The sequence below is a fragment of the Sphingopyxis sp. genome (assembly GCF_035944815.1).
In the GTDB taxonomy this organism is placed as follows: Bacteria; Pseudomonadota; Alphaproteobacteria; order Sphingomonadales; family Sphingomonadaceae; genus Sphingopyxis.
Genome location: NZ_DASZAU010000013.1, coordinates 445,238 through 559,044, shown reverse-complemented (window position 1 = coordinate 559,044; position 113,807 = coordinate 445,238). Strand labels below are relative to the sequence as shown.

105 protein-coding genes and 1 tRNA gene (2 of these 106 running past the window's edge) are annotated in these 113,807 nt (G+C 65.0%); 57 read left to right on the top strand and 49 right to left on the bottom strand.

The window, feature by feature from the left end; genetic code table 11:
- The 6 genes from VGU00_RS20055 to VGU00_RS20030 all read left to right on the top strand — a co-directional run.
- Positions 1-2,452, top strand: partial view of a hypothetical protein gene (locus VGU00_RS20055; protein WP_327471734.1) — the 3' portion only. The gene continues 587 nt to the left of window position 1, outside the view; the window shows 2,452 of its 3,039 coding nt (coding positions 588-3,039); its start codon lies off the left edge, out of view; it ends in the stop codon at positions 2,450-2,452.
- Between the two features lie 31 nt (positions 2,453-2,483).
- On the top strand, positions 2,484-3,713 hold the full coding sequence (gene drt3a, locus VGU00_RS20050) for an antiviral reverse transcriptase Drt3a (RefSeq protein WP_327471732.1): 1,230 nt from the start codon (positions 2,484-2,486) through the stop codon (positions 3,711-3,713).
- Positions 3,706-5,685: an antiviral reverse transcriptase Drt3b gene (drt3b, locus tag VGU00_RS20045; RefSeq protein WP_327471730.1), complete on the top strand. Its 1,980-nt coding sequence runs from the start codon at positions 3,706-3,708 to the stop codon at positions 5,683-5,685. Before drt3a ends, drt3b begins: the two co-directional genes overlap by 8 nt.
- Before the next feature lie 562 nt (positions 5,686-6,247).
- Complete coding sequence (locus VGU00_RS20040; RefSeq protein ID WP_327471728.1) at positions 6,248-8,602, top strand: putative bifunctional diguanylate cyclase/phosphodiesterase; 2,355 nt, start codon at positions 6,248-6,250, stop codon at positions 8,600-8,602.
- Positions 8,603-8,799: 197 nt separating this feature from the next.
- Positions 8,800-9,375: a CHAP domain-containing protein gene (locus tag VGU00_RS20035; protein ID WP_327471726.1), complete on the top strand. Its 576-nt coding sequence runs from the start codon at positions 8,800-8,802 to the stop codon at positions 9,373-9,375.
- A 115-nt stretch (positions 9,376-9,490) separates the two neighbouring features.
- Complete coding sequence (locus VGU00_RS20030; RefSeq protein WP_327471725.1) at positions 9,491-10,459, top strand: glycoside hydrolase family 5 protein; 969 nt, start codon at positions 9,491-9,493, stop codon at positions 10,457-10,459.
- Between the two features lie 35 nt (positions 10,460-10,494).
- Here VGU00_RS20030 and VGU00_RS20025 read toward each other — a convergent pair whose 3' ends face one another.
- The gene (locus VGU00_RS20025) at positions 10,495-10,770 is read right to left on the bottom strand and encodes a DUF3297 family protein (RefSeq protein WP_327471724.1); all 276 of its coding nucleotides are present in this window, start codon (positions 10,768-10,770) and stop codon (positions 10,495-10,497) included.
- 100 nt (positions 10,771-10,870) lie between these two features.
- Positions 10,871-13,165 carry a TonB-dependent receptor gene (locus VGU00_RS20020; RefSeq protein WP_327471722.1) on the bottom strand — a complete coding sequence of 765 codons (2,295 nt, stop codon included), beginning with the start codon at positions 13,163-13,165 and terminating at the stop codon, positions 10,871-10,873.
- Between the two features lie 366 nt (positions 13,166-13,531).
- Between VGU00_RS20020 and VGU00_RS20015 the strand changes: the two genes are divergently transcribed.
- Positions 13,532-14,488: a hypothetical protein gene (locus tag VGU00_RS20015; RefSeq protein ID WP_327471721.1), complete on the top strand. Its 957-nt coding sequence runs from the start codon at positions 13,532-13,534 to the stop codon at positions 14,486-14,488.
- An 11-nt stretch (positions 14,489-14,499) separates the two neighbouring features.
- Entirely contained in the window at positions 14,500-16,134 is a 1,635-nt protein-coding gene (locus tag VGU00_RS20010; protein ID WP_327471719.1) for a ShlB/FhaC/HecB family hemolysin secretion/activation protein, read from the top strand.
- Here the strand turns inward: VGU00_RS20010 and VGU00_RS20005 are convergent.
- Positions 16,106-16,564 (bottom strand): hemerythrin domain-containing protein, encoded by a 459-nt coding sequence (locus tag VGU00_RS20005; RefSeq protein ID WP_327471717.1) that lies wholly within the window; start codon positions 16,562-16,564, stop codon positions 16,106-16,108. The genes VGU00_RS20010 and VGU00_RS20005 overlap by 29 nt on opposite strands.
- Positions 16,565-16,799: 235 nt before the next feature.
- Between VGU00_RS20005 and VGU00_RS20000 the strand changes: the two genes are divergently transcribed.
- On the top strand, positions 16,800-17,966 hold the full coding sequence (locus tag VGU00_RS20000) for a PepSY domain-containing protein (RefSeq protein ID WP_327471715.1): 1,167 nt from the start codon (positions 16,800-16,802) through the stop codon (positions 17,964-17,966).
- Positions 17,963-18,142 (top strand): hypothetical protein, encoded by a 180-nt coding sequence (locus VGU00_RS19995; protein ID WP_327471713.1) that lies wholly within the window; start codon positions 17,963-17,965, stop codon positions 18,140-18,142. The genes VGU00_RS20000 and VGU00_RS19995 overlap by 4 nt, the downstream gene beginning before the upstream one ends.
- Positions 18,143-18,200: 58 nt before the next feature.
- Here the strand turns inward: VGU00_RS19995 and VGU00_RS19990 are convergent, their stop codons facing one another.
- A complete protein-coding gene (locus VGU00_RS19990) occupies positions 18,201-20,390 on the bottom strand; it encodes a TonB-dependent siderophore receptor (protein WP_327471711.1) in 2,190 nt (729 codons plus the stop codon).
- 146 nt (positions 20,391-20,536) lie between these two features.
- On the opposite strand from VGU00_RS19990, the gene VGU00_RS19985 reads away from it, so the two are divergent.
- The 5 genes from VGU00_RS19985 to VGU00_RS19965 all read left to right on the top strand — a co-directional run bounded on the left by VGU00_RS19985 (position 20,537) and on the right by VGU00_RS19965 (position 28,388).
- Positions 20,537-21,541, top strand: coding sequence for a pyridoxamine 5'-phosphate oxidase family protein (locus VGU00_RS19985; RefSeq protein ID WP_327471709.1), 1,005 nt, complete (start codon positions 20,537-20,539; stop codon positions 21,539-21,541).
- 65 nt (positions 21,542-21,606) lie between these two features.
- A complete protein-coding gene (locus VGU00_RS19980) occupies positions 21,607-22,497 on the top strand; it encodes a Ku protein (RefSeq protein WP_327471708.1) in 891 nt (296 codons plus the stop codon).
- A complete protein-coding gene (locus VGU00_RS19975) occupies positions 22,497-23,027 on the top strand; it encodes an MgtC/SapB family protein (RefSeq protein ID WP_327471706.1) in 531 nt (176 codons plus the stop codon). The genes VGU00_RS19980 and VGU00_RS19975 overlap by 1 nt, the downstream gene beginning before the upstream one ends.
- The gene (gene ligD, locus VGU00_RS19970) at positions 23,014-25,518 is read left to right on the top strand and encodes a DNA ligase D (RefSeq protein ID WP_327471704.1); all 2,505 of its coding nucleotides are present in this window, start codon (positions 23,014-23,016) and stop codon (positions 25,516-25,518) included. The genes VGU00_RS19975 and ligD overlap by 14 nt, the downstream gene beginning before the upstream one ends.
- A 194-nt stretch (positions 25,519-25,712) precedes the next feature.
- Complete coding sequence (locus tag VGU00_RS19965) at positions 25,713-28,388, top strand: TonB-dependent receptor (protein ID WP_327471702.1); 2,676 nt, start codon at positions 25,713-25,715, stop codon at positions 28,386-28,388.
- A 47-nt stretch (positions 28,389-28,435) separates the two neighbouring features.
- Here VGU00_RS19965 and VGU00_RS19960 read toward each other — a convergent pair whose 3' ends face one another.
- Positions 28,436-29,296, bottom strand: coding sequence for an AraC family transcriptional regulator (locus VGU00_RS19960; RefSeq protein ID WP_327471700.1), 861 nt, complete (start codon positions 29,294-29,296; stop codon positions 28,436-28,438).
- A 121-nt stretch (positions 29,297-29,417) separates the two neighbouring features.
- Between VGU00_RS19960 and VGU00_RS19955 the strand changes: the two genes are divergently transcribed.
- Together VGU00_RS19955 and VGU00_RS19950 are read left to right on the top strand one after the other, a co-directional pair.
- Positions 29,418-30,191, top strand: coding sequence for an SDR family oxidoreductase (locus VGU00_RS19955; RefSeq protein WP_327471698.1), 774 nt, complete (start codon positions 29,418-29,420; stop codon positions 30,189-30,191).
- 130 nt (positions 30,192-30,321) lie between these two features.
- A complete protein-coding gene (locus tag VGU00_RS19950; protein ID WP_327471696.1) occupies positions 30,322-30,588 on the top strand; it encodes a hypothetical protein in 267 nt (88 codons plus the stop codon).
- Positions 30,589-30,645: 57 nt separating this feature from the next.
- Here the strand turns inward: VGU00_RS19950 and VGU00_RS19945 are convergent, their stop codons facing one another.
- Positions 30,646-32,970, bottom strand: coding sequence for a TonB-dependent receptor (locus VGU00_RS19945; RefSeq protein ID WP_327471694.1), 2,325 nt, complete (start codon positions 32,968-32,970; stop codon positions 30,646-30,648).
- Positions 32,971-33,022: 52 nt separating this feature from the next.
- Between VGU00_RS19945 and VGU00_RS19940 the strand changes: the two genes are divergently transcribed.
- A complete protein-coding gene (locus VGU00_RS19940; protein WP_327471692.1) occupies positions 33,023-33,637 on the top strand; it encodes a hypothetical protein in 615 nt (204 codons plus the stop codon).
- A complete protein-coding gene (locus VGU00_RS19935; RefSeq protein WP_327471690.1) occupies positions 33,634-35,154 on the top strand; it encodes a PepSY-associated TM helix domain-containing protein in 1,521 nt (506 codons plus the stop codon). The genes VGU00_RS19940 and VGU00_RS19935 overlap by 4 nt, the downstream gene beginning before the upstream one ends.
- 247 nt (positions 35,155-35,401) lie before the next feature.
- Here the strand turns inward: VGU00_RS19935 and VGU00_RS19930 are convergent, their stop codons facing one another.
- Positions 35,402-36,466, bottom strand: a complete 1,065-nt coding sequence (locus VGU00_RS19930; RefSeq protein WP_327471688.1) for a hypothetical protein — start codon at positions 36,464-36,466, stop codon at positions 35,402-35,404.
- Between the two features lie 140 nt (positions 36,467-36,606).
- On the opposite strand from VGU00_RS19930, the gene dcm reads away from it, so the two are divergent.
- From dcm to VGU00_RS19915, 3 genes are read left to right on the top strand one after another with little or no spacing between them, the layout of a single operon-like run.
- Positions 36,607-37,869 (top strand): DNA (cytosine-5-)-methyltransferase, encoded by a 1,263-nt coding sequence (dcm, locus tag VGU00_RS19925; protein WP_327471686.1) that lies wholly within the window; start codon positions 36,607-36,609, stop codon positions 37,867-37,869.
- On the top strand, positions 37,862-38,305 hold the full coding sequence (locus tag VGU00_RS19920) for a very short patch repair endonuclease (protein WP_327471684.1): 444 nt from the start codon (positions 37,862-37,864) through the stop codon (positions 38,303-38,305). The genes dcm and VGU00_RS19920 overlap by 8 nt, the downstream gene beginning before the upstream one ends.
- 4 nt (positions 38,306-38,309) lie before the next feature.
- Positions 38,310-39,527 carry a type II restriction endonuclease gene (locus VGU00_RS19915; RefSeq protein WP_327471682.1) on the top strand — a complete coding sequence of 406 codons (1,218 nt, stop codon included), beginning with the start codon at positions 38,310-38,312 and terminating at the stop codon, positions 39,525-39,527.
- 4 nt (positions 39,528-39,531) lie between these two features.
- Here VGU00_RS19915 and VGU00_RS19910 read toward each other — a convergent pair whose 3' ends face one another.
- From VGU00_RS19910 to VGU00_RS19890, 5 genes are all read right to left on the bottom strand, one after another.
- On the bottom strand, positions 39,532-40,086 hold the full coding sequence (locus VGU00_RS19910) for a pseudouridine synthase (protein WP_327471680.1): 555 nt from the start codon (positions 40,084-40,086) through the stop codon (positions 39,532-39,534).
- On the bottom strand, positions 40,083-41,696 hold the full coding sequence (locus VGU00_RS19905; protein ID WP_327471678.1) for an NAD(P)/FAD-dependent oxidoreductase: 1,614 nt from the start codon (positions 41,694-41,696) through the stop codon (positions 40,083-40,085). Before VGU00_RS19905 ends, VGU00_RS19910 begins: the two co-directional genes overlap by 4 nt.
- A 99-nt stretch (positions 41,697-41,795) precedes the next feature.
- Complete coding sequence (gene typA / locus VGU00_RS19900; RefSeq protein WP_327471676.1) at positions 41,796-43,628, bottom strand: translational GTPase TypA; 1,833 nt, start codon at positions 43,626-43,628, stop codon at positions 41,796-41,798.
- A 108-nt stretch (positions 43,629-43,736) separates the two neighbouring features.
- Entirely contained in the window at positions 43,737-44,348 is a 612-nt protein-coding gene (locus tag VGU00_RS19895) for a D-Ala-D-Ala carboxypeptidase family metallohydrolase (RefSeq protein ID WP_327471674.1), read from the bottom strand.
- Positions 44,345-44,995, bottom strand: a complete 651-nt coding sequence (locus VGU00_RS19890; protein WP_327471672.1) for a purine phosphorylase — start codon at positions 44,993-44,995, stop codon at positions 44,345-44,347. Before VGU00_RS19890 ends, VGU00_RS19895 begins: the two co-directional genes overlap by 4 nt.
- 63 nt (positions 44,996-45,058) lie before the next feature.
- Here VGU00_RS19890 and VGU00_RS19885 point away from each other — a divergent pair, with 63 nt between their 5' ends.
- From VGU00_RS19885 to VGU00_RS19875, 3 genes are all read left to right on the top strand, one after another.
- Complete coding sequence (locus tag VGU00_RS19885; protein WP_327471670.1) at positions 45,059-46,018, top strand: bile acid:sodium symporter family protein; 960 nt, start codon at positions 45,059-45,061, stop codon at positions 46,016-46,018.
- 62 nt (positions 46,019-46,080) lie between these two features.
- Entirely contained in the window at positions 46,081-47,292 is a 1,212-nt protein-coding gene (locus VGU00_RS19880) for a toxic anion resistance protein (protein ID WP_327471668.1), read from the top strand.
- Positions 47,293-47,307: 15 nt separating this feature from the next.
- Positions 47,308-48,021 carry a hypothetical protein gene (locus VGU00_RS19875; protein ID WP_327471666.1) on the top strand — a complete coding sequence of 238 codons (714 nt, stop codon included), beginning with the start codon at positions 47,308-47,310 and terminating at the stop codon, positions 48,019-48,021.
- A gap of 12 nt (positions 48,022-48,033) precedes the next feature.
- On the opposite strand, the gene VGU00_RS19870 is transcribed toward VGU00_RS19875, so the two are convergent.
- The 10 genes from VGU00_RS19870 to VGU00_RS19825 all read right to left on the bottom strand — a co-directional run bounded on the left by VGU00_RS19870 (position 48,034) and on the right by VGU00_RS19825 (position 58,226).
- Positions 48,034-48,357, bottom strand: a complete 324-nt coding sequence (locus VGU00_RS19870; RefSeq protein WP_327471664.1) for a hypothetical protein — start codon at positions 48,355-48,357, stop codon at positions 48,034-48,036.
- Positions 48,354-48,899: an RNA polymerase sigma factor gene (locus tag VGU00_RS19865; protein WP_327471662.1), complete on the bottom strand. Its 546-nt coding sequence runs from the start codon at positions 48,897-48,899 to the stop codon at positions 48,354-48,356. The genes VGU00_RS19870 and VGU00_RS19865 overlap by 4 nt, the downstream gene beginning before the upstream one ends.
- The gene (locus VGU00_RS19860; protein ID WP_327471660.1) at positions 48,874-49,467 is read right to left on the bottom strand and encodes a hypothetical protein; all 594 of its coding nucleotides are present in this window, start codon (positions 49,465-49,467) and stop codon (positions 48,874-48,876) included. The genes VGU00_RS19865 and VGU00_RS19860 overlap by 26 nt, the downstream gene beginning before the upstream one ends.
- 203 nt (positions 49,468-49,670) lie before the next feature.
- Positions 49,671-51,074, bottom strand: a complete 1,404-nt coding sequence (locus tag VGU00_RS19855; RefSeq protein WP_327471658.1) for an FAD/NAD(P)-binding protein — start codon at positions 51,072-51,074, stop codon at positions 49,671-49,673.
- Positions 51,071-51,964, bottom strand: a complete 894-nt coding sequence (locus tag VGU00_RS19850) for a TauD/TfdA dioxygenase family protein (protein WP_327471656.1) — start codon at positions 51,962-51,964, stop codon at positions 51,071-51,073. The genes VGU00_RS19855 and VGU00_RS19850 overlap by 4 nt, the downstream gene beginning before the upstream one ends.
- Before the next feature lie 190 nt (positions 51,965-52,154).
- The gene (locus VGU00_RS19845) at positions 52,155-54,221 is read right to left on the bottom strand and encodes a PAS domain-containing sensor histidine kinase (RefSeq protein WP_327471654.1); all 2,067 of its coding nucleotides are present in this window, start codon (positions 54,219-54,221) and stop codon (positions 52,155-52,157) included.
- The gene (locus VGU00_RS19840) at positions 54,218-54,586 is read right to left on the bottom strand and encodes a response regulator transcription factor (protein ID WP_327471652.1); all 369 of its coding nucleotides are present in this window, start codon (positions 54,584-54,586) and stop codon (positions 54,218-54,220) included. Before VGU00_RS19840 ends, VGU00_RS19845 begins: the two co-directional genes overlap by 4 nt.
- Positions 54,587-54,698: 112 nt before the next feature.
- Positions 54,699-55,349 (bottom strand): response regulator transcription factor, encoded by a 651-nt coding sequence (locus VGU00_RS19835; protein ID WP_327471650.1) that lies wholly within the window; start codon positions 55,347-55,349, stop codon positions 54,699-54,701.
- Positions 55,350-55,506: 157 nt separating this feature from the next.
- On the bottom strand, positions 55,507-56,256 hold the full coding sequence (locus VGU00_RS19830; protein WP_327471648.1) for an SDR family NAD(P)-dependent oxidoreductase: 750 nt from the start codon (positions 56,254-56,256) through the stop codon (positions 55,507-55,509).
- A complete protein-coding gene (locus tag VGU00_RS19825) occupies positions 56,253-58,226 on the bottom strand; it encodes a ferritin-like domain-containing protein (RefSeq protein ID WP_327471646.1) in 1,974 nt (657 codons plus the stop codon). The genes VGU00_RS19830 and VGU00_RS19825 overlap by 4 nt, the downstream gene beginning before the upstream one ends.
- Positions 58,227-58,555: 329 nt before the next feature.
- Between VGU00_RS19825 and VGU00_RS19820 the strand changes: the two genes are divergently transcribed.
- The 4 genes from VGU00_RS19820 to VGU00_RS19805 are packed head-to-tail and all read left to right on the top strand — an operon-like array spanning position 58,556 to position 61,422.
- Positions 58,556-59,938: a PLP-dependent aminotransferase family protein gene (locus VGU00_RS19820; protein ID WP_327471644.1), complete on the top strand. Its 1,383-nt coding sequence runs from the start codon at positions 58,556-58,558 to the stop codon at positions 59,936-59,938.
- A 12-nt stretch (positions 59,939-59,950) separates the two neighbouring features.
- Positions 59,951-60,670, top strand: a complete 720-nt coding sequence (locus tag VGU00_RS19815) for an FMN-dependent NADH-azoreductase (protein WP_327471642.1) — start codon at positions 59,951-59,953, stop codon at positions 60,668-60,670.
- A 35-nt stretch (positions 60,671-60,705) separates the two neighbouring features.
- Positions 60,706-60,990, top strand: a complete 285-nt coding sequence (locus VGU00_RS19810; RefSeq protein ID WP_327471640.1) for a GNAT family N-acetyltransferase — start codon at positions 60,706-60,708, stop codon at positions 60,988-60,990.
- A 12-nt stretch (positions 60,991-61,002) separates the two neighbouring features.
- A complete protein-coding gene (locus tag VGU00_RS19805) occupies positions 61,003-61,422 on the top strand; it encodes a DUF1810 family protein (RefSeq protein WP_327471638.1) in 420 nt (139 codons plus the stop codon).
- A gap of 5 nt (positions 61,423-61,427) precedes the next feature.
- On the opposite strand, the gene VGU00_RS19800 is transcribed toward VGU00_RS19805, so the two are convergent.
- The 6 genes from VGU00_RS19800 to VGU00_RS19775 form a co-directional block, all read right to left on the bottom strand.
- Complete coding sequence (locus VGU00_RS19800) at positions 61,428-62,180, bottom strand: SDR family oxidoreductase (protein ID WP_327471636.1); 753 nt, start codon at positions 62,178-62,180, stop codon at positions 61,428-61,430.
- Positions 62,181-62,269: 89 nt separating this feature from the next.
- Entirely contained in the window at positions 62,270-63,490 is a 1,221-nt protein-coding gene (locus tag VGU00_RS19795; protein ID WP_327471633.1) for a bifunctional alpha/beta hydrolase/OsmC family protein, read from the bottom strand.
- 77 nt (positions 63,491-63,567) lie between these two features.
- Complete coding sequence (locus tag VGU00_RS19790; protein WP_327471631.1) at positions 63,568-64,152, bottom strand: glutathione S-transferase N-terminal domain-containing protein; 585 nt, start codon at positions 64,150-64,152, stop codon at positions 63,568-63,570.
- 59 nt (positions 64,153-64,211) lie between these two features.
- Positions 64,212-64,670, bottom strand: a complete 459-nt coding sequence (locus VGU00_RS19785; protein ID WP_327471629.1) for a carboxymuconolactone decarboxylase family protein — start codon at positions 64,668-64,670, stop codon at positions 64,212-64,214.
- Positions 64,671-64,691: 21 nt separating this feature from the next.
- Positions 64,692-65,117 (bottom strand): hypothetical protein, encoded by a 426-nt coding sequence (locus VGU00_RS19780; RefSeq protein WP_327471627.1) that lies wholly within the window; start codon positions 65,115-65,117, stop codon positions 64,692-64,694.
- A 29-nt stretch (positions 65,118-65,146) separates the two neighbouring features.
- Positions 65,147-65,905, bottom strand: coding sequence for an SDR family oxidoreductase (locus VGU00_RS19775; protein WP_327471625.1), 759 nt, complete (start codon positions 65,903-65,905; stop codon positions 65,147-65,149).
- A 477-nt stretch (positions 65,906-66,382) separates the two neighbouring features.
- Here VGU00_RS19775 and hutC point away from each other — a divergent pair, with 477 nt between their 5' ends.
- Positions 66,383-67,171, top strand: coding sequence for a histidine utilization repressor (gene hutC / locus VGU00_RS19770; RefSeq protein WP_327471623.1), 789 nt, complete (start codon positions 66,383-66,385; stop codon positions 67,169-67,171).
- 4 nt (positions 67,172-67,175) lie between these two features.
- On the opposite strand, the gene VGU00_RS19765 is transcribed toward hutC, so the two are convergent.
- The 8 genes from VGU00_RS19765 to VGU00_RS19730 all read right to left on the bottom strand — a co-directional run bounded on the left by VGU00_RS19765 (position 67,176) and on the right by VGU00_RS19730 (position 75,850).
- Entirely contained in the window at positions 67,176-67,910 is a 735-nt protein-coding gene (locus VGU00_RS19765) for a PepSY domain-containing protein (RefSeq protein ID WP_327471621.1), read from the bottom strand.
- Positions 67,907-68,611, bottom strand: coding sequence for a PepSY domain-containing protein (locus VGU00_RS19760; RefSeq protein WP_327471619.1), 705 nt, complete (start codon positions 68,609-68,611; stop codon positions 67,907-67,909). The genes VGU00_RS19765 and VGU00_RS19760 overlap by 4 nt, the downstream gene beginning before the upstream one ends.
- A gap of 10 nt (positions 68,612-68,621) precedes the next feature.
- On the bottom strand, positions 68,622-71,324 hold the full coding sequence (locus VGU00_RS19755; RefSeq protein ID WP_327471617.1) for a TonB-dependent receptor domain-containing protein: 2,703 nt from the start codon (positions 71,322-71,324) through the stop codon (positions 68,622-68,624).
- Between the two features lie 275 nt (positions 71,325-71,599).
- Positions 71,600-72,712, bottom strand: a complete 1,113-nt coding sequence (locus tag VGU00_RS19750; protein WP_327471615.1) for a copper resistance protein B — start codon at positions 72,710-72,712, stop codon at positions 71,600-71,602.
- Positions 72,709-74,499 (bottom strand): copper resistance system multicopper oxidase, encoded by a 1,791-nt coding sequence (locus VGU00_RS19745; protein ID WP_327471612.1) that lies wholly within the window; start codon positions 74,497-74,499, stop codon positions 72,709-72,711. The genes VGU00_RS19750 and VGU00_RS19745 overlap by 4 nt, the downstream gene beginning before the upstream one ends.
- A 93-nt stretch (positions 74,500-74,592) precedes the next feature.
- Positions 74,593-75,165, bottom strand: a complete 573-nt coding sequence (locus VGU00_RS19740) for an RNA polymerase sigma factor (protein WP_327471610.1) — start codon at positions 75,163-75,165, stop codon at positions 74,593-74,595.
- On the bottom strand, positions 75,162-75,602 hold the full coding sequence (locus VGU00_RS19735; protein WP_327471608.1) for a periplasmic heavy metal sensor: 441 nt from the start codon (positions 75,600-75,602) through the stop codon (positions 75,162-75,164). Before VGU00_RS19735 ends, VGU00_RS19740 begins: the two co-directional genes overlap by 4 nt.
- Positions 75,602-75,850 (bottom strand): hypothetical protein, encoded by a 249-nt coding sequence (locus tag VGU00_RS19730; RefSeq protein ID WP_327471606.1) that lies wholly within the window; start codon positions 75,848-75,850, stop codon positions 75,602-75,604. The genes VGU00_RS19735 and VGU00_RS19730 overlap by 1 nt, the downstream gene beginning before the upstream one ends.
- 78 nt (positions 75,851-75,928) lie before the next feature.
- Between VGU00_RS19730 and copC the strand changes: the two genes are divergently transcribed.
- Together copC and copD are read left to right on the top strand one after the other, a co-directional pair.
- Entirely contained in the window at positions 75,929-76,381 is a 453-nt protein-coding gene (gene copC, locus VGU00_RS19725; RefSeq protein WP_327471604.1) for a copper homeostasis periplasmic binding protein CopC, read from the top strand.
- Between the two features lie 4 nt (positions 76,382-76,385).
- Positions 76,386-77,309, top strand: a complete 924-nt coding sequence (gene copD / locus VGU00_RS19720; protein ID WP_327471602.1) for a copper homeostasis membrane protein CopD — start codon at positions 76,386-76,388, stop codon at positions 77,307-77,309.
- Positions 77,310-77,533: 224 nt separating this feature from the next.
- Here copD and VGU00_RS19715 read toward each other — a convergent pair.
- Positions 77,534-77,607, bottom strand: a tRNA-Gln gene (locus tag VGU00_RS19715).
- A 155-nt stretch (positions 77,608-77,762) separates the two neighbouring features.
- On the opposite strand from VGU00_RS19715, the gene VGU00_RS19710 reads away from it, so the two are divergent.
- Together VGU00_RS19710 and VGU00_RS19705 are read left to right on the top strand one after the other, a co-directional pair.
- Positions 77,763-79,055: an FAD-dependent oxidoreductase gene (locus VGU00_RS19710; RefSeq protein ID WP_327471600.1), complete on the top strand. Its 1,293-nt coding sequence runs from the start codon at positions 77,763-77,765 to the stop codon at positions 79,053-79,055.
- Positions 79,052-79,453 carry a DoxX family protein gene (locus VGU00_RS19705; protein WP_327471598.1) on the top strand — a complete coding sequence of 134 codons (402 nt, stop codon included), beginning with the start codon at positions 79,052-79,054 and terminating at the stop codon, positions 79,451-79,453. The genes VGU00_RS19710 and VGU00_RS19705 overlap by 4 nt, the downstream gene beginning before the upstream one ends.
- A gap of 3 nt (positions 79,454-79,456) precedes the next feature.
- Here the strand turns inward: VGU00_RS19705 and VGU00_RS19700 are convergent, their stop codons facing one another.
- Entirely contained in the window at positions 79,457-80,728 is a 1,272-nt protein-coding gene (locus tag VGU00_RS19700) for a dipeptidase (protein ID WP_327471596.1), read from the bottom strand.
- A 78-nt stretch (positions 80,729-80,806) separates the two neighbouring features.
- Here VGU00_RS19700 and VGU00_RS19695 point away from each other — a divergent pair, with 78 nt between their 5' ends.
- Positions 80,807-81,982, top strand: a complete 1,176-nt coding sequence (locus tag VGU00_RS19695) for an acyl-CoA dehydrogenase family protein (RefSeq protein ID WP_327471594.1) — start codon at positions 80,807-80,809, stop codon at positions 81,980-81,982.
- A gap of 5 nt (positions 81,983-81,987) precedes the next feature.
- Complete coding sequence (locus VGU00_RS19690; RefSeq protein WP_327471592.1) at positions 81,988-82,527, top strand: RNA 2'-phosphotransferase; 540 nt, start codon at positions 81,988-81,990, stop codon at positions 82,525-82,527.
- A gap of 6 nt (positions 82,528-82,533) precedes the next feature.
- Here VGU00_RS19690 and VGU00_RS19685 read toward each other — a convergent pair whose 3' ends face one another.
- Entirely contained in the window at positions 82,534-82,857 is a 324-nt protein-coding gene (locus VGU00_RS19685; protein WP_327471590.1) for a metalloregulator ArsR/SmtB family transcription factor, read from the bottom strand.
- 88 nt (positions 82,858-82,945) lie between these two features.
- Here VGU00_RS19685 and VGU00_RS19680 point away from each other — a divergent pair, with 88 nt between their 5' ends.
- Genes VGU00_RS19680 through VGU00_RS19670 form a run of 3 tightly spaced genes read left to right on the top strand, consistent with a single transcriptional unit; the run spans position 82,946 to position 85,333 of the window.
- Positions 82,946-83,917 (top strand): acyl-CoA desaturase, encoded by a 972-nt coding sequence (locus VGU00_RS19680; RefSeq protein ID WP_327471588.1) that lies wholly within the window; start codon positions 82,946-82,948, stop codon positions 83,915-83,917.
- A complete protein-coding gene (locus VGU00_RS19675; protein WP_327471586.1) occupies positions 83,886-85,091 on the top strand; it encodes a M20 family metallopeptidase in 1,206 nt (401 codons plus the stop codon). The genes VGU00_RS19680 and VGU00_RS19675 overlap by 32 nt, the downstream gene beginning before the upstream one ends.
- A complete protein-coding gene (locus tag VGU00_RS19670; protein ID WP_327471584.1) occupies positions 85,088-85,333 on the top strand; it encodes a GlsB/YeaQ/YmgE family stress response membrane protein in 246 nt (81 codons plus the stop codon). The genes VGU00_RS19675 and VGU00_RS19670 overlap by 4 nt, the downstream gene beginning before the upstream one ends.
- Here the strand turns inward: VGU00_RS19670 and nadB are convergent.
- Positions 85,330-86,907, bottom strand: coding sequence for an L-aspartate oxidase (nadB, locus tag VGU00_RS19665; protein ID WP_327471582.1), 1,578 nt, complete (start codon positions 86,905-86,907; stop codon positions 85,330-85,332). The genes VGU00_RS19670 and nadB overlap by 4 nt on opposite strands.
- Positions 86,908-86,979: 72 nt before the next feature.
- Between nadB and VGU00_RS19660 the strand changes: the two genes are divergently transcribed.
- Positions 86,980-87,816, top strand: a complete 837-nt coding sequence (locus VGU00_RS19660; protein WP_327471580.1) for an endonuclease/exonuclease/phosphatase family protein — start codon at positions 86,980-86,982, stop codon at positions 87,814-87,816.
- Here VGU00_RS19660 and VGU00_RS19655 read toward each other — a convergent pair.
- On the bottom strand, positions 87,813-88,133 hold the full coding sequence (locus tag VGU00_RS19655; protein ID WP_327471579.1) for a hypothetical protein: 321 nt from the start codon (positions 88,131-88,133) through the stop codon (positions 87,813-87,815). The two genes, VGU00_RS19660 and VGU00_RS19655, sit on opposite strands and share 4 nt — an antisense overlap.
- Entirely contained in the window at positions 88,126-89,049 is a 924-nt protein-coding gene (locus VGU00_RS19650; RefSeq protein ID WP_327471577.1) for an ABC transporter ATP-binding protein, read from the bottom strand. Before VGU00_RS19650 ends, VGU00_RS19655 begins: the two co-directional genes overlap by 8 nt.
- Before the next feature lie 135 nt (positions 89,050-89,184).
- Between VGU00_RS19650 and VGU00_RS19645 the strand changes: the two genes are divergently transcribed.
- The 3 genes from VGU00_RS19645 (at position 89,185) to VGU00_RS19635 (ending at position 90,698) form a co-directional block, all read left to right on the top strand.
- Entirely contained in the window at positions 89,185-89,712 is a 528-nt protein-coding gene (locus VGU00_RS19645) for a DUF4402 domain-containing protein (protein ID WP_327471576.1), read from the top strand.
- A 141-nt stretch (positions 89,713-89,853) separates the two neighbouring features.
- Positions 89,854-90,051, top strand: a complete 198-nt coding sequence (locus tag VGU00_RS19640; protein ID WP_327471574.1) for a zinc-finger domain-containing protein — start codon at positions 89,854-89,856, stop codon at positions 90,049-90,051.
- 149 nt (positions 90,052-90,200) lie between these two features.
- Positions 90,201-90,698 carry a DUF4402 domain-containing protein gene (locus VGU00_RS19635; RefSeq protein WP_327471572.1) on the top strand — a complete coding sequence of 166 codons (498 nt, stop codon included), beginning with the start codon at positions 90,201-90,203 and terminating at the stop codon, positions 90,696-90,698.
- A 48-nt stretch (positions 90,699-90,746) separates the two neighbouring features.
- Here the strand turns inward: VGU00_RS19635 and VGU00_RS19630 are convergent, their stop codons facing one another.
- Both VGU00_RS19630 and VGU00_RS19625 read right to left on the bottom strand, forming a co-directional pair.
- Positions 90,747-91,232 (bottom strand): nuclear transport factor 2 family protein, encoded by a 486-nt coding sequence (locus tag VGU00_RS19630; RefSeq protein ID WP_327471570.1) that lies wholly within the window; start codon positions 91,230-91,232, stop codon positions 90,747-90,749.
- An 11-nt stretch (positions 91,233-91,243) separates the two neighbouring features.
- A complete protein-coding gene (locus VGU00_RS19625) occupies positions 91,244-92,683 on the bottom strand; it encodes an amidohydrolase family protein (RefSeq protein WP_327471568.1) in 1,440 nt (479 codons plus the stop codon).
- A 491-nt stretch (positions 92,684-93,174) separates the two neighbouring features.
- Here VGU00_RS19625 and VGU00_RS19620 point away from each other — a divergent pair, with 491 nt between their 5' ends.
- From VGU00_RS19620 to VGU00_RS19560, 13 genes are all read left to right on the top strand, one after another.
- On the top strand, positions 93,175-96,111 hold the full coding sequence (locus VGU00_RS19620) for a TonB-dependent receptor domain-containing protein (protein WP_327471566.1): 2,937 nt from the start codon (positions 93,175-93,177) through the stop codon (positions 96,109-96,111).
- 73 nt (positions 96,112-96,184) lie between these two features.
- The gene (locus VGU00_RS19615; RefSeq protein WP_327471564.1) at positions 96,185-97,828 is read left to right on the top strand and encodes an amidohydrolase family protein; all 1,644 of its coding nucleotides are present in this window, start codon (positions 96,185-96,187) and stop codon (positions 97,826-97,828) included.
- Positions 97,829-97,853: 25 nt separating this feature from the next.
- A complete protein-coding gene (locus VGU00_RS19610) occupies positions 97,854-99,644 on the top strand; it encodes a DUF885 domain-containing protein (protein WP_327471562.1) in 1,791 nt (596 codons plus the stop codon).
- A 141-nt stretch (positions 99,645-99,785) separates the two neighbouring features.
- Positions 99,786-101,228 carry a metalloprotease TldD gene (gene tldD, locus VGU00_RS19605; RefSeq protein ID WP_327471560.1) on the top strand — a complete coding sequence of 481 codons (1,443 nt, stop codon included), beginning with the start codon at positions 99,786-99,788 and terminating at the stop codon, positions 101,226-101,228.
- A 183-nt stretch (positions 101,229-101,411) separates the two neighbouring features.
- Positions 101,412-102,644 (top strand): hypothetical protein, encoded by a 1,233-nt coding sequence (locus tag VGU00_RS19600; RefSeq protein ID WP_327471558.1) that lies wholly within the window; start codon positions 101,412-101,414, stop codon positions 102,642-102,644.
- Between the two features lie 80 nt (positions 102,645-102,724).
- Positions 102,725-103,126, top strand: coding sequence for a hypothetical protein (locus VGU00_RS19595; RefSeq protein ID WP_327471556.1), 402 nt, complete (start codon positions 102,725-102,727; stop codon positions 103,124-103,126).
- A 33-nt stretch (positions 103,127-103,159) separates the two neighbouring features.
- Entirely contained in the window at positions 103,160-103,765 is a 606-nt protein-coding gene (locus tag VGU00_RS19590) for a DUF924 family protein (protein WP_327471554.1), read from the top strand.
- A gap of 28 nt (positions 103,766-103,793) precedes the next feature.
- Positions 103,794-104,357 (top strand): pyridoxamine 5'-phosphate oxidase family protein, encoded by a 564-nt coding sequence (locus VGU00_RS19585; RefSeq protein ID WP_327471552.1) that lies wholly within the window; start codon positions 103,794-103,796, stop codon positions 104,355-104,357.
- Positions 104,357-104,587, top strand: coding sequence for a DUF2007 domain-containing protein (locus tag VGU00_RS19580; protein ID WP_327471550.1), 231 nt, complete (start codon positions 104,357-104,359; stop codon positions 104,585-104,587). The genes VGU00_RS19585 and VGU00_RS19580 overlap by 1 nt, the downstream gene beginning before the upstream one ends.
- 18 nt (positions 104,588-104,605) lie before the next feature.
- Complete coding sequence (locus VGU00_RS19575; RefSeq protein WP_327471549.1) at positions 104,606-105,304, top strand: endonuclease/exonuclease/phosphatase family protein; 699 nt, start codon at positions 104,606-104,608, stop codon at positions 105,302-105,304.
- A gap of 169 nt (positions 105,305-105,473) precedes the next feature.
- Positions 105,474-105,812, top strand: coding sequence for a P-II family nitrogen regulator (locus tag VGU00_RS19570; RefSeq protein ID WP_003043080.1), 339 nt, complete (start codon positions 105,474-105,476; stop codon positions 105,810-105,812).
- A 17-nt stretch (positions 105,813-105,829) separates the two neighbouring features.
- Positions 105,830-107,191 (top strand): ammonium transporter, encoded by a 1,362-nt coding sequence (locus VGU00_RS19565; RefSeq protein ID WP_327471547.1) that lies wholly within the window; start codon positions 105,830-105,832, stop codon positions 107,189-107,191.
- Between the two features lie 298 nt (positions 107,192-107,489).
- Complete coding sequence (locus VGU00_RS19560) at positions 107,490-109,880, top strand: TonB-dependent receptor (protein WP_327471545.1); 2,391 nt, start codon at positions 107,490-107,492, stop codon at positions 109,878-109,880.
- A gap of 231 nt (positions 109,881-110,111) precedes the next feature.
- On the opposite strand, the gene VGU00_RS19555 is transcribed toward VGU00_RS19560, so the two are convergent.
- Both VGU00_RS19555 and VGU00_RS19550 read right to left on the bottom strand, forming a co-directional pair.
- Positions 110,112-110,585: a hypothetical protein gene (locus tag VGU00_RS19555; RefSeq protein ID WP_327471543.1), complete on the bottom strand. Its 474-nt coding sequence runs from the start codon at positions 110,583-110,585 to the stop codon at positions 110,112-110,114.
- Complete coding sequence (locus VGU00_RS19550; RefSeq protein ID WP_327471542.1) at positions 110,582-110,956, bottom strand: VOC family protein; 375 nt, start codon at positions 110,954-110,956, stop codon at positions 110,582-110,584. The genes VGU00_RS19555 and VGU00_RS19550 overlap by 4 nt, the downstream gene beginning before the upstream one ends.
- 96 nt (positions 110,957-111,052) lie before the next feature.
- Between VGU00_RS19550 and VGU00_RS19545 the strand changes: the two genes are divergently transcribed.
- Complete coding sequence (locus tag VGU00_RS19545) at positions 111,053-111,595, top strand: winged helix-turn-helix transcriptional regulator (RefSeq protein ID WP_327471540.1); 543 nt, start codon at positions 111,053-111,055, stop codon at positions 111,593-111,595.
- On the opposite strand, the gene VGU00_RS19540 is transcribed toward VGU00_RS19545, so the two are convergent.
- From VGU00_RS19540 to VGU00_RS19530, 3 genes are all read right to left on the bottom strand, one after another.
- Positions 111,592-113,178, bottom strand: a complete 1,587-nt coding sequence (locus VGU00_RS19540) for a GMC family oxidoreductase (RefSeq protein ID WP_327471538.1) — start codon at positions 113,176-113,178, stop codon at positions 111,592-111,594. The two genes, VGU00_RS19545 and VGU00_RS19540, sit on opposite strands and share 4 nt — an antisense overlap.
- 205 nt (positions 113,179-113,383) lie before the next feature.
- Entirely contained in the window at positions 113,384-113,584 is a 201-nt protein-coding gene (locus tag VGU00_RS19535; protein WP_327471536.1) for a hypothetical protein, read from the bottom strand.
- Positions 113,581-113,807, bottom strand: the 3' end of a protein-coding gene (locus tag VGU00_RS19530) for a sterol desaturase family protein (RefSeq protein WP_327471534.1). Its footprint extends 688 nt past the window's final position; the window shows 227 of its 915 coding nt (coding positions 689-915); its start codon lies off the right edge, out of view; it ends in the stop codon at positions 113,581-113,583. The genes VGU00_RS19535 and VGU00_RS19530 overlap by 4 nt, the downstream gene beginning before the upstream one ends.

The window sequence follows — 113,807 nt, the reverse complement described above, 5'->3', positions numbered from 1 at the left end:
CCGATCAACCCGCAAGCGAGGCGACGATATTCCTGCCGATCGCGGCGCGTTCATCGATGTACGTACATTGGCAAGCGCTTTGCTGAGTGGCGGCTATAGTTTGGAAAAGCTGTGCCGGACGCTGGACACACCGACGCAAAAGACCGGGACCAGCGAGCATGGCAAGGCGCTGACCTTCGACTATCTCGATTATGCCCGCGCCGATGTGCAGGCGACATGGGAGTGTTTTTGCGTGCTCCGCGATCGCTATGCCGGTTACGGGCTGAGTACGCCCTTGCACCGCATTTTGTCAGAAGCGGGTTTGGGCAAGGCGATGCTGTCAGACATGGGCATCACGATTAATGCGGATAGCGATCCTGCCCGGATCGCGCGCAGCCTCCACAGCTATTTCGGCGGGCGAACCGAAGTTCGCATCAGACGCAAACCCGTTCGCGTCGTCCAGACCGATTTCATGTCCATGTATCCGACCGGCTGCACCCTCATGGGCTTATGGTCATTTGTCATTGCCCGAAATGTTGTCGAACGCGATTCCACCGACGAAGTTCGCAACTTACTCGCGAATACCGAGGCCGATGATTGGCGGGAACAGGCGGCATGGCGCAAACTCACCACGCTTGTTCGGGTACGATGCGCAGAAGATATGTTCCCGGTGCGCACCTATTATCAGGGCGAACAGCATGCATCCATCGGTCTCAACCCGCTTACCTGCGAGACACCGCTATGGTTTACCTTGGCCGACTGCCTCGCCTCCAAGTTCCATTCCGGCAAAGTGCCTGAAATTGTCGAGGCTGTCACATTCGAGCCGGGGCCGCCGCAGAAGGGGATGAAACCGATCAGCCTGTTAGGCCGGTTGACGATCGATCCCTATCGGGATGACCCATTCCGCGAATTGATCGTGATGCGGGAAAGAGAACGACAGCGCATCCGCAAACTTCCCAAGCCCGACCGGAAGGAAGCAGAGGAGTTTCGGCAATTCCTCAAGATCATGGTCAATTCGACCAGCTATGGAATCTTCGTGCAGATCAACACGCAGGACGAAGAGCGCAAGGTCTGGCGCACGGTTCATGTCCACGGTCAGGAATCTTTCGCCGCATTGCTCTCCAAAAGCGAGGAACCCGGCCCCTGTTTTCACCCATTGCTGGGTACGCTGATAACGGGTGCGGCACGCCTAATGTTGGCACTGGCGCAGCAACGAGCGGGCGCGGAAGGACTGAATTGGGCCTTCTGCGATACTGACAGCATTGCGCTGGCCATGCCGGATGGAATGGATGAAGCCGATTTCCTCGATCGAGCCGGACGAGTTTCAGAGTGGTTCGTGCCGCTGAATCCCTATGGATGGCAGGACAGCATACTCAAGGTGGAGGATGTCAATTTCCGGCCCGGAACCGACATTCATGAACCGCTCTATTGTTATGCTATCGCGTCAAAGCGCTATGCCCTCTTCAATATCGATGATGAGGGGCGACCGATAATCCGCAAGGCGTCGGCGCACGGGCTTGGGCATTTGCTTCCACCCTATAAAGACGATGAAGGCGCGCCCGAATTTCCTCTCCCGATCGAGGGGTTGAAGGCAGGCAAGGACCGTCTCGCCCGCTGGCAATATGACGTCTGGTACGCCACCCTCTTGCACGAACTGTCCGGCGCGCCGGGAGCGGTGCGTTTCGATTTTCATTCGGCGCTGTTGAAACCGGCAATCAGCCGATACGGCGCATCCAGCCCCGCGCTGCTCCGTTGGATGGACCCAATCAATGGCGATCGGGCTTATCCTGATCGGGTGAAGCCGTTCGGCCTGCTTTATTGCCTACATGCCAGAAAGCGGGGCTATGACTTCACCGGAGCGGAGGCCCTTGGCGGCGGAAAGGCAACGGATATTCACCCGATAGCTCCTTTTCATTCCGATCGCGACATTGCCATATTTCAAGCGTTCGATCGGATTACCGGAGAGCCTGTTTCCGTCGAACAGCTAAAGACCTATGCCGAAATGCTGGCGCCCTATCCCTACCGGCAGGAAAGCAAGTTCCGTAACGGCGAGGCATTCCATCGCGGTGAAACGATACTACGCCACGTAACCGCCAGCGAAATCCAATACATCGGCAAGGAAGCCGATCGCTGGGAGGAAGATTTCCTGATTGGGCTGGGATTTGAACCCATGACCATGTTTGGCTGCAATCCCAATGATGCCACCGAGATGTTCAATGCGATACGCGAAGCCGCCGCGCTCTATGGCCAAAAGCCCGTTGCCGATGCAACCGGGCTGGCGAGAGCCTCCATCAAAAAGATATGTGAGGGCAAAGACGTGCGGACGAGAATTTCATATGAGATCATTCGACAAGGATTGCGTCGAGTTCGCTGCAAACCACGACAAGCCCTGCCCCCTCAACACGCTTCAGAACGGATCAATCAGACGAGAATTGATATTGGCAGGTTGATTTCCCCGAGGAGCTTTATCTAAGATGTTCATGAGAAATGGGGGGGCGGGAAACATGTACGATCCAACCATACATGCTCGCACGCTAGCGCGCCATTTCCTGCCTGGTGATTTCGTAGCTGATCCATCGCTATTAAATAAAGACAATCGACAAGCAGTGATCGATAGTGCCGCTGAGATCGGCAGAAACGGATTTGCCACAGTCTCATTTTTGAACTCGAAGCTGCGCGGCAAGCACATTCACCAAGTCACCGACATTGCTCAGTTGCTCGTGCTTCGTCATGTCTCGAAGAACATACGTTACATTACCGGTGCCAAGCAGGATGACCGACAGTTCCTCATCGAGTGCATTCGTACCATGCTGCGCGAAGGCACCGCTTACAGGGTCTATAAGTTTGACATTAAATCCTTCTACGAAAATGCCAATATTCCAGGAATTCTGGATAGACTGAGGAATGATGAGGGTTTTTCAGGGCAATCTGCGGTCGCATTGAGTACCTTTTTCGCGATCGCCAAAGCACACGGCGTAAGCGGACTGCCCCGGGGCCTCGGTTTAAGCGCGACGCTTGCCGAGTACCTACTCCGGCCCTTCGACGAATACATATCCAACGTTGCCCATGTATGGTTCTATGCGCGGTTCGTGGACGATATCTTCATCGTCACGAGCGGGCGAGAAGATCGTACCGCTTTCGAGAACGACGCTAAGGCAGCCCTTCCCGAAGGCCTTGTTTTCAACAGCAAAAGCTTGGTTCGCGATTTCGATGGGTATGACAAAGCCATCACAGGTTTAGCGCATTCAATCGATTTTCTAGGATATCGTTTCAACGTTGACCGGCCTGTGCGATCGGGCGGCGCCGTGATGCGGGCCGTCACACTCGATATCGCGCCTTCGAAGGTAAGAAAGATAAAAACTCGAGTTGCGAAGGCGCTCACGCAGTTTTCAAAAGACGGCAACTACATCGATTTGCGTTCCCGGTGCAGGCTGATTACCGGGAACTTCAATTTTGTGGATCGCGCCACGGGGGTGCGTCGCGTGTCAGGCATCCATTTCAACTACCCTCTAATCGATGTCGGCTCTTCAAAAGCGTTGGATGATTTGGACAAGTTCTTTCGCAACGTCGTGATGTCGCCTCATCCTCTAAACAAGCTCCGCCCGGGGCTTTCAAAGCAGCAGCGCCGCGAACTTGTCAGGCTGTCTTTTCGAGGCGGTCACCAACAGCGCCGTTTTTATTCCTTTTCGCCGGTCCGCCTTGCCGAGCTAGTGGCGGTGTGGCGCCATGCGTAAGCGGGTCGTTGCCAAAGGGAATATACACAGGTCCGATCACCTCCGCGCCCTTGTGACTGATACCATGCCCGGCGACATTCCGATTATAATTTCTAACGACGGCTTTTACCGCAATATTAAGTCTGCGCCTCACGCGAACATTGATCGACAATCATTTGTGGATCGATTGCTGAAGCCGGTAAAACCGTACACAAAACCATATCGGTATCATATCACGAAGGGCGGCAGATCGTCTCGGATGTTGAGCCTCGTTCATCCGGGAGGCCAGCTAGATATTGCTGAATTCTATCGCGATGATGGGCATTTGATTTGTTATCACACTAGGAAGTCGAAGGCGTCGATAAGGTCGCCGAGCAAAGTGGGTAGTCTGTTCTTTGTTCGCGGGCCCTACAGCGAACGGAACAAGCTCAAGAAGTCCGGTATAGATACCGTCGACATCGAAACGTCGGTTTCCAACCCCGCTTCGTATTTCTCTTACCGAGGTGTCACGAGAGCATTTAAGTTCTTCAACTCGCCGCAATATATCCGGCTGGAGAAAAAATATGCGGTAATGTGTCTCGCCGATATCTCGAAATGTTTCCACAGTCTCTATACCCATACGCTGTATTGGGCGACGACCGACATCGAAACAGCAAAAGACAATACGAGTCACCAGACATTCAGCAACCGCTTCGACCGCTTAATGCAATCCGTCAACTTCAACGAGACCAATGGCATTTGCGTTGGCGCCGAGGTTAGCCGGGTATTTGCTGAACTCATCCTCAGCGAAGTTGACCGACGTGTGATTGCTCACCTCACAATGAAAGGGCGGAAATGGGAGGTGGATTACGAGTTCCGTCGTTACGTCGATGATTTCTACATCTTTAGCCAATCGGAGGACGTAACAGCGCAGGTTCTTGGCGCGATCGAGTTCGAGCTTTCCGGCTTTAACCTCCACCTAAACAACGAAAAGACTTCAATTGTGCGCCGACCGTTTGTTACCGAGCGGTCGCACCTCGTTCACGAAGCGGACAGATCGCTCAATGCTTTCTTTGAGCGGTTCATAGAGAGTAATTTGGGTGGCGATGAGGGGTATGGCTACAGCTATCCAAAGCGTGTTTGGCGTTCCGAAAGCATCTTCCGGATGTTCTTGGACGACATAAAGGCTGGCTGCTTCGATAAAGGATGCGGCTACGATGCCGTTGGAAGCTACGTGATAGGGGCGCTATCGGCGCGGGTTACTGGCCTCATTTCCAGTTTCGATCGAGCAATAGAGCGCCAGCATGCGACAACGGAAGATTTTGTCGGCGCGATCATGTTGCTGCTGGAAGCGATCTACTTCTTTTATGACGTCGATCCCAACATTTCCTCGTCGCTTCGGGTCGCGCAATCTGCGATCCAATCCTTCAACTTCTTCAAGGAAAAGATGCCCGACCGGGTGCCTCTGCTACGGGAGAAGCTGGTTCTTTGGACGTATCATTTCATCAAAGCGTTCAAGGACGCCGGAAGGTTTCGGTCGGTCGAGGTGGTGCCGTTGGAAGCCATCAATGTTCTGTTAGTGCTGGGCGAGGTTGGATTAGGTGAGGCACTTGTGCGAAAATCGATCGTTGATTTTTGCGAGCCGGTAGACAAGCTCGGATATTTCGAGATCGTGTCCTACCTGTTTTGCATTAAGGATGACGTCCATTTCGTTGACCTTAGGAAGGCACTGTTTGAGCGTGCGCGCTCCATCTTGCTTGAAGGTGACGATCCACGAGTTGACGCCCAATCGGCATTTCTGGCGTTGGATATCCTAGGATGCCCGTACATCGACCGAGCCAGCCGAGGCAGGCTCTTCAACCGTCTTCGGAAAAGAATGGGACTGGCGCAAGTTTCCGTTCAGGCGTCGCAAACTGTTGTCGAAACTTTCGAAAAGGAGCCTTGGTTCGTGCAGTGGCGCACTACCAACCTCCTGCAAATGATCCGGAAGAAGGAGTTGAGCGCGGTATACTAGAGTGATATCTTGGCTCTGGGTCTATCTGGGCGCTTAAGGCTCGGCTTGTTGTTGACCATCGCGGTTAGCGGCGGCTGGCTTATACTGTCCGTTGCGTCATTTGGTACGATTTCTACCGGGTGGTTAGCGACGGCGCAGAGCCGCAAGGCACACACCTAATGCATCCAGATGGGCTCACTCAGGCCCTACTTTGACGAGACGGAACTGGCCAGACAGCGCCAATTGATTTGTCGAAAGCGGCAAAGCTGCAGCGTACCTTAGCGAACGAAAGCCAAAGCTCGAAAAGCAGCATTAGATGGAAGGGTTTTCCCACGACAAGCGGGCGGTCGTGTATACGCGGTGCGATCCACTATACCCCCCGGACTTGATCCGGGGTCCACGCCTTCAGCGCCGCGATGGATCCCGGATCAAGTCCGGGATGACGAATATTGGGAGTGGCAGTTCTCCACCCAAAAACCGCCGTTATGCCCGATCGCATTATTGTCCCCGGTCGGGACAGAAATTCGCGTCGGAACAGTCCGATAGTTACCTTCGGGTAATACCCGCGCGCTAAACAAGGCGGGTGAAAAGCCTGCTGACCGACCCGATATCTGCCGAAGTGATTCCTGCGCGGACCCTGCTGGGGCTCGGGCCGCGGGGCGAAGACCTCGGCAACCTCCGCCAGCTCCAGCTCGCGCCGCTCCGCGGCCGCGGTTCGCTGCGGCTCGTGATGGGCATGGGCATGGCGATCGTCGCGGCCTTCACCATGATCCTCAGCGTGCCGCTGCCGATCGCCGGCGGCTGGCTGGTCTCGGCGCTGATTTTCGGCGTCTGGTCGTACCGCAAGTTCCAGGGCCTCGCGCTCGGCGATCCCAAACTGCCCGGCGTCGCCGAATATCGGCTCTGCACGCGCCACGCTCTCTATTCGGCGATTCTCTGGGGATCGCCCTTCTGGCTGCAGGGGCTCTCCCCGACGCTCGACCATGTGCTGTCGATGTGGACGATCGCGGTGCTGATGATGGTGACGCTGGCGATCGTCGCGCACAGCGTCCCGCTCGCCTGCGCGCTGTTCATCGGTCCCGTCACGCTGTCGGCCGCCATCGCGCTCGTCCGTGCCGGCGCGCCGCAACTGGCGGGCGTCGCGCTCGTCGCCGGGCTGCTGCTCTGCGCTTTCTGCGTCCGCTTCGCGCAAAGCCATATCCGCTTTCGCCGCGCCGAGGAGGTGCTGCACGAAAAGACCGAAACGGTCAGCCTGTTGCTGCGCGAGTTCGAGGAAACCTCGGCCGACTGGCTGTGGCAGACCGATAACAGCCGGCGCTTGATCCATGTCTCGCCGCGCCTTGCCTATGCGCTGGGCGGCACCGCCGAAGGGCTCGAGGGCATTCCGCTGCTCCAGGCGCTGTCGGGCGATGCGTGGGACACCGGCCTCTTCCCGAAAAGCCTGCACGACATGGCCGAACGGATGAAGCGGCGCGAAAGCTTTTCGAACCTGATCGTCCCCGTGACGATCGGCGGCGCCCCGCGCTGGTGGGAACTGTCGGCCTCGCCGCGCCTCGACGAAGCGGGCAAGTTCCTCGGCTTTCGCGGCGTCGGTTCGGACGTCACCGAACAGCGCGCGACCGCCGAACAGATCGCCAAGATGGCGCGCTTCGACAATCTCACCGGCCTGCCCAACCGCCTCAGCCTGAACGAGGACCTCGCGCGCGCCATGACGCATGCGGTCGACGCCAAGTCGCGCTGCGCGCTGCTGATGATCGACCTCGACCGGTTCAAGGCGGTAAACGATACGCTGGGCCACCCCGTCGGCGACAAATTGCTCGCGCAGGTCGCGGCGCGGCTCAAGGGGCTGATGGAGCGCGGGATGACCTGCGGCCGGCTCGGCGGCGACGAATTCGCCGTTGTGCTCCACAATCTGCCGTCGGCCGAAATGGCCGAGGAGCTGGCACAGCGAATCATCGCAACGATCAGCCGGCCCTATGTCGTCGACAATCATCAATTGTTCGTCGGCGCGAGCGTCGGCTTCGCGATCGGGCCGCAGGACGGCGCGACGGTCGAGACGCTGACGCGCAACGCCGACCTTGCGCTCTACAAATCGAAGGACAAGGGCGGCAATGTCGTCGCCGCCTATGTCGCCTCGCTCCACGCGCAGGCCGAGGAGCGGCGCGTGATGGAACAGGAATTGCGCGGCGCGCTCGAACGCGGCGAATTCGAACTTTACTACCAGCCGGTGGTGACCGCCGCCGATGGCACATTGAACGGTTTCGAAGCGCTGATCCGCTGGAACAACCAGAAGCTCGGCAACGTCTCGCCCGGCCGCTTCATTCCGCTCGCCGAGGATGCGCGCCTGATTTCGCCGATCGGCGAATGGGTGCTGCGCACCGCCTGCCATGAAGCGATGAAATGGCCGTCGAACCTGAAGGTCGCGATCAACGTGTCGGCCGACCAGCTCACCGACCCGAGCTTTGCCTCGGTCGTCGTGTCGGCGCTGGCGCAGAGCGGGCTGTCGCCGCAAAGGCTCGAGATCGAAGTCACCGAAAGCGTCTTCCTGCGCGACGGCGGTGGCGCCGCACAGCTGCTCGACCAGCTCATCGGGCTCGGGATCCGGCTCAGCCTCGACGATTTCGGCACCGGCTATTCGTCGCTCGGCTATCTTCGCAAGACGCAGTTTTCGACGATCAAGGTCGATCGCAGCTTCGTCGTCGGCGCGGCCAAGGGCAGCATCGAATCGATCGCGATCATCCGCGCCGTCGTCGCGCTCGCCGACAGCCTCGGCATGTCGACCACCGCCGAAGGCGCCGAAACCGAGCTCGAGGTCGAAACGCTGCGCAGCTTCGGCTGCAGCAATATCCAGGGCTATTATTACGGGCGCCCGATGCCTGCGAGCGACGTGCTGACGCTGTTTCGCCGCCCCGAGGATGTGGCGAACGTCGCTGCCTGACGGCCGCGGCGAAACGACGGATTCGCAGCGCGACGGCGACCAATCGAAGCCCTCGCGCGACGAATGGATCGCCTTAACAAAAGGTTCCCCCGTCCACCGCACGGCAGGCGCAACTCATCGCTCCACGGTTGGTGGCCGGCGCAAGCCATTGCAAAGACACTCCAACGCTTGAAGACAAGCCTCGGGGGTCGCATTTCATGCTCTATCGTCGTTACCTGGCAGCCGCCATCGCGTCTGTGATGACCATCACCGGCCTGATCGCGAGCGTTCCGGCCGCTGCCCGCGACTATCTGCAGTGCGTCCCCTTTGCCCGCGCCGAATCGGGCGTCGAAATCCGCGGCAATGCAAAGACCTGGTGGTCGCAGGCCGCCGGCACCTACGAACGCGGCGAAGAGCCCCGCAAGGGTGCGGTCATGGCCTTCGCCGGCACGCGCGGCATGCCGATGGGCCATGTCGCCGTCGTGAAGAAAGTCGTCAGCGACCGCGAAATCCTGATCGACCATGCCAACTGGTCGCCGATCAACGGCCGCCGCGGCCAGATCGAGCGCAACGTGCGCGTCGTCGATGTCAGCAGCGCCGGCGACTGGAGCATGGTCCGCGTCTGGTACGCCCCGATCGGCGACCTTGGCCTGCGCGCCAACCCCATTCAGGGCTTCATCTATGCCGACGGCGAACCGTCGAAGGCGCCGAGCTTCAAGGCGCCCGTCTGGGCCCAGAACGACTGGAAACCGGGCAACGGCCTCGAAACCGTCGCCGCCTCGCTCGGCCAGTAAGTTTCCGGCGCTGGTGCGCCGGACAGACCAATATCATACCTATTCCTGACCAATAGCCTTGCCGTGTACGCGGGCGGCGATATGCCTCGATGATCCATCCGGGACAGGGGATCTTATGGCCTTCGCAAAGCGGCTTTTTCTCGCAGTCGCGCTCCTGCTTGGATCGACCTCCGCCGCCGCCGAAACCCCGGTCGAACGCCATGGCCAGCTCCGCATCGACGGCACCCGGCTGCTCGACCGGCATGGCGAGCCCGTGACGCTGCGCGGCATGAGCCTGTTCTGGAGCCAGTGGATCCCGCGCTATTATAATGAGGCGACGCTGCGGCGGCTGCGCGACGAATGGGGCATCACGGTGATCCGCGCGGCGCTCGCGGTCGAACATGGCGGCTATCTCGAAAACCCCGAGGCCGAGGCGGCGAAGATCGAACGGGTGATCGAGGCCGCGTCGACGCTCGGCCTCTATGTCATCGTCGACTGGCACGCGCACCAGCCGCACCCGGAAGAAGCCGCCGACTATTTCGGCAAGCTCGCCGCACGTTACGGCGACCGGCCGAACATCATCTACGAAACGTATAACGAGCCGCTGCCCGAACATGGCTGGGCGGCGGTGCTCAAACCTTATCATGAACGCGTCGTCGCGGCGATCCGCGCGCACGACCCCGACAATATCGTCGTGCTGGGCACGCGCAGCTGGAGCCAGGACGTCGACGAGGCAGCGGCCGATCCGGTCGCGGGCACCAACCTCGCCTATACGCTCCATTTCTATGCCGCGAGCCACAAACAGCCCTATCGCGACAAGGCGCAAAGGGCGCTCGACCGCGGCATCGCGCTGTTCGTCACCGAATATGGCACGACGCAGGCAAGCGGCGACGAAAGCATCGACGCCGCCGAAGCGCAAATCTGGTGGGACTGGATGGAGGCGCGCGGGATCAGCTACGCCAACTGGTCGATCGCCGACAAGGACGAGAAAAGCGCGATCTTCAAGCCGGGCACCGCGACCGACGGCCGCTGGCGCGACAGCGACGTCACCGAGTCGGGCCGGCTCGTGCGGGCCCAGCTCCGCAAGATGGCGGGGATCGATTGATTTCCCCTCCCGCAAGCGGGAGGGGGGAAACAGCCTCAGTCTTCCGACGCGTCGCCCGCATCGCCCTCGCCGGCACCGTCTTCGAACCAGGCCTCGACCTCGCCCGACAGCTTGATCGTCATCGGCTGGCCGAAACGGTCCTTCGACTTGCCCGCGGCGACGCGGATCCAGCCTTCGGAGATCGAATATTCCTCGACGTCGGTGCGTTCCTTGCCCTTGAAGCGGATTCCGATGCCGCGTTGCAGCACTTCCATGTCGAAATGCGGCGAGCGCGGATTGGTCGACATGCGGTCGGGGGGCGTATCGGTCATGAACTTGTTTCCCAAAAAATGATGGCGCGGCCCTAGCTGGACCGCGCCATCATCGTCAATCGTTGAGAGACGGCACCCGCCGGTGCCGTCTCTACATAAGCTAGAACCCGGCCTTCAGCGTCACGAAGAACTGCTGCGGTGCCCCCGCGAGCAGCGTCTGCGAGTCGCCGCGATTGGCGAAACCGTTGGTGCCGATCGTCGACACATATTCCTTGTCGAACAGGTTGGTCGCATTTGCCTGGATCGAGATCCGCTCGTTGAGGCGATAACCGATGCTCGCATCGACGATGATGAAGCCACCGACCTCGGCGTCATTTTCATAGGAATAATAGCGTTTCGACGTGTAGTTCGCCCCGACGCGCGCGAAGAAATCGCCATTGTCCCAGGTGATTTCGCCCTTCGCGAGATGCTTCGGCGAATTGACCACCGTCTTGCCCGCGGTCGCCGCGACCACCGCGCCTGCCGCGTTCACGACGTCGTCCTGATATTCGGAATCATTGTAAGCATAGGAGGCGAAGAGCGACAGTTCGGGGGTGACGCGGTACGTCCCCGCCGCTTCGACGCCCCACGAGCGCACGTCGCCGACGTTGCTGAGGATCGCCGGATTGCCCTGGATGCCCGATCCGTTGGCAAAGGCGATGATGCGATCCTTGAAGTCGACATAATAGCCCGCGATCACCGCCTGGAAGCGCGACGATTTGGTGCGGAAACCCAGCTCATAGGTGGTCGAGGTCTCGGGCTTCAGGTTGAGCGCGTCGAAACCCGCCTGCGTGGTCGCGAACGGACCGCCGGTCGCCGACGATTCGAACGCGCGCATATTTTCGGTATAGCTTGCGAACAACTCGTTATCGTCGTTGAGCCGATAGAGCAGGCCCGCCTGCGGCAGGAACCAGTCCTTCGCCTCGGTGCGCCCCGAAGCGAGGCCCCCGCTGACCAGCGGCGTCGCGACATTGGTGACGCGCAGCCCCTTCCACCCCGCGTTGATCTGGAAGCTGCCGAGGTCGAGCGTGTCCTGCACATGATATTGCAGCGTCTGGGTGTTGAAATCGAAATCCCACTGCGTCGCCAGCGGGTCTTTCGGGAACTTCAGGCTGCTGCGGCTCGGCGCCCCGGCGGTGTCGGCGAGGCCGTAGAAACGGCGCGCCTGGTTGAAGTCGTTATCCTCGTACCACATGCCGAGTTCGATCTTGTTCGCACCGAGCGTGAAGATGCTCGAGGCGACGATACCATAGCGCTCGATCTCATATTCGGTGGTGCGGATCGTCATCGGCGCGCCACCGGGGGTCGTGACATAGGGGGTAAACCACATCCCGCGCCCCTCGTTGCCATGGTAATAGCCCATGACCTTCATCGTCCAATAATCGTTCAGCGGCGCATCGACGCCGACGCCCGCAAGCCAGTCCTTGCGCAGGCCCGCGGCGTCATAATAGGCGTCGTCGACCGTCGCGATCGGCGCCGGGAAGGTGAGGCCCGCCGACGGATAGGGCAGCGGCTGGACCGACGCGCCGCTCTGGCTGACCTGATTCTGGTAGATTTTGGCGACGTCGACCGCGAGATCCCAGTTCTTCGCGAAATTGTCCCAGCCGTAACCGAGACGGTTGATCATGTCGGCGCTCAAATCCTGATAGTCGTTCTCGCGCCGGTCCGAATAGTTGACGAAGCCGAAGAACTGGCCGTCGCCGACCGGCTGGACGATGCGCGCATTGACCTGATGCTGGCGCTGGACGCCGTCGCCCTTCCACTTGTCGGCATCAGCCCAAGCATAGCTCAGCGACAGGCGCGGCCCGCCCGATGCGATTTCGCCGCTGTCGAGGCGGATGAAGGCGCGCTTCGTGTCTTCGCTGCCATAGGTGCCCGACGCCTCGATACCGAATGTGTCGGCCGGATCGCGCGAGAAAAACTCGATCGTACCGCCAAGGTTGCTCGTCGACGCTGCAGCGAGCGAGCCCGCACCCTGCGCGACTTCGACGCGGCCGACATTTTCGCTGATGATCGCGCGGCTGATGTGAAGCCCGTTATGGTTGCCGTAATTCATGTCGCCGAGCGGAATGCCGTCGAGCGTGAAGCCGAGCTGGTTCTGCGAAAAGCCGCGGATCGAGATGCGTGCCGACCATTCATAGGCGCCGAACGGGTCGGCGGCCTGGAAATTGACGCCGGGCAGCTTGTCGATGGCCTTGAGCGGGCTGATCCCCGACACTTCGAGCGCGATATCGGCGGCGCCGAGTTCCTGCACCTGCCGCGCCTGACCGCGGCCGAGCACGACGATCTCCTCGCCGTCGGCGGCGGCCGCATCGACGGCGTCGACCGCGGCCTCTTCGGCAAAGGCCGGCGTCGCGGCCAGGACGGCGATCGCGGCGGCACCGGCCCGCAGGCGGTTCCTGAACTGATAGGTCATGCGGTGAAATCCCCTTTTCCCGGCACCGAAATGGCCCGGGGTCGCGGGGGCTTTAGGGACGCGATATTGCTTCGCCGCGGCGAAGGCGTGACACGGCGATGACGGAATGAAGAAAGATCGGCGGCAGCGCGCATGTCCCCTATCGGGCAGGTGGCGACTGCGCTCTTTTTGTCGCAGTTGCGACACGGCACCCCGAAAAAGAAGGTTAAGCCGAAAAAGGCATCGGACCGGGACAATCGGCTTCAGGCGGGTCCCAAGATGGTTTCCAAATATGATTAACCAGTTTTAACCATGTGAAATCATGGAACTAAATTCGGCCGTTTCGTTTCAGGCCTTTGGGGGAGCCCAGAATCAAGGAGAGCTTTCATGCGCTTGTCTCGTCTTGAATTTCGCCCGGCCTGCCTGCTTTTGATCCCGGCATGCCTCACCCTTGCGGCCTGCGAATCGTCTGGCAGCTACCGCGTCGGCAGCGTCGGCCCCGGTGGTGCAACCGGCGCCGTCGGCCCTGCCGGACCCGCCGGCCCCACCGGAGCGACTGGCCCGGCCGGCCCCGCCGGACCTGCAGGCCCCGCGGGTAGCGGCCTCAGCCTCGGCAACGCCGGTGCGCTCGCGGTCGGCGGCCTTGTCGGCCCCGGCGGCGTCGCGGGCACCGGCCTGCTCGCAAACACCGGCGATCCGAAAAACGTCAATCCCGTGATCGGCGGCGTGCTCGTCAAGACCGGCAGCCTCGTCAACGTCGTCGCCGACCGCGGCCTGCTGCTCGCCAATGCGGTCGACGGCAAGGTGCCCGGCGGCACCAATCTCGTCGGCACCGTCATCGGCGTGGTGAAGGCGACGGGCGTGACGCTCGTCCAGACGGGCAGCGGCCAGCAATATCTGGTCGACGGCCTTGCCGCCGCCCCCGGACAGCTGATCACCGCGACGATCGGCAAGGCGACCGCGCTCGGCAGCCCCAACGCCTCGCCGCTGATCGGTGCGAGCCTCCTGTCGCCCGGCCAGAAGAACGGCAGCCTGCTGACCGTCGGCGTCGGATCGGCCGGCCAGCTCGTCACGTTGCAACCCGGCGCCGGCGGCAATTTGCTCGGCGGCGTCACCGGCGGCCTGACCGGCGGAACGCCCGGCGGTGCGGCCGGATCGCCGGTCACGCTCGTCAGCAATGTCGTGACCACGACGACCGGCGCGCTCGGTCAGGTGACCGGCGGCGCGACCGGAGGCGGCGGAGCGGGCAGTCCGGCCACCAATCCGGTGACCGGGATCGTCACCGGGGTGACGGGCACCGTCGGCACCGTGCTCGGCGGCCTCAAGCCCAAGGGCGGCAACTGATACCGCCCGCCATGCGCGATCTGCGCATAGCCTGTGCCGCGGCGGCGGGAGCGCTGCTCCTTCCCGCCGCGGCGCTCGCCGCCCAGCCGGCCGCGACGCCGCTCGATGGCCGCCCGCCGCTGGCCCCTGGCGCGGGCGACCGCGACCCGCTCCCCGATCCCGAAACGAAGGGCCTGTCGGTCGGCAAGGTCGAACTCGGCGCACGCCCCGACGTCACCATCCGCGAAATCCGCTTCGTCGGTGCGGGCGTTCCCGCCAATGTCGGCCGCGCCGCGCAACGCTTCGTCGGCAGGCCCGCATCGGCGGACAATCTCGCGAAGCTCGCCGCCGCGATGACGCGCGCCTATAACCGCTCGAGCGTCGCGCTTTTCACCCTCGTCATCCCCGAACAGGATCTGTCGGGCGGCGTCGTCACCGTCGCCTCGGCCGAGGGGCATATCGGTGCCGTCACGCTCAGCGGCGAAAGCGAGGGCCGGCCCGCGCCGCTGATCGCAAAAATGGCGGAACCGCTGCGCAGCCAGCGCCCCCTGCCCCGCGCCCGGTTCGAACGCGCGCTCGGCAATATCGGCGACATTCCCGGCGTCACCGTCACGCCGACGCTCGCGCTCGGCAACGAAGCCGGCTCAGTTGCGCTCGACCTTGCGATCGACGCCAAAAAGCCCACCATCGGTCTCGGCTTCACGACGCGCACCAGCCCCTTCGTCGACGACGGGATCGTCGAAGCCAATGCGCGCGGGACCAGCCTGCTGCGCAGCGGCGACGAAACGCGGCTGACCGGCGCCGCCGCAGTCAATCTCAAATCTTTGCTCTATGTCGCGGCAAGCCATTCGACCCCCGTCGGCGCCGAAGGCACGCGCTTCGAACTGACTGCGGCGGCGCTGCGCACCCGGCCGAAGGGACCTGCCATCGACGGCGAGGCGTGGAGCGCCGGCGCGGGGGTCACTCATCCGCTGATCCGCGCGACGCGGCGCAACCTGATCGCCTCGGCGCGGATCGACTATCTCGATTCGAAAAACGCGCTGTTCGGGTCGACGATCGCGTCCGAAAAGACCTGGACCGCGAGCGGCAGCCTCGCCTTCCGGCTCAGCGAGGATCGCACCGTCCTCGGCGCGCGGATCGGCGGCGCGAAGGGGCTCGATTTCGCGGGCGCGCGCGTCGATCCCGGCGCGGGCGAGGCGGGCTTCCTCTATGCCGATGCCAGCGTCGAGGCGAACCAGGCGATCGGCAAGGTCGCCGTGGTGCGGCTCGCGGCGACCGGGCGCTGGACGCGCGACCGCCTGCCCGCCGCGCAGCGCTTCAGCGTCGGTGGCGCCAGCTTTGGCCGCGCCTTCGACGACGGGCTGGTCAACGGCGACCGCGGCGTCGCGACCTTCGGCGAAATCGCATGGCGGCCGCTACGCAGCGGCAAACTGGCGAAGAGCGAAATCTACACTTTCGCCGACTATGCCGACGTCACGCTGCTCGAACGGACCGCGATCCCGCGCACCGATTTCCGGCTCGGCAGCTGGGGCGGCGGCGTGCGCCTGTCCTATGCCGACAATGCGACGATCGGGCTCGAACTTGCCGATGCGTGGAAACAGCCGGTGCCCGGCTTCGATCAGGACTGGCGCGTCGCGCTCAGCTGGAAATTGTCGATCCGTCCCTGACGGAGGCGCCGACGGCCGCCGCGGTCGCGTAGAGATTCTCGGCGAGCGGATAGATGTCGCGCTCCTCACGCTCGATCCGCACGGCAAGCTGATCGAATATCGCCTGCGTCTCACGGCGAAAACCGGCCCAGTCCGCCGCGACGCGCGCGCCAGTCCATTTATCGTCATAGGCGACGAAATCGGCCGACAGGCTCCCCATTTCGAGTTCGAAATCACGCGTGGTTCGCATCAGGTCGGCATCGCCCGTCGCCATCAGCCGCGGGTATAATATCCAGTCCTCGCATTTCAGGTGCCGCACCAGCGCCTCGCGAAGCGCACCGCGCGCCGACGCCAGTTCGCTCGCCTGCGGCGGGTTCGGGGCGGCGGCCATATCGAGGATGATCCGCGACAGCGTGACGAGCGCCGCATGTTCGGCGCGCAGTCGCTGCATCTCGCGGCTCAAGGGCATAGTGGCTCCAGCGATGCGAGCGGTCCCTCAACCCGCATCATAAGCAACGCGATGTGAAAGGAAAGTGAATCGGGCCTTTGCCGCCGAAACCGGTGGCCCGATCGCGTCGATAGCCGGCCCGAACGAGGCGGTCGCCGCGGCGAATCGGGTTGTCAAACAAGGGAGCGCGCCATAGGGCCGGCCTTTGAGAATTTATCGCAATAACAGCGGCCATCATATGCAGCGATCGACCATCCGCGCATGGTTCCTCGTCCACAAATGGACGAGCATCCTTTCCACCGCTTTCCTGCTGATGCTCTGCATCACCGGCCTGCCGCTGATCTTTCACGACGAAATCGACGCGCTGACCGAGGCCGCGCCGCAATATGGCCTGCCCGGGGTCGGTTCCTCGGGCGAAGCGCCGGGTCTCAAGCCGCTCGACGAGATGCTGGCGAAGGCGCTCGCCGCGCGGCCCGGCGAGGTCCCGGTCTTCATGGCGTTCGACAACGACAATCCGTCGATGACGATCACCACCGCGCCGCGCCCAGATTCGCCCGACAGTGAGATGACGATCCAGCTCTGGGACCGCTCGACGGGCCTTGCGACCGGCGCGGTCGACGAAAGCGGGGTGATGCATTTCATCCTCCAGCTGCACACCGACATGTTCCTCGGCCTGCCCGGCATGCTCTTCCTCGGGCTGATGGGACTATTGTTCGTCGTCGCGCTCGTCTCGGGGGTCGTCCTCTATGCGCCGTTCATGCGCAAGCTCGACTTCGGCACGCTCCGCACATCGCGCAGCCGCCGCGTCAAATGGCTCGACTATCATAATCTGCTCGGCATCACCGCGCTCGCGTGGATGACCGTCGTCGGCGCGACGGGCATCATCAATGCGCTGGCGACGCCGATCTTCGCGCAGTGGCAGACGACCGAGCTCGCCGACATGGTCCGCGCCTATGACGGCAAGGGCGCGGTGCTGCCCGAAAATTACGGCTCGATCGACAAGGCGATGGCGGCGGCGCGCCGCGCGGTTCCCGGCAACAACCCGCAGTTCATCGCCTTTCCCGGCGGCGGCTTCAGCAGCAAGCATCATGTCGCCATCTTCTTTCAGGGCGCGACCCCGCTGACCCAGCGGCTGCTCACCCCCGCGCTCGTCGATGCGGAGACGGGCGCGTTCACCGACGCGCGCGCGATGCCCTGGTACGCGCAGGCGCTGTTCGTGTCGCAGCCGCTGCATTTCGGCGACTATGGCGGGCTGCCGCTCAAGCTGCTCTGGGCGATCCTCACGCTGTTCACGATAGTCATACTCGGCTCGGGCCTCTACCTCTGGCTCGGCAAGCGCCGCGCGGGCACCGACGCGCTCGTCCGCGAGGTCGAGAGCGGCGGCACGATCGTCCCCGCCGAATGAAAAAGCCGCAGCCCCTGCACCGGATCTTTGCCGCCCCGTCGCTGCTGGCGCTGCTCAGCGTGGCGGGGCTGGTCGTCGCACTCACCGGCGACGGCTGGCGCGACGGCGCGGCGTGGGTCGCGCTCGGCATCCCCGTGCTCGCGGTCGGCTGGGCGATAAAGGCGAAGCGGCGCTAGGCAGCAAAAGGGCCGCGAGATTGTCCCGCGGCCCCCCGATATTCGTACAGGCAGCGCCTCAGAAGCGCTTGGTCACGGTGCCGACAATCTGGCGCCCTTCGGCGAAGAAGCAGTTGGCAAGGCCGGTACAGCGCCCCGCATAGCGCTTGTCGAACAGATTGCTGGCGTTGATCGCAAAGCGCCAGCCGGGAAGGTCATAGTGCAGCGTCGCGTCGAACAGCGTCACCGCCGGGCTGGTAAAGGTCGCCGGGATGACGATCCCGCTCGGCGTCGTGACCGTCGCACCGCGCCGCGCGACGACGCCGTTGCTGCTGCTCAGGTGACGGATGCCGATGCCGCCGCCGACGCCGCTGTCATGCGTATAGTCGACGAACAGCGATGCCTTGTGCCGCGGCTGCGCCGCAAGACGACCGCCGACTTCGGCGGGGTTGTTGCTCTCGGTCACCTTCGCATCGAGATAGGTGTAGGAGGCGTTGATCGACAGCTGCTGGCGGATGCGCGCGACGACCTCGAGTTCGAGGCCCTTCGACGTGACTTCGCCGGTCTGGAGCGAGAAGCCGGGATTGGCGTTATCGGGCGTCAGCACGTTGCTCTGGACGATGCGATAGATCGCGCCCGTCGCGAAAATCTTGAAATCGTCGCCCATGTTGCGGCCGTCGAACTTGATCCCCGCCTCGATCTGCTTGCCGACGCTCGGGTCAAAGGCTTCGTTGGCGAAGGTCTGGCCGACGAGCGGCTGGAACGAGGTCGCATAGCTGATGTACGGCGCGATGCCGCTGTCGGTGACCCAGGTCGCGCCCGCGCGCCAGGTGAACTTCTTTTCCTTCACTTCGGGGAAGGCGGCGGCGGTCGCATAATTGTTGATCGTCATCCAGTCGTGGCGCCCCGACAGCGTCAGGATGAGGTTCCCGATATGCGCCTGGTCCTGCAGGTAGAAGCCGGTCTGCTTCAGCCGCTGGTTGGTGAAATCGAACAGCGACGTCGGCGCCGGGATCGGCGTCGCGCTGTACACCGGGTTGAACAGGTCGATGTTCGTCGCGGCGAGGAAGTTGAACGCCGACTGCTCGCGGTAATTGCGATAGTCGAGCCCGGCGAGGACATGATGCTCGATCGCGCCGGTCGCGAACTGCGCGTCGAGACGCGAGTCCACCGCGAACTGCTGGACATCGTCGGCAAAGGGGAAGTTCGAGCGCGTCACCGTGCGATTGTCCGCCGACAGCCCGTTGGCATAGATGATCTGCTGATATTCGCTGTAATCGCTCCAGCGCGCATTCTGCGTGAAGCGCAGCGCCGACGAGAAGCGGTGGGTGAACTCGTAGCCGAGGCTCCACTGCTCGCGGCGGTAATAATTATAATCGGGCTCGCCGAGGTTGACCCCGCGGCGCACCTTGCCGACCGGGTTCGGGACGAGCACGCCGACCGCGGGCAGGAAGCCGTTGGTGTCGCCCTCGACGCGGTCCCACTGATAATAGCCGAGCGCGGTGATCTTCGTATCGGGCCCGATATCGAACGCCACGGCGGGCGCGACATAGGCGCGGCGCGCGGTGACGAAATCAGTCTGGCCGTCGCGGTCGCGATAGAGGCCGGTCAGCCGCGCGCTGAGCCCGTTGGCAAGCTCGCCGGTGACGGTGCCCGCGACCTGCTTGAAATCGTCGGTGCCATATTTGACTTGGATTTCGCCGCCCGTTCGCGTCGAGGGACGGCGGCTGCTGAGGTTGTAGATGCCGCCCGGCGGGGTGGTGCCATAGAGGACGCCCGCGGGGCCCTTCAGGATGTCGACCGCCTCGAAACCATAGAGGTCGACGCCGACGTTCGAAATCGTCGAGCTGACCGGTGCCTGCAGCCCGTCGACATATTGCACGGGGATGAAGCCGCGCAGCGTCAGGAAGTCGAAGCGCAGGTCGGGGCCGTAATTTTCGCCGACGATGCCCGCGGTGTAGCGCACCGCCTGCTGCACATCGACGAAGTTCAGAAGGTCGATCTGGTCGCGCGAGATCACCGACACCGACTGCGGCGTTTCGATCAGCGGCGCGGTCGTCTTGCTCGCGGTGATCGCGCCCGAGGGGACGAAGCGCCGCGCGGTGACGATGATCGCGCCATCGTCCTGCTTCACGGCTTCGACCCCGCCTTCGTCGGTGGTGTCGGCTGCCGGTGCGGTATCCTGCGCGAGCACGGCCGACGGCGCCCACGCCGCCCCCGCCATCAGCAACGCACTGGTGCGAAGGGCGAGCCCCGTAAATCTGCGCATTTCCATACCCCTTAAACTTGATCGGTCCTGCCGATCGCGCTAAAGTAAATGCGAGTGATTTGCAATAAGGGCACGATGGAGCAATCCATCGTTCGGGCCAGAAATCGTTTCAATCGGGCCATCTCGGCGCGCAAAGGGAGCAAACGGTGAGCGACATCGACAGCATCGCGGGGCTCGAAACGATCCTCGGCAAGACGCCGCCCGCGGTCAATCTCAAGGTCATCGACCATATCGATCCGGTCGCGGCGCGCTGGCTCGCCGCGTCGCCATTGATGTTCGCGGGCTTCGCGTCCGCCGACACCGGGATCGCGATCACGCTCGCCGGCGGCACGCCCGGTTTCGCTACCGCCGATCGCGGGGTGCTGGCGATGCCGCTGGACGCGCTCGACGATCCCGCGCTCGCGCAGCCCGGTGCGCGCTTCGGGTCGCTGTTCCTGATTCCCGGCATCGGCGAAACGCTGCGGGTCAACGGCCATGTCGCCGCTGTCGAGGACGGGATCGTGCGCGTTGCGGTCGCCGAATGCTATGGGCATTGCGCCAAGGCGCTGATCCGGTCGGGCTTCTGGGCGGCCGATCCGCAGGCCGCGGCGCCGGCTTCCGCCGCCGATTTCGTCGGTGCGGCGCGCTTCATGGCGCTCGCGACGATCGACGCGGCGGGCGCCGCCGACCTCAGCCCGAAAGGCGATCCGGCGGGATCGATGGCGCATCTTGCGGGCGACCAGCTCTGGTTCGCCGACCGCCCGGGCAACCGCCGCGCCGACAGTTTCCGCAACATCATCGCGCAGCCGCGCATCGCCGCGGCGCTGCTCGTCCCCGGCGCCAGCGAGGTCGCGATCGTGCGCGGCGCGGCGATGCTCACCGACGATGCGACCGCGCGCGCGAGTTTCGAGGTGCAGGGCAAGGTGCCGCAGCTCGCGACGCGCGTCGACGGAGTCGCGATCGAACGGCGCCCCAGCGCGGCACTCGCCCGCGCCAGCCTCTGGCCCGCGACCGCGGCACCCACCGACATCAAGCCGGCAAAGATGTTCGCCGAGCATGTCCGGCTCAACAAGGACAAGGGGATCGGCGCGCGCGTCGCGAGCGCCTTCGTCTCCATCCCCGGGCTGATGCAGAGCAGCCTCGACAAGGATTACAAGACCAACCTCTACTAACGGAACCGCTCGGCATCCCGATCATTTGGACTCCGACTCCGAATGGGAGAGCGAAAGGGAGTGCCATGGCCGCACGCGCCTATTGGAAGGGACAGATCCGCCTCGCGCTGGTGTCGATCCCGGTCGAAATCTACGCGGCGACCCGATCGGGCGCCGCGATCAGCTTTCGCCAGATCCACGAACCGAGCGGCAAGCCGGTCAAATATGAAAAGATCGTGCCCGGCATCGGACCGATCGACACCGACGACATTGTCAAAGGCTACGAGACGTCGAAGGGCAATTATGTCCTGCTCGACGAGGAAGAGATCGAGGCGGTGAAGCTCGAGAGCAAGCGCACATTGGAGCTGCTCCAGTTCGTCGACGCGAACGACATCGACATCCTCTATTATGCCAAGCCCTATTATGTCGTCCCCGCCGACGAACTCGCCGAAGAGGCCTATATCGTCCTTCGCGAGGCGCTGAAGCGCACGAAGAAGGTCGGGCTCGGCCAGCTGTCGGTGCGCGGGCAGGAACAGCTTGTCGGACTGCGTCCTTGCGGCAAGGGGCTTGTCCTCGAAGTGCTGCGCTATGCCGACGAGGTGAACAAGGCGGCCAACTATTTCCGCGATGTCGGCAACGCCAAACCCGACGCCGACCTGCTCGACCTCGCCGAAACGCTGATCGACAAGAAAAGCGGCAAGTTCGACGCGTCGGACTATCACAATCATTATGTCGACGCGCTCAAGCGCGTGATCGCGAAGAAGGCGAAAGCCAAGGGCAAGCGCGTGCTCGAGGATGTCGAGGAACCCGGCCCGATCCATTCGGGCTCGAACGTCATCGACCTGATGGCGGCGCTGAAAGCTTCGGTCGACGGCAAGAAAAAAGCGCCCGCCGCCGAAGCGAAGAAGACCACGGCAAAGAAGGCGCCGCCCCAAAAAGCGCCGGCCAAAAAAACGGCCGAGCGAAAGCGCGCCTGATGGAACTCAACGAGGCGCTGTGGTGGGAAACGATCGACATGCAGGTGCTGCTGCGCCTCGGCGTCGCGACGCTCGTCGGACTGCTGCTCGGACTCGACCGCGAGCTCAAGGGCTATGACGCCGGCCTCCGCACGCACGGGATGGTCGCGCTGAGTTCGTCCTTGATGACCGTCGTCGCGATCGCGCTCTATCACCAGCTCGGCGGCGCCGATTCGTCGATCGACCCGCTCCGGGTAATCGAGGGCATGGCGGCGGCGATCGGCATCATCGCGGCGGGGCTGATCATCGTGAAGGGCGGCGAGGTGCGCAACCTCACCACCGCGGCGCATATCTGGCTGACCGCGGCGATCGGCATCGCCAGCGGCGCGGGCTATTTCGCCGTCGTGTTCATCACCGCCGGGCTGGCGCTGGTGCTTCTCGTCCTGCTGCGGTTCGTCGAACGCCGACTGCCCGAGGTGGAGGATGGGCCCGAGAAAGGCGGGGCCGAAAAGCACGGGCCAAAAGCGGAGGATGGGGATGTCCCGCGCTGACCCCCTCGCCCAATATAACGCCAAGCGCGATTTCAAGCTGACCCCCGAACCCGCGGGCAAGGTCGAAAAGGGGGCCGACAACCGCTTCATCGTCCAGAAGCATGACGCGACGCGGCTCCACTATGATTTCCGCCTCGAAGTCGATGGCGTGCTCAAAAGCTGGGCGGTGACCAAGGGCCCGAGCGCCGACCCCGCCGACAAACGCCTCGCGGTGCGCACCGAAGACCATCCGATGTCCTACGCCGATTTCGAGGGCGTGATCCCCAAGGGCGAATATGGCGGCGGCAGCGTGATGCTCTGGGACCGCGGCACCTGGGCGCCGATCGAGGGCAAGAGCGCGAAGGACATCGAGAAGGGCCATCTCCATTTCACCCTCGACGGGACCCGGATGAAGGGCGAATGGCTGCTTGTGCGGATGAAGCCGCGCCCGGGCGAGAAGCGCGAGAACTGGCTGCTGCGCAAAATCGACGACGCCTATGCGGGCGGCAGCGACGACCTCGTCGGGCGCCAGCTCACCAGCGTCCTCACCGGTCGCAGCATGGCCGAAATCGCGGGCGACGCCGGCGGCGCGCAATCGCTGCAGGACGCGAAGGGCGCGGACTTCGCCAAGAAGATGGCCGATGCCGCGGCGCATAATCGCAGGGTCGCCAAGACGAAGCCCAAAGGCAAACCGCCCAAATTTCGACCACTCCAGCTCGCGACGCTCGTCGATGCCGTGCCCGGCGGCAACGGCTGGTTTCACGAGATCAAATATGACGGCTACCGCGCCGAAATCGCGGCGGCGGGCAGCGACGTGCGCGTCTACACAAGGAACGGCCTCGACTGGACTGACAAGTTCGCGCCGCTCGTCCGCCATATCGCCGCGCTCGACCTGCCCCCCTCGCTGATCGACGGCGAGATCGTCGCCTATGGCAAGGACGGCAACCCCGATTTCTCCTCGCTGCAGGCGGTGCTCAAGCGCGGCCATGGCGCGCAGGACGATGCGACCGACCTCCATTTCTTCGCCTTCGACCTCCTCGAACTCGAGGGAAAAAGCCTCGCCAGGCTCGGCAATCTCGAACGCAAGGAACGGCTCGAAGCACTGCTCCGCGATGCCCGACCTCCGGTCGCGGTCGCCGACCATGTCATCGGCGCCGGCGAGAAGCTCTACACCGCGATGTGCGGCGCGGGACAGGAGGGCATCATCGCGAAACGCGCCGACGCCGCTTATGTCGGCCGCCGCAGCCAAAGCTGGGTGAAGGTCAAATGCACCCGCCGGCAGGAATTCGTCATCGTCGGCTGGAACGCGTCATCGGCAAAGGGTCGCGCTTTCGCGTCGCTGCTTCTCGCGCAGCGCGAGGGTGATACGCTCATCTACAAGGGCAATGTCGGCACCGGCTTCGACGCCGACACGATCGCCGATCTCGCGAAGAAATTCGCGCGGCTCGAGCGCAAGACCGCCCCGCTCGACGTCGACGCCGCCACCGCGCGCAAGGCCCATTGGCTGAAGCCCGAGCTCGTCGCCGAAATCGCCTTCGCCGAATATACCGCGGGCGGATCGGTCCGCCACGCGAGCTTTCTCGGGCTGCGCCACGACAAGGAGGCCAAGGATGTGACCCCCGAGAAGAAGCAGCCCGCCCCCGCACCGGCAAGCGACGTGACGATCAGCAGCCGCGACCGCGTCATCTTCCCCGAGGCGAAGGCGACCAAGGGCGACCTCGCCGATTATTACGCGGCGATCGCACCGGTCATGCTGCCGCATATGGCGCGCCGCCCGATCAGCCTTGTCCGCTGTCCGCAGGGGCGCGGCAAGAAATGCTTTTTCCAGAAACATGACGCAGGCAGCTTCGGCGCGCATGTCCATCACGTCCCTATCAAGGAGAAGAACGGCGGGCATGAGGATTATCTCTATGTCGACGACGCCGACGGCATCCTCGCCTGCGTCCAGATGGGGACGATCGAGTTTCACGGCTGGGCCAGCCATGTCGGCGCGCTCGAAAAACCCGACCGCATGGTGTTCGATCTCGACCCCGACGAAGGCCTCGCTTTCGCCGACGTCAAAAAGGCCGCGCTCGACATCCGCCGCCAGCTCGCCGATATCGGCCTCGTCAGCTTCGCGATGCTCTCGGGCGGCAAGGGCGTCCATGTCGTCGTGCCGGTCGATCCCGGTCACGGCTGGGACGCGCACAAGGATTTTGCGAAACGCTTCGCCGAGGCGCTGAGTCTCGCCGAACCCGACCGCTATGTCGCGACGATGAGCAAGGCGAAGCGCAAGGGAAAGATCTTCATCGACTGGCTCCGCAACCAGCGCGGCAGCACCGCGATCATGCCCTGGTCCGTGCGCGCGCGCGAAGGCGCGCCCGTCGCGGTGCCGATCGGCTGGGACGCGCTCGCCGATGCGACGAAGGCCGGACAGTGGACCATCAAGGATGGCACCGCGTTGCTGGGCCATGCCGCCAGCCCCGACCTCAGGAGCTGGGGCTTCGCCAACCAGCCCCTCCCCGGCATCTGAGTCGCCGCACCGAAATTGGTTAGATTTCTAATAGGCATTAGAATGGGACCAATATATTACCAAAAATACCTATGCGACGTTTTGAACGGGTATAATTTCGCGATGAAACGAGATTGACCGATAAATTGGTCTGTATAAATTCCCCATCAAATCAGCAATCATAGTTGATTGGCACCATGAGGAGGGAATTTGACATGACCAATATGCGCCATTGGCTTGCTTCGGCGAGCATTGGTACGATGCTTTTCGCCGCGGGCGCCGCGCAGGCGCAAACCGCCGCGCCGGCCGCCGACCCCGCCGCCGAGAGCGAAATCGTCGTCACCGGTATCCGCGGATCGATCCGCGAAGCGATCGATGCCAAGCGCGACCTGTCGGTGATCGCCGACGTCGTCACCGCCGAGGATGTCGGCAAATTCCCCGACAAGAATGTCGCCGAAGCGCTCCAGCGCGTCCCCGGCATCGTCGTCAACCGCGAGTTCGGCGAAGGCGAGCGCGTCTCGCTGCGCGGCACCGCGCCGAACCTCACCAAGACCCTCCTCAACGGCCACAGCGTCGCGACCGCCGACTGGTTCATCCTCGACCAGGTCGCCTCGACGCGCAGCTTCAACTATCTGACGCTGCCCGCCGAGATCATCGGCCGCCTCGAAGTCTACAAGAGCCCGCAGGCCGACGTCGAGGAAGGCGGCGTCGGCGGCACGATCAACGTCATCACGCGCAACCCGCTCGACCTCGAACCGCTCACCCTGTCGGCCTCGGCGCAGGCCGCCTATTCGGATCTATCGGGCAAGGTCGATCCGCAGGTGTCGGGGCTCGTCAGCTGGAAGAATGCCGACGAAACCTTCGGCATCCTCGTCGGCGCGATCTACCAGAAGCGCCGCACGCGCCGCGACGGGCTCGAAATCTTCGGCTACCGCTCCTTCCCCGTCGGCGGGGGGCAGAGCGCGCTCGTCCCGACACTGATCGGCTCGACGATGTTCGAACAGGATCGCGAACGCTACGGCGCCAATGTCGGCATCCAGTTCCGCCCGTCGGACGAACTCGAGATCAACATCACCGGCCTCTACTCGCGTTTCAACGCCGACAACTTCAACCAGAATTATATCGCATGGGGCGAGCAGGCGCTCGCCGGCGGCGGCACGATCAGCAATGCCGTGGTCCGCGACGGTGTCGCGGTCTCGGGCAATATCGCTTCGGCGACCGGCGGCACGACGGGCTTCGGCGTCGTCTATGACGCGATCGACCGGCAGGCGGTCGCCAAGACCGTCTCGGCCGATTTTGACCTGACCTGGCGCCCCGTGGACAGCCTCTCGGTGCATTTCAAGGCCGGCTGGACCAAGGCGAACGGCGACACGAGCAACGAGAATTTCATCGAATTCGCCGGCCCCGGCGCCTTCAGCTACGACCTCACCAGCGGTCGCCCCGAGGTCAGCTTCTCGAACCCCAACCCGCTCAACCCCGCGGGCATCCGCCCCGACTTTGCGCGCATCCAGTCGGTGACCAACGACGATGAGGAGAAATATTTCTATCTCGACGTCGAGAAGGAGGTCGAATGGGGTCCGCTCACCGCGCTCAAATTCGGCGTCAAATATACCGACCATGACCGCGTCGCCGAACGCTTCGCGACCAACGGCGGCGTCTTCACGCCGGGCCTCCGCTGCAATGGCGCACCGTGCACCTCGGCCGATTTCGCGACCGGCAGCGGCATGCCCGGCGACTTCCTCGACAATATCGCCTCGCCCGGAACGCTCCGCGATTACTGGCGCGTCGATCCCGCGAAGCTGCGCGCCATCTATGGCGCGTCGACGTCGCCCTCGAACGATCGCTTCCTCGTCCCCGGCAACAGCTATTCGATCAACGAAAAGGCGTGGGGCGGCTATGGCCTCGCCAAATTCGGCGGCGACGGCTGGCGCGGCAATATCGGCGTGCGTGTGATCGAAACGAAGCAGACATCCGACGGCTTCATCATCGGCGGCGCCAATCCGCAGTTCACCAACCCGTTCGGCGGCTTCACCCCGTCGACCGCGAAACGGTCGTACACCGACATCTTGCCGAGCGCGAACCTGTCGGTCGACCTCTCCGATCAGGTCGTGCTGCGCTTCGCCGCGGGCAAGACTGTGACGCGCCCCGACTTCGTCGACATCACCCCCGGCGTCGACCTCAACGGCACGTTGCTGACGGGCCGCGGCGGCGACCCGAACCTCGACCCCTATCGCGCCAACCAATATGATCTGTCGATCGAATGGTATCCCGACAGCGAGACGATCGTCGCGCTCGCCGCCTTCTACAAGGATATCCAATCCTACATCGTCAACACCACCTCGACCGAGACGCTGCCCGGCGTGTTCGTGCCGGGATCGCAGCCCGCGGGCTGCGTCGTGGCACCCGGCGGCAACCCGAACCTGTTCAACTGCCCCTATCAGATCAACCGGCGCAGCAACGGCGACGGCGGGCGCAACCAGGGGTTCGAATTCCAGGTGTCGCGCCCGATCTGGGGCGGCTTCGGCGCGGTCGTGAACTACACCTATTCGGACGCCAAGGCCGACAATGGCGATCCGATCCCGGGCAATTCGAAGCATTCGCTCAACCTGACGGGCTATTATGAGAACGACCTCGTCAGCGCGCGGCTCTCGTACAATTACCGGTCGAAATTCTTCATCGATATCGACCGCGCCGCGCCGCTCAATCAGGCCGCGCTCTCGTCGCTCGACGCGTCGGTCAGCGTCAACATCACCGACAATATCGCGCTCACCGCCGACGCGGTGAACCTGACCAACGAGAAGATCGAGCAATATTCGGGTACCCGCGACCGTCCGCGCGCCATCTATGACAATGGCCGCCAATTCTATGTCGGGGCGCGCCTGAAGTTCTGATCCCTCCCGCGACCGGCATCCGGAACCCCGGATGCCGGTTCGGAGCGCTATCGCGCCGCGGCGCGATAGCGCGTCGGCGCCACGCCGAAGCGCCGCGCAAAGGCCGTCGCGAAATGACTGGGCGAGGCAAAACCCGTCGCCAGCGCGACCTCGGTCACCGGCTCCGCACCATAGCACAGCCGCCGCGCCGCCTCGTCGAGCCGTGCGCGCATCACATATTGCCAGGGCGACAGGCCGAAGGCGTCGTGGAAGGCATCGGTAAAGCGCCGGACATCCATGTCGACCAGCGCGGCGAGCGCGGCCAGATTATGCTCGGCATCGAGCTGCCCGCGCACCGCGTCGGCCAAGCGATTGCGGTCCGATGCCGACAGCGCCCGGTGCCGCGCCGCCCGGTCGCGATATCCGTAGCGCGCCCCCAGATGCCGTTCGACCGCGTCGCCGACTTCGTGCGCCGCCATCCGCGCCAGATCGTCATCGGGCCCGCGAACAAGGTCCGAGAGCCACGCCGCTGCGCGAAAGAGGAATTCGTCGCGATGCTTCACGCGCGCCCCCAGCGGCGTATCGGCGAGAAGCGCCGTCGGCACGCTCAGTTCGACGAACTCCGCGCGCTCGCCCTGCGCCAGCGCGGCATAGCGGCATGCCGCGGGGATCATCCACACATCGCCGCGTTCCGGCATCGCCGGTCCCGACGGCCCGACCGAAAATTCGCAGTCCATCCGGTCGAGCCGACCGCCGAGATGGACGACGACGACATGATGCTCTTCCTCGAAGGCCCAGTCGGTCGGCGAAGCGAGGTTTTCGGTGGCAGCCAGCACACCCAGCCGGCCGATCGTCGCCTGATGCCGGGCGACCACGTCGCGCTGCGATCGCGGCCTGATGCCATCCCAGACGGTTAGGACGTCGCTCAATCACCCACCTTGCGAGTCCCCACGACTCGCCATGACCATTTTCGATAGCTGCGCCGGAATTTGAAAGCGGACAAGGCGAAAGCGGCTTAGCCTTGGGCAAACAAGGACCAAGGAGACAGAAATGGCCGATCACAGCATCAAGGGTAAGACCGTTCTCATCGCCGGTGGCGGCAAGAATCTGGGCGGCCTCATCGCGCGCGACCTCGCCGAACAAGGCGCGAGGGCGATCGCGATCCACTATAACAGCCCCGCCTCGGCCGCCGAGACCGAGGAAACGCTCGCCGCGATCCGCGCCGCGGGCGCCGAGGCCGTGGCCTTTCAGGCCGACCTCACGTCGGCGGCCGCGATGGGAAAGCTGTTCGCCGACACGATCGCGGCGATCGGGCGGCCGGACATCGCGATCAACACCGTCGGCAAGGTGCTGAAAAAGCCCTTCACCGAGATCAGCGAAGCCGAATATGACGAGATGACCGCGGTCAATTCGAAAACCGCCTTCTTTTTCCTCAAGGAAGCCGGCCGCCATGTGAACGACAATGGCAAGGTCTGCACGCTCGTGACCTCGCTGCTCGGCGCCTATACGCCCTTCTACGCCGCCTATGCGGGGACCAAGGCGCCGGTCGAGCATTTCACCCGCGCCGCGTCGAAGGAGTTCGGCGCGCGCGGCATTTCGGTCACCGCGATCGGCCCGGGCCCGATGGACACCCCCTTCTTCTACCCCGCCGAAGAGGCCGACGCACAGGCCTATCACAAATCGGCGGCGGCGCTGTCGGGCCATTCGAAGACCGGGCTCACCGACATCGAGGATATCGTACCGTGGATCCGCATGCTGGTGTCGGACGGCTGGTGGATGACCGGCCAGACGATCCTCGTCAACGGCGGCTACACGACCAAGTGACCCCTCCCCCGGCCGCCGCGCTGCGGCCGGGACAGCCGGACGGACGGCGCACCGCCGCGCCGTCCGTCCTCTTTGCGCCGCGAAGGCCGAGGGCTATGCTCGCGGCCGCCTTTCCAGGGGGGAGAATGTCATGCACATGCTGTTGGTCATCACGGGCGGCGCGGTGCTGCTCGGGCTGTTCCTGCTCTTCGGCCATTTATGGGGCGGCACGCGCCCCGACCTCGCGCTCGCGGCGAAATATTTCATCCCCGTCTGGCTAGCGGTCGCGCTCATCAACATGTGGGTCGGCGTGACGAAAGCCGGCTATTCGGTGCGCGAGGAATTGCCGATCCTGCTCGTCGTCTTCCTGATCCCCGCCGCGCTGGCGGCCGCCGCGATCTGGCGCCTGTCGCGATGAACGGCGCGCCGCCGGCGGCCGTGGAACACTGACCCCGCGGCGGCGGCGCCTCCGCCGTCAGAAGCGTCCTTCGAAGGTCAGCCCGATCATCCGCGGTTCGCCGAACAGCGCCTGCATCCGGCCGCCATTTTCATATTGATAGTCGAAATATTTGTCGTCGAAGATGTTGGTGGCGACCAGATAGGCGCCGAAATTCTCGGTGCCATAGCCGATCTTCGCGTTGACCAGCGTGCGACCCGGCACGTTGCGGCCGCCGCTCTGGTCGCGGATATCCTGAAACTGCGGGCCGCGATAATTGACGTTGAGGTTGGCGCTGAAACCCGACGGATGACGCCAGTCGAGCCCCGCCGCCCATGTCCAGCGCGGCGCATTGGCAAACTCGAACCCCGACAGGTCGAGCACCTGACCGTTGCTCGTCTGGAAATCGAGGAACTTGCTGTTGGCATAGCCGACCGAGCCATAGACGTTGAGCCGGTCGGTGACGTCGAAATCGCTCTCGACCTCGAAGCCCCAGACGCGCGAACTGCCCGCATTCTGCGTCTCGTAATCATAGACATTGTCCGACAGCTGGACATAGACCTGCTGGTCCTTCCAGTCGACGTAGAAGGCGTTGGCGTTGAGCGTCAGCCGCCGATCGAGCCATTGCGTGCGCAGCGACAGCTCGTAATTCCATGTATATTCGGGGTCGTAGACATGCGTCGTCGCGCGGCCGGGATTCACCCCGCTGCCGCCCGAACGATAGCCGCGCTGGACGATGGCGGAGAGCGTCTTGTCGGGCGCAATCTCCCACGACACCCCGCCCTTCGGCAGGAAGGCCTTGTACGTCGTCGTCGATTCGGGCCCGACGCTGTTCGCATCGGCGACCTGCTGGCGCAGCAGCCCGTTGATCGTCTGCACGATCCCCGCGATCAACGGATCGAACAGCGGGTTGGCGGGATCGGGCAGCACGGTATTGAGGACGACAACATTGTCGTTCGCGACCTTCTGCCGCTCGTGATCGTAGCGGAAGCCCGCGAGCAGTTTCAGCCCCGGCACGACTTCCCAGCTCGCATCGCCGAACAGCGCCATCGTCTCGACGTCGACCGCGTAGCGCTGGTCCGACGAGATGAAGATGCGCGGCGGGTAGAGCGCACGCGCCTGCTGCGCAAAGAAGAGCGCCTGGTCGGCGGGCAGCCCGAACTGGCTCTGGAGCAGCGCCGCAACCTGCGGCGTCAGCCCGAGGTCGGCGTCGGGGTCGAGGCTGAAGGTGCTGTTCGAATCCGACGCGGGGTTCTTCTGGCGCGAATAATAGCCGCCGATCAGCCCCTGCAGCGGCCCGCTGTCGAAGGTCAGCCGCAATTCCTGGCTGTAGATTTTCTGGTTGGTCGCAAAATCGCCATAGGCCTCGTCCTCGGCGCGGAGTTCGCCATCATAGGTCGAAAAGGTCTTGAGGTGATTATAGGTGCTCACCGACGACAGCGTGAAGACGTCGCTGACGGGCAGCGACACATCGAGGGTGAAAAGGTCGGCGCTCGTCCGCGTGAAGGTCGGCCGGTTGGCGAGAACATAGCGGTCGTTCCATGCACCCGGCACGTCGCTGAACACATAGCCGCGCCCGTCGTTGCCGAAATGGCGGTCGTAGAGATACGACGCCTTGATCTGCACGCCCTCGGCGCCCGCCGGGGTGAACAGCAATTTGGCGCGCACGACATCGCTGCGCGTCTTCGCATAATTGCCGCCGGTCAGCCGGTTCTTGATCAGCCCGTCGCCGCGCGCGAGTTCGCCCGCGACGCGAAACGCCAGCACATCGTCGACGATCGGCCCGCCGACCGCGCCGGCAAGGCGATATTCGCCGTCGGCGTCGGTGATCATCGCGCGCGCCTTGCCGCGCCAGTCGAAGCTGGGGTCGGCGGTCTTGAGGATGATCGCGCCCGCGAGTGCATTGCGCCCCTGCAGCGTCGATTGCGGCCCGCGCAATATTTCGGCCTGCTCGAGATCCCAGAGGTCGAGCGGCCCGCCCGCCGCCGCCTCGCTCGGCAGCGGCGATCCGTCGAGATAGATGGTCGCAAGGTCGCCGAAACCATAGCCCGAGACATTCTTGTTCGAAATGCCGCGAATGTTGAACCCCGACTCGGCAAAGCTCGACGCGACGTTCGCGGTGCGATCGATCAGGTCATAGACGCTGACGAGATTCTGTCGGTCGATATCCTCGGCAGTATAGACTTTCACGCTTTCGGGCGTGTCCTGCAGCGTGCGGTCGAATTTCAGCCCGGTGACGACGATCTCGCCCGCCTCGCCGGCATCGCCCGCCTCCGCAGCGTCGATCGCGGCCTCCGCCGCATGAGCCGGCATCGCCGCTCCGGCCAGCAGGGCAACGAGCATCGGCCTGAAAATCTTGGTCATTGCGAAGGACTCCCCATGTCGCTATCGAGCGGGGCCGCTATTGCTATTGCGAATGCGAGTCAATAGTGAGGTCGCAAAGGGGGACAAGATGGAAGACAGCGCGCCGCTCATACCGGCCTTGCTGGCATTGGTCGGTGCGGGCACCGGCGCATGGATGCTGCGCAAGAGCTGGGGATCGAAAGACAAGGCGAACCGCGGTTGGCTGGTCGGCGGCTGGCTGCTGATCGCCGCCTCCTTCATCCGCCCGATGCTCGCGCTCGGCAGCGTGCGCGGCTTCTTCATCGCGCTCGCGCTCGTCTCGACCGCCGCGCTCGGCGTCGTCGCCGCAAACTATACCGTGCGGCAGGCAAAGGCGCGCGCAGCGCGCGAAAGCCTCGCCCCCGAACCCTCCAACCGCGCGACCACCAAGGGACGCGAGACGCTGCGCTGGCTGCTCGCGGGCCCGATCGGCATGATCGCCGCGATGGGCGTCGGCATCGCCTGGGCCGCACTCGTCCCCGGCGAGCAGCAGACGCGGCTTGTTGTCGGCGGGCTCATCGTCCCCGTCGCCTGGGGGGCGTGCATGGCGTGGACGCTCGCCGACAACCGCATCCTCCGCGCGACCGCCGTGCTCACCGGCGTCGCCCTCATCAGCTTCACCGCCGCCATCGTGAAGGGTTTCGCATGACCGCCGCCACCCCGAAGCCCCCGCGGCCCGCGAAGAAAAAGGATCTGATGTCGCGCATCCCCGCGGGCTTCGTCCGCGCGGTGCTGCGCGGGCACAGCAGCCTCGGCCTCGCCTTCGCCGCGCTCATCTATCTCATCTGCCTGTCGGGCAGCATCGCGGTCTTCGCGCACGAATTCCAGCGCTGGGAAAGCGCGGCCGCCCCGCAGCTCACCGAAGCGAGCCCCGACGCCGTCCAGACCGCGTTCGAGGGCGCGATCGCCGCGGGCGGCCCGGGGGTCGAGCATGTCTATATCACGCTCCCCACCAGTGATTTCCCGCGCCTCCTCCTCTATGTCGACGCCGACGAGGATCGGCAGTTCCTCGCCGACGCGCAGGGGAAGATCGCGCCCGGCGGCGAGGCGGCGTGGACCGAATTCATCACGCGCCTCCACATCAACCTCCACCTGCCGCGCACATGGGGCGGCTTCCTCGTCGGGCTGATCGGCGTCGCTTTGCTCTCGTCGCTCATCTCGGGCATCCTCGCGCACCCGCGCATCTTCCGCGACGCCTTTCACCTCCGGCTCGGCGGGTCGCAGCGGCTGCAGGAAGCCGACCTCCACAACCGCCTCGGCGTCTGGGCGCTGCCCTTCCACATCCTCATCTCGCTCTCCGGCGCCTTCCTCGGGCTCACGACGATCATCGTCGGCGTGCTCGGCATGGCGATGTTCAACGGCGATGTGAACAAGGTCTACGCGCTCTTCATCCCCGCCCCGCCGGTCGACGACCCGCGCCCCGCGCCGGTGCTCGACCTTCGCCCCATGTATGCCAAGCTGCCGCAGGACGGCGGCCGCCTCACCTATATCTTCACCGAACATCCGACCGAGATGGGCGGCGCGGCGCTGTTCAACGTCGAACAGCCGAACCGCATGGCGGGGGTCGACAGCTATGCCTTCCGCCGCGACGCGAGCATCTACAGCCAGCAGAAGGCGGTCGACAACAATCTCGGCGAGGATCTGCTCGGCGGCATGGGCCAGCTGCATTTCGGCTGGTTCGGCGGCGGGATCGTCAAGATCGTCTATTTCGCGCTCGGGCTCGGCCTCACCTATCTCGCCGCGAGCGGAGTGAACATCTGGCTCGCGCGCCGCCGCGACAAGGGCCGACCGGCGCCGGGGTGGGAACGCGCCTGGGCCGCGACCGTCTGGGGTCAGCCCGCGGGCATCGCCGCCGCCGCCGTCGCCGGCCTCGCCCTCGCGAGCGCTCCCGCCGCGATCGGCGCGTGGCTCGCCGTCAGCCTGCTTTTCCTCGCCGCCGCGATCCGCCTCCCCGCGACACGCCTCTCGACGCTCGGGCGCATCGCGACCGCCGCGCTGACCCTCGCCGCCGCCGCGACGCACTTTGCGCTACGCGGCGGCCTCAACAGCGCCGACCCCGTCGCGTGGATCGTCAACCTGAGCCTGATCGCAGCGGGCGCGGCGCTGCTGTTGCCCGAACTTCGGATGCGTCGGAACAAGGCCGACCCGGCAACCGCCGCCGCCTGATCGATCCTCCATCGCGCAGCGATGGTGGAGGGGCACGACGCCATCCTTGAACGATATCGGTTCCGTGTCCCCGCGAAGGGTGTCGGGAGTCCCGCGCCTCCCGACACGACCCATCTCCCGTCGGTTCGGAACGGCACCGGCAGGAGATAGGCTCCCGCCTTCGCGGGAGCGCATTGTTTTTCACTAAAGATGATCGCGTCACGCCCGGAACTGCGACCTCCCTATCGCTCCGTCACGGCGAGGAGGATCATTCCGTCCCGCCCTCCGCCGCCTTCGCCTTCCGCCGCTGCCGCCACGACGGCACTGTCTTCACCGCGGCCACCCCGTCATCCATCGCGGGCGTCAGCGGCACCGCCGGCACGCGCTCGCCGCGCGCCTCGGCCGCCTCGATCCACGCCAGATAGCCCTCTGGAATATCGCCCCCCGCGCTCACCCAATCGGCCTCGCCCGCAAAGCGCTGCACCGGCTCGGCATCCACAGGCGCACCCTCATACATTTGCAGCGGCCCATGATAGGGCGTGTCATACTCGCGCAGCTGCACCAGCTCGACGCCCGGATCGTCCAGCTGCATCGCAGTCGCCTCGATCCCGCCCTCGTCGACCGCCGCGATCAGCGCGCGCTGCCGCTCGGCGAGCGCGTGCAGCGCCGCCCCGATCTCGGCCTGCGCCTGATCGTCGAGCGCCACCCCGTCGAACCCGCCCAGCAGCGCCGCCGCCGCATCCTGCCCCGCCACCGGATCGCCCGCGCCCGCACCGCCATGGATCACCGTCCGCACCGTCGTCGCCGAGGTCTCGGCCATCGCGCCCGCCGCGGCGCCCGAAGCACCACCCTCGCCAGCCCCGGCGACCGCAGCGCCCGCCCCTGCACTGGCGCGCGTCGAGAAATAGTTGATCGTCGTCCGCTTGCCGCCCGCATCCTGCCCGTAATGGCGGAGGCAAAACATCAGCAGCGCGTCATTGTGCCGCCGCCGGAACCCCATCAGCTTGCCCGCGACAAAGACGGGCACCAGATAGCCGTCGATCGCGCGTTCGAACGCAATATCCTTCAGCCGCGCGACCCCGAAATCGAGCGCCGCCTCCCACGCCCGCCGAAAGCTTTCCGCACCGGGCGCGCGCCGCAGCGTATAACAATTCGCCTGCGCCATATTCACCATCGCCGCCGCGCGGCTGACCGACCCGGTATCGGCAAGCGCCCCGATAAACGCCTTCTGCCGCTCGGGCGTCCACCCGTCGTGCCGATATTTGCGCGGCACCGGCGTAAAGTCGGGCAGCGGCGGCCGCGCCTCGGCCGCGATCGGTGTCCGGTTCTGCATGATATGCCCTCCTGTCCGCCAAACCGGACAGGATATGACTTAGCGGGGGAATGTAGGAAAGGGGCTTTGTTTACATTTTGTTCTTGCGCTCTGGGACTCTTCCTGGCATTTTGCCAAAAATCGACCCAGAGGAGAAAATTGTGACCGAAAATCGCCCTTTCAACGAATTTCGGCAACGCCTTGGTATGTCGGTCGATGAAGTAGCCCAAGAGCTGGAATGCGACATCAGCACTGTGTATCGTTGGGAGCGCGGTGAAACTGCACCGAAAGCGCATATCTACCGTTCGCTGGAAATGATCGGCAGCCTCAAGCCCAAATCTGTTCAGGACGCGCCCACGGGGGATCTGTCGTTCCGTTTTATCGATCTGTTCGCCGGAATTGGCGGGCTGCGGATCGGCTTCCAGGGCATTGGTGGCCACTGCGTTTTCACGTCCGAATGGGACAAGAATGCGCAAGAAACCTATCGGAAGAACTTCCGGGACAATCACGAGCTTCACGGGGATGTTCGGCAATATTCAGAAAATCCGAACCTGATCCCGGATCACGACGTCTTGCTCGCCGGTTTTCCTTGCCAGCCATTTTCTATTGCCGGCGTGTCGAAGAAGAATGCTCTCGGTCGCCCTCACGGCTTTCTGTGCGACACGCAAGGCACGCTGTTTTTCGACACTGCGCAAATTATTGCCCATCATCGGCCGGCAGCGTTCGTGTTGGAAAATGTAAAGAATCTTGAGAGTCACGATAGCGGCAAGACGTTTGCAACGATCATGAACGTGCTCGAAAACGAGTTGAAGTATAAGGTGCAAGCGAAAGTTATCAGCTCAACGCCTTGGGTTCCGCAAAAGCGCGAGCGTATTTTCATTGTGGGGTTTCGGGATAAGACGGACTTCAATCTGAAGGCGCTCGAAATCCCCGACGCATCGGAGGGGCCAAAGCTTGGCAGCATTCTGGAACGACACGAGGACGTAGACCCGAAGTACACGCTCACGCCGCGCCTTTGGGAATATCTGCAAAAGTACAAGGAGAAGCACACCTCGAAGGGAAACGGGTTTGGATACAGCCTTTTCGGCCCCAACGATGTCGCCCGGACCCTTTCAGCTCGCTACTACAAAGACGGCTCGGAAATTCTTATTGATCAGCCCGGCGAACGTCCTCGCCGGCTTACCCCGATAGAATGTGCCCGCTTGATGGGCTTTGATCGCGGTGAAAGACGTTGGCAGATTGGAGTCTCGGACACCCAAGCCTATCGCCAGTTCGGAAACGCCGTCGTGGTTCCGGTGGTCGAATTTCTCGCCAATGCAATGAAACCATATTTGGCAACGGCACTCGCTGGTCGCGAAAGACTTCCGGAAGAATCTGCTCCTGACGCGCCCCAAGGGCGACCGATGGCAGAAGCCGATGGTTGATGTCGTAACCCCGGAGGTGCGCAGCCGGATGATGGCTGGCATCCGGGGTAAGAACACCAAACCGGAAATGCTGATCCGCAGGGGGCTCCATCGCCTGGGCCTCCGCTTTCTTGTCCACGACAAGCGTCTGCCAGGAAAGCCGGACCTGGTATTTCCTAGGTGGCGGGCGACAATTTTCGTCAACGGATGCTTTTGGCATGGACACGACTGTCGACTTTTCAAACTTCCTTCCACGCGAACCGAGTTTTGGCGGAACAAAATCAGCGCAAACCAAAAGCGTGACCAAGCCGCCATAAGAATGCTCGAAGAGAAGGGTTGGCGGACACTGACAATCTGGGAATGCCAAATCAAAGGGCGATCTGCAGAAGAAATCAAATCTGTTTTACAGCTTTGCAGGAACTGGTTGACCGACGAACCCGTTTCGGCTCACCAATAAGACCATGAAGCGAGGGCATCTTTCCGAATATTTTTCCGGCATCGCAGTAAAGCAGCTGAGCGCCGTCGAAACGCGGCCCGCTACGTCGAACCAGCATGAATTCAATGCCTCGACTGAATTGAAGAAGCTGCTTGGCGAAGACGACCAGAAGGATATCCCGACCAAGTTCCTATGGATCGGGCATGAGCAGGAAACCGTCGAGTCTGAGGGTTTCGTAACGTGGTATGATGCGCGACGACGCCACCCGACGCGCTCGGAATATCGACTCTATTACCCTAGCAACGACGTGACGGCGATGATGGATGAAGGCGATGCCTTCTTCTTGGCCAAGCGCAAGAACGATGATTGCCTCGTCATCATCACGCCCAGCGACAGCACGATGTACAACCAACTCCTCTGGTTGTTCGGAATCGACGTCCAATCCCAGTTCCAGTTCAACTATCAGCAAGTCGGCGGCAACTCGGACGCCGAGTTGGATTTCGTCAGCCGTTTCATTCTTGAAGCGCTGGAAATTGATCCGGAGGAACCGGAAGAAGCGGACCTCGACCGGCTGATCGAGCCTTTCGGCCTTTCGATGCCCAAGGCCCGCCTTCTCTCTGAGCTGGCCCGGAGTTCCCTCGACCTCCCCTACGTGCGTCAAGAGCCCGACTTGGCTTTGATGGTGTGGATGGAACGCGAGGATCAGCTATTCCGGCGCCTTGAAAGAAAGATTGTCGCCGAACGTTTGCGTACTGGCTTCCAGACTGATGGCGGCGAAGATGTTGATGGCTTCATAGCCTTTTCGCTGAGCGTTCAAAACCGTCGCAAATCGCGGGCAGGCTTGGCTCTCGAAAGCCATATCGAAGCGCTGCTGAAAGCCTTTGACGTCCATTATTCCCGCGGCGCTATCACCGAAAATGGCAACAAGCCCGATTTCCTGTTTCCCGGCGCCATCCAATATGCCGACAAAGCCTTTCCAGCAGATCTGCTAACGATGCTCGGCGCAAAATCGACACTGAAGGAACGCTGGCGCCAAGTGCTTTCGGAAGCGGAGCGGATCGAGGTCAAACATTTGCTTACCTTGGAACCAGGCATTTCGGTGAAGCAAACGGCCGAAATGCAAGCCAAGCAGCTTCAGCTGGTACTGCCCCGGATTCTGCACACTACTTACAAGGCCGAACAGCAGGCTTGGCTAATGGACGTTTCGGACTTCATTAGGCTGGTTCAGTCTCGGCAAGTTTGAACATTCACCCAACCTCCCGCCACTCCCCCAGCCCCAACTCGCCAATCTCCCACCCCCCGATCCGCCAGCGCACCAGCCGCAGCGTCGGATAGCCGACCGCCGCCGTCATTCGGCGGACCTGGCGGTTGCGGCCTTCGGTGATCGTGAGTTCGATCCAGCTGTCGGGCACGCTCTTGCGGTATCGCACCGGCGGGTCGCGGTCCCAGAGCTGCGGCGGGTCGATGCGGCGGACGGTTGCGGGGCGCGTCGGGCCGTCGTTCAGCGTGACGCCGCGGCGCAGCGCCGCCAGCGCGGCGTCATCGGGCTCGCCCTCGACCTGCGCGAGATAGGTTTTGGGCATCTTGTGCTTCGGCGACGAAATCCGCGCCTGCAGCGCGCCGTCGTCGGTCAGGATCAACAAACCTTCGCTATCCCGATCCAGCCGCCCGGCCGGATAGACGCCGGGCACGTCGATATAGTCGGACAGCGTCGCGCGCGGGCCATCCGCGCTCGCGGTCATGCCCTTGTCGGTGAATTGCGACAGGACGCCCCACGGCTTGTTGAACAGGATCGTCGTCATGGCATCACACTCCGCGCCACCGCCTCGGCGACCTTGATGCCGTCGACCGCCGCCGACAAAATGCCCCCGGCATAGCCCGCGCCCTCGCCCGCCGGGAACAGCCCCGCGGTGTTCAGGCTCTGAAAACCCTCGCCGCGGGTGAAGCGCACGGGCGAGGAGGTGCGCGTCTCAACCCCCGTCATCACCACGTCGGGATGGTCGTACCCCGCGATCTGGCGCCCGAACACCGGGATCGCCTCGCGCATCGCCTCGACCGCGAACGCCGGCAGGCATTGCGCGAGATCAGTCGGCGTCACGCCGGGGCGATAGGAGGGGATGACGCTGCCGAGCTCGGTCGACGGACGGCCTTTCAGGAAATCGCCGACGCGCTGCGCGGGCGCGCGATAGTTCGAACCGCCCGCGACGAAGGCGAGCGATTCCCAGTGCCGCTGGAAGGCGATGCCCGCGAGCGGATCGCCCGGATAGTCGCGCGCGGGGTCGATCGCGACGACGAAGCCCGAATTGGCGTTGCGTTCGTTGCGCGAATATTGGCTCATGCCGTTGGTCGCGACGCGCCCCTCCTCCGACGTCGCGGCGACGACGGTACCGCCGGGGCACATGCAGAAACTATAGACGGTGCGCCCGTTCTTGCAGTGGTGCGAGATATGATATTCGGCGGCGCCGAGGATCGGATTGCCCGCATCGGCGCCGAAGCGCGAAGCGTCGATCCACGATTGCGGATGCTCGATGCGGACGCCGATCGAAAAGGGCTTCGCCTCGACATGCACCCCCGCCGCCAGCAGCATCGCAAAGGTGTCGCGCGCGCTGTGGCCGATCGCCATGACGACGCGGTCGGCCTCGATATACTCGCCATTGCTCAGGTGCACGCCCTCGACGCGGCGTTCGCCCGCGCCGTCGGTGGCGATATCGAGCCCGTCGACCCTGTGCTGCCAACGATATTCGCCGCCCAGCCCCTCGATCGTCTCGCGCAGGCTTTCGACCATCGTCACCAGCCGGAAGGTACCGATATGCGGGTGCGCCTCGGTCAATATTTCGGGCGGCGCGCCGGCTTTCACGAATTCGGTGAGCACCTTGCGGTCGAGGTGCCGCGGATCCTTGATCCGGCTGTAGAGCTTGCCGTCCGAAAAGGTGCCCGCGCCGCCCTCACCGAACTGGACGTTCGATTCGGGGTGGAGCACGCTGCGCCGCCACAGATCCCACGTATCCTTGGTGCGCTCGCGCACGACCTTGCCGCGGTCGAGGATGATCGGGCGAAACCCCATCTGCGCGAGGATCAGCCCGACGAACAGCCCGCACGGGCCCGCCCCGACGACGACCGGGCGCTTGATGCCCTTCGGCGCCTGCGTGATGAATTTATACGCGGTGTTCGGCGTCTGCTGGACGTTGCGGTCCTTGCGAAAGCGCGCCAGCACCGCGCCCTCGTCCTTCACATTGACGTCGACCGAATAGATCAGCTTGATGTTCGTCTTGTCGCGCGCATCGTTCGCGCGGCGCGCGACGACGTGGCGGATCAACTCGCGCGGCGAAATGCGCAGCCGCTTGCAGATCGCGGCGGGCAAATCCTCCGGCGCATGGTGCAGCGGCAGCGTAAGTTCGGTCAGGCGAAGCATCGCACGCCTGTAATGCGCAAGCCCGCCGGGGGGAACGCCAATCGAAACGGGGTTCGAAAAGAAAAGGGGCGGTCATCGCTGACCGCCCCCTCTTGATCCTTATGCCGCTTCCTTCTTGCGCGACGCCTTCTTGCGCTCGTGCGGATCGAGCAGCGCCTTGCGGATGCGGATATTCTTCGGGGTCACTTCGACCATCTCGTCATCGTCGATGTAAGCGATCGCCTGTTCCAGCGTCATGCGGCGCGGCGGCGTGAGGCGGATCGCGTCGTCCTTGCCCGTCGAACGGAAGTTCGTGAGCTGCTTCGACTTCATCGGGTTGACCTCGAGGTCGTCGGGCTTGGCATTCTCGCCGATGATCATGCCCTCATAGAGCGCCTCGCCCGGCGAGACGAACAGGATGCCGCGCTCTTCGAGCGGACCAAGGGCGTATGCAACAGCTTCGCCATTGCCGTTCGAGATGAGGACGCCGTTCTTGCGGCCCTCGATCACGCCCTTGTACGGGCCGTACTTCTCGAACAGGCGGTTCATGATCCCGGTGCCGCGCGTGTCGGACAGGAATTCGCCATGATAGCCGATCAGGCCGCGCGAGGGGCCCGAGAAGGTGATGCGCGTCTTGCCGCCGCCCGACGGACGCATGTCGGTGAGGTCGGCCTTCCGGATCTGCATCTTCTCGACGACCGTGCCCGAATGTTCGTCGTCGACGTCGATGACGACGGTTTCATAAGGCTCGGTGCGCTTGCCGGCTTCGTCTTCGCCATAAAGCACTTTCGGGCGGCTGATGCCGAGTTCGAAGCCTTCGCGGCGCATCGTTTCGATGAGCACGCCGAGCTGGAGCTCGCCGCGGCCCGCGACGTCGAAGCTGTCCTTGTCGGCGCTTTCGGTGATGCGGATCGCGACGTTCGTTTCGGCTTCGCGCAGCAGGCGGTCGCGGATCATGCGGCTCGTCACCTTGCTGCCCTCGCGGCCCGCCATCGGGCTGTCGTTGACGGCAAAGCGCATCGACAGCGTCGGCGGATCGATCGGCTGCGCGGCGATCGGCTCGCTGACGCTCGTGTCGGCGATCGTGTTCGCGACGGTCGCGTTGGTCAGGCCCGCGATCGCGACGATGTCGCCCGCTTTCGCTTCCTCGACGGGCACGCGGTCGAGCCCGCGGAACGCCAGCAGCTTCGACGCGCGGCCGGTTTCGATGACCTTGCCGTCCATGTCGAGCGCGTGGATCGGCTGGTTGACCTTGACCGTGCCCGACTGGACGCGGCCGGTCAGGATGCGGCCAATGAAGTTATCGCGGTCGAGCAGGGTGGCGAGGAAGGTGAAGGGCGCATCTTCGTCGAGACCCGGGGTCGGGACGTGGCTGACGATCGTCTGGAACAGCGGCGTCAGATCGCCTTCGCGCGCGTCGGGGCTTTCGGAGGCATAGCCGCCGCGGCCCGAAGCGTAGAGAATCGGGAAATCGAGCTGTTCGTCATTGGCTTCGAGCGCGAGGAACAGTTCGAACACTTCGTCGAGCACTTCGGCGGCGCGCGCGTCGCTGCGATCGATCTTGTTGACGACGACGATCGGCTTGAGGCCGAGCGCGAGCGCCTTGCCGGTCACGAACTTGGTCTGCGGCATCGGGCCTTCGGCGGCGTCGACGAGCAGAATGACGCCATCGACCATCGACAGGATACGCTCGACCTCACCGCCGAAGTCGGCGTGGCCCGGGGTGTCGACGATGTTGATGCGCGTCAGGTCGGCGCCTTCGCCCCACTCGACACTGGTGCACTTCGCAAGGATGGTGATCCCGCGTTCCTTTTCGAGGTCGTTCGAATCCATCGCGCGTTCTTCGACGCGCTGGTTGTCGCGGAACGTACCCGACTGGCGGAACAGCTGGTCGACGAGGGTCGTCTTGCCATGGTCGACGTGTGCGATAATCGCAATATTGCGCAAAGACATGCGGAAAGAGCCTTGATGGAAGGGGGCAGCACCCGGAGCGCCGCGAAACGCCGCGCCCCTAACAGAAGTGGTGCTGCGGCGCAACATGATTGCCGACGACACTAGGCGTCAGGCGCAGGGCGATGTCGCTCCGCGATAGTCGGCGCCCCAGCGGCGATAGCCCGCGGTGTCGATATGGAAGCGCGTGACATTGTAGATGCCGAGTCCGACCGCAAAGCGCGAACCGGTGCGCGCGTGGAGCGGGCAAAGCGCCCCGATCAGCTCCTCGCGTTGCAGAGACCGCTCCGGTATCAGGTCGAGCGCCGCGAAGCGAAGGTGACGGCTCGCTTTCGCTCCCCTGAAACAGCCATTGGCGACCGGATCGCGATAACCCGACACGACGCGCACCGGGCCGACCGCAGGGACGACATGATCGCGGACATAGCGCAACGTCGACACCATCGCCGGCCACAGATGGCGCGGCGGCACGGCGAACGGTTCGGCGGCTTCGCAGCGCCGCCAGCGCGCATCGCTGCGCAGGATATCGGCGATCGGCAGCACGTCGCCGACGCCTTCGCGCTCCAGATAGGCTTCGATCGCCGCGACGTCAGCTCTGACAGCGCCGCTGCGCCATTCGGCGAACAGGTCGGCGTCGCGCGGCGCGAAATGATGGCGGATCGGCGTCGCAACGAACAGCAGCAGCAATGCCGCGATCAGGCCGACGACGAGCCCGCGCCTCACAGCATCGCCACAAGCCGCTCGACCTCTTGCGCCGCGGCCCGCGCGGCGCGGCGCAGGTTCGCCTGAAAATCGCCGCCGCTCGCGTCATTCGCTTCGTCGGTTACCGCCTTGATTGCCGCCCAGGGCTTGCCGAGCCGCATCGCGGCCTGCGCCACCGCGCCCACCTCCATGTCGACCAGCGTCGCGCCGAGCGATTGCAGATCGGCCGCGGCGTCGGGACAGGCGACAAAGCTGTCGCCGCTCGCGATGCGCGCGTGGGGCAGACCGAGCCCCGGATCGGCTATTGCCGAAAAATGCGCCTCGCCGGGCTCGCCCATCGGCCAGTCGCCGGCACGATAGCGCCGGAACAGGCCGGGATGCGCCGCGCCATAATCATGCTGCACCGCCTCGGCGAGCCAATAGGCGCCCGGCGCCGCGCCGAGTGCACCACAGGTCCCGGTCATCAGCAGCAGGTCGGCATCGGCGCCGAGCAGACCCGCCGCAAGCGCGGCGTTGACCTTGCCGAGCCCGCATGTCGAAATGACCAGCGCGTGGCCGTGCGCTTCGATCCGGCGCACGCCAAGCGGACCGTCGGTTCGCATCCCCGCTCCGGGGAACAGGGTATCGGCCTCTTCGGGCAGCGCGGCGAGAATCAGCATATCGGCCATCGCGCCGGTCTATCGTTTCGTGCGGTCTTGCCAAGCGTGTGCACCACCGCCATCGCTCGCCCCATGCTTGCACGCATCTTTCCCGACCGCTTCGTCCCTATCCTGCTCGCGACGATCCTGATCGCCAGCCTGCTTCCGGTTCGCGGCGCCGCGGTGCCCGTGGCAGAAGCCCTATCGACCGCCGCGATCGTCCTTCTCTTTTTCCTGAACGGCGTCCGCCTGCCGCGCGACGAAGTGCTCCACGGCATCCGCAACTGGAAACTGCAGGGCGGCGCCTTCCTTTTCTGCTTCGGCGCGATGGCGCTGTTCGGGGTCGGCGCTCAGCTTGCGGCGACCCCCTTCCTGCCCGCGGCGCTCGCACTCGGCTTCCTCTTCCTCGGCATCCTGCCCTCGACCGTCCAGTCGGCGACCGCGGCGAGCGGCCTTGCCGGGGGCAATGTCGCGGCGAGCGTCGTCGCCGCCGCGCTGCTCAATCTGGCGGGCGTGATCGCCTCACCGTTGCTGTTCGCCGCGCTGGCGGGGAGCGCCGAGGCGATTCACGGCGAGGCGGCGCTGCGCATCGTCGCGATATTGCTGCTGCCGTTCATCGCCGGCCAGTTCGTGCAGAAATGGCTGCGCCCATGGGTGCTCGCACATCGCGGTCTCGCGACGCTCATGGACCGCACCGCCATCGCGGTCGCCGTCTATGTCGCCTTCTCCGCCGCAGTGGTCGCTGGCATCTGGCAGTTGCTCGACGGACGCGAGATCGGCATCGTGTTCGCACTGGTTGCCGCATTGCTCGCGCTGGCGTTCGGCGGCGCATGGCTGTTCGGCCGCCTGCTCGGCCTCGCGCGGCCCGACCGCGTCACGCTGCTATTCTCCGGCGCGCAGAAAAGCATTGCGGTCGGCGCGCCGCTCGCCGCGACGCTGTTCGCGCCTGCCATCGCCGGCATGGTGCTGGTCCCGATCCTCGTCTATCATATGGCACAATTGATCCTGTCAGCATGGATCGCGCCGGCGCTGAAGCGCGGGGAAAAGGTGTAGTGCTTGAATAACACAGGTTCGCGTGCCATATGGTATGCGGCAGCGGGGTGGAAGGAAGACAAATGAGCGAAGTGACCGCAACGGCGACCGCAACCGAAGAATTGACGCTGACGCCGCCCGATCCCGTACCCACCGTCACCCCCGAAAAGGCCGCGGGGCTCGTCCCGCTGTCGACCGACCAGAAATCGAAGCTCGAAGAGCGCGTCGACGGTTTCATCGACGACCTGGTCGCGCAGGACGTCAATTCGCCCGCCTTCGGCCAGAAGGTCGACCAGATCACCAACATGGGCCGCAAGGAAATGCTGGAGGCGGCGAGCCATTCGAACCGCTTCCTCGACCGGCCGATCAAGGCGATGGACCGCGACAGCGACATCGGTATGAACCTGATCGAGCTGCGCAACACCGTCGAACGGCTCGACCCGTCGGCGAACGGCAAGCTGTTGTCGAAGCGCGGTTTCCTCGACAAGATTTTCGGTAGCAGCGTCACCAATTATTTCGCGCAATATCGCAGCGCGCAGACGCACATCAGCGGCGTCCTCACCGCCTTGTCGAACGGCAAGGACGAGCTTCTGATGGATAACGCCGCAATCGACGTCGAGCGCCGCAAGCTGTGGGAATCGATGGGCAAGCTCGAGCAGATGATCCACATCGCGCAGACGCTCGACGAAAAGCTCGAAATGAAAGCGGCCGAACTCGACGGCACCGATCCGGCCAAGGCGAAAGTGCTGCGCGAAAATGCGCTGTTCTATGCCCGCCAGCGCACCCAGGACCTGCTCACGCAGATGGCGGTGACGGTGCAGGGTTATCTCGCGCTCGACCTTGTCAAAAAGAATAATGTCGAGCTGGTGAAGGGCGTCGACCGCGCCTCGACCACCACCGTCGGCGCACTCAAGACCGCGATCACCGTCGCGCAGGCGATGACCAACCAGAAGCTGGTGCTCGAACAGATCACCGCGCTGAACACGACAACCGCGAATATCATCGACGGCACGTCGAAGATGCTGAAGGACAATACCGCGCGCATCCACGAGCAGGCAGCGTCGAGCACGATCCCGATGGAAACGCTGAGCCGCGCTTTCCAGAATATCTACGACACGATGGACGCGATCGACACGTTCAAGCTGAAGGCGCTCGACAGCATGAAGACCACGGTCAACGCGCTCGAAGGCGAAGTCGCGAAGTCGAAGGGCTATATCGCGCGCGCCGAAGGCGCGAGCCAGGCGCAGGCGAGCGTCGCGGGCGCCGACAGTCCGCTCGCGTCGCTCGAAGGCTAAAGGCGCGCGATGAGCATGAGCGAAGTCGACAAGATCCGGCTTTCGGCGGAATCGGCGATCGAACGGTCGCGCGAGCGTCGCCGCCCGATCGGCACCAAGAGCGTCGCGCTGCGCCGCGAGCATCTCTTCAAGAAGCTTGGCCGGATGCTGATCGCGGGGGGCGTCGTGCTGCTCGGCGCCGCGCTGTTCGGGGCACTGATCCAGCCGCTCGGCTTCACCGGGCTGCTCGCGCTGTTCGTGTTGCTGATCGGTGTCGCCGTATTGTTCGGCCGGTCACCCTTCCCCGAACCGCGCCAGGCCGACTTGCCCAAAACCGACCTCAAGCAGCTCGCGGGCCGCACTGAAATCTGGCTCGAGGCGCAACGGCCGGCGCTTCCCGCGCCAGCGCGTACGCTCGTCGACGGGATCGGCGTCCAGCTCGACCTGCTCGCACCGCAGCTTCAGACGCTCGACGCATCGAGCCCCGCGGCGGCCAATATCCGCAAGCTCGTCGGCGAAGACCTGCCCGAACTCGTCGCCGGCTACCAGCGCATCCCTGCCGGGCTGCGCGGCGAGGCGCACGCGGGCCGCACCCCCGACGAAACGCTCGTCGGCGGTCTCAAGATGCTCGAAAGCGAGATCGGCAGCGCGGCGCGCAGCCTTGCGGCGGGCGAACTCGACAAGCTCGCGACGCGTGAACGCTATCTCCAGCTCAAATATCAGGGCGTCGATGGCGAAGACCCGGTTTAACCCGGGCGCCGGTCAGGTCTGGCGCCAGCGCTGCGTCCCGAACCAGAGCAACAGGATCAGTAGCAGCGGCGGTGCGAAACCCCAATGGGTGCCGCCGGCGAGCGGCGCGAGCATCGGGGCAGACGACATGAGCCATATCGCAGCCAGCAGCGCGCCGATGGCGGTCGTCTCGAACGCGAAGCTACGCCAGAAACGACGGCGCGCACCGGCATAGGCGGCCCGCGCATCGATCGCGCGTTCGACGCCGGCGACAAAGCCGCGATCGCCCGGCCGGGCGGGCGGCGCCAGCAAAGCGGCCAGCATCGCGTCGATGTCCTGTTCGTGCGGGACCGTCATGCGTCCGTTCCTCCGCCACTCATCTTCTGCGCCTTGGCCCGGCCGCGCAAGACCAGCGATTTGAGCGTTCCAAGCGGCACGCCCATGATACCGGCGGCCTCGCCGTGCGACCAGCCATGGCCGAAACAGAGCGTGAGCGCAGCGCGTTCCTGCACCGACAGCGCCGCAAGCAGGCGGTCGGCGTCGATCGCGGCGTCGCTGGCCGGGTGCGGGTCGGTCGCGTCGACATGCGCTTCACCCGCTGCCAGCCCCTCGCGTCGGCGCGCGGTGCGCCGCTGGTCGAGGAACAGGCGCCAGCCGATCCCCATGACCCACGCCGCATAGCTTCCTTGGCCCCGAAAATCGCTCGCACGCTGCCAGGCGCGGACGAAGGCCTCTTGCGCCAGATCGTCGGCATCGCTCCCGGCGGCACGTGCAAGGAAGGCACGCAGCCGGCCCTCGTGTCGCAGCACGAGAAGCTGGAAAGCGGCGCGATCTCCCCCGACGACGCGCTGGTTGAGGGCCCAATCTTCCTCATCACGCAGCGGTGCGCTCCCCGGCAACGGCACGCGCAAGGCGGCGACGGACGAGGAGCGCGACACCGACAAAGGCGGGGAACAGCGCCGCGCCGACCGCGGCGCGGATCAGCTGCTCATGCCCCTGGATCAGCCCGAAGCCCGCCATCGCGAGGCCGATCGCGATCAGCACCAGCGCGTTGCGATCATCGGCCGGCGCCTCGGCGCTCTGCGCGCCGATATGTTCGTACGGCTTGTTGAGTTTGTCGATCAGCGGGCCGACCGCGTCGGACTTGCCTTCGAGCGCGCGGCGGATCGAGCGATGCAGCATCCACGCATGGAGCAGTCGCGCGAGTAGAAAAAAGCCGACGACGAACAGCGCAACCAGCGTGATATTTTCGATCAGATGGAAGAAATGGGTGCTCACCGCGACCAGCTCGGTGGTTGGCGGCGGGGCGGGCAGATAGGCGGCGATGTCGCGCGGATCGATATAGGCGGCGACGTCCGCCGGATTGATCGTCTGCGGCGGCAGCGTCACCGGCGCTGCGGCGACCGCTTGCGGGATGGCGGCGGGCGGCGGAGCGGCGGCGGCCGCGGTGGCAATCAACTGGTCCAAATTCTCTCACTCCTTCGCGCCGCACCGGGCATCGTGAAACCACAGGCGGCGACGCCGGGCAAGCGAGGATGATCCGCACCGGGGAGAGCCGATCAGCCGCCGCGCGATGTCGCCGCCGGGACCGGCGCAATGGCCGGTCATCGACTGGACGACGCGAAGCCTGCCGTTGGATGCGCGCGTGAAGAATTTTTCGCGAGCGGCGACTAGAGCCCCTCGCCGCCGGTCCAATGCGCATTGACGAGACGGCGGGCGAGTGCGCTGACCTGGTTGCGGATATCGGGCACCGCAACGACTTCCCACAGGTCGCCGCGCGTCATCGGCCCGATCGCGAGAATATGCTCGGACGACCGGCCCGCCGCATCGACGACATGGCCGTCGCGGTCGATATCGAGCCCGAGCCGCAGCGCATCGGGGCGAATGCGCCTCGCGCCCAGCAGGCGACGTACGAGCGGGTCCGACGACCGCAACAAATCGCCCTGCGGCCCGGTGCAGTTGATCATCCGGGCGGCGCGCGTCGTCACGGGGTCCGGTTCGCCGCGCGGCAACCACGCGATGGCGAGCGCGTCGGGCTCGACCGCCACGTCGGCGATCTTGCCCGCCCGGAAGTGAAGCTGCCCCGACGCGATCAGCGCGTCGATGCGGTCGGCAACCTCGGGCGCAAGCCGGTGGCGGTGAACGTCCCAGAAAGGGCGAAGGTGGCGCAGGAAGCGCGCGCGCTTGTCGGCATCGGCGGCCGACCACATCATCTGGGTAATCGGGCGGATCGAATCGACGACGAGCCGCCAGTCGCGGTCGCCAGCCTCTTCGCGCGCCCAGCGCACCAGTTCGGAAAGGTCGGGCGCGGGCTTGGCAAGCACCGGCTTCGGGCGCGGCAGGCCGTCGATGTGGCGGTGCGGGCGCAGCCCGCGGCGCGACAGCGCGGTGATCGGCCCTTCATGACCGTGCGCGACAAGCCGCAGGATCACGTCAACCGCGGTCAGCCCCGTGCCGACGACCAGCACCGGCGCCTGCTTGTCCAGCCCGTCCTCGAACGCGCTGGCCCAAGGGTCGCCGATATAACGGTGCGCGGGCAGATGCGCGCCATCGATCGCGGGCGGGTCGTGCGGCGGCAGGTTGCCGATCGCCAGCACCGCGCGGTCGGCTTCGATTAGCCCGCCATTGACAAGCCCGAGCGTGACCTGCCCGCCCCGCTCCTCGATATCGAGCACTTCGTCATCAACGAGCTTCAGCCGCCGGCCATAGGTCTCCATCGCCGCGCGCAGCGTTTCGCGCAGGTAGCGGCCATAGGTCGCGCGCGTCACGAATGCCGCTTCGCAGCCAAGCCCGCGTGCGGCGAGCCAGTCGCAGAAATGGTCGGGCCGGTCGGCGAACGCGCTCATATTGCCCGCACGGACGTTGAGCAGATGCGACGTCTCGGTGCTGCTGTACGCGACCCCGGCGCCCATGCGGTGCCGGTCGCGTTCGATCAGCAACACCTCGACAGCGGGCTGTTCGAGCAGGTTGATCGCGAGCAGGGTCCCAGAGAAACCGGCGCCGACGATCGCGACACGCGTCGCGGTGCGAAAGCGCGGACGCGGCGAATGAAGCTGCGCTTCGATCATCCTCATCGGCTGACCACATCCCCGGACACGGTCACGCGTTCGAGCAGGCGATATTCGGGCCAATAGTCGCCGACCGCATAATGCTGGGTCGACCGATTGTCCCAGATACCGATCGCGTTCGGGGTCCAGCGGAAACGCACCTGATATTCGGGTACCTTGATCCGGTCGAACAGCAAGCGCAGCAGGCTGTCGCTCTCCTCCTCTCCGACGCCGACGATGCGACTGGTGAAGGTATAGTTGACGTAGAGGATCTTCTCGCCCGTTTCGGGGTGGCGCCGCACGACGGGATGGCGGACGGGCGGGAAATCCCTCGCCAGCTGCGCCTTCTTCTCCTCGCTCACGCGTCCACCGAAGCTGCGCACGATATCATGCTCGGCCTCGAGTCCTTCGATCCGGTCCTTCACCGGCTGTGGCAGCCCGGCATAGGCGGCGACGGTGTCGGCCCACATCGTATCGCCGCCAAGCGGCGGCAGGTGCCGCGCGCGCAGGATCGACGCGATCGACGGTCGCTCGCGAAAGGTCACGTCGGTGTGCCATTTATTATAGGCCTGAAAGGGCGCGAGCGTCTCGGCGGTGAGCTGGACCCCCTCGACGCCTTCGATCTTCAGTATCTCGGGATAACCGTCGACCGACGGGATTACCGGATGGCCCTCAAGCTCTCCGAACAATTGGCCCAGCCGGACATGGCTTTCATGACTGATGTCCTGGTCCCGGAAAAAGACGACCTTGAAACGCAACCAGGCGGCGCGCAGCAACTCGGCTTCGGCGGTCGTCAGCGGTCGGTCGAGGTCGACGCCCGAGATTTCGGCACCGATGGTGGGAGTGGAGGGTGAAATCGAAATGCCCAGCGCGCGGGCGGCGTCGAACAGGTCGGGGATCGAAAGCTGCGTGGCCATATGCGGTCCTTTCGGTCAGAAACGGGTCGGATCGGTCGACTCGGATTACGTCCCGGAACGTGGAAGATAATTCAACTATTTTAATTGACAAGAAGAAGTGCGGCCGCCCGCGCGAAAGGTGCGACCGACTGCGCGGTCCGGCGGCCGAAGCGGCCGGACTCCAAGGGCTTGATCGCGCGCGTCCTGCCGATCAGGCCGGAGCTGCGGGAATGACGAAGCGGAATTCGGCCCCGCCATCGGGATGATTGGATGCCGAGATCGATCCGCCATGCTCGGCGACGATCGACTGGCAGATCGCGAGACCGATCCCCATCCCGCTGTCCTTGGTCGTGAAAAAGCCCTGGAATATCCGTTCGATATCCTCGCCGGGAATACCGGGGCCGGTATCGCGGAGCGTCAGCGCCAATTGGCCATCCTTTTCACTGGTGCGCATGACGATCCGCCGATCGCCCTCGCCGCGCTCCTCGACCGCCTGGACGCCGTTGACGAGCAGGTTCACAATCACCTGCTGAAGCTGGATCCGGTCGCCGACGGCCGTCGGCAGGTTGCGTGCGAAATCGGTGGTGACCCGAATCGATCGCGATTCGATTTCGTGACGCACAAACAGCAGCGACTCCTGCGCCACGTCGTTCAGGTCGAGCGCGACGCGCTCGGGCTGGCGCTTGGCCGCCATGCCGCGGATGCGCTGCACGATGTCGCTGGCGCGCCGCCCGCTCGCGGCGATGCGGCTGGTCAGTTCGCGGACCTTTTCGACGTTGAGGTCGACGCGCGACAGCCAGCGCAGGCTCGTCTCGGCATTGGTCACGATGGCGGCGAGCGGCTGGTTGACTTCGTGCGCGATCGAGGTCGTCAGTTCACCGAGCATCGAGATGCGCGCCGCATGGGTAAAATCGGCCTGCAACTGGCGCAGTTCGGCCTCGATGCTCATATGCTCGGTCACATCCTCGAAGCTGAAGATGGTGACATCCAGCTCGGCGACCTGCTTGGGGTAGGTGACCGACATCCGCACATCGCGCACCCGGCCGTCGAACGTTTCGATCTTCGTCACCTCATGATGGCTTTCCTGCCCCTTGAAGCGTCCGATCATGACATTGTGCAGCGAATGGCGGGCGACGGTGAAGAGATATCCGACGGGCCGCATCAGATCGAGCGCGCTGCCACCGCCGAACATCTGTACCGCCGCACGGTTGACGTCGGTTACGCGCACCGTCGCCGCCGCGAGGTCGACAAGCTCGGGATGCTCGTCGAGATAGGCGCAAAAATCGGTGACGCCTGTGGCACGGATATCGTTGTAGATCCGCCCCATATGGCTTGCGTCGACCTGCCACAGCGCCACCGGCATATGGTGGACGAGCTTGCGGTATCGCGCCTCGCTGGCGCGCAGGTAAAGATAGGACCGGTCGTCGTCGACCGTCCCGTTGACCGCAACATAAAGCCGCCCGGGCTCATCGGCGCGCCACACCGTCACAAGCGGGTCCCTCAGGATGCCGTCGGACGGCATCTGCCGCCGATGGGTCGCGCCTTCGGTTTGCCCCAACATCGCATCGGCGAACAATTCGCCTGCGACCTTACGGCTTTCGAGCGGCCAGAAACCGGCAACCGGCTGCCCGATCATCAGGTCGCGCCCGCGATTGCCCCCGACAAGCCGCATCGTCCGTTCGTTGACGTTGACGATGCGCGCGGCCTCGACGAGCTCGACATGGCGCGCATGCAGCAGCTTTTCGTCGGCATTCGCCTCTTTCCTGAGCCGCGCGATTTCGGCGATCAGCGCCCCGGCGCCCGACACATCGACTTCCCAGCCCGCCGCCATCAAACGGTCGGGAATATGCCATCCCGCGCCGTCGATGCCGTTGTCGCTCAGCGATTGCCGGCCATATTCGATAACGTCGCGCGGCGTGCCGTCCTGCGCGAAGCGGACATATTGGCGGATGTCGACGACGATATGGATTCCCGACGGCGTGCGGCGACTGACGACGCCGTGCCAGGTTCCTTCCTGCAACAGCAGGCGCCAATGTTCGCGCTCATTCTCGCTACGCGTCGACAGATGGCCGATACCGCGGCCGACCATCGTGATCGCGGGCCAGCCATAAAGAGCCTCCGATGCGGGATTCCAATATTGGATCGCCCCGTCGACATCGAAGATGATGACGCTTTCGGATGCGAAATCGGCGATATCGGGTTCGGAGACCCGCGCCGCGACATAGAGCGGCTCGGTTCGCGCGGGGCCCGCGGGCTCGCCGGGCGGATCGGGACTCACTGCCCCGGCTCACCCGGCCAGTCTTCGCTGCCGATCGCCGCTTTCAATTGATCGAGAAGCGCATCGTCGGCGACCGGTTTGGTCAGCCAGGCCTGCGCCCCGAGTTCGAGCGCCCGCGCCCGCGCGCTCTGGTCGAGCACCGAAGTCAGTACGATGACGGGCAGGTTCGATCCGCCAGCCCGAACGCGCTCGAGCAGGTCGAGCCCCGACATTCCGGGCATGCGCACGTCGGTGATCAGGCAATCGACGCCGCGGGCGCCCTGATCGGCGAGGAACGCCGGTGCACCGTCAAAAGTGCAGCAGGCCAGCCCCGCCACCATCAGCAAATCGCACAGCGCTTCGCGGATGGATTCATCGTCGTCCACGATTGCGACAAGAGGAATACGCGGCAAGCGGCTCGGCCCTTTTCATCACGACCGGATTGGTCAACGAGGCCATAGTTGCCGAGCTTGTAACGCATTGTAACCATACCAAAGTCTAGGCTGTGCCGTTTTCGCGCAGCGCGAGCGGCAATTTTTCCCATGCGCGGATCAGTTCGCCGACCGACGCCGCCTGCATTTTCTTCATCACATTGCTGCGGTGCAGTTTGACCGTGATCTCGGTAATACCGAGGTCATAGGCGATCTGCTTGTTGAGCCGGCCGCGCGCCACCTCGCGCATTACCTGACCCTCGCGCGGGGTCAGCGTCGCGAACCGCTCGACATGCTGCTGGACGATCCGTGCGCTTGCCCGCTCGGCAACGTCGCGCTCGACCCCCGCGACGACGGCGTCGAGCAGCGTCTGGTCGCGCACCGGCTTGGTCAGGAAGTCGACCGCGCCCGCCTTCATCGCCTGAACCGACATCGGGATGTCGCCGTGGCCGGTGAGGAACACGATCGGTTTCGAAATGCCGGCAGCGGTCAGATGCTGCTGGAGATCGAGCCCGCTCGACCCCGGCATGCGAACGTCAAGAACGAGGCAACCGGCGCGGTCGAGCAGCGGCGATTCGAGCAGCTCGCGCGTCGATCCGTAACAGGTCGAATCGATCCCGACCGACAGCATCAGTTCGCTGATCGCCGTGCGCACCTCGGCGTCGTCATCGACGATCAGGACAAGCGGCGCTTCTTCGCTGGCGGCGGTGCTGATCATGGCCGGGCCTTTGGAACTAGGGAGTTTGGGACACCGCGCAGGCAGGGATCGATTTGTCGTCGAACGCTCCCCCGATCGCGTTGCCAGATATCATACAAATCGGGCGTTCGCGGAGCAAGCGCCTTCGCACCTGCTCCGCCGAACGGCGCGGCGTGGGTCACAGCAGCGCCATGCCGCCGTCGACGCGCAGGTTGATCCCGGTAACGAAGCTCGACGCATCCGACGCGAGGAACAGTGCCGCGCGCGCAAGCTCGTCGGGCCGGCCGAGCCGGCCCAGCGGGATCGCACCCGACATCATCTCGACAAAGGCGCCGCGATCTTCGGGCGATACCCCCAGCTTCTCCAGGATCGCGGTTTCCGTCGGGCCCGGGCTCAGCATGTTCACGCGGATCGCGCGGTCCTTGAATTCGAGCGCCCAGCTCCGGGCAAAGGCACCGATCGCGGCCTTGGTGCCGGCATAGACCGCATGGCCTTCGAGCACCTTGTCGCTGGCGAGCGATCCGACGAGAATGATCGATCCCCCGTCGCGCAGGATCGGCGCGATTTTCTGGATCCCGAAAAAGGTCCCGCGCGCGTTGATTGCAAATTGCGCATCATATTCGGCCTCGGACACTTGCCCCGACGGCGTGATCGTGTTGACCCCCGCATTCGCCATATAGATGTCGGCGTGGCCGAAGCGTTCGCGGACGATATCCGCGACCGCGGCGTGATGGCCGGGGTCGGCGACGTCGCCCTGGATACCGATGGCACCGGCGCCGATTTCCTCGACCGCCGCGTCGACGACCTGTTGGCGGCGGCCGGTAACGACGACGCGGGCGCCCTCGGCGGCAAAAAGTTTCGCCGTCGCGAACCCAATGCCGCTGTTGCCGCCGGTGATGATCGCAACCTTGTTCTCAAGACTTTTCATGTCGGACCTTTCGTTGGGGAGAGATGTCGGGTCCAGCTGCTGCGGAACCCGATCTTGCGGTGGCTTTCATCGCAAAAGGGTTTGGTATTCGACGCGCCGCAGCGGCAGAGGCGCGCGCTTTGGGCATAAGCGACGTTTCGTCCCGTCCCGCTCAGGATTTCGAGATTGCCGCTTATCCGGAGCGGACCGTCGTCCAGCGGATCGATCGTGAGCGGTCCGCCGCAAACCTCGAGTTTCGGGGTATCGCGCGTCGGCGGCTCGCCGGTTGCGACGAAGCCGATATATTTGTGCGACTTGTCGCAGAAGGGCTTCTTCTTCGACGCGCCGCAGCGGCACAGCGTCGCGCGATAGCCCGCCTTCTCGCCCGCGAGTATCATCTCGGCGCGGACCGCATAGGGGCCGTTCTCGCGCAGCGTGACGAGGTTCGCCGGCGGTACCGGCTCGCCCTTGTCATCGCGGCGCTCGTATGACAGCGCGCCCGACGGGCATTGGCGAATGACCGAACAGAGATAATCGGCGTCGGTCGCATCGGGATCGATCCACGGCCCGTCGACATCGGCCAGAAAGCCGGCGGGATCCTGCGTCACGCAAAAGCGCGCATGGATGCAGCGCTTGCCGTCGAACATCACCGTGACCTCCTGCCCCTCGACGCGATCGACCCCGCCCGCCGAGGTCGGCGGCGGGACCGCTCGCGCGGGCGCGGGCGCCGCGATCGGCGCGGCGGCAGCGGCATCGACCGGCGCATCGCGCAGCCGCGCGGCCTGTTTCTGCATGATTCGCGCGGCGCGGTCGCAGCGCGGGTCGGCGGGATCCATCCCCTCGGCGACAGCGCATAATTCTTCGGCGCGCTCGACATAGAGCTGCCGCGCACTGGCGCCCGGCGGCAACGATGCCGCGTCGCGCAGCGCGGTGAAGGAAATACCCGCATTGCACCCGGGGTTCGAAGGCCCCGCCGGCAGGCGCGCGGCGCGCTCGGCAACGGCCGTCAGCGCGTGCATCAGCCCGATCGCGGCGCCCGTATACAGCGCCTTGTCGGGATTCGGCCGGGGCACGGCATAGGCCCCCGCGAGCAGGCGCAGCGCGAGCGCATAGATGGCATTGGCGAGATCGACCGTCGCCACCGCGTCCGGATCATCGAGCCAGACGCGCCCTTCGGGCCGCGGCGGTTTGCGCAGCACCGGATTGACCGCGGCCGGGTGCGCCGGCGCGAACCCTGGATCGGCAGCGACAAATTCGCGCAGTTCGGCCTGCACGGTAACGAACCGCTGGAAATGCGAACCGTCGCGGTGCGCGGGCGCGCCCTCGCCCTCTTCGACGATTTCGGTCAGCGCGGCGAGCGCGCTCGCGAGGTCGGTCACCAGCCGCGCACCGGCAAGGCCGACCTCGGCCTCGGACATCTGCAACGCGGGGTCACCGCAGAACAGCGCCTCCTCGCCGATCGCGGCCGCGAGCGCGCGCAGGTCGGCCTCGATCGTCCGGTAGAAGATGCCGATCGTCGCATAGTCGTAGCTGGCGGGCGTCAGCCGCGGGGCCACCGGCGTGCGCGTCGGTGCATCGGCGGGGACAAATCCGTCGCCATCGGGCTCACCGGAGGTTTCGGGCCGTTCGAGGAAGATGAAATGCTGGATCGTGGCCGCGCTGAACGGCGCGAGCTTCACCGTGATGCTCGCGGGCAGATAGCCCGGATCGAGCGGGAAGTTCGTCCGACCGAACTGCGGCGCACCGCCGAGCGCTGCGGTGATATTCCACACCGCGACCAGATGGCTCATTTCGTGGATCGCGACGTCGAGGATCGCGCGTCGCCAGCGCGCGACGGCCTCGGCTTCGGCCGCGCCCAGCCCCTCGCTCGCACCGTCCTTCAGGCTGAAGGCGGCATAGAGATAGGTGCACATCAGATTCTGTTCGAGTTCGGCCGCCTCATACAGCGCGTGCAGGATCTTCTCACGGCTCACTGCGGTTCTGCTTTCCATTCTGGCCCTCCTCGCGCGGCCGGCACCGACCGGATGACAGGCAAGATAGGCAGCGCGACCCGACCGGGTGAGGCGCGAGAAATGAAAAGCCGATTGTACCAAATCCAGCGCAAAAGCGGGAAGCAACGGGGCGAATCCTAACCCGCGAGGCAGCGCACCCCCTACCTTCGCATAGGGTCCCCCCGTCTCGACAGCACCCGCGGCAGGGGCATAGCCTCCAGATCGTCAAACGGGTTTCGCCAGTACCAAGGGGTGATGAGATGAGTGCACCATGGGATGGAGGACGGGTCGCGATAACGATCGACCGTTCGCAAACGACACCGATTACCATGCAGATCACGAACACGCTGCGCGCAGCGATCGTCGAAGGGCGGTTGCGGCCCGGCACGCGCCTGCCGTCCTGGCTCGACATGGCGGCGCAGCTCGGCGTGTCGCGCGGGACGGTGAAGGCCGCCTATGAAGCGCTCGCCGACGAATTCCTCGTCTATTCGGCCGGCGCCGCCGGCACCCGCGTCGCCGAACGCGCCGCGCCGCGCCCGACCGAAGTACGGCAGATCGATATCCCACGCCCGTTGCAGGACCTCGAACGCGGTTTCTCGCTGAAGCCACTGCCCTTCCAGATGGGCGTCCCCGCGCAGGATGCCTTTCCGCACAAGCTGTGGGCGCGGCTGCGTACGCGCGCGGTGCGCGCCAATGCGATGGCGCCCGTCGGCCCGTCCGACCCGCGCGGCGAGCCCGAGCTTCGCGCGCAGATCGCGGCGCAACTTGCGATCACGCGCGGCATCTGCTGCCACCCCGACCAGATCGTCCTGACCAGCGGCTACAAGAACGGCCTCAGCCTGACCCTGCTCGCGCTCGGCGCCCAAGGGCGTACGGCGTGGGTCGAAGACCCCGGCTATCCGGTCGCGCGCATGGCGCTCGCCATCGCCGGCCTCAAAGCCGTCCCGATTCCCGTCGACACCAAGGGCATCCGCGTCGACCACGGCGTTCGCGCCGCCCCCGACGCCGCGCTGGCGATCGTCACGCCGGGGCAGCAGGCGCCGACCGGCGTCACCCTCTCGCCCGAACGGCGGCGTGCGCTGCTCGCCTGGGCACAGCGCGAGGAAGCCTGGATCGTCGAGGATGACTATCTCAGCGAGCTCCAGCTCGGCGGCCGCGCCGCCCCCGCGCTGGCGGCCGAAGACCCCGCCGGCCGGGTCATCCATATCGGCACCTTCGGCAAGACGATCAGCCCTTCGCTCGGCCTTGGCTTCGTCGTCGCGCCGCTTGCGCTCGCCGCGCGCTTTGGCGAGGTTGCGGGTTACCTCAACCCCGCGCCCAATGTGACCACCCAGCTCGCGCTCACCGATTTCCTCGCCGACGGGCATTTCCTGCGTCACCTGCGCCATATGAAGGCGCTGTACCGCCAGCGGCGCGACGATTTGCACGCGCGGCTCGATCCGTCGATCGCGGTCGACGCTTTTGCGGGGCTCGCGGTCGTCGCGCACCTGCCGCGTGATTTCGACGATGTCGCGCTGGCGAAGCATGCGCCCGAACTCGGCGTCGCGCCCTGCCCGCTGTCGGTCTGGTACGCCAATCCGGCCGAAGCGCGGCCCGGGTTGCTGCTGTGCGTCACCAATTTGCGGCCGCAAATCCTCGACAAGGCGTGCGACGCACTAGCGACGCTGATCGACGATCCGGCCGCCGTGCCTGTGCCGGCGCGCGCGGCCTGAAAGGAACGAAAGATGAAATTGCTGCACGTCGATACGAGTCCCAAGGGCGCGATGTCGAGTTCGCGCGCGCTGTCGCATTTCTTCGTCGATCAATTGCGCCTCCGCCTTCCGGCACTGGCGGTCGATTATCTCGATCTCGCAGCCGAAACGCTGCCGCCGATGACCGAAGTCTTCACCTCCGCGACCTACACACCCGAGGACGAACGGACGCCCGAAATGCGCGCAGTGCTCGCGACGTCCGACGCCCTGTGCCGGCGCCTGCTCGCGGCCGACGCGCTGCTGTTCGCGATGCCGATGCACAATTGGACGATGCCTGCCGCCTTCAAGGCCTTCGTCGATGCGATCGTGCGCGGCGGGCTGACCTATGTCGCGACCGACGACGGGCGCTATATCGGGACGCTCGGTGACAAGAAGGTGCTGTTCGTGACGACACGCGGCGTCGATCTTCGCCCCGGAACCCCATTTGCCGCAATGGATGCGCTGACGCCCGCGCTGCGCGCCGCCTTCGGCTTCATCGGCGTTGCCGACCCGCAATTCGTCGATGCCCAGCCGCTGCAATTCGCCCGCGCCCTCGAACGCGACATGGCGCTGGAACGCGCCCGGCGCGAACTGACCGGCATCGCCGACGACTGGGCCGGCCACGATCGCCCGCAACACACGCCCCTGCCCCGCGCCAACGGTACAGGCATATCCGCAGCCCTTGGGTCTGTCGCCGGAGGGTGCGCCGCCTAAACTGTCCGGGTCTCTTTCCTGCAAGGTGAACGACCATGGACGCCGAAGTCATCAACAATGTCGAAAAGCGCTGTTTCGAACTCGACCTGCCCGACGGTTCGACGGCCGCGGCCTTCTACCGCGTCGACGAGGAAGGGCGGCTGGTGCTGATCCACACCGAAGTGCCCTCCGAATTCTGGGGCATGGGGATCGCGTCGCAGCTGGCCGAAGGCGCCGTCCACCTGATGCGTCAGGCGGGCAAGAAAGCCGTGCTGCGCTGTCAGTTCATGGTCAATTTCTTCGGCCGGCATCCCGAATTTGCCGACGTCGTCGCCGGCTGAGCGAGGCCCGCCATGATCGACGAATATCGTCTGGACCGCTTCGTCGCCGCACAGGCCGATACCTATGACGATGCGCTCGACATCCTGCGGCGCGGCGCGATGTGCACGCCCTATATGGACTTCATCTTTCCGCGCCTCGCGCCGGCGGATGATGCGGCCGGAGCCTTTGCGCTCCCTTCGCTCGACGCGGCGGCCGCCTATCTCGCCTTTCCGCTGCTCGGCAACCGCTATCGCGAGTGCGTCGAGACGCTGTTCAAACTGGTCCGCACAAGCGCACACGACGTGTTCGGCGATACCGACGCAGCCCGGCTCCATGCCTCGCTGACCCTCTTTGCCGAGGCGACGAACGAAGTGCTGCTCCGATCGGTGCTGATGACCTGGTTCGACAATCGAGTCGACGAAGAAACGATCGTCCGCCTCCGCGCGGAATAGGTTCGTCAGGCCAGCGCGATCCAGTCGCGAAGCCAGTCCTCGAAGCGCGTCGGCGCAAGCCGCGGCTGGGAGCCACCGATGAGCGGCTCGCCTTCGAAACGCGCGCCGAAGTAAAGCGCGTCGGGGTCGACCGAGATCGCGCGCGGATCCTCATTCGCCGTCAACATGGCCAACCCGAGCTCGGCAAGCGCGAAGCGGTCGGGCCCGGCAATCTCGATCACGCCGTTCGCGGGCGGTTCGGTCGCGATGCGCGCCAGCGCCCGGACGACGTCGTCCGCCGCGATCGGCTGCATCGTCACGGGCGGCAACCGCATCCGGTCGCCTTCGCCGCCGGCATCGACGATCTTGTACACAAATTCGAAAAAGGGCGTCGATCGCACGATCGTGAAGGGCACACCACCTTCGGCAATCCGCGCTTCCTGGCCAAGCTTGGCCCGGAAATATCCGCCTGCGAGCAGGTCGGCGCCGACCGCCGACAGGGCGACCACATGCCGCACCGCAGCCGCGCGCGCCGCCGCCGCGATATTGGCGCTCGATGCGGCGAAGAAGCGCTGCATGTCGGCGGCATCGCCATAGCCCGAGTTGGACGCATCGACGACGACCTCGGCGCCGTCGACCGCTTCGGCAAGCCCGCGCCCGCTGACCGTATCGACGCCCTTCGCGCGCGCCGCGACGACGACGTCATGGCCCTGTTCGCGCATCGACCGCGCGAGCCGGCGCCCGATAAGCCCGGTTCCTCCGATGATCGTGATCTTCATGGCGCTCCACTCCGCGATGCGATTGCTCCACGGATGTTAGGCGCGGACAAACCGCAGGGGCAGGACCGAGAGGCGACAATCGCCCTGCACTAAGCGGGCGGCGGCTCCTCCGCATGCGGCTCCGCCCAGCCGGCTTCGGTCGCCTCGAAGCGCGACCCGGTCTCGAGCGTCCGATGGACCGGGCAGCGATCGGCGACCGCGATCAGTTCGGCGTGCTGGGCATCGTCGAGCGCCCCTTCGATATCGACGCGGCGGCTGAAGATGTCGGGCCTTTCGGTCCCCGCTTCCTTGCGATGCGTGACGCCGGTGCGGATCCGGTCGACCGGCCACCCCTTGCGATCGGCATAGAGCCGCAGCGTCATCGTCGTGCACGCGGCCAGTGCCGCCGACAGCAGGTTGAACGGCGTCGGACCCGATCCGAGCCCGCCCGCGCTTTCGGGCTCGTCGGCGATGAACGCCGCCTTGCCTGCGCGCATCGCGAGCTGGAATTTCCCGAGCCGCGTTTCTTCGGCTTCGGCATCGAAATGGCTCGCCGCGGTCGGCGGCATCGCCGGCAGATAGCGGCCAGCCCATGCCGCGATCATGTCGGCGGCGAAATCGGCGTCGCGCGCATTGGTCAGCAGATGATCGGCCCCATCGAGCGAGACGAAGCTCTTGGGATGTTTGGCCGCGAGATACATGCTGGTGACATTTTCGATGCCGACGACCTGATCGATCGGCGAATGAAGCAGCAGCAATGGCCGCTTGAGTGCGACAAGGCGTGCACCCTGATCCTGCTCGCGCAGATTCTGGACGAATTCGCGGCGCACGGTGAAAGGTCGGCTGCCGATCGCGACGACCCCGCTGCCCTCGCGTTCGATCATCCGCAGCCCGTCGGGGTCGAACTGGTGCAGCGCATGTTCGACGTCGAACGGCGCGGCGATCGTCGCGACGGCGTGGACGCCCGACAGCGACCCTGCTGCCGCCACGACCGCCGCGCCGCCCAGGCTATGTCCGACCAGCAGCATGGGCGGCATGCCCGCGCCGGTCATCGCGCCCGCAGCGGCGACAAGGTCGTCGACATTATGGCTGAAGCCCGCGGCGCCGAAATCGCCCTCGCTCTTGCCGAGCCCGGTGAAATCGAACCGCAGCACACCGATCCCCGCACCGGCAAGCCGCCGCGAAATCCGGACCGCGGCGATATTGTCCTTCCCGCAGGTAAAGCAATGCGCGAACAGCGCCCAGGCGCGCGTCGATCCGACGGGAAGTTCGAGCCGGCCAGACAGGCGGTTGCCGGCGGCATTCAGAAAATCGAACGGACGCGTGGGCATCGATATCTCCGGTCGCTGCTATGCTGATCGAAACCGACTAGCATAAAAAGCGGTGAGGCGAGAGAAAGCGGCGCGGGTCAGGCCAGCCCCTCGGCCACGAGCGTCGCCTGCACCGCGGCGCGCGCGTTCAGCCGCGCGTGGATCGCCGCGATCGCCGTCGGGATCTCGACCCCGAACCGTTCGGCCCAGCGCGTGTTCACGAACAGATAATAGTCCGCGACGCTCGGTTCGTCGCCGAACAGATAATCGCCCCGCGCCGTATCGCCGAGATAGCGCATCCGCGCGGTGATATAAGCGCTCGCCGCCGCTTTCTGCGCGTCGGTGCCATTGTGCCAATAGGGTTTGAAGCTCTTGTGGAGCTCGGTCGAAATATAGGCGAGCGCTTCGACCAGCCGGGTGCGGCCGAGCGGCCCGTCGACCGCGAACCGCGGATAGACGCCCGCCAGATAGTCGAGCACCGCGATATTTTCGGTGACCAGCTCGCCCGTATCGATACGAAGCGCAGGCACATAGCCCTTGGGCGTGACCGCGTTGAAATCGGCGCCGCTCGCGGTGATCTTCGTCCGGATGTCGACGGACTCGCTCTCGAACGGCGCGCCGGCTTCGTGGAGCACGATATGAGCGGCAAGGCTGCAGGCCCAGGGACAATAATAGAGTTTCATCGCTTATCTCCTCAGGAGGGCGCCGGACGGCGGGGTCATGCTGTCCGGCGCCCGGGTCGTCAGGCCGCGGCGACCTGTTCGACCGGATGAACGGCGCGAAGGCTGATCTGGACGATGTTCCAGAAATTGATCGCAGCGATGGCGGCGGTCAGATAGCCGATTTCCTTGTCGTCGAAATGCGCCTTCAGCCGTTCATAATCGGCATCCGGGGCATGCGTCTTGCCGATGCGGGTCAGCGTCTCGGTCCAGTTCAGCGCCGCGCGTTCGCGGTCGGTGAAGGACGGCGATTCGCGCCAGGCGTCGAGCAGGTGGATGCGCATGTCGCTTTCGCCATGCTTGAGCGCATCCCTCACGTGCATATGGATGCAAAAGGCACAGCCGTTGATTTGCGATGCGCGCAGCTTCACCAGTTCGACCAGACTGTGCTCGAGGCCCGAATTTTCGAAAGACGCCTCGACGGCGAGCATCGCCTTCATCGTGTCGGGCGCGGCCTGGAAGATGTTCATGCGGGGGGTCATTATGCGTCTCCTTATTGACGATTACTGGGTCGCGGCATCGCCCGACCGCGTCTGGCGGGCGTCTGCAACCGCCCACAGGCTGAGCAATGCAGTCAGGATCGCCGGCAGCGTGACCGCCGGAAAATCGCGGGCAAGCGCGTCGGGTCCGCAGATGCCGACGGCCACTTCCCAGAAATGGAACAGCGCATGGCCCCAGAGCCAAAGCGTGGACGCTGTCCACAGCAGCACGCGATATTGCGGGCGGAACGCCCCGACGAGCAGGGCGGTCCCGACGAAGAGGAAGATGAGGCCGATATCGCGGATGAAATGCTGGTTGAACGGGCCGGTCGTCGTGACGCCCGGGACTGCGAAATACCAGTCGGCAGGCGACCAGAGCATGAACAGCCCGTTCGCTTCGGCACCGATGCCGAGGATGATGGCTGTCCAGAGGCAAATATTCTTGAGCATGATGATCTCCCTCAGATCGCGGATATGGATTATCTCTTCGGCGGCGGCGGGACGTTTTCCAGCCACCAGTCGAAGCGCGTCGACCCGAGCTTGGCATCGGAGCCCGGAATCAGCGAGTCATCCTCCAGCCGCAGGCCGAAATAGCGCGCCTCGGGGTCGGTCACGATCGGGCGCGTGTCGCCGTCGAAAGCCATCACCTTGCCGATGATTTCGTCGAGGTGGAATTTCTCCGGCCCGCCGATTTCGACGATGCGATTCGCCGGGGCGTCGAGCGCGACGGCCGTCACCGCTTCGGCGACATCCTCGGCGGCCATCGGCTGGATATAGGCGTGCGACAGATGGACTGCGTCGCCGACGACCGCCGACTGGCCGATGCCGCGAAGAAATTCCATGAACTGCGTCGCGTGGATGATCGTATAGGGAATGCCGCTTTCGCGGATCAGCTTTTCCTGCGCCTGCTTGGCGAGGAAATAGGGGCTGACGCCCATTTTTTCGGTTCCGACGACCGACAGCGCGATATGGTGACGCACGCCTGCGGCCTTTTCTGCGGCGGCGATATTGCGCCCGGCCGTCTCGAAAAAGTCGATCGCCGCCTCGTCGAAGGTCGGCGAATTGGCGAGATCGACGACGAAGTCGGCGCCGACCAGCGCCTCGGCCAGCCCTTCGCCGGTCAACGTGTTGACCCCGGTGTTGGGCGCGGCGGCGACCGCCTGATGCCCGCGCTCGTCCAGCTTGCTGACAACTTTGGAGCCGATGAGCCCCGTTCCGCCGATCACGACGATCTTCATGGCCTTGCCTTTCCCTTGCTGCGGGCGCCGATCGCGTCCGGTCGCTGGAAAGCTAGCCATGACGCACCAGGCGGTGGAGGCCCGAGAGATGCGAATGCCAATGTACCATCGGCGCGCAACGGGCGGCTTGGTACAATGCCCCCGTCATCTCTCGCATCTTACCCGGGGTGCGCGCGTGATCCAAAAGACGGGCGGAGACGGATTGCGTAACCCCCTCCCCAGCGCAATCCGTCTCACGACTGCGCCCCCTCGGGCGGCGGAATTGCGAAGCCGTGTTAATCGGACTCGACAGGGATGATGAACATAGGGGTTTTTCCGGTTTCTCCCTATGGCCGACGAATTGGCAGGCGAGCATCCTACCTGTCCGGCTTCCCCTCTTTCCCGCAGATGGTCGGCCACGGCGACGCCTGCGATAGCCGGGGCTCGCTGCTTCGATAGGGCTTGGAAAGGGGCCGTTGCAACCTGTATATACGGGGGATGACGTTTCGTTCGCTTGCACCGCCCGGGAAACGGAAATCCGCAAAACAGGAGGGAATGGAAGCACCGGCGCGCGATATCCGCTCCGCGCCACGTTACGCGGCAATAAAGCAGAGCATCACGGATGCCGCGCGCGAGGGTCGGTTGAAACCCGGCGACCGAGTGCCTTCCGAATCCGAGCTGGTCGATCGGTTCGGCGTCTCACGCATGACCGCGAACCGCGCACTGCGCGAACTCCAGGCGTCGGGCATCATCGTCCGCCGCGCGGGGGTCGGATCGTTCATCGCCGAACCCCAGCCGATCGGGCAGATGATCGAAATCCGCAATATCGCCGAAGAAATACGCGAACGCGGTCACGACTATCGTGCGCGTGTCGTCCAGAACAGCGAGGAACGCGCAACCGCCGAAACCGCGCCCTTGCTCGGCGTTCCGGTCGGTACGCGGCTATTCCATTCGGTGATCATCCACCATGAGGCCGAATTCCCGATTCAGCTCGAGGAACGCTTCGTCCTTGCGTCGGTCGCGCCCGACTATGGCCGGATCGATTTCACGCAGATGACGCCGAACGAATATCTGACACGCATCGCGCCGCTCGAACGCGTCGAGCACCGGGTGAGCGCGATGATGCCCGACGCGCGGACGCATGCGATGCTGGGGTTGGTCGAGGGCGAGCCTGTGCTGCGCATGATGCGCCGTACCTGGAGCGGCGGGCGTCTCGTCAGCCACGCATGGCTGACGCACCCCGGAACGCGGTTCGAGCTGTCGGCCGCCTTCTCGATCGACGACTGACGCCTCAGGAGGTGATGCGCGTCGCGACAGGCTTGCGGCGCCGGCGCAACCACCGGAAATCGGCGCGACTGAAGCTTTTGAAGAGCAGATAGAATCCGGTCCCCGACAGCCAGAGCGTACCGAACGCCACCGTGATGATCAGCGGATGATTGAAGCTCTTCCGGTTCACATAGTCCATATTGTGGAGCATCCAGAAGAAGTCCCAGGTGCGCCATGTGTCGCCGCGCATGACAAGGAACCGGGCGGTATCGAGCGAGACATAAGCGCTGCTGTTTTCGGTGTCGGCAAAATCGACACGCCACATCGCGCCGTCGAAGTCGCGCGCTTCGAGATTGGCCTTCGCAAGCACACTGACCGCCCGCACCGGCGCGTCATTCATCATCGATGCGACGTCGCGCGCGAGTTGCTGGTCGACGCGGATATGCTCGCCGGTCGTGGCATCGATCAGCCGCGCGCCCTTTGCGGTGTGCACTTCATAGACCGCGCGCGCGCCGAGATCGCGGAGGATCAGCCCCTCGATCGGCTCGCCGCGCGGCAACGACGCGATGTCGAAATATTCGCCGGGCGGCAGCGGATGCGAATGCCCCATTCCGCCGCCATGTCCCCCGACCTTGTCCTTGTCGAGCAGCGCCATGACCGAGCCGCTCAACGCCCAGAGCAGGAACTGGAGGCCGAGGATCAGGCCGACCCATTTGTGGATACGCCGGAAAAAGAGCGGCGTCAGCCGGAAGCGTTTCATGCCTTTTTCCTCTTGCGGCGCGGGAAGGACCAGATCAGCAACCACGCGCCGGTCGCGGCCATTGCAAAGGCGCTCCATGTCGCCACACGAAGCAGCGGGTTATTGACGTCGGTCCGCTCGTCATAATCCATGATGTGCAGCATCCACGCAAAGTCGAAGACCCGCCAGAGCGCGTGCCGCCGCGAGATCAGTTCCCCGGTTTGGGGCGACAGATAGAGCGTCGGCCGGTTCCAGCCTTCGAACTCGACTTGCCAATAGGGCGGTTTGCGCGCCTGCATTTCCTGCGGCGCCTCGGTCAACAGGCGAACCGATACGATCTTGCCGTCGCCGGTATAGATGCTTCGTGCCGCTTCGCGGATCTGCGCTGCGGTCAGGGGCGGGATGGGTTCGGCGGTCCGCGCGTCGAAGAGCCGCGCGCCCTCCGGCGTCTCGGCGCGCCAGACCGTCTCTCCCGAAAAGCGCTGGAGACGAATCTCGGACACCCCCGGCGCGGCCGCAACGACCTTCGACGGCGTGGCAAGGCCATCGAGGTCGAAGGGCTGGACCGCCGGGGAGCGCACCAGATCATCGCCGTGGATGATGTCGATATGCACCGCCACCATGTAGAAACCGGTCAGCGTCCAGAGCAGCGCCTGGATACCGACGACCAGTGCCAGCCACTTATGGGTCCGGCGGATGAAAAGCGGCCAACGGATCGCCATGTCCCGTCCCTCAGAACGCCGTCCGGAAACCGACGTAGAAGCGCCGGCCGAGCAGGTCGTAGGTCATCGTGTCGGTGTTCGCATCGGTGAAGCTCTGGATATAGGGCGCCTTCCGATCGAAGAGATTGTCGACCCCGACCTGGAAGCGCGTCTTCTCGTCGATTTCGTATGCGAGCTGCAGATTGTGGTAAAAGACATTCGGCGTGCGATAGCCGATCTCGCCCGGCGCCGCATTGAAATCGGTCGCCTTGCCGATCCATTGGGTCGACCAGGTTGCGCTGATGCCGTCCTTCTCGGCCGTGAGCACGCCATAGCCGCGCCATTTCGAATAGCCCCCGTTGCCGCCGCCGATGAAGCCGTCGAAATCGATCGGCGCGCCGCCGGGGAAGGGCAGGACGACATATTTGTTGAGGTAGGTCAGGTTGACGTCGAGCGAGATATTCACGCTGCCGATGCCGCCCGCGTAGACAAGGCCGAGGTCGAGCCCGTTCATCTCTTCGCGCCCGGTGTTGATCGGTTGTGCCGACAGGAAGGTCACTTCGCCGGTCAGCGGGCTGCGGGTGAAATCGTCGCAGAAAGGATGCGACAGATTTTGGCTCGCGTAACAGATCGACAGCTTGGTCGACCCCGGGATGGCGCGGATCGCGTCCTTGATCCTGATGTCGAACCAGTCGGCGGTGAGCGACAGGCCCGGGATCAGTCCCTTCGGAGAGATCACCGTGCCGACCGTCCAGGTCGTCGAGCTTTCGGGCTTCAGATTTTCGTTGCCGCCAACCGTCGTCAAAATGGTCGTGCCAAGCTGGACATAATTGGCGGGAACGCCCGACGCCTGGCAGTTGGCGATCAGCGTCGCATTGCCGCTTGTCGCATAGCGCGAACAGGGGTCGGTGGTGGTGAGATTGCCTTCCGAAACCCCGCCGAAGAGTTCGGGGACATTCGGGATGCGAAAGCCGGTGCCATAGGTGCCGCGGAGGCGGAAGCTGTCATTGATGACCCAGTCGAGGCTGGCCTTATAGTTCCAGTCGCTGCCGAACAGGTCGTAATCCGAATAGCGCACCGCGCCGCCGGCAGTCAGCGATTGGAAGAAGGGCGTGTCGGCAAGGATCGGCACCGACAGTTCGAGATAGGCTTCCTTCGCGGTGCTCGAACCCGAGATCGGGTCCTGCTGGTTGGTGTTCGCGATGCCGAGCACGGTCAGCGGATCGGGGTCGCGCCAGCCCTTTTCCTTGCGATAGACAAGGCCAGCCGCGAACGAAACCGGCCCCGCGGGCAGCTTGAACAAGTCGCCGTTGAGGTCGGCGGTGAAGGTCGCCAGTTCGTTGCCGCCGCGGTCGCGCGAGGTGAAGAGGATATAATCGAGCACCTCCGGCGTCAGGTCACCGAAGCCGAGATAGTCGCCGCACGGGATCGCCGCGCCGGCTGCCAGGCTGCATTTGGTCGTGTCGATCGTGTTGCGGACACGTTCGAGATTGGCGATATTGGTCGAACCGTCGACCCCGGTATTGCGGCCGAAGGCGCCCGCGACTTCCCACGCCCAATCGTTCGAAAACTTGCCGCGCAGACCAAAGGTGCCCTGCCATGTTTCGGTTTCCTGGAAGAATTGCCGCGGGCCCGGCTCGGCGAGGCGGCGCTGGACGAGCACGATATCCTGGCCCGTCGGATTGGTCGGATTGCCTGCCGATATGGCGAGATTGCGGAGCGTGCCCGGGGTGGCGATCTGCTTCGACTTGCGGAAGGTATAGAGGAACTCCCCGAACGCCTCGATAGTGTCGGTGAGGTCATAATCGGCGAAGAAGGCCGTGCTGACGCGCTCGACCGGGCTGACGGCGTTGAGGAAGGGGTTCGAGTTGAAATTATGCTTCGCCGCGCTGTAGGGCTCGAAGAAATCGCCGTCGCCGCCAAGGGTCTGATTGAAGTTGATCTGCTGGCCGTTCGGCAACACCGCGCGGCCGCCGATCGTCGAGGCGCTATTGACGCAGCCCAATGCACCCGGGGTCGTTTCGGCCAGCGAACAAGGGGCGCGGCTCGCCATGTTGACCGCCTTGGTCTTCTGATAGGTTACCGCCGCCATGAAGCCGCCGCGATCGTTACGGACGCCCCAGATCAGGTCGGCGGTGAAATCCGAACCGTCGCCCTTTTCGGTGATACCCTGCCGCACGCTGAGGCCCAGGCCTTCATAGTCGGTGCGCGTCACAAGATTGACCACCCCCGCCATCGCGTCGGCACCATAGATCGCCGAGGCGCCGTCCTTGAGCACGTCGGTGCGCGCCAGCGCCACGACGGGGATCATGTTGAGGTCGGGCGACGAGTTGGCGCCGGTGCCGCCCGCAACGAGGCGGCGGCCGTTGAGGAGCACGAGCGTGCGCTTGATGCCGAGGCCGCGAAGATTGACCTGTGCCGTGCCATAGCCGTTGTTCGCCCAATAGGCGGAGGTCTGGTTGCCCGCGAAGCCCGCATTGGCAGGCAGCCGCTGTAACACGGTCTCGATGTTGACGAGGCCGGTGTTTTCGATCTGCTCGGCCGAGACAACCGTCGCGGGACCGACGCCGGCCAGATCCTGACGACGGATGCGCGATCCCGTCACCACGATGTCGTTGGCGCTGTCGACGCTAGCAGCACCCGCATCGGGCCCGCTGCCCTCCTGCGCCAGGGCGGGCGTCGACAGGCAAACGACAGCTGCGGCACCGGTAAGCAACATTGTTCTGATCATCATGGCGAAACCCCCTTTTTTGGCCGCTGCGTGGCCGCAAGCTGCCGTGATTGTATATACAGGCACGCTGGATATACGCGCGGCGAGACCTCACCCCTCACTTCGCATGCACTTTCTTGCGCACACGTCCCGGCGGGCTATCCCGAGCCGCCTCCGGCGACCGGTGCGTGTAATAAAATTACGCGCCCGACCGGTGGGTCGGGCGCGTAATCATCGAATATGTGCAAAGCCGACGACCATGCTTCGGTCGGCTTTCGGCGGCGTCCGTCTCGCAAGACCTAGAACCAGGCTTTCACCCCGACAACCAGGCTGACGCTGTCGGCGTCTTCACCGTGCATGCGCGCGAAACGCGCTGTATCGCCTGCCTTGCGCGCCCATTCGACGCCTACATAGGGGGCGAATTCCCGGACGATTTCGTAGCGGAGCCGGAGACCGAGCTCGACGTCGGACAAACCCGACCCGATGCCGCTTTCGGGAACATCCTGCAGCGCGAAGTTCACCTCGGCCATCGGCTGCAGGATCAGTTTCTGGGTGATGCGCTGATCGTAGCTTCCCTCGAGCCGGGCGAGCAGATCGCCCTTGTTCGACAGGAACAGCGCGCCCTCGACCTCGAACCAGTAAGGCGCGAGCCCCTCGAAGCCGATTGTCGCATAGGTGCGATCGGGGCCTGCCCCAAAGTCCTGCCGAATACCCGCCTGCGCGTTGAAATAGGGCCCGATCGCGCGGCTGTAGAGCGCCTGCACCTCACCGCTTTCGAGGCCTTCGCCGAAAACGGTTTCGCCCTCGCTCTTCAGCGTCAGCCGGTTGATGTCGCCGCCGTACCAGGCCTCGCCTTCCCAGCGGAAGCCGTCGCGTCCCTTGCGCGCCTGATATTCGGCAAGATTGAGGCTGACAAAGCCGACCTGCTGCGCGCCATTTTCGAGCATCATAGCATGGCGCGAATGCTCCATCTCGCCCTTCGGGAAGATGCGGTCGGCGTACCAGTCGTCGGGCGGCGGCGGCGCGGGCGCATCGCCGGGTGGCAGGTCCGTGCCGCTGGCGCCCGCCGTCCCGGGCATGGCCGCCGCGTCGTGCGCAGGCGCCTGTTTCGGGGTGCAATGCCCCATGCTTGCATGCTCGGGCGGACAGTCGGGATCGGACGCCGGCACGCCATGATCCATCGCCTTCATTTCGTGATCGGCCTTGGCGTCGGGCGCTTCGCTTTCGGGTGGCGGAGTGCCGAGGGTGCAATGGCCCATCGCCGCGTGTTCGGCCGTGCAGGCCGGCGCGTCGGAAGCGGGTTTCGACGCGGGTGGCGCAGCGTGCGCCGAATGATCCATCGACTGCGCCGCCGCCGGGACGACAAAAGCGAACGGCGCGACGCCGGCGAGGAAGAGCGCGATCCGGGTCATTCGCCGTCTCCCTTCGGGCGGACGCTGACCACGCGCATCATCCCCGCGTGCATGTGATAGAGAAGATGGCAGTGGAACGCCCAGTCGCCGAGCGCGTCGGCGGTGAAGTCGAAGCTCGCGGTCCCGCCCGGCTGGACGAGCACCGTGTGCTTGCGCGGCGAACGATCGCCCTTCCCCGTGACCAGTTCGAAGAAATGGCCGTGCAGGTGGATGGGGTGGCTCATCATCGAATCGTTGATCAGGTTGATCCGCACGCGCTCGCCCTCGACAAAGGGCATCGGTTCGTGATGGTCGGACATCTTCACCCCGTCGAACGACCACATGAACCGCTCCATGTTGCCGGTCAGATGGATGTCGAGCGAGCGCGACGCCGCACGCACGTCGGGATTGCGTTCGAGCGCGACCAGGTCGTGATAGGTGAGCACCTTGTGCTGCGCATCCTCGAGCCCCTGCCCCGGCTCACCCATGCGATCGACCGGCATCGGCGAGATCGACTGGACGCTCGGGTCGCGCTTGACCTGCGGCGCGACACTGAAATCGCGCATACTGTGGTCCATGCCCCCCGAACCATGGCCCATTGCAGCATGGTCGACGGCGCCGCCGTCGGCGGGCGGCGGCGTGCAATGACCCATCGCGGCATGCTCGGCCGTGCACGACGCATCGCCAGCGCTGGCCATCGCGCCCATGCCCATGTCCTTCATGGTCGCGAGCGGCCGTTCGCGTAGCGGCGGCACCTCGGCGACCATGCCGGCGCGCGGCGCCAGCGTCGCGCGTCCCATGCCCGACCGATCATTGGCTTCGGCGACGAGGGTATAGGCGCGATCCTCGGCCGGGGTGACGATCACATCATAGGTTTCGGCGACCGCGATCTGGAATTCGTCGATCTCGACCGGTACGATGTTGAGGCCGTCGGCCTGCACCACCGTCATGCGAAGCCCAGGGATGCGGACGTTGAAGATCGACATTGCCGAGGCGTTGATGATGCGCAGCCGCACACGCTCGCCGGGCCGGAAGAGGCCGGTCCAATTGTCGCGCGGGCCATGGCCGTTCACGAGGAAGCTGTAGGTCGACCCGCTGACGTCGGCGATGTCGGCCGGGTCCATCCGCATGGCGCCCCACTCGATACGATCCTTGAGCGGCTGGTCCTTGCCCGCGAGCAGCCCGCCGAGCGTCTGGCGCTGCATGTTGAAATGGCCGGGATTGACCTTGAGCTTGCGGAAGATTTCCTCCGGCGACAGCCGGCTGTGGTCCGACAGCACGATGACATGCTCGCGGTCGTATCCGATCGGGTCGGCTCCCGCGGGATCGATGACGATCGGGCCATAATGACCGAGTTGCTCCTGCAACCCCGAATGGCTGTGGTACCAGTAAGTCCCCGACTGAACGACGGGAAACTCATAGACGAAGGTCGACTTCGGCTTGATGCCGGGAAAGCTGACTCCGGGGACACCATCCATATGAAAGGGCAGGATCAGCCCGTGCCAGTGGATCGAACTGTCCTCGTCGAGCTCATTGATGACGGTCAGGCGGGCGGCCTGCCCTTCCTTCAGCCGGACGAGCGGCGCCGGTACGGTGCCGTTGATCCCGATCGCGCGGCTGACCTTGCCGTCGATCCGCATCGTCTGGCGCGCGATACGCAGGCTGATATCATTTCCCGAAACGGTGGGAAGGGTCGAGGCAATGCCGGGCGACACCGTCTGCGCCCAGGCCGGAAACCACGGCGCCAGTGCGGCGGCCGCTCCGCCGCCCAATGCTCCGCTCACGAAACGACGCCTGTCTATCTGCATGATCTTCCTGATTGTTACCGTCTGTCTGCAAACTCTTACGCAGCCGCCTTGTCGGCCCCTTGCCGCAACCGGCCATTTTCGGGAAGTCGGCGCCTATCCCCCGTCACCGCCAAGCAGCGCGCGGAGCTTGGCGCGTGCGCGGTAAAGCCGCGTCTCCACCGTTTTCTCGCTGACCTTCAGCATCTCGGCCGCCTCGGACTGGCTGATATCCTCGACCCCGCGCAGCACCAGCACTTCGCGCAGATTGTGCGGCAACGCCGCCATCGCGGCGCGGACACGAGCAAGCTCGGCGCGGTCTCCGGCTTCGATATCGGGTGCCGGCTCTTCGCCCGGGATCTCGTACGCGCTTTCGATCGGAAGCGCGCGCGCAAAGAAGGAGCGCACCGCGCGCCGCCGCGCCCAGTCGCGGCATTTGTTGATCGCGATGCGCGAAATCCATGTACGGAACGGCCGCTCGCCGTCGTAGCGCGCAAGCGCAGCGAAACCAGCCACGAACGTCTCCTGCGTCAGGTCCATCGCCTCGTCGGAGTCGCCGACATGGCTCCGGATCAACCTGAAAACCGGCGCTTTGTAGCGCGCCAGAAACTCACGATAGACGTCCTGCCGCCCGGACCGGGCCAGCGCGGCGAGTTCCCCGTCGCTACATCGCGAAAGGTCGAGGCTCACCGCGCATCGGCGGTCAGCGCTTCGACCACGACCTTGTCGAACATCCTAGCCTGATCACGATCGAGCACGCCGCGCATCGCGAACAGATGCTGGAGGGTTTCCTTCTGAAGGTCGCCCATGACTTCATGCGTCTCGTCGATCGCCTTGGTGACTTGCGGCCCATAGCCATGCTCGGCGGCGATCGCCTGCGCGAGCCGGATATTCGCCGCACGCATTTCGAGTTCGAGCGCCTCGCGTCGTGCGGCGAAGCGCGCCTCGATCGGGCTGAGTTTTTGCTGCTGGGCGGGAGACAGCTTCAGCTCGCGGTGCAACATCGCATGGAGTTCGGTCTCGTTCGCGCGCGGTGCATCGACCAGCGCACGGCCCACGAACACGCCCGCGAGCGCCGCGAGAAACGCGATCAAGCCGACGATGAGCAAGCGGCGCGACAGCGTCATCAACGCGGGTCCAGCGGGCTGGCAGGGACCAGCGGCGTGAGCGGGCTCGCCGCGATTGCCGCGGGCGCAAAGGCGCTGCCGGCGATCACCCCACCTCCAAGCGAAATGAACGCGGCCAGTGCGATCGTCCGTTTGAGCGCCGCGGCTTCGCGCTGCCGCGCCGCCAGCGCATCGAGGACGCGGTCGTCCAATGCCTCGAGCGCCGCCGGAATCGCGGCCGCGTCCAATATTCGAAGTTCGTCGTCCATCGGCTTTCCGCCAGTCCTTTCAGAAGCAGTATACGCGCCGCGCTCTACCAACCCTCGGCGATCATTCGATTTTGGGCCATGTTTTTCGCAAGGGCCACTGCCGTGTCGTGCGTAATAGCCAAGACAGGCATCCAATTGGAGTTTTTTATGAACAAGTGGCTCCCCCTCCACCTCGCGACCATGCTCGTCCTGGCATCGACGCCCGGTACCGCGCTCGCACATGCCAAACTCGTCGGCTCGACGCCCGCGGCGGGCGCAGCGGTGACCAAAGTAACGGCGATAAACCTGAAATTCAGCGAAAAGCTCATTGCCTCCACCGTGAAGGCCGAGTTGACCATGACCGCCATGCCCGGAATGAAGGATCATCCTCCGATGAAAATCCCTTTCACCTCGGCGATGGGCAAAGATGGCAAGTCGATGACGCTGCAACCGAAGCGCGCGCTCGTCCCCGGCACGTACAAGGTCAAATGGTCGGCAGCGGGCGCGGATACGCATCGCATGGGCAGCGAATTCAGCTTCACCGTCAAATAGGGTGATGACCGACCTCCCCATGATCGGCATCCGGTTGGCACTTTATGTCCTCCTCATGCTGCTCACGGGGCTGGCCGCATTTCCGCTCTACACCCTCCACCACGGCGAGCGCGCGAACCGCCTGTTCGCCACGATTTTCGCGCCCGCCCAACGCTGGCTTTGCGGGTCCGGATTGCTGGTTTCGACTGCCGGCATGGTCGTCCTAACCGCGAATATGCACGGCGTCGGGCTATTTTCCGTCGAACCGGCGATGCTCCGCACCATGCTGGTCGATACCGCCATGGGCGCTGCGTGGCTGGTTCGCACCATAGCACTGCTGGTCGCGGCGATCGCCGCCTGGAATCTCGCCAAGCGGCCGAGAACCGCCACCGCCATTCTCGCGGTCGCCGGGTCGGCCGCGCTTGCGACGCTGGCATGGTCCGGCCACGCCGGCGCGAGCGAAGGGGCGACGGGGACGATCCATCGCCTCGCCGATATCCTGCATTTGATCGCCGCCGCCATTTGGGTCGGGGCGATCGCCGCCTTCCTGTTCCTGCTACGGCCGGCACGCGACAGGCCACACTCCAAAAATATTGCACTCGCGGCCCGGAGCCTCGATCGGTTCGGGCGCGTCGGGACGATCTGCGTGCTCGTCATTACAGCGACGGGGCTCGTCAATGCCCAGATCATCGTCGGGCTTGAAAATGCCACCCGATCGATCGCGTCGACATACGGGCAATTGCTTCTCGGCAAACTCGCGCTCTTCGCGTCGATGCTGGCGCTTGCCGCAGCGAACCGCTGGCGACTGACCCCCGCCTTGAAAGCGGCATCGATCGACGGCGATCCCGGGGCCGCGGCGACTTCGATCCGCCGAAGCATCGGCGCCGAAGCGACGGCGGCCGGAGCGATTCTTATCTTGGTCGCCTGGTTCGGGACCCTCGAACCCTAGGCCGGATGTCTATGCGCACAGCGGATCCGGCGCCCAAAGCCGGTCCAGCGGCATCGACAGGGCATGCACCGAATCGTGTTGCGACCGATAGAGCAGCCCGCGCCTTCTTCCGGTTTTGCAACCCGCTTGCCCGGCACCTACGCCATGCGTCGCGAAGGAAATAAGTGCGCCATTCACCAAGAAGCGAGCTTCTTCGCGCATTTTTCAATGAATTGACAGGAAATTGGATGCCCCGTGAGGATTCGAACCTCAATAGACGGAATCAGAATCCGTAGTCTTACCATTAGACGACGGGGCAATGAGGCGGGCGCAATATGATTGCGAGCGCCCGCTGTCAAGGCCGCTGGGTCGGCCCGAACAAGTCCGCTTGCCCTGACGCATTTCGCCGCTAGCATCGCGCCAACAACAATGGGGGCTGCGCCCCGGCGCAGGACACCCGTAAGGAGTGGGCTGATGCGTCATGTCGCAATCGTCGGGTCGGGTCCCGCGGGCTATTATACCGCCGAAACATTGCAGAAGGCGGAGGATATCGCCGTCGACGTCATCGACCGCCTGCCCGTCCCCTATGGCCTGATCCGCACCGGCGTCGCCCCAGATCACCAGTCGATCAAGGCGGTATCGCGCCGCTATGAAGGCACCGCGCTGACCGACAATGTGCGCTTTGTCGGGCATGTTTCGGTCGGCACCGACGTCACCATCGACGAACTGGTCGACCTGTATGACGCGGTGATTCTCGCAACCGGCGCGCCGAACGACCGCCCGCTCGACATCCCCGGCGCCACCCTGCCCGGCGTGATCGGCAGCGCCGCCTTTGTCGGCTGGTACAACGGCCATCCCGATTTCGCCGACCTCGCCCCATCGCTCGACGCGCCCGGCGTCGCGGTGATCGGCAACGGCAATGTCGCACTCGACGTCGCACGCATTCTCGCCAAGACCGCGCAGGAATTTACCGGCAGCGACATCGTCGCCCATGCCCGCGCCGCGCTCGAGGCCAGCGCGGTGCGCCATATCTCGATCCTCGGGCGCCGCGGCCCGCACCAGATCGCGATGACGCCCAAGGAACTCGGCGAGCTCGGTCACCTCGAGCGCGCCAGCCCGCGCGTCGACCCCGCCGATCTGCCGCCCGAAGGCGACGATGCGATGCTGGAGCCCGGCATGCGCAAGTCGGTGACGCATTTGCGCAGCTTTACCGCCAACCCGGTCGCCAAGCCGGTGACGATCGACTTCGACTTTTTCGCCATGCCGGTCGCGATCGAGGGCGACGGCCGCGTCCAGCGCGTCATCGTCGAACGCACGAGGCTCGACGCCGACCTCCGCAGCCATGGCACGGGCGAGACCTATGCGATCGACGCCGGGCTGGTGATCAGCTGCATCGGCTATCAGACGCCGCCGATCCCCGGCGTGCCGTACGAACATGGCCGCGGCCGCTTCGCGAGCGACGAGGGGCGCATCCTGCCCGGTCTCTACGCGGTCGGCTGGGCGCGGCGCGGGCCGTCGGGGACGATCGGCACGAACAAGCCCGACGGCGCGCGGATCGGCGAAATGGTGATCGAGGATATCGGCCGCGGCGCGGGCAAGGCCGGGCGGCCGGGGCTCGACGCGCTGCTCGCCAGCCGCAACATCACGCCCGTCACCTTCCGCGACTGGCGCCGGATCGAGGAGGCCGAGGTCGCTGCGGCGCTCGACGGCCGCCCGCGCGAGAAATTCACCAGCGTCGAGGCGATGCTCGCCGCGATCGGGCGGTGACCGAACGGCTCCGCACCGCGCTGCGCTGGCTGCTCGCGCTCGCTTATGGCTATGCGGGCTATCTCCATCTCGTGCGGCCCGCCCCCTTTCTCGCGATCACGCCGCCGTGGGTGCCCGCGCCCGAAATCGTCGTGGCCGCGACAGGCATCGCCGAGATCGCCGGTGCGATCGGGCTGATGATCCCATGGACGCGCAAGGCCGCCGGCTGGAGCCTCGCGCTCTATGCGCTCTGCGTCTGGCCCGCGAATGTCCACCATGCGCTCGCCAATGTCGCGATCGGCGGCGAGACGCTCAGCTGGTGGTATCACGGCCCGCGTCTTGCCGCGCAGCCGCTGATCATCTGGTGGGCCTTGTGGGCGAGCGGCGCGACCGACTGGCCGTTTCGCCGCCGCGCCTGACCCTTATTTCGCGACCGGAGTCTCGATCGGCGGCTGGCCCTTCTGGCTCGCCGCATAGGCCTCGACCGCCTTCAGCACGCGCAGCATGTTGCCGCTCGCGATCTTTTCGAGGTCGGCCTGGCTGTAGCCGCGCTTCGCCAGCTCGACGAACAGCGCGGGATAGCCCGACACATCTTCCATGCCGACGGGCGCAGAATCCATCCCGTCATAATCGCCGCCGAGCCCGATATGATCGACCCCGATCGTCTTTTTCAGATGGTCGATATGCTCCGCGACCTTCGCGACATCCGTCGTCGGGACCGGGTTGGCCGCCTCCCACGTCTTCAGCGCCGCATCGGCTGCCGCCGGGTCGCCGGGATACATCGCCTTCAGCCGCGCCTGTTCGGCGGTGCGCGCAAGGCCCTGCGCGCGGACGTCGGCATCGAGGAAGGTCGGCAACAGCACGACCATGACGATCCCGCCATTCGCTTTCACCGCGGGCAGAACGCTGTCGGGGACGTTGCGCGGATGCGGATTGACCGCGCGCACGCCCGAATGGCTGAACATCACCGGCGCGTGCGAAGTTTCGAGCGCGTCCTTCATCGTCGCTTCGCTGACATGACTCAAATCGACGATCATCCCGATGCGGTTCATCTCGCGCACCACCTGTCGGCCGAAATCGGTGAGCCCGTCGTGCGCAGGGGCATCGGTCGCAGCGTCGGCCCAGCTCAGATTCTTCGAATGGGTCAGCGTCATGTACCGCGCGCCGAGATCGTACATCTGGCGCAGCACCGCGAGCGACGAGCCGATCGAATGCCCGCCCTCCATACCGAGCATCCCGGCGATCTTGCCCGCCTTCATCGCCTTTTCGAGTTCGACCGAAGTCGACGCGAGCGCGAGGTCGTTCGGGTAACGCGCAACGAGCCGCTTCATCACGTCGATCTGTTCGATCGTCTGCTGCACTGCCTCTGCCTCGTTCGGATTGCTCGGCACATAGACCGACCAGAATTGCGCGCCGACATGGCCCTTGCGCAGCCGCATCAGGTCGGTGTGCATCGCGATTTCGGGTGGGGTCGCGTCGGGCCGGGCAGTGTCGGTCGTGTCCTGAAAGTCGAAATCGTTGATCATATTGCCCGCGCGCCCGCGCAGCGCCCATGGCACGTCATTATGCCCATCGAAGACCGGCGCCTTCTTCAGTGCCGCTTCGGCGGTTGCCTCGGGCGATTTCTGCGCCAGCGCGGGGGTGGAGACGAGGGCGAGAGCGGCGAGGCCGGCGAGCAGGGTGGGCTTGTTCATGGCGCGCGACCTTACGTGCTTGCGCCGATGGCGCAAGCCTTGCTTGACGCGAGCGTAAAGCCCGCGCAGCATCGGACGATGACAGCTTTCGACGACTGGCGCGCGCGCTCGCCCTATTATGACGAAACCCACGAAGCGCTCGCGCAAAGCGTCCGCCGTTTCGTCGCGCGCGAGATCGCGCCCAACATCGACCGTTGGGAAAACGAGGGCGAACTGCCGCGCGAGTTGCACCGGAAAGCCGCCGAAGCGGGCATTCTCGGCCTCCGCTATCCCGAGCAATATGGGGGGCACAGCGAAGGCTTCGACAATTTCCACGGGCTCGTGCTGACCGAGGAACTTGCAGCGGTCGGCGCAGGCGGGCTCGGCGCGTCGCTGATGACGCACGGCATCGGCCTGCCGCCGATCCTCGCGCTGGGGTCGGAGGAACTCAAGCAGCGCGTCGCGCCGCCGGTGTTGGCGGGCGACAAGATCATCGCGCTCGGCATCACCGAAGCCGGCGGCGGCAGCGATGTCGCGAGCCTCAGGACGACGGCGGTCCGGGACGGCGGCCATTATATCGTCAACGGCGGCAAGATGTTCATCACCAGCGGCATGCGCGCCGACTGGCTGACCTGCGCGGTGCGCACCGGCGGGCCGGGCGCGGCGGGCATCTCGCTGCTGCTGATCGACATGGACAGTCCCGGCATCGAGCGCACGCGGCTCGACAAGATGGGCTGGCGGTGCAGCGACACCGCCGCGATCCATTTCAGCGACGTCCGTGTCCCCGCCGAAAACCTGATCGGCCAGGAGAACGCCGGCTTCATCGGCATCATGCGCAATTTCAACAGCGAACGGCTCGGCATGGCGATGGGCTGCTGCGCCTATGCCCGCGTCGCGATGGCCGAGGCGGCCGAATGGGCGCAGCAACGCGAGACGTTCGGCAAGCCGCTCGTCGGCCACCAGTCGATCCGTATCAAGCTTGCCGACATGGAACGCCAGATCGAGGCGACGCAGGCATGGGTCGACCTCTGCGCCTGGCAGGTCAAGACCGGCAAGGACCGCCCCGCCGACTTCGCGATGCTGAAGGTGCAGGCGACGCGCATGCTGGAAGCCGTCGCACGCGAGGCGGCGCAGGTGCTGGGCGGCGCATCCTATATCACCGGCAGCAAGGTCGAGCGCATCTACCGCGAGGTGCGCGTCAATGCCATCGGCGGCGGCAGCGAGGAAATCATGCTCGATCTCGCCGGGCGGCAGCTCTTCGGCGGGAAGCGCTGACCGCCGTGGACGACAAGGCCATCTCCAAGTCGCTGTCCTATTGGCTGCGGCACAGGCCCGACGCCGGCGGTCTCTCGATCGACCCGGCGGGCTGGACCGAAGTCGAGGCAGTATTGACCGCTCTGGAACGCGCCGACCTGCCACACGGCCCTGGCGATCTTCAGCGCGTCGTCGCCGAGAGCGACAAGAACCGCTTCGAACTCTCGCCCGACGGGCAGCTGATCCGTGCGCGACAAGGGCATTCGATTCCGATCGATCTTGGCTGGCCGGTGACTTCGCCGCCCGACTATCTGTTTCACGGCACGGTCGAAAAATTCCTGCCGGCAATCCTTGCCGAAGGACTCCGTCCGATGGCGCGGCACCATGTCCATCTTTCGGCCGATCACGCAACGGCGACCGCCGTCGGGGCGCGGCGCGGAAAACCCGTGATCCTGCAGGTTGGCGCCGGCATGATGGCCGCCGGTGGCACCGAGTTTCGTTTGTCGGCCAATGGCGTGTGGCTGGTCGACCATGTCCCGCCAGCGTTCATCGACCGCGCCGACTGAGCGGCCTCAGTCGAGCGAATCCGCCTTTGCCTTCTCGGCCAGCGCACACGATTCGGCCTTGAGCGGGCGCGACACGGGGCAGACTTCCTGCACATAGCCGTTGAGCACATTGGTCAGCGCGTCGGGGATCAGGCGGTAAAAGACGAACTGGCCGCGCTTTTCGCTCACGATCAGCCCGGCATTTTCGAGCACCGACAGATGCTGCGACACCGCAGGCTTGCTCATCTCGAACCGCGCCGCGATATCGCCCGCGCTCAGTTCCGCATGCGCCAGATAGGCGAGAATCTTGCGTCGCGGCGTCGATGCCAGTGCCTGAAAAACCCGTTCCATGGTCCCGAAATGGGCATCGCTGGCCGACTTGACAAGCAATAATTTATTTAAGTAATTACTTATATTCTTTTGAACGAGGAGTCGGGCGATGCGCAGCGAACTGAATCCCCACGCGGTCAATTTCCTGATCGACGAGGACGGCCCCAACCCCCGCAAGGGCCGCGTGCGCGCCGACATGCCGAGCATCCTCTGGAATGGCGGCATGGCGGCGACCGCTCTCGTCGCCGGCCCCTTTTTTATCACCCCCTCGGCAATCCTGCTCTTTTTCGTCACCACCGGCGCCGCGCTGCTGCTCGGCCACAGCGTCGGCTATCACCGCATGATGATCCACGGCAGCTTCGCCGCGCCGCGCTGGCTGACGCGCACGCTCGTCTGGTTCGGCACCTTCGTCGGAATGGCGGGCCCCTATGGCATCATCCGCGCGCACGACACGCGCGACTGGGCACAGCGACAGGCCGACTGCCATCCCTTCCTCGCGCACAAGACGCACATCCTCCGCGACGCATGGTGGCAAATCTATTGCCGGCTCGACCTCGATCGCCCGCCGCGTTTCGATTTCGCCGAACTCGACCGCGATCCCTTCTATCGCTGGCTCGAGGCGACATGGCGCTGGCAGCAATTGCCCGTCGGGCTTCTCTTCTTTGCCATCGGCGGTTGGAGCTGGGTTATCTGGGGCGTCGCAGCACGCGTCGCGGTCGCGAATCACGGGCACTGGCTCGTCGGTCATCTCGCGCATAATCGCGGGCCGCAGCACTGGACCGTCGATGCGCATGGCGTGCAGGCCTTCGACGTTCCGTGGGCAGCGATCCCGACGATGGGCGAGGCGTGGCACAACAATCACCATGCCTATCCGGGATCGGCACGCATCGGCCTCCATCCGGGCCAAAGCGACTGGGGCTATGCCGTCATCCGCCTGTGCGAGCGCGTCGGGCTGATGTGGGACGTCCGTACGCCGGACACGATGGGCCTCCGCCCGGGCCTCTCCGAGGTCCCTCGACACGGCGATGGCTTCGCGGCACAGTCGCAGCATGGACACTCTGACGCACAGTTGGCCCACTGAGGCCGAAACACTTCTCGACGACCTCGTCGACCTTCGCCGCGCAATCCATCGCGAGCCCGAATTGGGTCTCCAGAACCCCAAGACGCTCGCGAAGATCAAGGACGCGCTTGCGGGGCTGCCGCTCGAATTTCGCGAGGGGCCGTCGACGACCGGCCTCGTCGCGATCCTGCGCGGGCCCGCAAACGGGCGCACCGTGCTGCTGCGCGGCGACATGGACGCGCTGCCCTTGCTCGAGGACACCGGACTCGATTTCACTTCCGAGATTGCGGGCGCGATGCACGCCTGCGGGCACGACACGCATGTCGCGATGCTCGTCGGCGCGGCGAAGCTGCTCTGCGCCGCACGCGACCGACTGCCCGGCACGGTGATGTTCATGTTCCAGCCGGGCGAGGAAGGCCATCATGGGGCGCGCTTCATGCTGGAGGACGGGATCATCGACCCGCTCCCCGACGCGGCCTTTGCGCTCCATATCATGCCCAACGCGCCGCACGGCATCTTCGCCGGACGCGCCGGCCCGCTGCTCGCCTCGTCCGATGTGCTGAACATCACCGTCAAGGGCGCCGGCGGCCACGCCTCGATGCCGCACGACAGCATCGACCCGATCCCGGTTGCCTGCGCCATCGTCACCGCGATCCAGACGATGGTCACGCGCCGCATATCGGTCTTCGACCCCGCAGTCGTCACCATCGCAAAAATCGCTGCGGGGACGACCAACAATATCATTCCCGAGAGTGCGGAGATGCAGGGCACGATCCGCACCCTGTCGCCCGAACGCCGGGCGATGGTGGCACGCGAACTGAAACGCCTCGCCCCCGCGATCGCCGAGGCGCATGGCTGCACGGCCGAGGTCGAGATTATCGAGGGCTTCCCCGTCACCGTCTGCGACGCGCGCGCCGTGACGTTCGGCCAGTCGGTCGTCGAAGAGACCTTCGGCGAAGAGGCCTGGCTGACGATGGATAACCCCGTGATGGGCGCCGAGGATTTCTCCTACGTCCTCGAAAAGGTCCCCGGTGCGATGTTCTGGCTCGGCGCGAGCGAGGCAGGCAGCGACTGGCGCCAGTGCTGCGGATTGCACAGCAATCATATGGTGCTCGACGAAAAGGTTATGGCGCGCGGCGCCGCCCTGCACGCCGCCCTCGCCGAACGCTTCCTCAATGAAGGCTTCAACGCATGATCAACATCATCGGCGCCATTCTCTCGGGCCTCATCATCGGCGCGCTTGCGCGCTTCTTCTATCCCGGCGCGGTCGAAATGGGCTGGCTCGCGACGATCCTGCTCGGCATCGGCGGCTCGCTGCTCGCGGGGCTCGTGACGTCGCGCGGGCAACGCGATTTCAGCCGCGCCGGCTGCCTCGCCTCGGTGATCGGGGCGATCGTGCTGATTTTCGTCGGACGGATGCTCGGCGTCGGCGGTTAGGGCACCAGCACCGTATCGACCGCCTGCGGCAGCAGGTCGGGATAGTCGAGCGTCGAATGCAGCCCGCGGCTTTCTTTACGATGCAGCGCGCTGCGCACGATCAGCTCGGCGCACTGGAGCAGGTTGCGGAGTTCGATCAGGTCGGTCGTGACGCGGAAATGACCATAATAATCGCCGACCTCGTCGGTCAGCATCTTGATCCGGTGCTGCGCACGTTCCAGCCTTTTGGTCGTGCGCACGATCCCGACATAGTTCCACATGAAGCGGCGGATCTCGGTCCAGTTCTGCTTGATCACCACCTCTTCGTCCGAATCGGTGACACGGCTTTCGTCCCACGGGCGGATCGGCGGCGGCGCGTCGAGTTCGTCCCAGCGCGCGACGATATCCTTTGCCGCCGCTTCGCCGAACACGAAACATTCGAGCAGCGAATTGGACGCAAGCCGATTGGCGCCGTGCAGCCCGCTCTCGGTACATTCGCCCGCCGCATAAAGCCCTGGCAGATCGGTGCGCCCGTCGAGGTCGATCAAGATGCCGCCGCACGTATAATGCTGCGCGGGCACGACCGGGATCGGCTGCTTCGTCATGTCGATGCCGAGCGTCAGCAGCTTTTCATAGATGTTCGGGAAATGCCCCGCGACGAAATCGGGATCCTTGTGGCTGATGTCGAGATGGACATAGTCGAGGCCGTAGCGCTTGATCTGGTCGTCGTTCGCGCGCGCGACCACGTCGCGCGGCGCGAGTTCGGCGCGCGCGTCATAATCGGGCATATAGCGATGCCCCGTGACGGGGTGCTTCAATATGCCCCCCTCGCCGCGCACCGCCTCGGTGATCAGGAAATTCTTGACGTCGAGATTATAGAGGCAGGTCGGGTGGAACTGCATCATTTCCATGTTCGAGACGCGGCAACCTGCGCGCCAGGCCATCGCGATGCCGTCGCCCGTCGCGCCGCGCGGTGCCGTCGAGAATTGATAGACGCGACCGGCGCCCCCGCTTGCGAGGATCGTCGCGCGGCCGACATGCGCGCGCACCTTGCCGCTCTTTTCGTCGAGCGCATAGACGCCCCAGACGCGGCCCGAGCCGGAGTAACGTTCCTCGTGGCGGCCGGTGATCAGGTCGATACACGCCTGCCCCGGCAGCAGCGTGATGTTCGGATGCGCCTCGGCGGTCTTCAATAGCGCCGCCTGCACCGCCCAGCCGGTCGCGTCGTCGACATGGACGATACGGCGGTGCGAATGCCCACCCTCGCGCGTCAAATGCAGCGCCTCGGCCTGCTTGTTGAAGGGGACGCCCATTTCGACGAGCCGTTCGATCGCGTGCGGCGCATTTTCGACGACGAACTCGACCGTCTCGCGCCGGTTGAGCCCGCCGCCCGCGACCATCGTGTCTTCGATATGATTTTCGAATGTGTCGCCGGCGTCGAGCACCGCCGCGATCCCGCCCTGCGCCCAGGCGGTCGACCCGCCGGTGAGTTCGCCCTTCGCGAGAACGAGGACCTTGCAATGGTCGGCAAGCGCGATCGCGGCGGTGAGGCCCGCGGCGCCCGATCCCACGATGATGACGTCGTATTCACTCATGGCGCCTCTGTTGCACAGCAAGGCGCCGCATGACAGGGGGATCGAAGACGCCGTCCAAGGGAATTTTTCGACATGCGCAAAGCTGAACTTGACCGGCGCACGTTGCTGGCCGCGATGGCGGGGCTCCCGCTCGCCGCCTGCGCGCACCGCACCGGGGCCGCCGGCGCAGGCAACCTCGGCGTCGCGACCTTCAACATCTGGCACGATGCCGGCGGGCGGTGGCCGACGCGCCTTCGCCTGCTGACCGCCGCGCTCCGCGCCGCCGACGCGGATGTCATTGCGCTCGAAGAGGTGCTCGAAGACGCCGGCAAGAGCCTGCCCAATCAGGCGACGACGATCGCGCACGACCTCGGTTATCCGGAGGTCCATTTCGTCGCGCCCGAACCCGAGGGTTCGCCCAAACGCTATGGCAATGCGATCCTGACGCGGCTCCCGGTGATCGAGGTCGCGCGGCGTAAGCTCGAACCACTCTCCGACTACCGTACCGCGATTCGTGTGCGCGTGCGGACCGGCGACGGCCCGGTCGATGTCGTCGGCACGCATCTCGCCTGGCAGCCCGAGGCGGCGGCGGTGCGCGCGCAGCAGGTCGCCGACCTGCTCGCCTGGCTGCCGCAGGACGACATGCCGCTCGTTATCATGGGCGATTTCAACGCGCCGCTCGACGATCCGGGTCTCGCGGCGCTGGGGCCGCCGCGCTTCGCTTCTGCCCTCGCGCCCGGTGCGGCACCGACCACGCTCAACCCGGCGCGCGGCCACGCTCCGCGCGTGATCGACCATATCTTCGCCGACTCAGCGCACTTCGCCGTCGCCGCGGCAAAGGTCATCGGCAGCGACGCAGTCGATGGCGAATATCCGTCCGATCATTTCGGGGTTGCGGCTCGCCTGACGCGAAAGGCGATCGGGCGCTAGGGGTTCGGCGAACCCCACGGGCCCTTTTTGCCGGCCGGACGGACGACCACCCCGCCCATATGCGCTTCGCGCGCGCGGCATTTCACGCCGTCGATATAGCAGGTCTCCGACCTGTAAGGCGTGCCATCGGCATAGCTCGCCCGCAGGCTGTCGATCAGGTCGGGATGATCGGGCGCGGCATTGTGATAGCGGACCGACCGTCCGTCGGCATCGGCCGTGCGCGCCTCGCAACCGGCGCAGACATGATCGGGGTAACGCGGATTGGCTTTGAGCGAAGCCCCGCAGATCGGACAGGCCTGTACCGCGCCCTCAGCCATTCGCCGCGCGGGTGAGGTTGAGGAAAACATCCTCGAGGTCGGCCTCGCGCGTCGACACGTCGACGATGCCGTGCCCCATCGCATTAACCGCCGCGAGCACCTCGCCCGCGTTCATGCGGTCCTTGTTGTAACTGATCGCAAGGCCTCGCTCGCCCTCGCGTTCGACCTTCTCGAACGCCGGGTGCGTCGGCAGCACGGTAACGTCGGCATCGAGCGTCACGACGACGATCTTCTCGCGCGCCATGTCGACCAGCTCGCGCGTCGGCTTGTTCGCGATCAGCTTGCCATGGTTGATGATCGCGATGCGGTCGCACAGCTCCTCGGCTTCCTCGAGATAGTGCGTCGTCAGCACCACGGTGACGCCGCGGTCGTTGAGGCTCTGCACATATTCCCAAAGCTGCTGGCGCAGTTCGATGTCGACGCCGGCGGTCGGCTCGTCGAGCACGATGATCGGTGGCGAATGCACCATCGCCTTCGCCACGAGCAGGCGGCGCTTCATGCCGCCCGACAGCGTCCTCGCATAAGCGTCGCGCTTGTCCGACAGATGCACCGCGGCGAGCAGCGCGTCCGAAATGCGCTTGTCCTTCGGCACGCCGTAAAGCCCGGCCTGATTCTCGAGCGTCTCGAACGGCGTGAAAAAGGGATCGAAGACGATTTCCTGCGGCACGATACCGATCGAATATTTGGCGTTGCGCGGGTCGGCGTCGATATCGAAGCCCCAGATGCTCGCCGATCCGTTCGTCTTGTTGACCAGCCCCGCAAGGATGTTGATCAGGGTCGACTTGCCCGCGCCGTTCGGGCCGAGCAGCCCGAAGATTTGCCCACGCGGCACGTCGAAACTGACATTGTCGAGCGCCTGCTTGCCGCCGGCATAAAGTTTCGAGACGGCGTCGATGCGGATGGCGGCTTCACTCATGGCCGCCTCCATAGCCGCGCGCCCAGCCATGCGAAAGCCCGCTAATTTTTCGTCAGCGCCGCGTTAACGTTAAATTGGAAACTCGCCGCTAGACCGAAATGCGTGAGGACCAGCCACAACTTTTGCCCGCTGCCCGTGCAGCGCGGCCTAGCCGCATTCGCGCTCCTGATCGCACCCGCCGCCGTTTCGCCGGCGCTGGCGCAGGGCAGCGCGCAGAGCGAGGCCGAAGCCATCGTGCTTCGCCCGCTTTCCTTCTTCAAGGTCAACGACCTCGATTTCGGCAGCATCATCGCGTCGGGAACCGCGGGCACCGTGCGCCTCCTGCCCGACGGCAGCCGTACCCGCACCGGCGGCGCGACGCTCGCGGGGAACGGCGGCGAGCCCGCGCGTTTCGCAGGACTCGGCACGCCGCAGCGACAGGTCAATATTTCGCTCGGATCGAACACGATATGGATCACCGGGCCGGGCACGCGGATGCGCGTGCGCGACTTCGAGATCGGCAGCACGCCGACCGCGATCCTGTCGACGTCGCCGACGCGTTTCCGCATCGACAGCGCGCTCGGCAATTATAATTTCCCGGTCGGTGCGACGCTCGAGGTCGGCGCCAACCAGGCGCCGGGCGATTACAGCGGCACGTTCACGATCACACTCAACTATCTCTAGAGCTTCTGTGGGGGAAGACGGCACCGGGGACCACTTGCGTTCGTCCGCGATTGCGGACGGATGCTTGCCGGTGCCGTAACACCCCCGCCGGTCGCGCTGACCGATTGCGGGCGCCGCGCGCGCTTGCTATGGGCGCGGTCGATGACCCAGAACACGCCCGAAACCATCCGCACGCCCAAGACCCGCATCGCCTGCGACGGCACCGGCGACGGCCTCGCCAATGCGGCGCTCGGCCATCCGCGCGTCTGGCTGGAAATCGACACCGACGACGGCTTTGCCGATTGCGGCTATTGCGACCGGCGTTTCGTCCTGATCGGCGGGGTCGCCGACAAAAATTGAGTCCGCCGGAAGTAAACGCCGGATTTACCAACCCCATGCATCAGTGATGAAGGTCCGACTGGCATAAGATGTGCCAGACAGGAGCAGAATCTGTGGGGATTCAAGGGACCAGAAACTGTCGGGGGGCTGCTCGCGCCCTGACCATCGCCGTGGCGACGGCCGGTGCGGCGCTATGTACGCCGGCCGCAGCCGCCGACCTCAATGGCACCGTCAACGCGGCGATCGTCCGCCCGAACACGCTGATCAAGACCGACGATCTCGATTTTGGCACGATGACGAGCGGGACGACCGGCGGCACCGTGTCGATCAACGCCGTCACCGGCGCGCGCACGACGACGGGCGGCGTAACCCCGGTGGGCGGCGGGACACAGCGCGCGATATTCCAGGGGACGGGCGGCATCCTGCTCATCACCGTATCGGGCGACACCAGCGTCACCCTGGCGCGCGCCGGCGGCGGCGCGCCCAATATGACCGCCAGCCTCGTCCGCGCCGCGAGCACGAGCGGCGGCGGCATCGCGCTGCTCGGCGCGACGTTGCTGCCCAGCGGCGTCCAGACCTATTATATCGGCGGCACGCTGACCGTTCCGGCGAACCAGCCCGCGGGTGACTACAGCGGCACCTTCACGCTCACCGTCAATTATCTTTAGGTCGGCTTCGGGCCGAATTGTCGCCGCTGCGCAGGCGGCGCCGGCATCCTATTTCGCGGGCAGCGAAGTTCCCGGGTCGTAAGACGACACATGGTTCATCGCGATGACCCAGCGGCCGCCCACCTTGCGGAACAGGCGGGTGTTGATGCCCTGCTGCGCGCGTTCGGGCCGGGTCAGGCGATAATGGCTGATCAGCAGCGCGGCATCGGGCGCCAGCACATCGATGCTGATGTCATAGAAATGGACTGTCCCGCGGCGTTCGGGCGAGCCGCCATAGTCACGGACATAATGGTCGAGCGTGCCCTGCCAGCCGTCCTGGATCTTGCCGCCCGAGACGAAGATCACGCCGGGGTTCAGGAAACCCGCCATATAGCCCGTGAAGTCGCTGCGGTTCCACGCCGCCTCCATATCGGCGACGACTTTCAGGATCGCCGCCTTTTCGGCGGCCTCGTCGATATGACCCGGCTCGGCATGCGCGGGCGTCGCTGCCGCAAAAAGCAGCAGCGCCGCCAGCATCTTCATCCATTTCGTCATGACGGCCTCCCTCAGGGTTTGCGCAGGAACAGCGGATGTTCGGGCAGGCGCGAACGATCGACAAGCCTTCCCTGCGCGATCACCGCTTCGACCTTTTCGATATTGCGAATATCGGCGAGCGGGTCGGCGGAAAGCAGGACGAGGTCGGCGATCTTGCCGGTCTCGATCGTACCGAGGTCGTTTTCCATCCGCGCGGCGGCGGCGCCATGTTTGGTGCCTGCGACGATCGCCTGCATCGGGGTCATGCCGAGTTCGACGAGCCCCTCGATCGCACGAATCGTCCCGATCCCGGGCTCCGCCTCGTCGCCTTTGGGCACGCGGCGGAACTCGGGCGCGTCGCCATAATAGCTGTCGGTCGCGGGGGTGACGCGGCATCCTGCCCTGATCAGCCGTTCGGCGTTGCGGCGCTGAACGTCCTGATTGTCGTCCATCGCCTCGAGCCGCCGCCAGCGTTCGGCGCCGGTCGTCGCGGGCGGCATTTTCGCGATCGACGCCCCGACCTCGGCGCGCTTCGCCAGATGCTTCCTGCGATAGTCACCGGTGATGTAGTTCGACCGGATCCCGCACAGCACATCCTTCTTCACGATCAGCGCGATCAGCTCGTCGGGCAGGTCGCGGCTGGTCAGTTCGGGATGCTGGATCAGGTCGATCCCCGCCTCGACCGCGAGCGTTAGCCCTTCGGAGCTGGTTGCGTGCGTTTCGACGGGTTTGCCGCGCTTGTGCGCTTCCTCGACGATCACCGCCTGCTGGCGCGGCGAGAAGCCGATCAGCGCGGGGCGGAGGAAATGGCTGGTGCCGCCATATTTGATGAAGTCGACCCCCTTGTCGAGATAGCGGTTCATCGCGGCGCGCAGCTCGTCGGGCGTCATGTCCATGATTTCTTCGCCCATGTCCTGCGCGAGCAGGTCGTTCCATTTCTCCTGGAACAGCGACAGCTCCGAATCCTTGGTGAGCGAGAAGGTCAGCGAAAAGGGGCCGCCCCAGCCGAGGATATTGCCCGCCGCCTTCAGCCGCGCCCCGACGACTTCGCCGCGGTCGATGCGGTCGCGTACCGCGAGGATCGGCGGCAGCACGCCATAGCTGTCGCGCATCGTCGTCACGCCATAGGTCAGCGCGCGCTGCGCGAACTCGAGCGCGAGTTCCTCGCCGCGGTCGGCATATTTGAGCGACGTGTCGCGCCGCGCCGGCTGCCCATAGACCGAGACGTGGACATTGCTGTCGATGAAACCCGGCAGCAGATAGCGCCCGCGCCCGTCGATCACTTGAGTGCCGGTCAGCTCCCCGCCGCTTTTGCCGATCGAAACGATCCGTCCCTTCTCGGCGATAACGGTCATGCCGGGCCGCGGCGGCGCGCCGGTTCCGTCGATGATCGTGACGCCGGTGATCGCGATGCGGTCGCCCGCAGGCGCCTCCGCGCGAGTCGCGCTCGCGGCGCAAAGCGCGGAAAACATCAGAAACATGCCCGCAAAAGCGGTTCTGAGACAGTTTGTTACGGCCATATCCACCTCCCGCGAAACTTGCGGCATTGACTCCGCGAAGATTGAGTATATCGTATTTCGTATACAGTAATAGCAAAAAGGGGTCGTGATGCTGTACCGCGAGGAAAGGGCGACGCGTGGTAACGCCGCTTTTTCGCGGACGGCCGTGCGCGCCCTTTCGCGGACCTCCCCTCTCCGCACCGTCATATCAGCCGATCACCGCCCCGCGCACGGCAAAGGGACTCTCCCCTTTGGTCCGGCAGCCGCCGGGGGCGCCCCAAGCTCCGACATGTTCGCCGTCCAGCCAGCCGGGTCGCAGCGCGAGTCATCGCGTCCGTCCCTCACAAGAAGAGGAAGCTGAGCGGCGTCCGGGGAAGCGTGCAGGAGAGAATGACGTCGTCCGCCGTCCGGCGGGCACAACGACATCAATGACAGGCCAAAGGCCGTACACAGGGAGCGTCCAAATGTCTTACGATCACAGCAATCCGCAGGCCCGTTTTCGCCGCATACTTCTTGCCACCAGCCTCTTATCCGCCGTCGCCCTGCCCGGCGCGGCCGCCGCACAGGACGTGGCCGCCGCCGACGCGACCGCTGCGGAAGCCCCGACCGATATCGTCGTCACCGGGTCGCGCCTGCAGCGCACCGACCTGACCGCACCCAGCCCGATCACGATCGTCGGGCAGGAAGAGGTTCAGCTGTCGGGCAATCTCACGCTCGAAAAGACGATGAACGAATTCCCGCAGCTCGCATCGGGCAACACGTCGACCGTCAACAATGGCGGCGGCGCGGGCGTGCTCACCGCGAACCTGCGCGGGCTCGGCGAAACGCGCACGCTGACGCTGGTCAACGGCCGGCGCTTCATTCCCGCCAACTCGAACGGATCGGTCGACCTCACCAGCATCCCCGACGCGCTGATCAAACGCGTCGAGGTGATCACCGGCGGCGCGTCGGCGGTCTATGGCTCCGACGCGATCGCGGGCGCGGTCAACTTCATCCTCGACGACAGTTTCGAAGGGCTGCAGATGTCGGCGCAGGCCGGCATTTCGGACCGCGGCGATGCCGCGTCGAAAAAGATCGACATCACCTTCGGCGCCGATCTTGGCGGCGGTCGCGGCAATGTCGCCATCTCGGGCGCCTGGGCGAAACAAAATCCGATCACGCAGGCGGACCGTCCGTTCGGCAAGGTACCGCTCGCCGAAATCAACGGCGCGCTCGTCTATTCGGGGTCGGGCAATATTCCGGGCACCCGCGTGCCGCTGAGCCTCGCGCAGCGCAACGCGCTCGTCGGCGTCAACATGACCCCGACCGGCCCCTGCACCTCGATCACCGGCATCCGCTTCGGCGAAGGCGGCACGCCGCTACCCTATTGCCAGCCCGAAGACACCTATAACTATGCGCCGTTCAACCTGCTCCAGCGTCCGCTCGAGCGCATCAATTTCTCGGCGCTCGCACATTACGACATCACCGATCACATCACCGCTTATGCCGAAGCCTTCTTCGTCAATGCGAAGAATAATTCGAAACTGGCGCCCGACAGCTTCACGCCCGTGACCCCCGGCGCGGCGTCGTCGACATTGCTCGTGCCGAACTATGCCACCAGCGCCAGCCTGTCGCCCGCAGTGCGCGACTTTTTCGTCAACAATGCGGCGCTCTTCGATCCCGATGGCGACGGCACGGCAGCGGTCGTCGGCGGCGGCCGCCGCGCCGACGAACTCGGCACGCGCGACAGCTTTTTCGAGCGCCAGTCCTATGCGGTCACCACCGGCCTGCGCGGCGATTTCGACATCGGCAAGCAGACCTGGCGCTGGGACGCCTTCTACCAATATCTGCGCAACCGCACCGACACGCGCTCGGAAGGCGTGATCAACCAGACGCGCCTCAGCCTCGGGCTCGATTCGATCGTCAACGGGTCGGGGCAGATCGTCTGCCGGTCGGGCGTGCCGGGCTGCGTCCCCGTCTCGATCTTCGGCCTCGGTTCGATCACCCCCGAAGCCGGCGCCTACCTCACCCCAACGCGCACCAGCAACGACATTTTCGAACGTCAGGTCGCTGGCGCCTCGCTGAGCGGCGTGTTGTTCGACCTGCCGGCCGGGCCGGTCGCGGTCGCGGTGGGCGTCGAATATCGCAAGGACAGCTATCAGTCGACGCCGAGCGCGATGGACCTCAACAAGGAATATGGCGCCGCATCGAGCAACGCGCTCAAGGGCTCGTTCGACGTCAAGGAAGTGTTTGGCGAAATCCGTATCCCGATCCTGTCGGACACGCCCTTTTTCGACACGCTCGCGATCGAGGGCGCAGCGCGCTATTCGGACTATTCGACCGTCGGCGGCGTCTTCACCTGGAAGGCCGGCGGCGAGTGGGCTCCGGTGAGCTGGGTCCGCATCCGCGGCGCGTATAACAGCGCGATTCGCGCGCCGAACATCAACGAGCTGTTCTCGGCGGTGGGTCAGGGCTTCACCGGGGGCACCGACCCGTGCGCCCGGCCGAACCTGACCGGCGCCGATCCGCGGAGTCAGCAGCTGCGCGACTTCTGCGTCGCGCAGGGCGTGCCGTCGGGCGATATCGCGACCTTTACGCAGGCGACGCTGGGGCTGACGCAGGAAACGGGCGGCAACCCCAATCTGACCGAGGAAAAGTCGAAAACCTATACGATCGGCGCGGTCATCTCGCCGCCGTTCATCCCGCGCCTCAACATCACGGTCGACTATTTCAACGTCGCGGTGAAGGGCGCGATCACGACGATCAACGCGCAGCAGACGCTCAACGACTGCTACACCGGCCTCAACGCGGCGAGCCCGACCTGCCAGGCGGTGTTCCGCCTGTCGAGCGGGCAGATCGACTATGTCCGCACCAACCAGAATAATATCGGCCAGCTGAAGGTACGCGGGCTCGACGTGCAGGGTGACTATACGATCCCGCTTCCGGCGGCGCTCGGCGACGACGCCCAGTTGCGCCTGACCGGGGTCGCAAGCTGGCTGTTCGAACGCTCGACGCAGGTGCTGAGCACCGTCGCGCCGCAGGATTGCGCCGGCTTCTATGGCGCGGGCTGTTCGACCGGCACCGGCGGCTTCATCGTTCCCGACTTCAAACTGAACCTTGGCGCCGCCTATAACAGCGGTCCGCTGAGCATTCGGGGACAGGCGCGGATGATCGGCGGGCTCAAGGTGTTCCCGACCGTCACCACCACCAATATCAAGACCGCCCCGGCGACATGGTATTTCGACATGACCGGCACATTCGAAATCAACGACAATTTCACCTTCTTCGCCGGTGTCGACAATCTGTTCGACAAAATGCCCCCGATCCTCGGCACCACCTTCGTCGGCGACGCCAATGTCGACGTGTCGCTTTATGACACGCTCGGCCGGCGCTATTTTGCCGGCGTTCGCATGAAGTTCTGAGGATCGCCCGGCCGGCGGAGGGTCCCTGCTCCGCCGGCCTTCTTTTTACCCTGTTGATGGAAGGCCGGAGTCCATGACATCCCAGTCGCGCCCTGTCGTCGCCCTGCTCACCGCCGTCTCGCTGTTCGCCGCCCTGCCGGTCGCATCCGCCGCCCCCGCATCGTCCGGCGCCGCTGTCGCCGACGTCATCCCGGCACGGACCGAGGGCATCGGCCCGTTCAAGCGTGTCGTGCTGCGCAACGTCAATATGGTCGATGGCACCGGCGCGCCCGCGCAGGGCCCGTTCGACATCGTGATCGAGAATGACCGCATCGCGCAGGTCAAGTCGATCGGCGTCCCCGGCGCGATCGACCCCGCCGCGCGCGCCGCACCCGGCGATCATGAAATCGACCTCACCGGCTATTATGTCATGCCGGGGTTCGTCGACGCGCACGTCCATCTCCATTCGCTGAGCGATGCGCAGGGCGTGCCGTCGGACTATATATTGAAGCTGTGGATGGCGCACGGCATCACCTCGGTCCGTGACCTTGGCAGCGGACATCCGATCGAATGGCTGGTCGACATCAAAAGGCGTAGCGAACGCAACGAGATCGTCGCGCCGCGCATCGACATCTATCCGATGTTCCACCAGATCCGCGGCCCGGTGAACGACGCCGCGACCGCGCGCGCGGTCATCCAGGAAGCGAAGAAGCGCGGCGCCGCCGGGATCAAGTTCATCGGCGGCGCGCCCGAAGACGTGCTCTATGCTGCGATCGACGAGACGAAGAAGCAGGGGCTGCACAGCACGATGCACCACGCCCAGCAGCTCGTCGCCTATGCCAATGTCGTGAACACGTCGGAGGCCGGGCTCGAAAGCATGGAGCATTGGTACGGGCTGCCCGAGGCGATGTTCGCCGACAAGCGCATCCAGTCCTTTCCGACCGACTTCATCAACAATGACGAACAGATGCGCTTCGGCGAGGCGGGGCGGCTGTGGGCGCAGACCGCCGAGCCCGGATCGGATGCGTGGAACAAGGTCATGGACACGCTGCTCGAACGCAAGTTCGTGCTCGACCCGACCTTTACCGCTTACCTGACCAGCCGCGATTTCATGCGTATGAGCCGCGCAAGCTGGCACGACGAATATACGATGCCCGCGCTGTGGGACTTCTATCGCCCGAGCCGCGTCAACCACGGCGCCTACTGGTTCGACTGGACCACCGAGCATGAGATGGCGTGGAAGGACAATTACCGGCGCTGGATGCGTTTCGTGAACGATTACAAGAATCGCGGCGGGCGCGTCACCATCGGCAGCGACGCCGGCTATATCTATAACCTCTATGGCTTCGGCTATATCCAGGAGATGGAGCTGATGCGCGAAGCGGGCTTCAGTCCGCTCGAGGTGATCCACGCCGCGACGCAGCAGGGTGCGCGCCTGCTCGGCCACGACGATCAGGTCGGCACGATCCGCGTCGGACGCAAGGCCGACCTCGTCATCGTCAAGGGCAATCCGCTGGCGAACCTCAAACTGCTGTTCGGCACCGGTACGGTGAAGCTCAATGACGCGACCGGCAAGGTCGAGCGCGTCGGCGGCATCGCCTACACCGTCAAGGACGGCATCATCTACGACGCGGCGAAGCTGCGCGCCGAAATCCGCGACATGGTGGCGAAATCGAAGGCCGAGCGCCGCCTGCCGGCGGGACCGATGGTCATCGAAAACGCAGGGACCGCCGATTGAACCAGACGGGCAAAGGGAGAAAGACATGAGCGGAGTTTCGGTGGCACGGACGATCGCGCTGGCGCTGGCGGCCTTCGCCGCGCAGGCGGCGATTGCACAGGCGCCCGCGGCGAGCAGCGCCGATGCACGATTGAAGGCGCTGTACGAGCGCGAATGGCAGTGGCGGCAGGATCAGGGGTTGCGCAGCGGTCGCGGCGGCGACGGGGACGGCCCGACGCACCTGCCCAAGGTCGATGCGGCGACGCAAAAGGCGCGCCTCGATTACTGGACCAAGGCGCTCGCCGAACTCGACGCGATCCCCGTCGACCAGCTCTCGCCCGAGGAAAAGATCAACGCCGCGGTGTTCCGCCAGTCGATCGAGACGATGGCGAGCGACATCAAATACAAGACCTATGAGGCGCCGTTCAACGCCGACACCTTCTTCTGGTCGGGGCTGAATCCGCGCAGCGGCGGCTTTGCCACCGCGCAGGCCTATCGGAACTATATCGCCCGGATGCGCGACATCCCGCGCTTCTTCGACGAACAGACCGCGAATATGCGCGCGGGCCTCGCGCGCGGCTTCACCGTGCCGCAGATTGCAGTGCAGGGCCGCGACGCGACGATCAAACCCTACCTGCCCGCCGACCAGAGCAACAGCTTCTACGACGCGTTCAAGGAAATGCCCTCGACGATCCCCGCCGCCGAACAGGCTGCGCTGCGAGCCGAGGGCGAAAAGGTGATCCGCGAAACGGTCGCCCCTGCCTATGCCAAGCTCTACGCCTTCATCCGCGACGACTATATGAAGCGCGCTCGCACGACGCTGGCGGGAGAAAAGCAGCCCGATGGCCCCGCCTTCTATCAGGCGCAGATCAAGGGCTTCACGACGCTGGACCTGACCGCCGAGCAGATCCACCAGATGGGATTGAAGGAAGTCGCGCGGATCAAGGCCGAGATGGAGCAGGTCAAGGCGAGCACCGGCTTCAAGGGCGACATGCCGGCGTTCCTCAAATTCCTGCGCACCGACCCCCAATTCTATCCCAAGACGGCTTATGAGCTGCTCGCCAAATCCTCCTATGTGGCGAAGCGGATGGATGCGAAGCTGCCCGAAACGATCGGCTTCCTGCCGCGGCGGCGCTTTGCGATCCTGCCCGTACCGCCGGCGCTGGCGCCGATCTATACCGGCGGGCGCGGCGGCCTCGAAAGCTGCATGATGAACACCTACGACCTGCCATCGCGGCCGCTCTATACGTTGACCGCGCTGACGATCCACGAATGCAACCCGGGGCACAGCTTCCAGTCGGCAGTGGCACAGGAAGCGACGCGCCGCCCGGCGTTCCGCCGCGGCACCGGATTTTCCGGCTATGGCGAGGGCTGGGCGCTCTATTGGGAATGGATGGGCAGCAAGCTCGGCATGTACGAAACGCCGTACGAGGATTTCGGGCGGCTCTCCTACGAGATGTGGCGCGCATCGCGGCTCGTGATCGACACCGGCATCCATCATTATGGCTGGAGCCGCCAGCAGGCGCAGGACTATCTGCGCGGCAACACGGCTTTGTCAGAGCATGAGATCACGACCGAGATCGACCGTTATATCGCATGGCCCGGACAGGCGCTGGCCTACAAGCTGGGCGAGATGCTGATCCGTCGCAAGCGCGCCGAAGCCGAAGCCGCGCTCGGCGACAAGTTCGACCAGCGCCACTTCCACGATGCGATCCTCGCGCTGGGCTCGGTGCCGCTGCCGGTGCTCGAAGCGCGGCTCGACCAGTTCATCGCCGACGGCGGGGTGAACCCGCCGGGGTTCAATCCCGCGCTGCCCGAGGCCGCGAGCGCGCCGTAACGGTTTTTCCGTCATCCTGACGACTGGGGCGGCCGTAGCGATACGGTCGCCCTCTTTTTTGGGGATTCTCCCAAGCCGCTCGATGGGACCGCAGAGCGAACGGGCCTTTGCGTCGCCGGTTCGCTTCCCTATATCGTACCTATGACAAGCCCGACCGATCCCCGCCGCTTCCTCTATCGCGCCGACGCGCTCGACCCCGACCTCGCACAGAAGCTCGCGCGCGAGGCGCTCGCCAAGGCCGACGACGGCGAGCTTTATCTCCAGTATCGCGCGACCGAGAGCTTCGGTTTCGACGACGGGCGCCTCAAGACCGCCGATTATTCGACCGACGCCGGGTTCGGGCTGCGCGCCGTGTCGGGCGAGATGACGGGCTTTGCCCATGCCAGCGACGTCAGCGCCGGCGCGATCCGCCGCGCCGCCGAGACGCTCGCGCTGCTCGACCCGTCGAACCAGGCGCACGCCGCCCCGCCGCCGCGCACCAACCGCCATCTCTATGAAGAAGCGAACCCGCTCGACCTCATCCCCTTCGCGAAGAAGGTCGCGCTCTGCCAGGAAATCGACGCTGCAGCGCGCGCGCGCGATCCGCGCATCGTGCAGGTGTCGGTTGCGCTCGCGGGCAGCTGGTCGGTGGTCGAGATCGTCCGCGCCGACGGCTTCCTCGCGACCGACATCCGCCCGCTTGTCCGCCTCAACGTCTCGATCGTGGTCGAAGAGAATGGCCGCCGCGAAACCGGCTATTTCGGCCTCGGCGGGCGTTACATGTACGATCATCTCTTCGAACCCGCGCAGTGGAACCGCGCGATCGACGAGGCACTCGGCCAGGCGCTCGTCAACCTCCGTGCGGTCGACGCCCCCGCGGGCGAATTCACCGTTCTGCTCGGCCCCGGCTGGCCCGGCGTGCTGCTCCACGAAGCCGTCGGCCACGGACTCGAAGGCGATTTCAACCGCAAGGGCACCAGCGCCTTTTCGGGCCGGATCGGCGAACGCGTTGCCGCACCCGGCGTGACGGTCGTCGACGACGGCGCGATGGAAAGCCCGGTCGGCGGCGGCCGCCGCGGCTCGCTCAGTATCGACGACGAAGGCACGCCGACAGGCGAGACTGTGCTGATCGAGGACGGTATCCTCAAAGGCTATATGCAGGACCGGCTCAACGCGCGGCTGATGGGAGTCGAACCCACGGGCAACGGCCGCCGCGAAAGCTTCGCGCACGCGCCGATGCCGCGCATGACCAACACTTTCATGAAGGGCGGCAACGACGATCCCGCCGAGCTTCTGTCGCGCGTCAAGAACGGCATTTTCGCCAAAAGCTTCGGCGGCGGACAGGTCGATATCGTGTCGGGCAAGTTCGTTTTCAGCTGCACCGAGGCGTACAAGATCGAGAATGGCAAGCTGGGCGACTCGATCAAGGGTGCGACGCTGATCGGCGACGGGCCGAGCGTGCTCACCAAGGTCACCGGCATCGGCAACGACATGGCGATCGACGAAGGCATCGGCATCTGCGGCAAGGGCGGCCAGAGCGTCCCCGCGGGCGTCGGCCAGCCGACGCTGCTGGTCAGCGGGCTGACGGTTGGCGGCACGGCCTGACGCGTTCTCCGGCGAAAGCCGGGGTCTGTTTCGATGAACCGGGAACCGGCTTCTGCGGGCGGATTCAGCCTGTGACCCTGCTCACTTGGCGTTCGCGCATCGCGCGCATATAGAAAAGCCCAACAAAGAGAAGAATCGGTCGCATCATCCGCGGGGCTCTGCCCTCGCAACAGGGAGGGTAATATGCGTTCGAGTCTGCGTTTCATTTCCGTGGCTGCCGTCGCCGCGATGCTCGCCGCCGTTCCCGGTTCGGCGCAAAAGACCACCGGCCCCAAGGAACGGTACGAAATGGACGTCGCGACCATGTCGGGTTTCGCCGCGATGGCGAACGGCGGCAAGGGCGGGCTCGGCGGCGCGATGGGGATGATGTTCGGCGGCGATCCGTCGAGCAAGGTCGCGCACCAGCTCCTGCTTCGTCTCGGCTCGAACGACGCCGCCACCGCGCCGCCGCCAAAGGGCGACCATTTCTTCCAGCCGCAGGCCAAGATGGGCAAATCGGTCCCGCTGTTCTGGGAGGAAGGCAAGGAAGCGCCCGGAATGGACACGTTCGAGCGCCCCAAGGGCCGCCTGCTCCTCTATTGGGGATGCGGCGCCAAGGCGGGACCCGGCCAGCCGGTCGTGATCGATTTCGCCAAGGTCGCCGCCGGCCAGATTCCGCCGAATCTCTTCTCGAGCGCGGTCCCGGTGATCCGCGAAGTGAGCAAGGCGAACAGCCGCTCCTATATCGACTGGCCGAACAAGAAGGGCGGCAGGCAGCCCGGATCGGGCTCGTCGCTGCTCGGCGCGCACCGCATTGCGAGCAATATCGGCCCCGACATCAATTTCACGCTCGCGCAGGATTATATGCAGGGCCTCAGCGCCTCGACCGCGATCCAGGGCGACCAGTCGGTGATGCTACGCTGGAACTCGGTGCCCGGGGCGACGGGCTATGTCGCCTGGACGATCGGCGGCATGGGCAATGGCGGCGGCAAGAATGATGTCGGCGACATCGTCTGGTGGACAAGCAGCACGTCGAAGGAATTCGGCGGCGGCCTGTGGGACTGGTTGCCCCCGTCGGTGGTCGCGAACCTCGTCACCAAGAAGATCGTGATGCCGCCGTCGCAGACGAGTTGCCAGATCCCGGCCGAGGTCAAGAAGGCGTCGGGCGAAATGCTGATGGGCAATCTGAACGCCTTCGGTCCCGAGGCCAATTTCTCTTATCCGCCCAAGCCCGCGGGCAATGCCGTGTGGAACATCGACTGGACCGCGAAGGTACGCTTCCGTTCGCACACGATGTTGCTGGTCGGCGCCGATTTCGGGGGCATGGGCGGATCGGGCGGTGGGTCGTCGACCGGCGGCAGCGCGCCCGCAGAGCCCGCGAAGAAAAAGAAATGCAAAGGCCCGCTTGGCATCCCGCTGCCCGACGGAGCGTGCTGAATCGGCGACGAGTCAGCCCCTGTTCACGCACGGCGGCGTACAGGGGCCGCGGGTAGGGTGTGTTAGACAGGAGTCGAATCATGCGTCTGATCCCGACGCTCTTTATCGCCGCGGCGCTTGCCGCCGTTCCCGCCGCCTCGTCGGCACGCGAAAAACTCGCGCCCGAGGACCAGCTCGCCAAACTGCTCGAAGGCCGCGTCGCGGGCGAACCGCAGAACTGCCTGCCGTTGACAAGCCTCGGTAGCTCGCAGGTCATCGACAAGACCGCGATCGTCTATCGGGCGGGCAGCACCCTTTGGGTCAACCGTCCCGACGGCGGCGCCCAGTCGCTCGACGACGACGATATCCTCGTGCTCAAGACGACGGGCAGCCAGCTGTGCAGCATCGACACGATCGAACTGCGCGACCGGTCGAGCCATATGTACAGCGGCTTCGTGTCGCTCGGCAAATTCGTCCCCTATCGCCGCGCGAAGGCCGAATAGCCGCCTCGATACGTCATCCCGGCTTTCGCCGGGATGACGATCCGCTATGATCGCCGCATGACCGACAATCCGGACGATAACAGCCCGCCCCAGCCGCCCGCCGACTGGCCGGCGCAATTGCTCGCCTTCTGGTTCGACCACCATGGCATGGACGACTGGTATGGCGGCGGCCACGACTTCGACGAATCGGTGCGCGACCTTGCCGAAGGCTGGCATCGGGCGCTGCGTTCGCAGCCCGCGTCCGCCTTCCTCACCGATCCCGATACCGCACTCGCGGCGACGATCCTGTTCGACCAGGTCCCGCGCAACATCTATCGCGGCCACGCCGACGCCTTTGCGACCGACGATCTGGCGCGCGCGATCGCGCGCGGCATCGTCGAACATGGCTGGCACGAAAACTGGCCCGATGAGCGGCGCCAGTTCGCCTGCCTGCCCTTCCAGCATAGCGAGAATATCGCCGACCAGCGCGAATCGCTGCGCCTTTTCAACCAGTTCGACGACCCCTTGTTTCACGAATATGCGCAGAAGCATTTCGACGTCGTCGACCGCTTCGGCCGTTTCCCCCACCGCAACGCAGCGCTCGGCCGCGCGACGCGCGCCGACGAGGAAGCGGCGATAGAAGAGGGCAGGAATTGGTGATAGGCACATCGCCAACCGGAGACGAGCCATGGCCGAATTCACCGACACGCTGACCGAAAAACATATCGCCTTCATCGAAAGGCAGCCGGTCTATTTCACCGCGACCGCCGCCGCCGATGCGCGCATCAACCTGTCGCCCAAGGGCTATGCCGACAGCTTCAAGGTGCTCTCGGACGCCCAGGTCGCCTATCTCGACCTCGGCGGATCGGGCAACGAGACCCATGCCCATCTCGCCGCCGACGGACGCATCACCATCATGTTCTGCGCCTTCGACCGCACCGCGCTGATCCTGCGCATCTATGGCCGCGGCCGCCCCGTGTTGCCGCAGGATGCCGCGTGGGAGGCGCTCGCCGCCAACTTCACGCTGATCCCCGGCACCCGCCAGATTTTCGTGATCGACGTCGAAAGCGTCCAGACAAGCTGCGGATGGGGCGTGCCGATGATGGAATTGCAGCACGAACGCGACACGCTGCAGAAATATCACCGCCAGGCCGACCGCGACCTGTGGGTCGAAAAATTCAGGGAGCGCACGAAAAGCATCGACGGCCTGCCAACGCGCCCGACCGACCGTTTCATCGCGGGCGACGCCTGATGCCCTTGGTCGAACTGATACGCCTGCCCAACGGTGCTGAAGCTGAATTGCTGCGCGGCCGGCTCGAAAGCGCGGGGGTCCATGCCGTCTGCTTCGACGCGGGCATGAATATCGCCGAAAGCGTCGGCCTGCTCATCCCCGTCCGCATCATGGTGCTCGACGAGGACCTCGCCGAAGCGCAGGCACTGGTCGCCGAATTCGAGGGCGGCGGGAACGGAAACGCGGCCTGAGCGCTTGAAAAGCACATCATGATCAAGGTCGCCAGTTACAATATGCGCAAGGGCATCGGGCTCGACCGGCGCCGCGACCCCGGCCGGGTGCTGTCGGTGCTCACCGAACTCGACGCCGATATCGTCGCGCTGCAGGAGGCCGACCGCCGTTTCGGTACGCGCGCCAGCGCGATCCCCCCGCATATGTTCGAGGATCATAGCGACTATGTGCCGGTCGACCTGCTCAGCGGGCGTCCCTATGCGATCGGCTGGCACGGCAACGCGCTGCTCGTGCGCAAGGGCGCCGAGGTCGAGGAAAGCCACGCGCTCCACCTGCCGACGCTCGAACCGCGCGGGGCCGTCGCCGCGACGGTGCGGATCGGCGATACGCGGCTGCGCGTCGTCGGGATGCATCTCGACATTTCGGGGCTGCGCCGCCGCCAGCAAGCGCGTGCGATCCTGAACCATGTCGCCGAGGGCGAGCCCCTGCCGACGATCCTGATGGGCGACTGCAACGAATGGCGCGCGACCGGCGGCTGCATCGCCGACTTCGGCGCGCAGCACCGCCTCGTCGACACCGGCCACAGCTTCCACAGCCGCCGCCCGGTCGCCAAGCTCGACCGCATCTTTGCGACCCCCGACCTCGAAGCGGTGGACGCGGGCGTCCACCGGAGCGCGCTCGCCGCGCGGGCATCGGATCACCTGCCGATCTGGGCGCGGTTCCGAGCAACGAAATAGCAATCTTGCCTAAATTTTAGGCATCACCCTGCCTTTCCTGCCCATCGCGCGACCGATCAGGCGCGCCGCGGGGCAAAAAACCGTCACAAAATGTTAACTTTCGGCGCTCCCGCGCAATCTGGCACGCCCGTTGCAGTGCAACATCGTGCCATTAGCAAAAGGGGGCGTCATGAAGCTGATCCTGGCCATCATCAAACCATTCAAGCTCGACGAGGTGCGCGAGGCGCTCACCGGTCTGGGTATCGCCGGCATGACCGTGACCGAGGTCAAGGGTTTCGGCCGGCAAAAGGGGCAGACCGAAATCTACCGCGGCGCCGAATATGCCACCAACATGGTGCCCAAGGTGAAGATCGAGCTCGTCTGCGACGATGCGCTCGCACCGCGGGTGGTCGAAACGCTGCAGCAAAGCGCCGGCACCGGCTCGATCGGCGACGGCAAGATTTTCGTCCTCGACGTCGGTCAGGCCGTGCGCATCCGCACGGGCGAGACCGGCGAGGCGGCACTGTAATGACGAAGGGGGAAATTATGACGTTCGCAAACAAGATTGCGGCGGGCGCCGGGGCCGTGGGCCTTTCGCTGTTCGCCGCGCTGCCCGCCTGGGCGCAGGAAGCCGCCGCGGCGGTACCCGCCGCCGACCCGGTTCCGAACAAGGGCGACACCGCGTGGATGATGGTCTCGACCGTGCTCGTCATGGCGATGATCGTCCCCGGCCTCGCGCTCTTTTACGGCGGGCTCGTCCGCACGAAGAATATGGCCTCGGTCCTCACGCAGGTGCTCGCGGTCGCCGCGCTGGCGATGATCCTGTGGGTCATGTACGGCTACAGCCTTGCCTTCGGCGGCGACGCCAACCAGTTCATCTCGGCGGGCAAGCTTTTCCTTGCCGGCGTGACCGCGGACTCAACCGTCGCGACCTTCACCGACGGCGTCGTCATCCCCGAATTTGTGTTCATCGCCTTCCAGATGACCTTCTCGGCGATCACCGTCGCGCTGGTGCTCGGCGGCCTCGTCGAGCGCATGAAATTCTCGGCGGTGATGGTCTTCGCGATCGTCTGGCTGACCATCGTCTATTACCCGATCGCGCACATGGTCTGGTATCTCGGCGGTGACGATGCGTCGACCGGCCTGATCTTCGGCTGGGGCGCGCTCGACTTCGCGGGCGGCACCGTGGTCCACATCAACGCGGGCATCGCGGCGCTCGTCGGCGGCTTCATCATCGGCAAGCGCACCGGCTACCAGAAGGACATCATGGCGCCGCACTCGCTGACCATGACGCTGATCGGTACCGGCCTCCTGTGGGTGGGCTGGTTCGGCTTCAACGCCGGCTCGGCACTCGAAGCCAATGGTTCGGCCGGTCTCGCGCTGATCAACACCTTCGCCGCGACCGCCGCCGGCGTGCTCTTCTGGATGCTCACCGAACGCGCACTCGGCCACAAGGGCTCGCTGCTCGGCGCCTGTTCGGGTGCGATCGCCGGCCTCGTCGCCGTCACCCCGGCCGCCGGCAATTCGGGTCCGTTCGGCGCGATCCTGCTGGGCGCGATCGCCGGCGTCATCTGCTGCTGGTTCGTCATGAAGATCAAGCCCAAGCTCGGCTTTGACGACTCGCTCGACGTGTTCGGCATCCACGGCATCGGCGGCCTGATCGGTTCGGTCCTCACCGCAGTCACCATGCTGCCCGCACTCGGCGGCCCGGCCGGCGACGACTATGTCCTCGGCGCGCAGCTCGGCATCCAGATCAAGTCGGTGCTCGTTGCGGTCGCCTGGTCTGCGGTCGGCTCGGCCATCGCCTTCTATATCGCCAAGGCGGTCACCGGCGGGCGCGTCTCCGAAGAGGTCGAACGCGAAGGGCTCGACCTCGGCGAACATGGCGAGCGTGCCTATAATTATTGACGAGACAGGATACCCGTCGCCGCACGCTCTCTCCTTTCAAAACGGCGGCGACGGGATCCTACCCAGGTTCCTCCTGCGAACCACTGGCCGGGGCCTCGCCCCGGCCTTTTTTTGATTGCGGCCGGAAGGGCCACGGATCCGGGACCGACGTCCCAGGCCATTTTTTCACTGTGGCCGCAACGCAACAGGTCCGGGTAATTTTATTACGCGCAAATCGTCCCCCATTGCCTCTCACCCGCAAGAGGCGCACCTTCGCGCCCGGACCAGCGTCAGATTGGCCACCAGGAGGAGGATTATTATGAATGCACGGGCATCTTTGCTCGCAGGCCTGTCGTGTCTTGCGCTCGCGAGCGCCCCGGCAGCGGCGCAGGAAACGCCATCGGACAGCTATGACGGCAACGAGATTATCGTCACCGCGACCAAGCGCGATGCCAGCCTGCAGGACGTACCTTTTTCGATCAACGCGCAGACCGAACGGGCAATCGAGCGCGCCAACGCAAGCACGGTCGAGGATCTGTCGCGCAACGTTGCGGGCCTGACCGTCCAGAATCTCGGGCCGGGCCAGAGCCAGGTATCGGTGCGCGGCGTGTCTGCGGGTCAGATCGCGCGCGACCAGCCGGGCGTCAAGGAACAGGTCGGCGTCTATCTCGACGAATCGGTCGTCTCGCTGTCGCTCTTCACGCCGGACCTCGACCTGTTCGACCTGAACCGCGTCGAGACGCTGCGCGGACCGCAAGGCACGCTGTTCGGCTCGGGGTCGGTCGGCGGCACGCTCCGCTACATCACCAACCAGCCGAACATCGACCGCGTCGAGGGCAAGGTCGAAGGCAATGTGAATCTCGTCGACGGCGATGATTTCGGAGGCCATCTGAAGGGCGCGATCAACCTGCCGATCAGCCAGAAACTCGCCGTGCGCGCGGTCGGTTACTACACGCGCTACGGCGGCTTCATCGACGCGCTACGCGAAGGCGGCGGCGTGACCGAGGACGTCAACAGCGGCGAACGCTATGGCGGGCGCTTCTCGCTGCTCTGGAAGCCGGCCGAGAATGTCTCGATCACCCCGCGCTTCGTCTATCAGAAGGTCAAGACCGACGGCTTCAACCGGCAGGAAGTTTACAATCTCTTCGCCAACCGGTTCACGACGACGCGCCCGCAGGTGACCTTTGACGAGCGCCAGCAATATCTGCTGCTCGACGAGGCGTTCGAGGACGAGGTCAAGCTCTTCGACCTCACGATGAACTATGACGGCGACGTCATCGGCGTGACGTCGGTGACCTCCTATACCGACCGCGACATCCTCGTCAGCCGCGACGCGAGCGCGCTCACGGGCAGCGTGTCGGCCGACCTCGGCTTTCCCGACGCGGGCATCCGGCTGCCCTCGAACCTCGTCGACACCACCGGGGTCAAGCAGTTCACGCAGGAAGTGCGCGTCAACTCGGCGGGCACCGGCCCCTTCCAGTGGCTGGTCGGCGGCTATTACGCCAACGTCAAACGCGACTATACCCAGCGCCTGCCGACACCGGGTTACGACGCCTTCACCGATGCAACCCTCGGCGCTGGAACCTCGGCGGCGGTGGCGAACGGCTTCGGCCCCGATTCACCCTACAACGCCGACATTCCCTATGATCTGTCGCAAATCGCGATCTTCGGCGAGGTCAGCTACGACCTGACCGAGCGCTTCACGGCGACGCTCGGCGGGCGCTATTATGCCTTCGACGAAACGCGGCGCTTCGTGTCGGGAGGGCTGTTCACGAACGGCGACAATGACCGCGACAAGACATCGTCGAGCGGATTTTCGCCGCGCCTGCTCTTGAGCTACGACGTCGCTGACGGCATCACGCTCAACGCGCAGGCGTCGAAGGGCTTCCGCCTCGGCGGCGTCAACGATCCGCTCAACCTGCCGCTCTGCGACGGGGGCAATCCGGGCGGCCCCGATGCCGAGACGTTTGGCGGCCGGCCGCGCTACGACGACGAAACGCTGTGGAATTATGAAGGCGGGGTGAAGGCGCAGTTCGGGGGCATCACCTTCAACGCGGCGGGCTTCTACACCAAGATCAACAATCTGCAGGTCACCGCCGATGCCGGCAGCTGCTCGTCGCGCATCGTGTTCAACGCCGACGCGCATACGATGGGGCTCGAATTCGAACTGTCGGCCAGCCCCGTCACCGGGCTCGATCTCGGCCTGTCGGGCAGTTATGTCGAAGCCGAATTCGATTCGACGCTCACGCGGCCGAACGGAACGGTGATCGAAGGCATCCGCAACGGCAACCGCCTGCCTTCGGTACCGAAGTTCCAGATGGCGGCGAACGCCACCTACAGCTTCCCGATCGACGCATCGGGGAACAGCAACGCCTTCGTGACCGCGTCGTTCCAGCATGTCGGCAGCCGCTACACCCAGCCGGGCGATCAGGAGAATAACCCGCGGACCTTCGTCCACGGCTTCACCTTCGGCGGCGCGCCGATCGGTTCGGCGACGACGCTCGACCTCAAGCTGCCCGACTATCAGCTGGTCAACATCGGCGCGGGCATCGAGTTTCCGAACGAGCTCGAAGTCTCGGTCTATGTGAACAATCTGCTCGACGAGAATGCGCTGCTCGCCTTCGACCGCGAGCGGGGCGGGCGGGCCCGCCTCGGCTTTGCAACGAACCAGCCGCGCACATTCGGCGTCACCGTTCGCAAGGGTTTCTGATCGCGAATGGGACCGGTCGCGGCGTCGACCGGCCCCATTTTGCTGCATGCTGCAATGCACAATAAACAGGCAGCGCTGCCGCAAATTTAGGCCTTTTCAACATGACATTAATATGGCATTCATTGGGTCAACAGTTTCAGGAGGGGAGAGCCTGAAAGGCTGGGCCGGGACGCAAGTCCCGGCCCTCTTTTTTTTGTGCGCAGCATGCACACACTCCAAAACCCCAGGATTTCAGCCTTTGTTGCGGCGATAGTGCAGCACGGCAAAGACGCGCCAGCTGCCGTCGTCCTGCAGCACCGAATCGCTGACGACCAGCCGGTCGGGCGCCTCCAGCCGATAGGTCGACCGGCCGATTTCGACGTCGGCGCGCCCCCAGTTTGCGGTCCATTCATGGGGCCCGACACGCCCCGCGACCGGGCGCGTCCGGCCGTGGCTGTCGGTCCAGTTTCCACGCACCCGGCCCTTGCCGTCGACGCGGTAAATCCCCTCCGCCGAATAGGCCGGCGCGCCGGCAATCGACAGGCGATAGGCGAGCCGCGTCGCATCGGGGTCGGACGCCGGGCCGATGTCGAGTGCCGCCGTCGCGGGTTTGCCAAAGGCCTCGCCCTCGCCAACCCACGCGCCCTGCCATGCGGCAAGCGACGGAATCCCGGCGGGCGCCGCCGGCGCAGTCAGCGCCAGCACCGCCCACCAGAACGACGTCATGCCGCCATCTCGGATTGGGAAAACATGAAGGCGTTGCCGTCGGGATCATAGAAGGTGATCAGCTTCACCAGCCCGGGGATATGCTGGATATCGCCATCCTGCCGGACGCCCTCTGCGTCGAGATGCGCTTTCGCCGCGTCGATGTCGGCGACCTCGAACACGTTGGTCGCCCCGCCGCCCTGCACCACCGTTTCGACCTGGCTTAGCCCGATATTGACCCCCGCCATCGGCGTTTTCAGTTCGCACCAGCCGATCTCGTCGGCGCGGTAGAGCAGCTCGCACAACATCACCCGCTCATACCATGCGATCGCGGCGGTCATATCCTTCACCCCCATCGAACAGGTGAGTTCGGATCCGATCTGAAGCACCATGTCATTCCTCCCATCCTTGCAAAGCGCCGGGCATGACGGGAATCATCGGGCCCAAGTCGCTTGCCTCTATAGTCCGTTTTGTATAGTTAGTTGCAAATGCGGTCAACCACACCCGACATGCTGCTCGTGCAGCTCGGCAGCCATCGCTGGCTGGTGCCGTTGCTCGCCGATCTGGCGGCGCATAGGGGCGCGCGGTTCGTCGAGCTGATCCACCGGTTGGGGCTGCCGCGCGACAGCCTGACCCGCACGCTCGACGCGGCCACGGCGATCGGCTGGGTGCAACGCAACCCCGGCCACGGTCATCCGCTCCGCCCCGAATATATCCTCACCGAAACGGGCAAGGCGGCTGCCGCACGCGCGGCGACGATCAGCGAGGCACAGAGCGCAATCGGCCTGCCTCCCGGCGCCGCGACGCGTTGGGGCCTCCCCCTCGTCGCCGGGATCGGCGCCGGTCACGACCGCTTCAACGCGCTTTCGCGCCTGCTTGCGCCCGCCACCCCCCGCGCGCTGTCGCAGGGACTGACCGCGCTCGGCCGCCATGGGCTGGTAACGCGCGAAGTGCTCGATTTGCGCCCACCGGCCAGCCGCTATGATCTAACCGGGAGCGGCGCGCTGCTCGCCGCGGCGTGCGCCGCCTAATTCAGCGCAGCCCTCACGAAATCGGCCGCGCGCTCGCCGATCATGATGCTCGGCGCGTTGGTGTTGCCGCTCACCAGCCGCGGCATGACACTCGCATCGGCGACCCACAGCCCGTCGACGCCTTTCAGCTTCAGCGCCGGATCGACCACCGCATCGGCGTCGCTGCCCATGCGGCAGGTCCCGACGGGGTGATAGACGGTGTCGGCGCGGCTGCGGATCAATGCGTCGAGCGCCGCATCATCGTCGATATTCACCGGGTGGCGGTCGACCCCCGCATAGTCGGACAGCGGCGGCGCCGCGGCGATACGGTGCATCATCCGTACGCCAGCCCTCAAAGTCGCCATGTCGCGCGCGTCGGTCAGGAAACCGGGGTCGATCACCGGCGCGGCAGCGGCGTCGGCCGACGCCAGCGTCACCGTCCCGCGGCTCTCGGGCCGCAGCACGCAGGCGTGGCACGAAAAACCGTGCCCCTTCACCTTCGTGCGCCCATGATCCTCGAGCATCGCGGGCACGAAATGATATTGGATGTCGGGCGCGGGCAGGTCGGGGTGCGATTTCCAGAAGCCGCCCGCTTCGGCGAAACAGGTCGTCATGATGCCGCTACGCTGGGTGCGATGCTCGAAGATCGCCTTGATCATCCGCCAGGTACCGCCGGCGCTGTCGCCGAAGGGTTCGGTCGAGCGCGTTTCCCAGCTCGACACATAATCGATATGATCCTGCAGATTGTCGCCGACGCCGGCGCGATCGGCGACGACGTCGATGCCCTTGTCGCGCAGGTGCGCGCCCGGCCCGATCCCCGACAGCATCAGGATTTGCGGACTGTTGAACGCGCCCGCCGACAGGATCACCCCGCCACGCGCGCGCAGCGTCTCGCGCCTCGAACCGCGGCGGATCACCACGCCGGTCGCGCGGCCGTCCTCGACGACGATCTTCTCCACCAGTGCGCCAGTCCGGACCGCAAAATTGCCATGCTCGCGCAGCGGCTCGACATAGGCGCGCGCCGCCGACCAGCGCTCGCCGCCCTTCTGCGTCACCTGATAGAGGCCAAACCCCTCCTGCTGCGCACCGTTGAAATCGGGGGTGCGCGGCAATTGCAGCGCCGCCGCGCTTTCGACGAAGCGCCGGCTCGTCACATTGGGCCAGCGCTGGTCCATGACGTTGAGCGGCCCGCCGCTCCCGTGAAAATTGTCGCTGCCGCGTTCATTATGTTCGGCGCGTTTGAAATAGGGGAGCACGTCGGCATAGCTCCACCCCGTCGCGCCCAGCGACGCCCACTGGTCGTAATCGAAGGCATGGCCGCGGATATAGACCATCGCGTTGATCGCGCTCGACCCGCCGAGCCCGCGCCCGCGCGGCTGGTATCCGGTGCGCCCGTTCAGCCCCTTTTGCGGCACCGTTTCATATTTATAGTTCGACGTATTCCGGATGAAGGGCATGAAGCCCGGCGTCTTGATCAGCATATTGTCGTTGCGCCCGCCCGCCTCGACCAGGCAGACGCTGCGCTTGCCGTCCTCGGCAAGCCGGCCCGCCGCCGCGCTGCCCGCGCTGCCTCCGCCAATGACGATGATGTCGAACTGATCCATGCTTGCGCCTCTCCCTCGCGCCGCCTGGCTGGCGGTCTCCCCGGATGCTTACATGAATGTCATTAGGCGGCGAAGCAAGCTGCCAGATGCAATGGTCTCAGATGCAGTTGCCGTTGAGACATGCCGCCAGCAAAAGCAGCGAAGGCGCGGCGCAAAGCGCGAGCAACAGGCCTCCACTCACGATCAGCCAATGATTTCCGGAACGCTAGCCGGCGATAGCGCCCACAAGGAAAACGGCGACACAAAGGAGCGAGACCAGCCATAGTCCCGATCCGGCCGAGCCCGCAAAAATCATCACCCCGCCATAGTGCAAGCCGGCAATGCTGGCGAACAGCGCCAGCGCGATCGGCATAGCACCCGCCACGAACGCCAGCACATCCCAGTAGCGCCAGCGGGTATCGCTCACTCCGCCGGTTCCTCGACCGGCCGTCCGGCCGCCCAGCGTTCCTTGATCGTCGCGCTCGTCGCGCGGCTGCCGTCGTGGCTCCAGCCAGGCTCGCGCCACATATAGTCGAGCTTGTGCCGCCACGGCGCGGCCCACACGTCCTTCGCGATCCCGACCCATTCATGCACCGCGGCCCACAGGATGTTGAAGCTGCCGAGCTGCTTGACGATACCATAACGCACCG

Bases quoted from the DNA above. Each gene is read 5' to 3' on its own strand.
- VGU00_RS19560 (WP_327471545.1), top strand. From the start codon at position 107,490: ATGAATGCACGGGCATCTTTGCTCGCAGGCCTGTCGTGTCTTGCGCTC.
- VGU00_RS19660 (WP_327471580.1), top strand. From the start codon at position 86,980: ATGCGCAAAGCTGAACTTGACCGGCGCACGTTGCTGGCCGCGATGGCG.
- VGU00_RS19975 (WP_327471706.1), top strand. From the start codon at position 22,497: ATGGAACTCAACGAGGCGCTGTGGTGGGAAACGATCGACATGCAGGTG.
- VGU00_RS20015 (WP_327471721.1), top strand. From the start codon at position 13,532: ATGCGCTTGTCTCGTCTTGAATTTCGCCCGGCCTGCCTGCTTTTGATC.
- VGU00_RS19855 (WP_327471658.1), bottom strand. From the start codon at position 51,074: ATGAGGATGATCGAAGCGCAGCTTCATTCGCCGCGTCCGCGCTTTCGC.
- VGU00_RS19870 (WP_327471664.1), bottom strand. From the start codon at position 48,357: ATGACGGTCCCGCACGAACAGGACATCGACGCGATGCTGGCCGCTTTG.
- VGU00_RS19805 (WP_327471638.1), top strand. From the start codon at position 61,003: ATGATCGACGAATATCGTCTGGACCGCTTCGTCGCCGCACAGGCCGAT.
- VGU00_RS19780 (WP_327471627.1), bottom strand. From the start codon at position 65,117: ATGCTCAAGAATATTTGCCTCTGGACAGCCATCATCCTCGGCATCGGT.
- VGU00_RS19885 (WP_327471670.1), top strand. From the start codon at position 45,059: ATGCTTGCACGCATCTTTCCCGACCGCTTCGTCCCTATCCTGCTCGCG.
- VGU00_RS19610 (WP_327471562.1), top strand. From the start codon at position 97,854: ATGAGCGGAGTTTCGGTGGCACGGACGATCGCGCTGGCGCTGGCGGCC.
- VGU00_RS19965 (WP_327471702.1), top strand. From the start codon at position 25,713: ATGACCAATATGCGCCATTGGCTTGCTTCGGCGAGCATTGGTACGATG.
- nadB (WP_327471582.1), bottom strand. From the start codon at position 86,907: ATGAGTGAATACGACGTCATCATCGTGGGATCGGGCGCCGCGGGCCTC.
- VGU00_RS19880 (WP_327471668.1), top strand. From the start codon at position 46,081: ATGAGCGAAGTGACCGCAACGGCGACCGCAACCGAAGAATTGACGCTG.
- tldD (WP_327471560.1), top strand. From the start codon at position 99,786: ATGACAAGCCCGACCGATCCCCGCCGCTTCCTCTATCGCGCCGACGCG.
- VGU00_RS19695 (WP_327471594.1), top strand. From the start codon at position 80,807: ATGACAGCTTTCGACGACTGGCGCGCGCGCTCGCCCTATTATGACGAA.
- VGU00_RS19730 (WP_327471606.1), bottom strand. From the start codon at position 75,850: ATGGACGACGAACTTCGAATATTGGACGCGGCCGCGATTCCGGCGGCG.
- VGU00_RS20010 (WP_327471719.1), top strand. From the start codon at position 14,500: ATGCGCGATCTGCGCATAGCCTGTGCCGCGGCGGCGGGAGCGCTGCTC.
- VGU00_RS19585 (WP_327471552.1), top strand. From the start codon at position 103,794: ATGGCCGAATTCACCGACACGCTGACCGAAAAACATATCGCCTTCATC.
- VGU00_RS19795 (WP_327471633.1), bottom strand. From the start codon at position 63,490: ATGCCCACGCGTCCGTTCGATTTTCTGAATGCCGCCGGCAACCGCCTG.
- VGU00_RS19810 (WP_327471640.1), top strand. From the start codon at position 60,706: ATGGACGCCGAAGTCATCAACAATGTCGAAAAGCGCTGTTTCGAACTC.
- VGU00_RS19755 (WP_327471617.1), bottom strand. From the start codon at position 71,324: ATGATGATCAGAACAATGTTGCTTACCGGTGCCGCAGCTGTCGTTTGC.
- VGU00_RS19850 (WP_327471656.1), bottom strand. From the start codon at position 51,964: ATGGCCACGCAGCTTTCGATCCCCGACCTGTTCGACGCCGCCCGCGCG.
- VGU00_RS19955 (WP_327471698.1), top strand. From the start codon at position 29,418: ATGGCCGATCACAGCATCAAGGGTAAGACCGTTCTCATCGCCGGTGGC.
- VGU00_RS19545 (WP_327471540.1), top strand. From the start codon at position 111,053: ATGCGGTCAACCACACCCGACATGCTGCTCGTGCAGCTCGGCAGCCAT.
- VGU00_RS20000 (WP_327471715.1), top strand. From the start codon at position 16,800: ATGCAGCGATCGACCATCCGCGCATGGTTCCTCGTCCACAAATGGACG.
- VGU00_RS19600 (WP_327471558.1), top strand. From the start codon at position 101,412: ATGCGTTCGAGTCTGCGTTTCATTTCCGTGGCTGCCGTCGCCGCGATG.
- VGU00_RS19875 (WP_327471666.1), top strand. From the start codon at position 47,308: ATGAGCGAAGTCGACAAGATCCGGCTTTCGGCGGAATCGGCGATCGAA.
- VGU00_RS19825 (WP_327471646.1), bottom strand. From the start codon at position 58,226: ATGGAAAGCAGAACCGCAGTGAGCCGTGAGAAGATCCTGCACGCGCTG.
- VGU00_RS19700 (WP_327471596.1), bottom strand. From the start codon at position 80,728: ATGAACAAGCCCACCCTGCTCGCCGGCCTCGCCGCTCTCGCCCTCGTC.
- VGU00_RS20030 (WP_327471725.1), top strand. From the start codon at position 9,491: ATGGCCTTCGCAAAGCGGCTTTTTCTCGCAGTCGCGCTCCTGCTTGGA.
- VGU00_RS19765 (WP_327471621.1), bottom strand. From the start codon at position 67,910: ATGAAACGCTTCCGGCTGACGCCGCTCTTTTTCCGGCGTATCCACAAA.
- VGU00_RS19775 (WP_327471625.1), bottom strand. From the start codon at position 65,905: ATGAAGATCGTCGTGATCGGCGGAACGGGGCTCATCGGCTCCAAAGTT.
- VGU00_RS19835 (WP_327471650.1), bottom strand. From the start codon at position 55,349: ATGATCAGCACCGCCGCCAGCGAAGAAGCGCCGCTTGTCCTGATCGTC.
- VGU00_RS19550 (WP_327471542.1), bottom strand. From the start codon at position 110,956: ATGGTGCTTCAGATCGGATCCGAACTCACCTGTTCGATGGGGGTGAAG.
- VGU00_RS19745 (WP_327471612.1), bottom strand. From the start codon at position 74,499: ATGCAGATAGACAGGCGTCGTTTCGTGAGCGGAGCATTGGGCGGCGGA.
- VGU00_RS20035 (WP_327471726.1), top strand. From the start codon at position 8,800: ATGCTCTATCGTCGTTACCTGGCAGCCGCCATCGCGTCTGTGATGACC.
- VGU00_RS19940 (WP_327471692.1), top strand. From the start codon at position 33,023: ATGCGAGTCAATAGTGAGGTCGCAAAGGGGGACAAGATGGAAGACAGC.
- drt3b (WP_327471730.1), top strand. From the start codon at position 3,706: ATGCGTAAGCGGGTCGTTGCCAAAGGGAATATACACAGGTCCGATCAC.
- VGU00_RS19570 (WP_003043080.1), top strand. From the start codon at position 105,474: ATGAAGCTGATCCTGGCCATCATCAAACCATTCAAGCTCGACGAGGTG.
- VGU00_RS20025 (WP_327471724.1), bottom strand. From the start codon at position 10,770: ATGACCGATACGCCCCCCGACCGCATGTCGACCAATCCGCGCTCGCCG.
- VGU00_RS20005 (WP_327471717.1), bottom strand. From the start codon at position 16,564: ATGCAGCGACTGCGCGCCGAACATGCGGCGCTCGTCACGCTGTCGCGG.
- VGU00_RS19655 (WP_327471579.1), bottom strand. From the start codon at position 88,133: ATGGCTGAGGGCGCGGTACAGGCCTGTCCGATCTGCGGGGCTTCGCTC.
- VGU00_RS19640 (WP_327471574.1), top strand. From the start codon at position 89,854: ATGACCCAGAACACGCCCGAAACCATCCGCACGCCCAAGACCCGCATC.
- VGU00_RS19790 (WP_327471631.1), bottom strand. From the start codon at position 64,152: ATGAAACTCTATTATTGTCCCTGGGCCTGCAGCCTTGCCGCTCATATC.
- drt3a (WP_327471732.1), top strand. From the start codon at position 2,484: ATGTACGATCCAACCATACATGCTCGCACGCTAGCGCGCCATTTCCTG.
- VGU00_RS19625 (WP_327471568.1), bottom strand. From the start codon at position 92,683: ATGTTTTCCGCGCTTTGCGCCGCGAGCGCGACTCGCGCGGAGGCGCCT.
- VGU00_RS19750 (WP_327471615.1), bottom strand. From the start codon at position 72,712: ATGACCCGGATCGCGCTCTTCCTCGCCGGCGTCGCGCCGTTCGCTTTT.
- VGU00_RS19980 (WP_327471708.1), top strand. From the start codon at position 21,607: ATGGCCGCACGCGCCTATTGGAAGGGACAGATCCGCCTCGCGCTGGTG.
- VGU00_RS19820 (WP_327471644.1), top strand. From the start codon at position 58,556: ATGCAGATCACGAACACGCTGCGCGCAGCGATCGTCGAAGGGCGGTTG.
- VGU00_RS19565 (WP_327471547.1), top strand. From the start codon at position 105,830: ATGACGTTCGCAAACAAGATTGCGGCGGGCGCCGGGGCCGTGGGCCTT.
- VGU00_RS19910 (WP_327471680.1), bottom strand. From the start codon at position 40,086: ATGACGACGATCCTGTTCAACAAGCCGTGGGGCGTCCTGTCGCAATTC.
- VGU00_RS19675 (WP_327471586.1), top strand. From the start codon at position 83,886: ATGGACACTCTGACGCACAGTTGGCCCACTGAGGCCGAAACACTTCTC.
- VGU00_RS19815 (WP_327471642.1), top strand. From the start codon at position 59,951: ATGAAATTGCTGCACGTCGATACGAGTCCCAAGGGCGCGATGTCGAGT.
- VGU00_RS19785 (WP_327471629.1), bottom strand. From the start codon at position 64,670: ATGACCCCCCGCATGAACATCTTCCAGGCCGCGCCCGACACGATGAAG.
- hutC (WP_327471623.1), top strand. From the start codon at position 66,383: ATGACGTTTCGTTCGCTTGCACCGCCCGGGAAACGGAAATCCGCAAAA.
- VGU00_RS19670 (WP_327471584.1), top strand. From the start codon at position 85,088: ATGATCAACATCATCGGCGCCATTCTCTCGGGCCTCATCATCGGCGCG.
- VGU00_RS19620 (WP_327471566.1), top strand. From the start codon at position 93,175: ATGTCTTACGATCACAGCAATCCGCAGGCCCGTTTTCGCCGCATACTT.
- VGU00_RS19540 (WP_327471538.1), bottom strand. From the start codon at position 113,178: ATGGATCAGTTCGACATCATCGTCATTGGCGGAGGCAGCGCGGGCAGC.
- VGU00_RS19630 (WP_327471570.1), bottom strand. From the start codon at position 91,232: ATGACGAAATGGATGAAGATGCTGGCGGCGCTGCTGCTTTTTGCGGCA.
- VGU00_RS19920 (WP_327471684.1), top strand. From the start codon at position 37,862: ATGGTTGATGTCGTAACCCCGGAGGTGCGCAGCCGGATGATGGCTGGC.
- VGU00_RS19915 (WP_327471682.1), top strand. From the start codon at position 38,310: ATGAAGCGAGGGCATCTTTCCGAATATTTTTCCGGCATCGCAGTAAAG.
- typA (WP_327471676.1), bottom strand. From the start codon at position 43,628: ATGTCTTTGCGCAATATTGCGATTATCGCACACGTCGACCATGGCAAG.
- VGU00_RS19680 (WP_327471588.1), top strand. From the start codon at position 82,946: ATGCGCAGCGAACTGAATCCCCACGCGGTCAATTTCCTGATCGACGAG.
- copD (WP_327471602.1), top strand. From the start codon at position 76,386: ATGACCGACCTCCCCATGATCGGCATCCGGTTGGCACTTTATGTCCTC.
- VGU00_RS19830 (WP_327471648.1), bottom strand. From the start codon at position 56,256: ATGAAAAGTCTTGAGAACAAGGTTGCGATCATCACCGGCGGCAACAGC.
- VGU00_RS19595 (WP_327471556.1), top strand. From the start codon at position 102,725: ATGCGTCTGATCCCGACGCTCTTTATCGCCGCGGCGCTTGCCGCCGTT.
- VGU00_RS19735 (WP_327471608.1), bottom strand. From the start codon at position 75,602: ATGACGCTGTCGCGCCGCTTGCTCATCGTCGGCTTGATCGCGTTTCTC.
- VGU00_RS20020 (WP_327471722.1), bottom strand. From the start codon at position 13,165: ATGACCTATCAGTTCAGGAACCGCCTGCGGGCCGGTGCCGCCGCGATC.
- VGU00_RS19890 (WP_327471672.1), bottom strand. From the start codon at position 44,995: ATGGCCGATATGCTGATTCTCGCCGCGCTGCCCGAAGAGGCCGATACC.
- VGU00_RS19555 (WP_327471543.1), bottom strand. From the start codon at position 110,585: ATGACGTCGTTCTGGTGGGCGGTGCTGGCGCTGACTGCGCCGGCGGCG.
- VGU00_RS19905 (WP_327471678.1), bottom strand. From the start codon at position 41,696: ATGCTTCGCCTGACCGAACTTACGCTGCCGCTGCACCATGCGCCGGAG.
- VGU00_RS19950 (WP_327471696.1), top strand. From the start codon at position 30,322: ATGCACATGCTGTTGGTCATCACGGGCGGCGCGGTGCTGCTCGGGCTG.
- VGU00_RS19615 (WP_327471564.1), top strand. From the start codon at position 96,185: ATGACATCCCAGTCGCGCCCTGTCGTCGCCCTGCTCACCGCCGTCTCG.
- VGU00_RS19685 (WP_327471590.1), bottom strand. From the start codon at position 82,857: ATGGAACGGGTTTTTCAGGCACTGGCATCGACGCCGCGACGCAAGATT.
- VGU00_RS19930 (WP_327471688.1), bottom strand. From the start codon at position 36,466: ATGCAGAACCGGACACCGATCGCGGCCGAGGCGCGGCCGCCGCTGCCC.
- VGU00_RS19935 (WP_327471690.1), top strand. From the start codon at position 33,634: ATGACCGCCGCCACCCCGAAGCCCCCGCGGCCCGCGAAGAAAAAGGAT.
- copC (WP_327471604.1), top strand. From the start codon at position 75,929: ATGTTTTTCGCAAGGGCCACTGCCGTGTCGTGCGTAATAGCCAAGACA.
- VGU00_RS19990 (WP_327471711.1), bottom strand. From the start codon at position 20,390: ATGCGCAGATTTACGGGGCTCGCCCTTCGCACCAGTGCGTTGCTGATG.
- VGU00_RS19580 (WP_327471550.1), top strand. From the start codon at position 104,357: ATGCCCTTGGTCGAACTGATACGCCTGCCCAACGGTGCTGAAGCTGAA.
- VGU00_RS19945 (WP_327471694.1), bottom strand. From the start codon at position 32,970: ATGACCAAGATTTTCAGGCCGATGCTCGTTGCCCTGCTGGCCGGAGCG.
- VGU00_RS19575 (WP_327471549.1), top strand. From the start codon at position 104,606: ATGATCAAGGTCGCCAGTTACAATATGCGCAAGGGCATCGGGCTCGAC.
- ligD (WP_327471704.1), top strand. From the start codon at position 23,014: ATGTCCCGCGCTGACCCCCTCGCCCAATATAACGCCAAGCGCGATTTC.
- VGU00_RS19650 (WP_327471577.1), bottom strand. From the start codon at position 89,049: ATGAGTGAAGCCGCCATCCGCATCGACGCCGTCTCGAAACTTTATGCC.
- VGU00_RS19800 (WP_327471636.1), bottom strand. From the start codon at position 62,180: ATGAAGATCACGATCATCGGAGGAACCGGGCTTATCGGGCGCCGGCTC.
- VGU00_RS19760 (WP_327471619.1), bottom strand. From the start codon at position 68,611: ATGGCGATCCGTTGGCCGCTTTTCATCCGCCGGACCCATAAGTGGCTG.
- VGU00_RS19710 (WP_327471600.1), top strand. From the start codon at position 77,763: ATGCGTCATGTCGCAATCGTCGGGTCGGGTCCCGCGGGCTATTATACC.
- VGU00_RS19995 (WP_327471713.1), top strand. From the start codon at position 17,963: ATGAAAAAGCCGCAGCCCCTGCACCGGATCTTTGCCGCCCCGTCGCTG.
- VGU00_RS19590 (WP_327471554.1), top strand. From the start codon at position 103,160: ATGACGATCCGCTATGATCGCCGCATGACCGACAATCCGGACGATAAC.